The 110247-nt window shown below is 46.6% G+C and carries 115 protein-coding genes and 1 riboswitch (1 of these 116 running past the window's edge); of the genes, 57 read left to right on the top strand and 58 right to left on the bottom strand.

Annotated elements, in window-relative coordinates; genetic code table 11:
* The first annotated feature begins 28 nt into the window (after positions 1-28).
* Positions 29-457, top strand: coding sequence for an LA_2478/LA_2722/LA_4182 family protein (locus LEP1GSC061_RS03830; protein WP_040508032.1), 429 nt, complete (start codon positions 29-31; stop codon positions 455-457).
* Positions 458-498: 41 nt separating this feature from the next.
* On the opposite strand, the gene LEP1GSC061_RS03825 is transcribed toward LEP1GSC061_RS03830, so the two are convergent.
* Positions 499-888: a DoxX family membrane protein gene (locus LEP1GSC061_RS03825; RefSeq protein ID WP_016543970.1), complete on the bottom strand. Its 390-nt coding sequence runs from the start codon at positions 886-888 to the stop codon at positions 499-501.
* Positions 889-1011: 123 nt separating this feature from the next.
* Between LEP1GSC061_RS03825 and LEP1GSC061_RS03820 the strand changes: the two genes are divergently transcribed.
* On the top strand, positions 1012-1440 hold the full coding sequence (locus tag LEP1GSC061_RS03820) for a MarR family winged helix-turn-helix transcriptional regulator (RefSeq protein WP_016543939.1): 429 nt from the start codon (positions 1012-1014) through the stop codon (positions 1438-1440).
* Positions 1441-1481: 41 nt separating this feature from the next.
* On the opposite strand, the gene LEP1GSC061_RS03815 is transcribed toward LEP1GSC061_RS03820, so the two are convergent.
* The 7 genes from LEP1GSC061_RS03815 to LEP1GSC061_RS03785 form a co-directional block, all read right to left on the bottom strand.
* Positions 1482-1952: a hypothetical protein gene (locus LEP1GSC061_RS03815; RefSeq protein WP_016543814.1), complete on the bottom strand. Its 471-nt coding sequence runs from the start codon at positions 1950-1952 to the stop codon at positions 1482-1484.
* Between the two features lie 165 nt (positions 1953-2117).
* Entirely contained in the window at positions 2118-2591 is a 474-nt protein-coding gene (locus tag LEP1GSC061_RS03810; protein ID WP_156844480.1) for a hypothetical protein, read from the bottom strand.
* A 149-nt stretch (positions 2592-2740) separates the two neighbouring features.
* Positions 2741-3697, bottom strand: a complete 957-nt coding sequence (locus LEP1GSC061_RS03805; RefSeq protein WP_016543331.1) for a lysylphosphatidylglycerol synthase transmembrane domain-containing protein — start codon at positions 3695-3697, stop codon at positions 2741-2743.
* 22 nt (positions 3698-3719) lie between these two features.
* Positions 3720-4070 (bottom strand): histidine triad nucleotide-binding protein, encoded by a 351-nt coding sequence (locus tag LEP1GSC061_RS03800; RefSeq protein WP_016543871.1) that lies wholly within the window; start codon positions 4068-4070, stop codon positions 3720-3722.
* A gap of 6 nt (positions 4071-4076) precedes the next feature.
* The gene (locus LEP1GSC061_RS03795; RefSeq protein ID WP_016543927.1) at positions 4077-4973 is read right to left on the bottom strand and encodes an ROK family protein; all 897 of its coding nucleotides are present in this window, start codon (positions 4971-4973) and stop codon (positions 4077-4079) included.
* Positions 4970-5635 carry an ABC transporter ATP-binding protein gene (locus LEP1GSC061_RS03790; protein WP_016543463.1) on the bottom strand — a complete coding sequence of 222 codons (666 nt, stop codon included), beginning with the start codon at positions 5633-5635 and terminating at the stop codon, positions 4970-4972. The genes LEP1GSC061_RS03795 and LEP1GSC061_RS03790 overlap by 4 nt, the downstream gene beginning before the upstream one ends.
* Positions 5632-6156: an efflux ABC transporter permease gene (locus LEP1GSC061_RS03785; RefSeq protein WP_016543707.1), complete on the bottom strand. Its 525-nt coding sequence runs from the start codon at positions 6154-6156 to the stop codon at positions 5632-5634. Before LEP1GSC061_RS03785 ends, LEP1GSC061_RS03790 begins: the two co-directional genes overlap by 4 nt.
* A 69-nt stretch (positions 6157-6225) precedes the next feature.
* Here LEP1GSC061_RS03785 and LEP1GSC061_RS03780 point away from each other — a divergent pair, with 69 nt between their 5' ends.
* From LEP1GSC061_RS03780 to LEP1GSC061_RS03765, 4 genes are all read left to right on the top strand, one after another.
* A complete protein-coding gene (locus LEP1GSC061_RS03780) occupies positions 6226-7788 on the top strand; it encodes a tetratricopeptide repeat protein (protein WP_016543475.1) in 1563 nt (520 codons plus the stop codon).
* Positions 7789-7824: 36 nt separating this feature from the next.
* Positions 7825-8478 (top strand): hypothetical protein, encoded by a 654-nt coding sequence (locus LEP1GSC061_RS03775; protein ID WP_052006475.1) that lies wholly within the window; start codon positions 7825-7827, stop codon positions 8476-8478.
* A gap of 76 nt (positions 8479-8554) precedes the next feature.
* The gene (locus LEP1GSC061_RS03770) at positions 8555-10030 is read left to right on the top strand and encodes a TolC family protein (RefSeq protein ID WP_016543857.1); all 1476 of its coding nucleotides are present in this window, start codon (positions 8555-8557) and stop codon (positions 10028-10030) included.
* Positions 10027-11205 (top strand): efflux RND transporter periplasmic adaptor subunit, encoded by a 1179-nt coding sequence (locus LEP1GSC061_RS03765; RefSeq protein ID WP_016543777.1) that lies wholly within the window; start codon positions 10027-10029, stop codon positions 11203-11205. The genes LEP1GSC061_RS03770 and LEP1GSC061_RS03765 overlap by 4 nt, the downstream gene beginning before the upstream one ends.
* Positions 11206-11216: 11 nt before the next feature.
* Here LEP1GSC061_RS03765 and LEP1GSC061_RS03760 read toward each other — a convergent pair whose 3' ends face one another.
* Together LEP1GSC061_RS03760 and LEP1GSC061_RS03755 are read right to left on the bottom strand one after the other, a co-directional pair.
* On the bottom strand, positions 11217-11606 hold the full coding sequence (locus LEP1GSC061_RS03760) for a type II toxin-antitoxin system VapC family toxin (RefSeq protein ID WP_016544077.1): 390 nt from the start codon (positions 11604-11606) through the stop codon (positions 11217-11219).
* A gap of 4 nt (positions 11607-11610) precedes the next feature.
* Entirely contained in the window at positions 11611-11853 is a 243-nt protein-coding gene (locus LEP1GSC061_RS03755) for a type II toxin-antitoxin system Phd/YefM family antitoxin (protein ID WP_016543956.1), read from the bottom strand.
* Positions 11854-11956: 103 nt separating this feature from the next.
* Between LEP1GSC061_RS03755 and lexA the strand changes: the two genes are divergently transcribed.
* The 5 genes from lexA (at position 11957) to pssA (ending at position 16126) form a co-directional block, all read left to right on the top strand.
* A complete protein-coding gene (gene lexA, locus LEP1GSC061_RS03750) occupies positions 11957-12565 on the top strand; it encodes a transcriptional repressor LexA (RefSeq protein ID WP_016543378.1) in 609 nt (202 codons plus the stop codon).
* A gap of 122 nt (positions 12566-12687) precedes the next feature.
* On the top strand, positions 12688-12990 hold the full coding sequence (locus LEP1GSC061_RS03745) for an LA_1448 family UV-C exposure upregulated protein (RefSeq protein ID WP_016543470.1): 303 nt from the start codon (positions 12688-12690) through the stop codon (positions 12988-12990).
* The gene (locus LEP1GSC061_RS03740; protein WP_016544116.1) at positions 12980-14353 is read left to right on the top strand and encodes a S41 family peptidase; all 1374 of its coding nucleotides are present in this window, start codon (positions 12980-12982) and stop codon (positions 14351-14353) included. Before LEP1GSC061_RS03745 ends, LEP1GSC061_RS03740 begins: the two co-directional genes overlap by 11 nt.
* 4 nt (positions 14354-14357) lie before the next feature.
* Positions 14358-15374 (top strand): tRNA (adenosine(37)-N6)-threonylcarbamoyltransferase complex transferase subunit TsaD, encoded by a 1017-nt coding sequence (tsaD, locus tag LEP1GSC061_RS03735; RefSeq protein ID WP_016544092.1) that lies wholly within the window; start codon positions 14358-14360, stop codon positions 15372-15374.
* A complete protein-coding gene (gene pssA / locus LEP1GSC061_RS03730) occupies positions 15371-16126 on the top strand; it encodes a CDP-diacylglycerol--serine O-phosphatidyltransferase (RefSeq protein ID WP_040507759.1) in 756 nt (251 codons plus the stop codon). The genes tsaD and pssA overlap by 4 nt, the downstream gene beginning before the upstream one ends.
* A 25-nt stretch (positions 16127-16151) precedes the next feature.
* Here pssA and LEP1GSC061_RS03725 read toward each other — a convergent pair whose 3' ends face one another.
* Positions 16152-17438: a hypothetical protein gene (locus LEP1GSC061_RS03725; protein ID WP_016543427.1), complete on the bottom strand. Its 1287-nt coding sequence runs from the start codon at positions 17436-17438 to the stop codon at positions 16152-16154.
* Positions 17435-18313, bottom strand: a complete 879-nt coding sequence (locus LEP1GSC061_RS03720) for a hypothetical protein (protein ID WP_016543375.1) — start codon at positions 18311-18313, stop codon at positions 17435-17437. Before LEP1GSC061_RS03720 ends, LEP1GSC061_RS03725 begins: the two co-directional genes overlap by 4 nt.
* Before the next feature lie 287 nt (positions 18314-18600).
* Here LEP1GSC061_RS03720 and LEP1GSC061_RS03715 point away from each other — a divergent pair, with 287 nt between their 5' ends.
* The 5 genes from LEP1GSC061_RS03715 to LEP1GSC061_RS03695 are packed head-to-tail and all read left to right on the top strand — an operon-like array spanning position 18601 to position 22867.
* Complete coding sequence (locus tag LEP1GSC061_RS03715; RefSeq protein WP_016543824.1) at positions 18601-18825, top strand: LIC12298 family protein; 225 nt, start codon at positions 18601-18603, stop codon at positions 18823-18825.
* A 10-nt stretch (positions 18826-18835) separates the two neighbouring features.
* Positions 18836-19501 carry a JAB domain-containing protein gene (locus LEP1GSC061_RS03710; RefSeq protein ID WP_016544137.1) on the top strand — a complete coding sequence of 222 codons (666 nt, stop codon included), beginning with the start codon at positions 18836-18838 and terminating at the stop codon, positions 19499-19501.
* Positions 19502-19544: 43 nt separating this feature from the next.
* Positions 19545-20315, top strand: coding sequence for an ABC transporter permease (locus LEP1GSC061_RS03705; protein WP_016543440.1), 771 nt, complete (start codon positions 19545-19547; stop codon positions 20313-20315).
* Complete coding sequence (locus LEP1GSC061_RS03700) at positions 20312-21514, top strand: ABC transporter ATP-binding protein (protein ID WP_016543471.1); 1203 nt, start codon at positions 20312-20314, stop codon at positions 21512-21514. The genes LEP1GSC061_RS03705 and LEP1GSC061_RS03700 overlap by 4 nt, the downstream gene beginning before the upstream one ends.
* Positions 21515-21556: 42 nt before the next feature.
* The gene (locus LEP1GSC061_RS03695; protein ID WP_016543977.1) at positions 21557-22867 is read left to right on the top strand and encodes a UDP-glucose dehydrogenase family protein; all 1311 of its coding nucleotides are present in this window, start codon (positions 21557-21559) and stop codon (positions 22865-22867) included.
* A gap of 314 nt (positions 22868-23181) precedes the next feature.
* On the opposite strand, the gene LEP1GSC061_RS03685 is transcribed toward LEP1GSC061_RS03695, so the two are convergent.
* Positions 23182-24009: a thioredoxin family protein gene (locus LEP1GSC061_RS03685; protein WP_016543990.1), complete on the bottom strand. Its 828-nt coding sequence runs from the start codon at positions 24007-24009 to the stop codon at positions 23182-23184.
* Between the two features lie 126 nt (positions 24010-24135).
* Here LEP1GSC061_RS03685 and hisE point away from each other — a divergent pair, with 126 nt between their 5' ends.
* Positions 24136-24414, top strand: coding sequence for a phosphoribosyl-ATP diphosphatase (hisE, locus tag LEP1GSC061_RS03680; protein ID WP_040508030.1), 279 nt, complete (start codon positions 24136-24138; stop codon positions 24412-24414).
* A gap of 14 nt (positions 24415-24428) precedes the next feature.
* On the opposite strand, the gene LEP1GSC061_RS03675 is transcribed toward hisE, so the two are convergent.
* The 6 genes from LEP1GSC061_RS03675 to LEP1GSC061_RS03650 all read right to left on the bottom strand — a co-directional run bounded on the left by LEP1GSC061_RS03675 (position 24429) and on the right by LEP1GSC061_RS03650 (position 29067).
* Positions 24429-24836: a zinc ribbon domain-containing protein gene (locus LEP1GSC061_RS03675; protein WP_016543879.1), complete on the bottom strand. Its 408-nt coding sequence runs from the start codon at positions 24834-24836 to the stop codon at positions 24429-24431.
* Positions 24836-25390: a cytochrome c-type biogenesis protein CcmH gene (locus LEP1GSC061_RS03670; protein ID WP_016543833.1), complete on the bottom strand. Its 555-nt coding sequence runs from the start codon at positions 25388-25390 to the stop codon at positions 24836-24838. The genes LEP1GSC061_RS03675 and LEP1GSC061_RS03670 overlap by 1 nt, the downstream gene beginning before the upstream one ends.
* Positions 25387-27570 carry a heme lyase CcmF/NrfE family subunit gene (locus LEP1GSC061_RS03665; protein WP_016543655.1) on the bottom strand — a complete coding sequence of 728 codons (2184 nt, stop codon included), beginning with the start codon at positions 27568-27570 and terminating at the stop codon, positions 25387-25389. Before LEP1GSC061_RS03665 ends, LEP1GSC061_RS03670 begins: the two co-directional genes overlap by 4 nt.
* Positions 27571-27655: 85 nt before the next feature.
* A complete protein-coding gene (locus tag LEP1GSC061_RS03660; RefSeq protein WP_016543531.1) occupies positions 27656-28054 on the bottom strand; it encodes a cytochrome c maturation protein CcmE domain-containing protein in 399 nt (132 codons plus the stop codon).
* A gap of 6 nt (positions 28055-28060) precedes the next feature.
* Complete coding sequence (locus tag LEP1GSC061_RS03655; RefSeq protein ID WP_016544049.1) at positions 28061-28885, bottom strand: YdcF family protein; 825 nt, start codon at positions 28883-28885, stop codon at positions 28061-28063.
* A 2-nt stretch (positions 28886-28887) separates the two neighbouring features.
* Complete coding sequence (locus LEP1GSC061_RS03650) at positions 28888-29067, bottom strand: tautomerase family protein (RefSeq protein WP_016543697.1); 180 nt, start codon at positions 29065-29067, stop codon at positions 28888-28890.
* A gap of 166 nt (positions 29068-29233) precedes the next feature.
* Between LEP1GSC061_RS03650 and LEP1GSC061_RS03645 the strand changes: the two genes are divergently transcribed.
* Entirely contained in the window at positions 29234-29770 is a 537-nt protein-coding gene (locus LEP1GSC061_RS03645) for an Mpo1 family 2-hydroxy fatty acid dioxygenase (RefSeq protein WP_016544159.1), read from the top strand.
* 76 nt (positions 29771-29846) lie between these two features.
* On the opposite strand, the gene LEP1GSC061_RS03640 is transcribed toward LEP1GSC061_RS03645, so the two are convergent.
* Together LEP1GSC061_RS03640 and LEP1GSC061_RS03635 are read right to left on the bottom strand one after the other, a co-directional pair.
* On the bottom strand, positions 29847-30629 hold the full coding sequence (locus LEP1GSC061_RS03640; protein ID WP_016544018.1) for a helix-turn-helix domain-containing protein: 783 nt from the start codon (positions 30627-30629) through the stop codon (positions 29847-29849).
* A 9-nt stretch (positions 30630-30638) separates the two neighbouring features.
* Complete coding sequence (locus LEP1GSC061_RS03635; RefSeq protein ID WP_016544156.1) at positions 30639-31466, bottom strand: alpha/beta fold hydrolase; 828 nt, start codon at positions 31464-31466, stop codon at positions 30639-30641.
* A 149-nt stretch (positions 31467-31615) separates the two neighbouring features.
* Between LEP1GSC061_RS03635 and LEP1GSC061_RS03630 the strand changes: the two genes are divergently transcribed.
* Both LEP1GSC061_RS03630 and LEP1GSC061_RS03625 read left to right on the top strand, forming a co-directional pair.
* Positions 31616-31993, top strand: a complete 378-nt coding sequence (locus LEP1GSC061_RS03630; RefSeq protein WP_016543975.1) for an SMR family transporter — start codon at positions 31616-31618, stop codon at positions 31991-31993.
* 97 nt (positions 31994-32090) lie between these two features.
* A complete protein-coding gene (locus LEP1GSC061_RS03625; RefSeq protein WP_016543499.1) occupies positions 32091-33263 on the top strand; it encodes a CaiB/BaiF CoA transferase family protein in 1173 nt (390 codons plus the stop codon).
* A 159-nt stretch (positions 33264-33422) separates the two neighbouring features.
* Here the strand turns inward: LEP1GSC061_RS03625 and LEP1GSC061_RS21380 are convergent, their stop codons facing one another.
* The gene (locus LEP1GSC061_RS21380; protein WP_156844479.1) at positions 33423-33593 is read right to left on the bottom strand and encodes a hypothetical protein; all 171 of its coding nucleotides are present in this window, start codon (positions 33591-33593) and stop codon (positions 33423-33425) included.
* Between the two features lie 41 nt (positions 33594-33634).
* On the opposite strand from LEP1GSC061_RS21380, the gene LEP1GSC061_RS03620 reads away from it, so the two are divergent.
* Positions 33635-34561: an MBL fold metallo-hydrolase gene (locus tag LEP1GSC061_RS03620; RefSeq protein WP_016543681.1), complete on the top strand. Its 927-nt coding sequence runs from the start codon at positions 33635-33637 to the stop codon at positions 34559-34561.
* Positions 34562-34620: 59 nt separating this feature from the next.
* On the opposite strand, the gene LEP1GSC061_RS03615 is transcribed toward LEP1GSC061_RS03620, so the two are convergent.
* Entirely contained in the window at positions 34621-36108 is a 1488-nt protein-coding gene (locus LEP1GSC061_RS03615; RefSeq protein WP_016543509.1) for a fibronectin type III domain-containing protein, read from the bottom strand.
* Positions 36109-36371: 263 nt separating this feature from the next.
* Here LEP1GSC061_RS03615 and LEP1GSC061_RS03610 point away from each other — a divergent pair, with 263 nt between their 5' ends.
* The 6 genes from LEP1GSC061_RS03610 to LEP1GSC061_RS03585 all read left to right on the top strand — a co-directional run bounded on the left by LEP1GSC061_RS03610 (position 36372) and on the right by LEP1GSC061_RS03585 (position 40823).
* Complete coding sequence (locus tag LEP1GSC061_RS03610) at positions 36372-37133, top strand: LIC_13076 family protein (RefSeq protein WP_415751820.1); 762 nt, start codon at positions 36372-36374, stop codon at positions 37131-37133.
* Between the two features lie 194 nt (positions 37134-37327).
* Positions 37328-38491 carry an acyl-CoA dehydrogenase family protein gene (locus LEP1GSC061_RS03605; protein WP_016543329.1) on the top strand — a complete coding sequence of 388 codons (1164 nt, stop codon included), beginning with the start codon at positions 37328-37330 and terminating at the stop codon, positions 38489-38491.
* 256 nt (positions 38492-38747) lie between these two features.
* On the top strand, positions 38748-39077 hold the full coding sequence (locus tag LEP1GSC061_RS03600) for an ArsR/SmtB family transcription factor (protein ID WP_040507750.1): 330 nt from the start codon (positions 38748-38750) through the stop codon (positions 39075-39077).
* Positions 39064-39546 (top strand): SRPBCC family protein, encoded by a 483-nt coding sequence (locus LEP1GSC061_RS03595; protein ID WP_016543362.1) that lies wholly within the window; start codon positions 39064-39066, stop codon positions 39544-39546. Before LEP1GSC061_RS03600 ends, LEP1GSC061_RS03595 begins: the two co-directional genes overlap by 14 nt.
* A 47-nt stretch (positions 39547-39593) precedes the next feature.
* Positions 39594-40193 (top strand): SRPBCC family protein, encoded by a 600-nt coding sequence (locus tag LEP1GSC061_RS03590; RefSeq protein WP_016544072.1) that lies wholly within the window; start codon positions 39594-39596, stop codon positions 40191-40193.
* A 33-nt stretch (positions 40194-40226) separates the two neighbouring features.
* Positions 40227-40823: a class I SAM-dependent DNA methyltransferase gene (locus tag LEP1GSC061_RS03585; RefSeq protein WP_040507747.1), complete on the top strand. Its 597-nt coding sequence runs from the start codon at positions 40227-40229 to the stop codon at positions 40821-40823.
* 15 nt (positions 40824-40838) lie between these two features.
* On the opposite strand, the gene LEP1GSC061_RS03580 is transcribed toward LEP1GSC061_RS03585, so the two are convergent.
* The 4 genes from LEP1GSC061_RS03580 to LEP1GSC061_RS03565 form a co-directional block, all read right to left on the bottom strand.
* Positions 40839-41450, bottom strand: a complete 612-nt coding sequence (locus LEP1GSC061_RS03580) for a Crp/Fnr family transcriptional regulator (protein ID WP_016543941.1) — start codon at positions 41448-41450, stop codon at positions 40839-40841.
* Positions 41451-41571: 121 nt separating this feature from the next.
* A complete protein-coding gene (locus LEP1GSC061_RS03575; protein ID WP_016544024.1) occupies positions 41572-42483 on the bottom strand; it encodes an alpha/beta fold hydrolase in 912 nt (303 codons plus the stop codon).
* 89 nt (positions 42484-42572) lie between these two features.
* A complete protein-coding gene (locus LEP1GSC061_RS03570; RefSeq protein WP_040507741.1) occupies positions 42573-43568 on the bottom strand; it encodes a sigma-70 family RNA polymerase sigma factor in 996 nt (331 codons plus the stop codon).
* Positions 43565-44752: an NAD(P)/FAD-dependent oxidoreductase gene (locus LEP1GSC061_RS03565; protein WP_016543866.1), complete on the bottom strand. Its 1188-nt coding sequence runs from the start codon at positions 44750-44752 to the stop codon at positions 43565-43567. The genes LEP1GSC061_RS03570 and LEP1GSC061_RS03565 overlap by 4 nt, the downstream gene beginning before the upstream one ends.
* A gap of 135 nt (positions 44753-44887) precedes the next feature.
* Here LEP1GSC061_RS03565 and LEP1GSC061_RS03560 point away from each other — a divergent pair, with 135 nt between their 5' ends.
* Positions 44888-45820 (top strand): cytochrome-c peroxidase, encoded by a 933-nt coding sequence (locus LEP1GSC061_RS03560; protein WP_016544039.1) that lies wholly within the window; start codon positions 44888-44890, stop codon positions 45818-45820.
* 7 nt (positions 45821-45827) lie between these two features.
* On the opposite strand, the gene LEP1GSC061_RS03555 is transcribed toward LEP1GSC061_RS03560, so the two are convergent.
* Positions 45828-47456: a TolC family protein gene (locus LEP1GSC061_RS03555; protein ID WP_016543928.1), complete on the bottom strand. Its 1629-nt coding sequence runs from the start codon at positions 47454-47456 to the stop codon at positions 45828-45830.
* 94 nt (positions 47457-47550) lie between these two features.
* Here LEP1GSC061_RS03555 and LEP1GSC061_RS03550 point away from each other — a divergent pair, with 94 nt between their 5' ends.
* Complete coding sequence (locus tag LEP1GSC061_RS03550; RefSeq protein WP_040507739.1) at positions 47551-49629, top strand: thioredoxin domain-containing protein; 2079 nt, start codon at positions 47551-47553, stop codon at positions 49627-49629.
* A 19-nt stretch (positions 49630-49648) separates the two neighbouring features.
* Here LEP1GSC061_RS03550 and rsfS read toward each other — a convergent pair whose 3' ends face one another.
* The 10 genes from rsfS to rplU all read right to left on the bottom strand — a co-directional run bounded on the left by rsfS (position 49649) and on the right by rplU (position 56580).
* Entirely contained in the window at positions 49649-50023 is a 375-nt protein-coding gene (gene rsfS / locus LEP1GSC061_RS03545; RefSeq protein ID WP_016543570.1) for a ribosome silencing factor, read from the bottom strand.
* A gap of 2 nt (positions 50024-50025) precedes the next feature.
* Entirely contained in the window at positions 50026-51189 is a 1164-nt protein-coding gene (locus LEP1GSC061_RS03540) for an LCP family protein (RefSeq protein ID WP_016543456.1), read from the bottom strand.
* A 27-nt stretch (positions 51190-51216) separates the two neighbouring features.
* Positions 51217-51810: a bis(5'-nucleosyl)-tetraphosphatase (symmetrical) YqeK gene (yqeK, locus tag LEP1GSC061_RS03535; protein ID WP_016543872.1), complete on the bottom strand. Its 594-nt coding sequence runs from the start codon at positions 51808-51810 to the stop codon at positions 51217-51219.
* Complete coding sequence (gene nadD, locus LEP1GSC061_RS03530; RefSeq protein WP_016543822.1) at positions 51810-52418, bottom strand: nicotinate (nicotinamide) nucleotide adenylyltransferase; 609 nt, start codon at positions 52416-52418, stop codon at positions 51810-51812. Before nadD ends, yqeK begins: the two co-directional genes overlap by 1 nt.
* A gap of 15 nt (positions 52419-52433) precedes the next feature.
* The gene (locus tag LEP1GSC061_RS03525) at positions 52434-53696 is read right to left on the bottom strand and encodes a glutamate-5-semialdehyde dehydrogenase (RefSeq protein ID WP_016544080.1); all 1263 of its coding nucleotides are present in this window, start codon (positions 53694-53696) and stop codon (positions 52434-52436) included.
* A complete protein-coding gene (gene proB, locus LEP1GSC061_RS03520) occupies positions 53693-54553 on the bottom strand; it encodes a glutamate 5-kinase (protein ID WP_016543951.1) in 861 nt (286 codons plus the stop codon). The genes LEP1GSC061_RS03525 and proB overlap by 4 nt, the downstream gene beginning before the upstream one ends.
* Positions 54546-55595: a GTPase ObgE gene (gene obgE / locus LEP1GSC061_RS03515; RefSeq protein ID WP_016543865.1), complete on the bottom strand. Its 1050-nt coding sequence runs from the start codon at positions 55593-55595 to the stop codon at positions 54546-54548. The genes proB and obgE overlap by 8 nt, the downstream gene beginning before the upstream one ends.
* A gap of 99 nt (positions 55596-55694) precedes the next feature.
* On the bottom strand, positions 55695-55949 hold the full coding sequence (rpmA, locus tag LEP1GSC061_RS03510) for a 50S ribosomal protein L27 (RefSeq protein WP_016543746.1): 255 nt from the start codon (positions 55947-55949) through the stop codon (positions 55695-55697).
* Positions 55950-55951: 2 nt separating this feature from the next.
* On the bottom strand, positions 55952-56272 hold the full coding sequence (locus LEP1GSC061_RS03505) for a ribosomal-processing cysteine protease Prp (protein WP_016543575.1): 321 nt from the start codon (positions 56270-56272) through the stop codon (positions 55952-55954).
* Positions 56269-56580: a 50S ribosomal protein L21 gene (rplU, locus tag LEP1GSC061_RS03500; RefSeq protein ID WP_016543351.1), complete on the bottom strand. Its 312-nt coding sequence runs from the start codon at positions 56578-56580 to the stop codon at positions 56269-56271. Before rplU ends, LEP1GSC061_RS03505 begins: the two co-directional genes overlap by 4 nt.
* Positions 56581-56850: 270 nt before the next feature.
* Here rplU and LEP1GSC061_RS03490 point away from each other — a divergent pair, with 270 nt between their 5' ends.
* From LEP1GSC061_RS03490 to LEP1GSC061_RS03460, 7 genes are all read left to right on the top strand, one after another.
* Complete coding sequence (locus tag LEP1GSC061_RS03490) at positions 56851-57441, top strand: Uma2 family endonuclease (RefSeq protein WP_156844477.1); 591 nt, start codon at positions 56851-56853, stop codon at positions 57439-57441.
* Positions 57442-57562: 121 nt separating this feature from the next.
* Complete coding sequence (locus LEP1GSC061_RS03485; protein ID WP_016544016.1) at positions 57563-58417, top strand: pirin family protein; 855 nt, start codon at positions 57563-57565, stop codon at positions 58415-58417.
* A 168-nt stretch (positions 58418-58585) separates the two neighbouring features.
* Positions 58586-60406: a translational GTPase TypA gene (gene typA / locus LEP1GSC061_RS03480; RefSeq protein ID WP_016543898.1), complete on the top strand. Its 1821-nt coding sequence runs from the start codon at positions 58586-58588 to the stop codon at positions 60404-60406.
* Positions 60407-61078: 672 nt separating this feature from the next.
* Positions 61079-61999: an esterase/lipase family protein gene (locus LEP1GSC061_RS03475; RefSeq protein WP_016543555.1), complete on the top strand. Its 921-nt coding sequence runs from the start codon at positions 61079-61081 to the stop codon at positions 61997-61999.
* A gap of 161 nt (positions 62000-62160) precedes the next feature.
* Entirely contained in the window at positions 62161-62586 is a 426-nt protein-coding gene (locus LEP1GSC061_RS03470; RefSeq protein WP_016543466.1) for an SRPBCC family protein, read from the top strand.
* Positions 62583-63023, top strand: a complete 441-nt coding sequence (locus tag LEP1GSC061_RS03465) for an EVE domain-containing protein (RefSeq protein ID WP_016543604.1) — start codon at positions 62583-62585, stop codon at positions 63021-63023. The genes LEP1GSC061_RS03470 and LEP1GSC061_RS03465 overlap by 4 nt, the downstream gene beginning before the upstream one ends.
* A complete protein-coding gene (locus LEP1GSC061_RS03460; RefSeq protein WP_016543983.1) occupies positions 63001-63456 on the top strand; it encodes a MarR family winged helix-turn-helix transcriptional regulator in 456 nt (151 codons plus the stop codon). Before LEP1GSC061_RS03465 ends, LEP1GSC061_RS03460 begins: the two co-directional genes overlap by 23 nt.
* On the opposite strand, the gene LEP1GSC061_RS03455 is transcribed toward LEP1GSC061_RS03460, so the two are convergent.
* Positions 63453-64421, bottom strand: a complete 969-nt coding sequence (locus LEP1GSC061_RS03455) for an LIC12353 family lipoprotein (RefSeq protein WP_016544106.1) — start codon at positions 64419-64421, stop codon at positions 63453-63455. The genes LEP1GSC061_RS03460 and LEP1GSC061_RS03455 overlap by 4 nt on opposite strands.
* Positions 64422-64530: 109 nt before the next feature.
* Here LEP1GSC061_RS03455 and LEP1GSC061_RS03450 point away from each other — a divergent pair, with 109 nt between their 5' ends.
* Positions 64531-66609 (top strand): adenylate/guanylate cyclase domain-containing protein, encoded by a 2079-nt coding sequence (locus LEP1GSC061_RS03450; RefSeq protein ID WP_016543476.1) that lies wholly within the window; start codon positions 64531-64533, stop codon positions 66607-66609.
* A 14-nt stretch (positions 66610-66623) separates the two neighbouring features.
* On the opposite strand, the gene LEP1GSC061_RS03445 is transcribed toward LEP1GSC061_RS03450, so the two are convergent.
* The 3 genes from LEP1GSC061_RS03445 to LEP1GSC061_RS03430 form a co-directional block, all read right to left on the bottom strand.
* A complete protein-coding gene (locus LEP1GSC061_RS03445; protein ID WP_040507734.1) occupies positions 66624-67976 on the bottom strand; it encodes a DNA recombination protein RmuC in 1353 nt (450 codons plus the stop codon).
* A gap of 147 nt (positions 67977-68123) precedes the next feature.
* Positions 68124-69614 carry a DEAD/DEAH box helicase gene (locus tag LEP1GSC061_RS03435; protein ID WP_016543911.1) on the bottom strand — a complete coding sequence of 497 codons (1491 nt, stop codon included), beginning with the start codon at positions 69612-69614 and terminating at the stop codon, positions 68124-68126.
* A 187-nt stretch (positions 69615-69801) separates the two neighbouring features.
* On the bottom strand, positions 69802-70608 hold the full coding sequence (locus LEP1GSC061_RS03430) for a DNA alkylation repair protein (RefSeq protein ID WP_016543804.1): 807 nt from the start codon (positions 70606-70608) through the stop codon (positions 69802-69804).
* 114 nt (positions 70609-70722) lie between these two features.
* Between LEP1GSC061_RS03430 and trhO the strand changes: the two genes are divergently transcribed.
* Complete coding sequence (trhO, locus tag LEP1GSC061_RS03425) at positions 70723-71778, top strand: oxygen-dependent tRNA uridine(34) hydroxylase TrhO (RefSeq protein ID WP_016543721.1); 1056 nt, start codon at positions 70723-70725, stop codon at positions 71776-71778.
* A gap of 148 nt (positions 71779-71926) precedes the next feature.
* On the top strand, positions 71927-72805 hold the full coding sequence (gene ygiD, locus LEP1GSC061_RS03420) for a 4,5-DOPA-extradiol-dioxygenase (protein ID WP_016543608.1): 879 nt from the start codon (positions 71927-71929) through the stop codon (positions 72803-72805).
* A 9-nt stretch (positions 72806-72814) separates the two neighbouring features.
* On the opposite strand, the gene LEP1GSC061_RS03415 is transcribed toward ygiD, so the two are convergent.
* The 4 genes from LEP1GSC061_RS03415 to LEP1GSC061_RS03400 all read right to left on the bottom strand — a co-directional run bounded on the left by LEP1GSC061_RS03415 (position 72815) and on the right by LEP1GSC061_RS03400 (position 76750).
* Positions 72815-73426 (bottom strand): 2-hydroxychromene-2-carboxylate isomerase, encoded by a 612-nt coding sequence (locus tag LEP1GSC061_RS03415; RefSeq protein WP_016544069.1) that lies wholly within the window; start codon positions 73424-73426, stop codon positions 72815-72817.
* 25 nt (positions 73427-73451) lie between these two features.
* The gene (locus LEP1GSC061_RS03410) at positions 73452-74354 is read right to left on the bottom strand and encodes a bile acid:sodium symporter family protein (protein WP_016544145.1); all 903 of its coding nucleotides are present in this window, start codon (positions 74352-74354) and stop codon (positions 73452-73454) included.
* A 53-nt stretch (positions 74355-74407) separates the two neighbouring features.
* Entirely contained in the window at positions 74408-75526 is a 1119-nt protein-coding gene (locus tag LEP1GSC061_RS03405; protein WP_040507727.1) for a TauD/TfdA family dioxygenase, read from the bottom strand.
* Positions 75527-75607: 81 nt separating this feature from the next.
* The gene (locus LEP1GSC061_RS03400) at positions 75608-76750 is read right to left on the bottom strand and encodes a TauD/TfdA family dioxygenase (RefSeq protein ID WP_016544026.1); all 1143 of its coding nucleotides are present in this window, start codon (positions 76748-76750) and stop codon (positions 75608-75610) included.
* Between the two features lie 217 nt (positions 76751-76967).
* Here LEP1GSC061_RS03400 and LEP1GSC061_RS03395 point away from each other — a divergent pair, with 217 nt between their 5' ends.
* The 3 genes from LEP1GSC061_RS03395 (at position 76968) to LEP1GSC061_RS03385 (ending at position 79408) form a co-directional block, all read left to right on the top strand.
* On the top strand, positions 76968-77879 hold the full coding sequence (locus LEP1GSC061_RS03395) for an aldo/keto reductase (RefSeq protein WP_016543551.1): 912 nt from the start codon (positions 76968-76970) through the stop codon (positions 77877-77879).
* Between the two features lie 129 nt (positions 77880-78008).
* Positions 78009-78899 (top strand): DUF4349 domain-containing protein, encoded by an 891-nt coding sequence (locus LEP1GSC061_RS03390; RefSeq protein ID WP_016543635.1) that lies wholly within the window; start codon positions 78009-78011, stop codon positions 78897-78899.
* Positions 78900-79009: 110 nt separating this feature from the next.
* Positions 79010-79408, top strand: a complete 399-nt coding sequence (locus tag LEP1GSC061_RS03385; RefSeq protein ID WP_016544166.1) for a SufE family protein — start codon at positions 79010-79012, stop codon at positions 79406-79408.
* 38 nt (positions 79409-79446) lie between these two features.
* Here the strand turns inward: LEP1GSC061_RS03385 and LEP1GSC061_RS03380 are convergent, their stop codons facing one another.
* The 5 genes from LEP1GSC061_RS03380 to LEP1GSC061_RS21625 form a co-directional block, all read right to left on the bottom strand.
* Positions 79447-80334, bottom strand: a complete 888-nt coding sequence (locus tag LEP1GSC061_RS03380; RefSeq protein WP_016543422.1) for a TPM domain-containing protein — start codon at positions 80332-80334, stop codon at positions 79447-79449.
* 39 nt (positions 80335-80373) lie between these two features.
* Positions 80374-80892, bottom strand: coding sequence for a TPM domain-containing protein (locus LEP1GSC061_RS03375; RefSeq protein WP_016543929.1), 519 nt, complete (start codon positions 80890-80892; stop codon positions 80374-80376).
* A gap of 4 nt (positions 80893-80896) precedes the next feature.
* Entirely contained in the window at positions 80897-81760 is an 864-nt protein-coding gene (locus tag LEP1GSC061_RS03370) for a TPM domain-containing protein (RefSeq protein WP_016544162.1), read from the bottom strand.
* A 21-nt stretch (positions 81761-81781) separates the two neighbouring features.
* Positions 81782-82393, bottom strand: a complete 612-nt coding sequence (locus LEP1GSC061_RS03365) for a LemA family protein (RefSeq protein ID WP_016543489.1) — start codon at positions 82391-82393, stop codon at positions 81782-81784.
* A 78-nt stretch (positions 82394-82471) separates the two neighbouring features.
* Positions 82472-82609 (bottom strand): hypothetical protein, encoded by a 138-nt coding sequence (locus tag LEP1GSC061_RS21625; protein ID WP_016543341.1) that lies wholly within the window; start codon positions 82607-82609, stop codon positions 82472-82474.
* A gap of 145 nt (positions 82610-82754) precedes the next feature.
* Between LEP1GSC061_RS21625 and LEP1GSC061_RS03355 the strand changes: the two genes are divergently transcribed.
* Entirely contained in the window at positions 82755-84485 is a 1731-nt protein-coding gene (locus tag LEP1GSC061_RS03355; RefSeq protein ID WP_016543679.1) for a SpoIIE family protein phosphatase, read from the top strand.
* Between the two features lie 75 nt (positions 84486-84560).
* Entirely contained in the window at positions 84561-85658 is a 1098-nt protein-coding gene (locus tag LEP1GSC061_RS03350) for a sensor histidine kinase (protein ID WP_016543565.1), read from the top strand.
* A gap of 4 nt (positions 85659-85662) precedes the next feature.
* On the opposite strand, the gene LEP1GSC061_RS03345 is transcribed toward LEP1GSC061_RS03350, so the two are convergent.
* Positions 85663-86592, bottom strand: a complete 930-nt coding sequence (locus LEP1GSC061_RS03345; protein ID WP_016543464.1) for a DMT family transporter — start codon at positions 86590-86592, stop codon at positions 85663-85665.
* Between the two features lie 55 nt (positions 86593-86647).
* Positions 86648-87337 carry a hypothetical protein gene (locus LEP1GSC061_RS03340; RefSeq protein WP_016544055.1) on the bottom strand — a complete coding sequence of 230 codons (690 nt, stop codon included), beginning with the start codon at positions 87335-87337 and terminating at the stop codon, positions 86648-86650.
* 79 nt (positions 87338-87416) lie between these two features.
* On the opposite strand from LEP1GSC061_RS03340, the gene LEP1GSC061_RS03335 reads away from it, so the two are divergent.
* From LEP1GSC061_RS03335 to LEP1GSC061_RS21375, 5 genes are all read left to right on the top strand, one after another.
* A complete protein-coding gene (locus LEP1GSC061_RS03335) occupies positions 87417-87836 on the top strand; it encodes a hypothetical protein (RefSeq protein ID WP_016543747.1) in 420 nt (139 codons plus the stop codon).
* 27 nt (positions 87837-87863) lie between these two features.
* Positions 87864-88349 (top strand): hypothetical protein, encoded by a 486-nt coding sequence (locus tag LEP1GSC061_RS03330; RefSeq protein WP_016544123.1) that lies wholly within the window; start codon positions 87864-87866, stop codon positions 88347-88349.
* A 42-nt stretch (positions 88350-88391) separates the two neighbouring features.
* Complete coding sequence (locus tag LEP1GSC061_RS03325) at positions 88392-89087, top strand: LIC_13076 family protein (protein WP_016543387.1); 696 nt, start codon at positions 88392-88394, stop codon at positions 89085-89087.
* Between the two features lie 132 nt (positions 89088-89219).
* Positions 89220-89780 (top strand): hypothetical protein, encoded by a 561-nt coding sequence (locus LEP1GSC061_RS03320; RefSeq protein ID WP_016543550.1) that lies wholly within the window; start codon positions 89220-89222, stop codon positions 89778-89780.
* Positions 89781-89934: 154 nt separating this feature from the next.
* Positions 89935-90087, top strand: coding sequence for a hypothetical protein (locus LEP1GSC061_RS21375; protein ID WP_016543705.1), 153 nt, complete (start codon positions 89935-89937; stop codon positions 90085-90087).
* 6 nt (positions 90088-90093) lie between these two features.
* Here the strand turns inward: LEP1GSC061_RS21375 and LEP1GSC061_RS03315 are convergent, their stop codons facing one another.
* The gene (locus LEP1GSC061_RS03315) at positions 90094-90963 is read right to left on the bottom strand and encodes a class I SAM-dependent methyltransferase (RefSeq protein ID WP_016543921.1); all 870 of its coding nucleotides are present in this window, start codon (positions 90961-90963) and stop codon (positions 90094-90096) included.
* A 128-nt stretch (positions 90964-91091) separates the two neighbouring features.
* Here LEP1GSC061_RS03315 and LEP1GSC061_RS03310 point away from each other — a divergent pair, with 128 nt between their 5' ends.
* The 4 genes from LEP1GSC061_RS03310 (at position 91092) to LEP1GSC061_RS03295 (ending at position 94157) form a co-directional block, all read left to right on the top strand.
* Positions 91092-91652 carry a hypothetical protein gene (locus tag LEP1GSC061_RS03310; RefSeq protein WP_016543855.1) on the top strand — a complete coding sequence of 187 codons (561 nt, stop codon included), beginning with the start codon at positions 91092-91094 and terminating at the stop codon, positions 91650-91652.
* Positions 91653-91791: 139 nt separating this feature from the next.
* On the top strand, positions 91792-92295 hold the full coding sequence (locus LEP1GSC061_RS03305; RefSeq protein ID WP_016543954.1) for a hypothetical protein: 504 nt from the start codon (positions 91792-91794) through the stop codon (positions 92293-92295).
* Between the two features lie 42 nt (positions 92296-92337).
* The gene (locus tag LEP1GSC061_RS03300) at positions 92338-93030 is read left to right on the top strand and encodes a Pr6Pr family membrane protein (protein WP_040507716.1); all 693 of its coding nucleotides are present in this window, start codon (positions 92338-92340) and stop codon (positions 93028-93030) included.
* 80 nt (positions 93031-93110) lie between these two features.
* On the top strand, positions 93111-94157 hold the full coding sequence (locus tag LEP1GSC061_RS03295; RefSeq protein ID WP_016543749.1) for a CapA family protein: 1047 nt from the start codon (positions 93111-93113) through the stop codon (positions 94155-94157).
* Positions 94158-94590: 433 nt separating this feature from the next.
* Here LEP1GSC061_RS03295 and lsa26 read toward each other — a convergent pair whose 3' ends face one another.
* Complete coding sequence (gene lsa26, locus LEP1GSC061_RS03285; RefSeq protein WP_016543926.1) at positions 94591-95328, bottom strand: surface adhesion protein Lsa26; 738 nt, start codon at positions 95326-95328, stop codon at positions 94591-94593.
* 189 nt (positions 95329-95517) lie between these two features.
* A riboswitch (cobalamin riboswitch) is annotated at positions 95518-95704 on the top strand.
* 85 nt (positions 95705-95789) lie between these two features.
* On the opposite strand from lsa26, the gene LEP1GSC061_RS03275 reads away from it, so the two are divergent.
* From LEP1GSC061_RS03275 to LEP1GSC061_RS03265, 3 genes are all read left to right on the top strand, one after another.
* Positions 95790-97919, top strand: a complete 2130-nt coding sequence (locus LEP1GSC061_RS03275) for a TonB-dependent receptor plug domain-containing protein (RefSeq protein WP_415751822.1) — start codon at positions 95790-95792, stop codon at positions 97917-97919.
* Between the two features lie 4 nt (positions 97920-97923).
* On the top strand, positions 97924-99081 hold the full coding sequence (locus LEP1GSC061_RS03270) for a hypothetical protein (protein ID WP_040508025.1): 1158 nt from the start codon (positions 97924-97926) through the stop codon (positions 99079-99081).
* Positions 99082-99228: 147 nt separating this feature from the next.
* Positions 99229-99867 carry an ankyrin repeat domain-containing protein gene (locus LEP1GSC061_RS03265; RefSeq protein WP_040508024.1) on the top strand — a complete coding sequence of 213 codons (639 nt, stop codon included), beginning with the start codon at positions 99229-99231 and terminating at the stop codon, positions 99865-99867.
* 18 nt (positions 99868-99885) lie between these two features.
* Here LEP1GSC061_RS03265 and LEP1GSC061_RS03260 read toward each other — a convergent pair whose 3' ends face one another.
* From LEP1GSC061_RS03260 to LEP1GSC061_RS03250, 3 genes are read right to left on the bottom strand one after another with little or no spacing between them, the layout of a single operon-like run.
* Positions 99886-100476, bottom strand: a complete 591-nt coding sequence (locus tag LEP1GSC061_RS03260; RefSeq protein WP_016544140.1) for a tetratricopeptide repeat protein — start codon at positions 100474-100476, stop codon at positions 99886-99888.
* Positions 100473-101822 (bottom strand): Kelch repeat-containing protein, encoded by a 1350-nt coding sequence (locus LEP1GSC061_RS03255; RefSeq protein ID WP_016543701.1) that lies wholly within the window; start codon positions 101820-101822, stop codon positions 100473-100475. Before LEP1GSC061_RS03255 ends, LEP1GSC061_RS03260 begins: the two co-directional genes overlap by 4 nt.
* A complete protein-coding gene (locus LEP1GSC061_RS03250; RefSeq protein ID WP_016543869.1) occupies positions 101819-102688 on the bottom strand; it encodes an LA_3334 family protein in 870 nt (289 codons plus the stop codon). Before LEP1GSC061_RS03250 ends, LEP1GSC061_RS03255 begins: the two co-directional genes overlap by 4 nt.
* Positions 102689-102977: 289 nt before the next feature.
* On the opposite strand from LEP1GSC061_RS03250, the gene LEP1GSC061_RS03245 reads away from it, so the two are divergent.
* Positions 102978-110247, top strand: the 5' portion of a protein-coding gene (locus LEP1GSC061_RS03245; protein WP_016543987.1) for an RHS repeat-associated core domain-containing protein. 41 nt of this gene lie beyond the right edge of the window; the window shows 7270 of its 7311 coding nt (coding positions 1-7270); it begins with the start codon at positions 102978-102980; its stop codon lies off the right edge, out of view.

Below are 110247 nucleotides of genomic sequence, written 5' to 3'. Positions count from 1 at the left end.
TGTCCGAAATTTATTTCCGGAGTTTCAAATGAAACGTATAACAGCGCTAATGCTTTCGGCCTCGGTTTTCCTATTTCTTGCCGCCTGTTCCAAATCTCCCGAAGAGAGGCTTTTGGATCTGGCTCCCCGTTTTCAGAAAGCGATGTGTGCCAAAACGATAGAATGTACCAAGGACGAATTGGAAAAGATTCCGGCCCAATACAGATCCATGGTTCCGCAAATGCTCCAATCCGAAGAAGCTTGTGTGACCTTCTTCCAGCAAAAATTCGAAGAGCAAAAGAAGCTTAGAGAAGAGAAGAAGGAAAAGATCACGGAAGAAATGGTAAACGCTTACGAAAAATGCGTGAAAGGACTCGAGACCACGACCTGCGATCCTTTCAAAGGCCAGAGAGGAGGCGGCGGACCGGCGAGAATTCCCGGTTGTGAAGATCTGGAAAAATTCTCACCATCCAAATAAGTTCCTACACAAGCGTCCCGAAAATCGGGGCGCTTTCTTTCTCATTCTTCCGTAATCAACCTTAGCCAGGATCGTCTTCGACGGATCACCAGGGTTCCGAAGGCCGCTAAGAGAAAAATACTCATCGCGATGGGAGGAACTCCCACACCGGATTGTAAAACCAATAAATAGGGTACGATATTCGCTATTATGGGTCCTAACAAGAGTAGTCCCAGGTTTACCGAGCGATCGGAAAGCAGCAAAAGACCGCCTAGGATTTCCAGAGTTCCTACCAATTGCCAAAGATAGCCGGAGGCGACGATGGCACCTATAAAATTCGCGGCCTGGGGCATCATGGGCGGAGTGGGTATAAACGAGTAGAATTTACTGGCGCCGAATAGAAGGAATACCAGGGCCAATGCCGATCTTAGGGAAATATCCAACAACTTCATAAGAAGTCTCCTTTGTTCTTAAATACTTGTTTAGACAAGTAAATCCGGGCTTACCACGATTTCCAGTTTTGGTCAATTAGAAATTTGTCTGGACAAGTAAATTTATGCCGGTAATCTTGTAGAATGTTCCGTTTGGACGATCAGATAGGATTCAACGTGTATAGGGTCGCCCTTCTTTTTAGAAGGGAACTACTTCGGGCATTGAAGGAATACGATCTAACTCCGGAACAATGGCAGATTTTGGCGACTCTCTGGGAACAGGGCTCCCTGAACCAGACGGAGATTATAGCTTTGACTTTGCAGGACGCTCCATCCGCTTCCCGTACGGTGGCCAGATTGCAGAAAAAGAAATTAGTCACTAAGACTCCTTCCAAAGAGGATAAGAGAGCCACCATCGTCAAGTTGACCAAATACGGGGAAAGTCTGCAGGAAGAGATTCCTTCCGTCTTGCTCGGTTACTTTAAGCCGTATTTCGACGTCGTTCCTTCTGCGGACCAGAAGGAATTGCTTCGCATTTTAAAGGAATTTCGGACCGCGTTCGGAGACAGATGAGAAATCCGTAATCTCACCTGGCTTGCAAAATTATCGAAAACCTATTTGATTATACAATATATATTATAATCTTCTAACTCTTTGATAAATTGAAATTCGGTCGATTTCGGATCTTCGGCGGCAATTTTATAACTTTTGTCTTTTGATGTGTCTACCCAAATGATTACGACGAATCGATATCCTAATCTATAGATAAACGCTTGTCCTATCGCTTCTCGGATACTCGCCCCGGTGCGGATAACCTTGACTTCGATCGCAATTCCGTCTTTGGCGATACTCATGTCGGGCCGGTGATCATGCCCGAAGGCGGTGATTCTCGTCATTACTTGCTGGATGTTCCGTTGGTCTATAAAATCGTCGAAGTTCGGTTGAAGGGCTCCGGAGAGTCTATCCTCGAATTTTCTTTCATCTTCCGAATTTATGTCTAAAGACACCTTGTGGACGATTTTTATGATTTTTTCTACGCTTTCCCAAAAATAACCGGTTTTTCTACTCGGAAGAAATACGGACATAGGATTCGACTCTCCTTGAATCTTGGGATTTTTTCGAAGTGAAAAGTTATGTGCTATCTTTTCTTATTCCGAATTTCCGTATATTAGGATAAATCGATAATTTGAAAATCAAAAAAATGTGTTAAAAGTATCTAACGCGAAAGAGGGAGAAGAGAAAGAATTCGATTAATCGCGGATTTGCCAGAGGATAAAATCGATCTTCTTTAGATCCGAAATTTTATTTTCCGGGTATTTTTCGTCGAAAAGCCGGACGGCTTCCTGTCCTGTTTCGGAACTTAAATAATCCGCGTACCAATCCTGAATTTCTGAATAAAGCTGAACTATTCTATCCAATCTGTCCGGATCGGATGCTTTAGGGATTTCCAATTCTAAATTTCCTAGGACGATCGAATCCCAAATCGGTTGTTCGGGATTTAGGGTGGCAACTAGTTTACTCGAAAAAGAAGCCTCTACTCTCCCCGTCTTTTCCTTTAGGTAACGTACGGTTTTTTCGAAGGAAGGGTTTTCCTTTTTCTGCGATTCCATAAATCCGTAATAGATTTCGCGGAAATTGCTCCTTCTGCGCAGGCGGTAGAAATGATTGAATTCTTTCTGAAAATCCGTGTCTTTAGATACATCGGATCGAAGAAAGTTTTCCATTAATCTTTCGTATTTGTTTAAGCCTTCCGCGATCTTCGGCAGCGCTTTTTGTATGTTAGAGGTCGAAACTAAGGTCTTGAGTTCGGAAGGATCTCTTTTTCGGTTCATACTAAACTAATGCGAAAACGGACTCGAGATGGGTAGGATCCTCACGAATCCGCTTTTACTACCGCCTTGCCGGAAAAAGACCAGTAGATATATAAAATCGCAGTCAGAATTCCTAATGCGACCATCTGGCCTAGATGCACCGTCGTCGCATAGACGAGTCCTTCCGAGCTGCTTCTCCCCAAAAGGACGAAACCGGAAGTGATAGAAGCGTGATAGACTCCCGCACCCGAAGGAGCGGAGGGGACCATAACTCCGACGGCTCCGCAGAACATGATGAATACGGTTTCAAGAGGACTGAGATGAATCCCCACCAAGTATTGTAGAAAAGTATAATGGATTGCGTATCCGAAAAGCCAGGTGGCGGCGGTCAATCCTCCGTATAAGATCACGTTTCGTGTGGTGAGAAAACTTCCCAACTCCCGGATCTGAGGGGAGAGTTTTTCGGAGAAGAATTCCTTTTTCTTGAATTTGCCCGCGAGAGCTTCTCCCCAGCGAATCAGTGTTTCGTGAAAGAAGCGGATGATTGCGAGAGTGGAAAAGATTCCCACGATTCCCAATAACGGCAGGATGAATCTGGCCTTATCCTGGTTGACTCCCAGAACGAACAGGGCTCCGAGTCCTGCGCAAAAAATAAAGGAGAAGTCTAAAACCTTTTCTAGAAAGATTCCGCTCACCAAGGAAGCGTAACCTATATCCGTGCCTTGCCTGCAGAAATATAATCGAAATAGATCCCCTCCTCTGGCGGGTAGGAACTGATTGGCTCCGACTCCTATATATGCGGAAAGAAGGGAGGTTCGAAACGGAACCTTCTTGCCCAGAAGCAGATACCATCTCCAGGAGAATAGATACAATCCCCAAACGATCGTAATCAAGAAAGGAATCAGATAGATCGGCTGCCAACGTTCCCGGATCTCGGAAAAGCCGGAAAGATCCAAGTTCCAGAATAAGAATCCAAGGGACAAGGCGCTGATTAAGAAGCCAAGGGCGAGTTTCTTCAAAGTCCGATCTCCGTTCTTAACCTTAGCCCGGCGGCCAGGTCATTTGTCTTTCGCCTAAAAGATGGAAATGCAGATGGAAGACAGTCTGTCCTCCTAGTTTCCCCGCATTATTCACCACTCGGAATCCGTTCTTGTCCAATCCTAAACTCTTGGCTAGATCCGAGACGCGATACAGGATCTCTCCCAATAAGGCCTTGTCGGAAGAATCGACCTCGTTTAGGGCGACGATATGCTTTTTCGGGATTACGAGCACATGCACGGGGGCCTGGGGAGAAACATCATGAAAAGATAATATATTTTCGTCTTCGAAAGCGATCTTCGCGGGAATTTCCTTGCGAATGATCTTACAGAATAAACAGTTCGTTTCGTTCATAGTTCCTCATCTTAAGCAAAGACTCGCAGCTCCCAAAGCTCCCGTCACCGCTCCTCCGGGAAGAATTCTCGTGTATTCTCGGAATATGGGAAAAATCGTCTCTCGGATCCTGGTTTCAAGCGGTTTTCCGAAACGGTCGTAGGACAAGGAGATCCCTCCGGAGAATACGATGCATTCCGGATTCAAGGTATGTACTAGATTTCTCACCGCATCCGCGAGTCTGTCCGTGCCGTAGTCCAGTATTTCTTTTGCATCCGAATTTCCGGACTCGGCCATTTTAAAAAAGGATTCTATATCCTCCAGGCGACTCCCCGTTTTTTCCAGGAATCTAGCCGCGAACCCGCTCGCGCTGAAATAGGCCTCGATACAGCCTCTTTGGCCGCAACCGCATAGGGCTCCTTCAGGAACCACCGTTGTGTGACCCACTTCCATGGAATTGCCTTTGTAACCGTCGAATAATTTTCCTTCGAATACCCAGCCGCCTCCGAGCCCCGTGCCCAACGTAAGAACGATCAGATTCGGAGAATTTTTTCCGGCTCCGAACCAGTATTCTCCCAATGCGGCGCAGTTCGCGTCGTTATCGTAGAAGACGGGGATTCCGAATTTGCGATTGAGGGAAGATACGATGGGAACCTCCTTCAATAAGGGAAGGTTCGCTGAAGATATTAGAATTCCTTGATCTTTGTCTATGGGACCCGGACTTCCTAAGCCGATTGCGGAGGCGGTCCTTCCCGTGCTTCGTAGAATTCCGGAAATCAGATCTTCGAGTTCGGATAAGAATTCTACGTTTCCCATTTTTGCGCCGGTGGGGCAACTCGCTTGGGAATGAATCTCGCCGGATTCGTCCGTTAGACAGGCTTTGATACTTTGGGCGCCGATATCCACGCCTAAATAAAGACTCATTTTACGACTCTGGTAAAACTTCCTTCTCTCATTTCGTAGATAGTCTTAGCGTCGAACGCAAGGTTCATATCGTGCGTAACGAGAAGTATGGTGAGTCCTCTGGAATTGAAATCGGAAAGAAGTTTGCGGACGAGTTCGCTATTTTCCGGATCCAAGTCTCCGGAAGGTTCGTCGGCCAGAAGAATTTCCGGTTCGTTGATGAGGGCTCTTGCAATCGCGGTCATCTGGATTTGTCCTCCTGAAAGACGGGAAGGCAATTGATCGCGGATGCTTTGTAGATTCAGACTGGAAATCAGGTATTCGCATTTTTCCCTGTATTCCTGTTCGGAGAATTTTCCTACGAGTAATGCCGGTAGAAGAATATTCTCCTCCACACTCAAATGGGAAACCAGGTCGGAAAATTGGAAGATAAGTCCTATGCTTTTGGCTCGAAATCCGGCCAACTCCGACTTGCTCATTGAGGAAATCTTGAGAGTATCGAAATAAATCTCTCCGGAACTGCTGGAAAGCATACCGGTGATCATAGAGAGTAGGGTCGTTTTTCCGGAACCGGAGGGTCCCACGATCGCGACATAGTCGGATTGATTGATATCGAAAGAAATCCGATCAACAGCTTTGGTCGTCCCGTAATGACGGGATAGATTATTAATCCGCAGGATCATTTTCCCCTCCGAATGGATTGGTAAGGATCCATGAGAGTGTAGAAGAAGGCCACCAGACTCCCGATGGCTCCCACTAGTAGGACGTCCAACGTAAGGGAGCCCAAATAATCCAAGAAGGAGGTTAACTCGGATTTGCCGTAAGGAAAGAATGCGGTCAAAAGGGTCGCCGAAAGGAATCCTAGGACATGCAAAATCCAGACTTCCAGGGTCAATAAAAGGACCACACCCGGACGATTTCCTCCCACGGCCATCATGATTCCGTTATCCCCCGACCTACCCATGACCCGGACCACGGTCATAAAAACTAAAGCGAGGCCGGAAAGGGATAAAACCAGATACGGAGATTTCAAAAAGAGATCGATATTAGTAATGTCCGCAGGCGCTTTTTCCGCGCGCAGGGAATGGACGCCGAAGATCAGGCCGTAGGCGAAAAAGGAAGAGAAGGCCACATGGAGTACACTAGTGATCCAATCCCGTAGAAAGAGGGAAAATGCAAAACGCAGATACGTGATTCTTCCCATCGGTGGCAGAATATTGAAAACGTTTGATTTTATCCAACAATTATTTAGTTAATAGCAGAAATTCTCAAAATGGTCTTCGTAATTTTAATCGCAGCCGGAATCATACTGATCGTCGCTGCCGGTTCCTTTCTCATCCAGTCCAAAAAGGACGCTTTCGAGAAGGCCCTGGCTTTGGCTGCGATGGGAAACTATGTGGAATCCCGGATTTTGATTCGCGATATTCTGGATGCGAATCCTTCCAACGTGAAAGCGCATTTCATCATGGCAAAGATCTACGCCATGGAAGGGGATTACATTAACGAAGCACGACATCTGGAAAAAATTAAGAAAATAGGAAGTTTCGATAAGGAAATTTCCGAAGTCGCAGTCTCGAATCGTATCGCGGATATTTTTTACCAACAGGATCTTTTCGAGGAATCGGTCTTCCATTATGTGGATACACTTTCCGTAGACCCGAATAATTTCGAAGCGAACGTTCGCATCGGGTTCATGGCGATCGGGCAAAAGGAATTCGGAATCGCGGACAAATTCTTATCCAGGGTTCCTGACGAAAGAATCAAGATGCCTGCTCTTCTCATAGCTAAGGGAGTGATCGCGGCGATACTTAGGAAGGGGGATCCGAAGCCTTATTTCCAGAAAGCGTTCGAAGAAGAACCTTCCTCTTCCGTATCCGGATTTCTCTACGCCTTATCTCTCGCAAGATCGGGAGATCATGACGAGGCGATAAAGGTCGCGAATTCGGTGGTGGATGTCGTATCCGACGAATACATACGTTATACTCTGTTTCAGTTTATCATGTTGGAGTTCATACAAAAGGAAAATTGGAACGAGGCGTTGAAGCACGCTCGCCTTTGTATGGAGACCGCGAGAAACAACGGTTGGAAGCAGGAGCTGATCGATTCCGATTTCCATTTCTCTCTAATTGCCGTCAAGATGGGAAGATTGGAAGACGCGAGCGAATACCTGATCGAAGCGGAATCGGAACGGGTGGACGATAATCGCATCATAGAATTAGCAAATTATAAATACCAGGTGGAGACCAAGAGACTGGATTTGGGAAAACCGTCCAAGAGCGGTTTCAGCCCCGAGCAGGAAATCTCCAGACTATTTGCCGAGCTTTTTCCCACGGAAAGATATTACGAAATCTCGGGACTTAAATCCTCCAAGTCCTTCCATATCAAGGGAATCATAGACGAGGAAGGAAATAAGATCGTGGTCGATGTGGCTAAGATCGGAATCAGCGCCTTGGATCATTTTAGGACGATCAAGGGGGTGGACTTCAAGAACCTATGCGTGAAAGTGGTGATTGCCTTGAATTACACGGTGAGTAGGGAGGTTCCGAACAAGGAGGGAGACGGAGTCAATTTTATGGGTCTGAACAAGACCGACAAGGAGACCCGCGCCTTATTCAAGTTCCGGAAATGGAAGGACGCCAAGATTTCCGACATCTTCCTAAGAGATACATTAAGCCAAGTCAAGGATATGGGGTTGGACAAGGCTTTCATCATAGGCGACGCAGAATTCACCGAAGGAGCGAGAAAATTCCTAACGGACAATCCTTCCCGTCTTTCTGTTCTCTACGGAAAGGATCTGGAAGAATTGCTTAAGAAAGCCTTGAAAAGCCAGGGTTAAAAAAGGAACCGGGAATCGATCGCAAGGGTCCTATTCATGTTAATCTATTTGTACGGAATCATATTGCCTTTCTCCAAGACATTCTACGCGCTTTTTTTCTCCAAGAGATCCTTTCGCATTCTAACCTCTGCCGCATTGCTCTTCTTAGTTTTTGCGCATATCCTTCTCTGTTCGGGGCCGCAGGATAGAACATTCTCCTCGGCAAGAGAGACGGAGATTCCGCCGAACCTGGAGAAAGGTAAGGTGTTCTTAGCGGGACACCAGGCGGATCATACTAAAAATACGCAGGAGATTCTTTCCTTACTGAAAAGGTTAGTGGACGGAACGGTCAAAAAGGATTTTAGATTTTTACCCGAGATCGTGTCCGTTAAGGAAGGAATCTATTTGGATCTGAAAGGGCATTGGAGCCGAGAGGATCTGATAAGGGAATTAGCTACGGAGAATAATTACTTCCAAACTTACTTCTTCGATAGGGAACTTTTGCAAAAACAGAAGAATTCTTCCGAAGTCCGCACAGTTAGGGACCTATTATTACAATCCGGAGGCATCGTAGCGGATCTATATTTTGAAAGCTCGAGCGCTTGCGAGGTTAAACTGCGGTTTAAGGAAAACTCCAAGTTGGAGAAGGAGCTCATCAATCCGTATTTCGTGAAATCGGAAGGAAAATGGTATTTGTACAGACTTTTCTGAGAGCTTTCATCGGGCCTGAAAACAAACTGACTTGCGGTACCGGGGGCGAATATTCAAATAGTCATAAGGATAGAGGATGCAAGATTTCTTATTGTTAACCGAAGCAAGATCGATTGCTAAACCCTCTGTCGAAAAAGGAAGCGGCTGGGCTCTTCTTCTGCTTTTTTCCGCTTCCGCGTTCTTCTTTCCTTTCAGTACTGTCGTGTATCCCGAGACGATCCCGTTCGAAATCTCCGAAGACAAGAAGGGAACTCTTCCTACGATCAACGAATCCAAGTCTTCTTCCAATACTTCCCAAGCGGGATCCGGAGTTTCTCCGGTTCCTGCGAACACTAAAATCATCGATTGGGATATCGATCGTCTGACGGAATATGCCGTTTCCAATAACCCGCTTTACTTGGCGGAAAGACAGAATATGGGAATCCAGAGAGGCCAGGTGATCACTGCTTCCTTGTATCGGAATCCTGTGCTTCAGTTCCAACAGCAATTCATCGGAGGAAATCCGAACTCTCAAGGAGGAAGTCCGGAAACCGCGCCCGGCCTTTTCCAAGATCTGGACGTTTACGGAGTGGTTCCGCTTCGTACTCGAGTCGCTAAGAAAGCGTTCGAGGCTTCCATCCAGGACTTTCGGAATTTCGACCGGATCTTTCGGATGAGATTGCGCCAGAACTATTGGGCCTTCGTATTCTTAACTCTACTTGTGGATACCAATAAGGAATTCTACGAAAACTACAGCGATCTTTTGGAACTCACCAAGTTCCGGGTCCAAAAGGGGGATATTTCTCCGTTAGAATTCGAGCGTCTGGAACTGGAAAGGATCCAGGTGGAGAAATATTACCGCGACGCGATCGTAAGAAGACAGACCATCGAAAAGGACCTTCGCATTCTTTCCGGACTCTCCGAGTCGGAGGGAGTCTTTGCCTTTAAGGTGGAATCCATGAAATTCAGAACCCTGGAAGAATTGGGTCTTTACCTCAAAGAGGATTTTCCTTCCATCGAGCGTCCGGACGTCGTTGCTCTAGAACAAAGGCTCCAGGAAAAGAAACTGAATATCGAGCTCCAGAGAAAAGAGGCCTTGGGTTGGTTGCAACTCGGAGGAGAATGGAGAGTAAAAGGCGGGGAGAATTACGGAGGCGTTTTTGCCACGATCCCTATCCCTCTGAACGATAGAGGACAGGGAAAAGTATACTCCGCCAAGGAAGAATACCGTAAATACGAATTGGCGCTGGACGCTAAGAAAAGGGAAGTAATGGCCGAGATTGAGGCCGCTAAAAAGGAACTTTTAGCCAGGGAAGAATTACTTACCAAATACGAAAGAATCAATCTGCTGCAAAAGAACAAGCAGTTGGAGGAAAAATCGCGGATCGCCTATGTCCGAGGCGCTTCCGATCAGGTCACCTTCCTCCAAGCAGAAAAAAATTACCTCACCATCCTCCGCGAATACTACGATCTACTCTATCTCTACTTCAATGCCGTAGAAGGCTATAAGGCCGCCACGGGAAAAATCGCGGAATCGGCGGCTAAGAGCCCGGTAAAAGGAGAAGGACAATGAAAGAACTATTCCAAAAATATAAAATTCTAATCCTTTTGGCCTTGGTGGTGACCACCGCCGTTTACGGTTACAAGTATTTCTCCAAAAAGAAACCGGAAAAGAAGGTTCAAGAAGAGAACAAGAACGTATTCTCCGTGCCTGAGGACGTGATTCGTAGGCATCCTTTAACGTATGTTAGCTTAAAGGAAGTGGCGCAGTTCGAAGAATTGGCACTGCCGGGTAGGATCACTTACGATCCGGAGAGCATGGCCAAGGTGGGTTCTCAGGTGGAGGCCCGCATCAAAAAGGTTTTAGTCAAGGAAGGGGACAAGGTCAGCCAAGGATCTCCTCTTGCCATTCTTTCCTCCGTACAATTGGGAGAGGTCGAGGCCGCGTATGTAAAAGCGAGAGCTTCCCTGGAGGCCTTGAAATTGCAGGCGGACAGGGCCAAAGAGCTTTTCGAAATGAAAGTTACCTCCGCCAAAGAATACGAACTAGCGACCATGCAATACAAGACCGCCAGAACGGAAGTGGAGACTACTCGAATCAAACTGGACAATTACGGGCTCACTCCTTCCGAGATAGAAGGGATAGAGAGAGGGATTTATGTTTCCTCCAACTTGGTTCTCCGTAGTCCGATCAACGGTGAGATCACGGAAAGAAAGGCCATACTGGGTCAGCAAGTCACTCGTAACGAGGAATTATTCACGGTAGCGAACCTAAGTCATCTTTGGGTGCTTCTGGATGTCTACGAAAAAGATCTAGCCGGAGTGAGAGAAGGAGCCCAGGCCACGATCTTTCCGTTGGGGGACGAGCATAGTAATGTCCAGATCCAAGGAAAAGTCGGGTATGTGGGAACCGTTTTGGATAACGTGAAAAGGACCGCAAAGCTGAGAATCATGGTCCAGAATAAAGGCGGAAAATTGAAGCCCGGTCAGACGGTTACGGCGAAGGTCGCCGGCTTAGTCGTCAGCACCGGAGAAGGAAAACGCAAGATGGTCCCTCTCGAAGCGGTCCATGAGATAGAAGGCAAATCCTACGTATTCGTTACTCACGGAGAGAATACCTTCGAGGCCGTCAATGTGATAGTAGGAGATACGATCGAAGACGATGTGATCCTACTAGGCGGTCTTCCGGAGGGTTCCCAAGTAGTTTCTAAGGGGTCCTTCGTACTGAAAAGCGAATACCTGAAATAGAGCAAATTCTATTATTTTAATATACGGATCGGATATTTTTCCAGAATAGAATCCGTAGTCGCTAATTCCCAGCCGTTCAAAATCGTATGCGATACCAAGAGTCTGTCGAAAGGATCCCTATGTAAGGGGGGAATCTTGGATAAAAAGAAGATCGCCTCGTCTTGGAGATCCGCTTTTTCCAGTCCGGATTGCAAACATGCCTGGACTAGAAAATCTCCCGGATGCTTGTGTAAGGGGAGCTTTCCCTGATCGAATTTGATCTGAATCTCCCAAAGGGAAACCTGGTGGAAAAGAAAAAGGGAATCCTCCTCCTTTGCGAGGTCTCTCACTATACCGGGCAATTTAGGGTCGTCCAGTAAGAACCATAATAGAATTTGCGTATCTAAGAGGATCGTTCTCAAACGATCAGTCTCCGTAATAATCCGCTTCGAATTGGGTTAAAGTAGAATTGAAATCGTCGGGAACCGTAAATTTGTTCCGTAGGATCCCAGGCTTGGGTCGTTTCGTTCGGGTGACCTCGGGAAGAATCTTCAATTCTGCGATCGGACGGTTTCTTTCCGCAAGAATGATCCTTTCTCCCGCACTAGCGGCCTTCAGGTATTTTCCCAGGTGCGCCTTGGCTTCTCCCAGATTCACCTTCTTCTTCATACCTATTAGTCTATATATAGTCTAAACATAGTCAAATGTTTTAATCTGTTCCGTTGCCAAAAAAGTACTTGCAAAACATCTATTCACTAATAACTTGTTAAGCATGAAAGATCTCACCGAAAAGCAACTCGCAGTCCTAAATTTCATCACGAATGTAATCAAGGAGAGAGGCTTTCCTCCCACAATCAGGGAGATCGGTGACGAGTTCAGCATTACTGCCAAAGGTGCTTACGATCACCTTAAGGCGATCGAGAAAAAGGGATACCTGAAGACTTCTAAAAATCAATCCAGGGCGATCGAATTGCAGCGCCAGAGTCCTTTTGAGAGTCTGCCGGTTCCCACGCCTAGTATTCCTCTATTAGGAAGGGTTGCGGCCGGACTCCCTATCTTGGCGGAGGAAAATATCGAGACCTATATTCCCGTTCCCGAAGAGATGGCCTCTAAGGGAATCACCTTCGCTCTAAAAGTGCAGGGGGATTCCATGATAGAAGCGGGGATCAACGATGGGGACGTGGCCATTATCCAAAAAAAGGATATCGCTCGTAACGGAGAGATCGTCGTAGCCTTGATCGAGGACGAAGCCACTCTCAAAGTATATTATAAGGAATCGGATCATATCCGACTCGAGGCTAGAAACCCTAAATACAAGCCTATCCGTAGTAAGAAGGTTGTGATTCTCGGAAAACTAATCGGTCTTTATCGCACTTATTGAATCGCTTGTAAATCGGAGTCGTGAAAATCGGAAAAACTTCGACTTTCCGCTCCGGATTCTTCCCTAAGAGCTTACGAATTCCTGGTTGACATTGACCGTCTTTCGGGAAGAATTCTGAAAGAGTGATTTTTCTTTCCAATTCCCGCAGGCTTGCGGTCTTACTCCTTCTTCTCTTCTCCCTATTCTGCGCATCTCCAAAAAAGCAAATCGGAGAAGCGGATCTAAAACTCGTAATGGAATATCTGACGGAAGCCCGTTTGGGAGACCGATTGAATTTCGCTGCGGAACAAAAGGTTCGAACCGACCGAGAGATTCTCTCCGACGCTTGCGAAAGATATAAATTGGACCAAGACGCGGTACTCGCAAAAATAAAAGAAAAGTATCCTCAGATTTATTCCGAGTTGGTCGGTAAGAATGAAAAATAAGGAAAGATTCTTCTGGGCGGGGGCCGTCTTCGTTCTATTTATCGCTCTGGTCTTCCAACCTCTGAAGGCCAGAGCGGTTTCCGAAACCTCCGAAAAATATCTGCAATTATTCCATGAAGTCTTCGGCCTGGCCCAGAACGGTTACGTCGAAACCATAGACGAGGAAAAAGTATTCCTCGGAGCAATCAAAGGCATGCTCGCTTCTCTCGGAGATCCGCATTCCACCTTCTTAGAGGAAGAAGAATACAGACAGATGCGGGAGGAAACCAGAGGGAGTTTCGGAGGAGTGGGGATGGAAGTCGCCTATACCGACGGAGCCATCGTGGTAGTCTCGCCGATTGAGGATACTCCTGCCATGAAAGCAGGTATTCTTCCCCAGGATAGGATTATAGAGATAGACGGCAAGAGTACCGCCAATCTGGGTTATTCCGAAGGGATCAAATTGATGAGGGGTAAGCCCGGTTCTTCCGTTTCGATCAAGGTGGAAAGAAAGAATATCAAGGAACCTCTTCAATTTACCTTAGTTCGGGAAAATATAAAGATCCGTTATGTACGCTCTTTTCTATTCGAAAAGGAAAAAGTGGGCTATGTTCGACTGAACCAGTTCATGGGCGAGAACACCCTGGAAGAATTTAAGAAGCATGTGAAACAACTCGTGGATAAGAAGGCTGAGGGACTCATCGTGGACCTGCGCATGAATCCTGGAGGACTTCTTCCTTTATCAGTCGCTCTTTCCGATATCTTTCTTCCCGAGGGGCTCGACATCGTTTCCGTTCGAGGAAGAGGGGGGGAACTCGCGGACGTTTCCAAGTCCACTTCTCGCGGCGAAAAATATACCAAAATCCCTCTCGTGGTTCTAATCAACGAAGGTTCCGCTTCCGCTTCCGAGATTTTTGCGGGAGCCATGCAGGATCATGGAAGAGCGAAGATTCTGGGGACGACTTCCTTCGGCAAGGGTTCCGTTCAGATCGTATATCCTTTATCATACGGAATGGCGGTGAAATTGACTGTGCAAAAATATTTCACTCCTTCCGGCAGATCTTTACACGGTAAGGGAATCCAACCGGACATCGTGGTGAAGGCGATCGAGCCCAACGAGGATGATAGATTCTATCTGCGTAAAATGGGAGAGAAAAAACTCCTAGACCAATTGGCCGTTAAATATCCCGAATACAACGAGCAGAATTTTCAGTTATTCGAAAAGGCCCTGAAAGAGCAGGGCATCAAACTGAGTTCCGATGTGGCCCGCGCGGTATATAAGAATAAGACCTTATCCGAAAAAGATAGATCTCTTACCGATACCGAATTGGATCCCCAATTGAAGAAAGCGGTGGAGATCCTTTCCCAAGATTCCAAGTCCTAAGAGAATGATCGGCCTTGGTATCGAGACTAGCTGCGACGAGACCAGTCTAGGAATCGTAAAAGACGGAAAAGAACTTCTATCCTTAAAGATCTTCAGTCAGATCGATTTGCATAAACCGTTTCGGGGAATCGTCCCCGAAATTGCATCGAGAGCTCATTTGGAAAAGATCAATCCTCTTCTTTCCGAGGTTCTGGAGGAAGCGGAGGTGAGTCTTTCCGACTTGGATTACGTGGCCGTTACGAGATCTCCCGGACTGACCGGTTCTCTGATGATAGGAGCGCAACTCGCCCGTTGCATCCATTCGGTTTACGGAACTCCTATCGTACCTCTTTGTCATCTCCAGGCCCATTTCGCGGTTCTGCAATTGGAAGGAGTGGAACCCGTCTTTCCAGCTCTGGGACTTCTGCTATCCGGAGGGAATTCCGCCATCTACAAGATTCCCCATTTCGGGAGAATGGAAACAGTAGGAGATACATTGGACGACGCCTTGGGAGAGGCATTCGATAAGGTGGCGGGCCAGCTTTCCTTGCCCTATCCGGGAGGACCTCCCATAGAGGCGGAGGCTTCGAAATATAGACCGGAACCGAAGGAGAAGGAACTACTTCCTCTCTTATTGAGAAATTTAGAGCAGGACAGAGTGGCATTTTCCTTTTCCGGTTTAAAGACCGCAGTGGCTCATTTATTGGCAAAACAGCCGGATCTCCCCGTTCCTAGGGTATGCTATCATTTTCAAAATACGGCATTCGAACTCGTGGAGAGGAATTTGAAGCGGGCGGTTTCAATTACTGGAATCCGTAGGATTTTAGCCGGGGGCGGAGTTATGGCAAACTCCACATTAAAGGCGAGGTTGGAAGCCTACGCGAAGAAAAATTCCCTGGAATTTTTTTCTCCGCAAAAAAAGATCTACTGCACGGATAACGGCGCTATGGTTGCGGCCTTGGGTTATTATCTATTTCGACAGGGATATTCTAAAAGTTTGGACTTTACGGTGAGTCCGGTAAGACAGGAGACCTATATATGAATCGCAGGTTACATTGGATCCCAAATATGATCACTCTAGGAAACTTGAGCATGGGTTTCGTTTCCATTTTGATCGCTTCGGAAGTGAGCGGAAACGGAGCTCAGGCCTATATTCTTTCCGGATTCTTCATATTGCTCGCGGCTATCTGCGACGGTTTGGACGGTATGGTTGCGAGAGCCTTGGACGCCACGAGCGAACTCGGAGCCGACCTGGATAGTTTGGCGGACTTGACGGCTTTCGGGATCGCACCAGGTTTCCTTTTTTATAATATGGTCTTGGAAGAGTATAAGATCGACGTCTTCGGAAAAGAAGATCTTTTTCCGATCGGGATGCTCATCGCAGCGATCTTTCCTATCTGTGCCGCGTATCGTCTCGCCAGATTCAACGTAGCACACGATCCTGGTTCCTTTACGGGACTTCCCTCTCCCGTTGCGGGAGTTACGATCGGTTTCTTTCCGATCTTTATCGGAAAAGAGCATATCCCCCATTGGATCACGATTCCTCTATTCGTGATCGTGGCGATACTTATGGTATCTAACGTAAGATATGGCAAGCCCCAGGTGGCAATTCGTTCCAAGCTGACTCCCGGAAAAGCGGCTCTGATGTTGGGGGCCGCCGCCGCTCTTCTGTTCTATATCGGAGTGGAACGTTGGCCTTGGCTGGTCTACGGACTTATCGGGTTGTACATTTTCTCAGGGCTCATTACCTTCCTGATTCATATTCTACAGGAGCTCCGGGTCAAGCTGGACTAATTCCTTTTCCTTCGGGGGATACATTCTAATCTCCCAAAGGAAGAAATACCTGGAAACGAACGCTGAGTCCGTCCCCTCGTCCTCCTTTGTCCCTACTATGGCGAAGGTGGACGGCGAAGTAAGGATGGAATATTCGCAAAAGAGAATAGAATGTTTTGTCCGTCACGACTAATCCCGTTTCCTCGGGAGTGATGGATTCTTCCGCAAAGGAGGGGAGAAGATTCCTTTCTTCCGAATAAACGAGAGCCGAGTAGATTTTCCAATCCTGTGCCACGGTGATCTGCAATCCTGCTTCGGTAATTCTATCCCCGTTTCTTCTCCATTCTTGCCCTACTTCCCATTTCCATCCTCTTTTTTGATACGCCAAGAAGAACCCTTTCCCCCAGACCCAAGGCTCCTCATTTGAAAAATGATAGGCTCTGGCTTGAGCGACCAAGGCGAAAAATGGAAATTCGAATAGGCTCGCTTTTCCCAAGAAAGATTTGGCCGTATACAAAATCCTTCCCTCCGGAGAGATCCTTTCGGATTGAGCGATTTGGATTTGGGAATAGGGTGCCGGTTCCCAAACGAGCCGGAAAAGGGACGCCTTCTCCTCCGATGCCACGGATTCTCCCAATTGGAATAATTGTCCCGATCTTCCTCTATAACCCGTGAGAAAAACCCTGCGGTTGTTTTCAGGCTCTTTCCAATATGCGGATACTAGGCCTTGCGGATTTTCCCCGGTTCCGAAGGCTTCCATTTTGAATCCGAATCTTTTCTTTTGGTTCCTTTGCTCTTCCGCGGAAGGGTATTCCAGAAGCAGAAATCCTTCCTTGGTCTCGGGAGAATAGGCCAGCTCCATATAATCCTTAAAAGGTTTGAGAAAGAATCCGGGTCTTTTCTCCGCTCCCGAATCGGAGTAGTAGGCTCCGAAATGACTCTGTCCCAATTTCAGGCCTAGGAAACCTGTTCGAACGGTGGGTTGTTCCAAAAACCAGAAAGAGGAGAAGTCGAAGGTTTCTCTTAGGAAAAAGAAATGTTTTAGAGGTCGAAATCGATTCCCATAAGAAAAATATAAAAAATTATTTTCGAATGCGTAGGACAGAAGAGGACTCTCTCCCCTTTTTTCGAAGAATACCTTATGTTTCGGACATTCGGAAGAGTCGGGTTCTTTCGGACAGAATTCTCCCCGCAGCCAAACGGTTTCCGTGCTTTTTCGGAAAAAGCGGGAATCGTACGTGGAAAAGGAGAATCCGGCGGAGAAAGGAGTCGGAAGATTTTCCGCGAGAACGGGATAAGCCAAGAAGAATAGAACGGAGGCCATTCTTCTCATAGGCCGCTCCTTTCTTTTTTAAGAATGAGCCTACGGATTTTCTTTCTCTTTTCTTCCGAAAGGGAGGAAATCCGTTCTAAGAATATTTTCTCTTCTTCTTTGGAAGCGGAAGAGATAGATAGGGATTCGGAAAGAGAAAAGCCGTAGGAGAGTAGTTCGTCCGCAGAAAGAGAGGGCAACTTCTTCTTCGGTTTTTCAGTTTTGGGTTTAGGAGGAGGCTCTTGTTTTTCCGAATATAGTGTTTTGTAGAAAGGAGAGATTCCTAGAACGATATGCCCCGACGGCTCCTCGCCTGTTTCGCCGATTTTTACGTCTCCGGAAATTCTTTCTAAAGACCAAACGAATCCGAAGGAAATTCTCTCCTCCTTTTCCGTTCCGTCGTTTCTGCGGATCGTTTCGAGACTTACGGTGATTTGGATCCCGGATTCGTGTCCGGAGCGGAGAAGAACTCCGAAGATCTCCTCATCCATCTTTTTTCTAAAAAGAAAATCCAAACTTCCAAAAGCACGATGCAATCCGAAGGAAGCGTGTATGCCGGGGGATTTTTCCGGGGAACCTCCCAACTGTATCTGGAATCCAAATAGAATGAATCGGGGAGAGCGATAACCTAGTCCGAATTCGGAGCTGCGCTTTCCTAGGGAGTCTCGGTCGGAGCCGAGGATGGAAATCCGAAAGCCTTCTTCTTTTCCTAAGAAGAAGGGGACCTGTAGGATTCCTCCATAACCGGTCTTTTCGCCGGAGTCCATTCTTGCGAAACCGGAGATTTCTCCTCCGGTTCTCCATGGGCGGAGGATGAGTTCTGGGGGCAAGGGAGAGCTTTGGGAGAATATTTCTACTAACGGAAAGAATAGGACCAGGATCTGTAAGAGCCGCATTCCTGGACGGGTCCGAGAAACCTAGTATGTGGTACGTTTTTTAGGAGAATCTGGAATTTTTTTCAGATCTGTAAGACGCCCGACGCCATTTTGTCCGGGGGTTTGCGTAGAATAGCCTTATTAGCAGGAACGGAGTTTCCGGAAGAGAATTCCAAGAATGCTAAAAAAATACAGTAAACGCTTGACGGTATCTATAAATTCGTTTAGTATATAAATAACCGTTTAGTAGATTATTGGTGTGATAATTCTAATTTATGTCGTCTAAATAAGGACGAGGGAGAGAAAGTATGATGATTCGATCTCTACAAGATGCAGGAGCCTACGAAAGAAATCGCAAAGGTCTCCGGGGAGCCGGGTTTGATTGGCGGGAGAAAGTCCGTGCCGGAGAGCCGGATTCCAAAACCTTCGCGGATTTCTTGGAAGAATCTTTCCAGGGCGATTTGGTACAGGACGGAAATTGGTTCTCCGAAACCCTTTCCGAGCTGAGCCGTAAAAATCTGAGAAAGATTTAAGGCCAAGACCTTGCGTTGGGGGCTGGGACCCGACCCGAGGACCCGTATCGTTTACGATGCGGAAAATCTGGAAGACTGGGAGCTTATAGCCGTTCTTTTGGGCAAGGGCAGTCGTGGACTACCTATCGAGGATTTAAGTCGAGGTATCCTAGAAGCTTCCAGAGGGATAGGAGGTCTTCTTTCTCTGGATATCCCCAGAAACTTCAATATATTCGGATTGGGTAAGGCAAAGACCTGTACCCTTTTGGCGGCGGTAGAGCTTGCCAGACGTCTCAAATACAAATCCATACAATTAGCCAAGTATGATGAAACAAGCCTTCTTGAATACCTGAGAGCCTTGTTCTATCCTTTAAAGAGAGAATGTTTCGTGCTCGCTACGATCTCTCCTGCCGGCCAACTCCTTCGAGTCGAAACGGTCTCTCGAGGCAGCTTGGAAGAAGTAGGCATCCATCCCAGGGATTTGGTCCGGATTATTCTGAACGACGAGGCCTCCCAGATCATACTCGCCCATAACCATCCGGGAATGTTCTGCAAACCTAGCCGGGAAGATTTGGAAGTCTATTACAGATTGAAGGACATTCTATTTCCCTTGGATGTGGAACTTCTGGACCATTGGATTTTTGGAATTGACGGGATCTTTTCCTGCAAACATTCTACACGGCTAGAAGATAATTGATCCGTTTCGACTTAAGAGACGGACGATTTCTTAGGTCCCCAGGGTGCTTCGATCCGATTTTTTCCTACAGATCCGAATCTTACTCGTCCTCGTAAGGAGAGACTACGCGTTGCAATACGCAGGCTCCGCTTTGGGGCTCACTTGGATGTTTCTACAGAATCTAAGTCTGATTCTTGTCTATACGATCGTTTTTTATTTTCTGGGAATCCGATCCGGAGGGGGCGATACAAAGGAATATTTCGCTCATGTGCTGAGCGGGCTACTCTTTTGGATTCCTCTCCAGGAGTTCTTGATCCGAGGGACCGGAATTCTTACGGACAATCGCCAACTGATTAAGAGATCTCCTTTGGGGCCTGAGATTTTTCTTTGGATTCCTTTCATGCAATTCCTACTTCATTGGGCTATCACTTCCGTTCCGATTTTGATCTTCCTCTTTTGGCTAGGTAAGGTCAATATTCTCGGGGTTCTGCTCTCTTTCGTTTGTATGGTCTTGACAGGATTGTATCTGGTATGTGTGCAGAATTATCTGGCGAGAATCAATATCATACTTAGGGATATTTCCCCTTTGGTAAGACTCTTGACCCAATTCCTATTTTGGGGATTGCCGATCGTATACGAGTCCAAAGGAGCATTAGGAAAATGGAATGTTTTCAACCCGTTCTTCTTTCCTTTGGAGACTTTTCGCTCCGCATTATTGATCGGATATGAATCCCGTGCCGGATTTGTCGAATTCCTTCCCTTTCTATTCCTCTTCGCGGGCATTCTACTTCTGAGTCGCTCTAAACTAAACCAAATCGTGTTGGATCACCTTTGATTAAGATAGAAAATCTCTCCAAGACCTACGAAGGATACAGCAAGCCTCTGAATAGGCTTTTGAGCGCTCTTACCTTCGGATACTTCGGGTTGGATGTGAAGTATAAGGCTTTGGATGGTATCTCTTTTACTGCTGATAAGGGAGAGGTGATCGGAATCATCGGTAGAAACGGTGCGGGGAAATCCACTCTTCTTAAATTGCTTACGGGAGTCTCCGAACCGGATTCGGGAAAGTTGGAAAGAAGGGGGACCGTACGTTCCATTCTGGAGCTCGGCGTCGGGTTCAATCCGGAACTGTCCGGAGAGGAAAATTTATACTATAACGGGTTGGTTTGGGGACTCGATCCTAAGGAATTGCAGGATTCCTCGGAGGAAATTTTCGCCTTTTCCGGATTATCCGAATTTCGTAAGGCCCCTCTCAAGAATTATTCCTCCGGGATGACCATGAGATTAGGATTCGCATTGGCGACGGCCAAACGTCCGGACATTCTTATCGTGGACGAGGCCCTCGCCGTGGGGGATGCAAGTTTTCAACAAAAGAGTCTGAATCGTTTCCGAAAATTCTCGGAAGAAGGGACTCTCACCCTCATAGTGAGTCACGATTTGGAGCTTCTAAAATCCGTCTGCACCCGGCTGATTGTATTAGAAAAAGGCAAACTAGTATTCGATGGGGATCCTATTTCGGGATTTAGGGAATATATGCAGATCATAGCGAATTCTTCCCAGGAAGGAAACACCTCCCTTTCCTCAGAGGACTCCGTCGTGTGTAGTCTCGGTGTGGAAATGAGACACTCCGGCAAGATCAATCCTACTCTTCTTTCTGTAGGGGCGCAGGTGGAGCTTTTCGTTTCGACAGCATTTCATTCGGATATAGAGGATTTGACCATAGGCTTCCATATAGACGACCATCGGGGAATTAGGATCTTCGGGACCAATACGTATCATATAGGCGGGGGCCAAAAAAAGGTTCGTGCCGGAGAAGAAGTCAGGGTGACCTTTCGTTTTCCCGCGAATTTTTCTCCCGGGAAGTATTCTTTGGGAATCGCTCTTCATTCCGGGGAGAGTCATGCCGAGGGTTCTTACCTCTGGAAGGACGGCATTCTGCAATTCGAGCTGGAAAGATTGGATCTGCCTAAATTCGAAGGTGCGGCTTGGATTCCGGTCCAAGTCGAGTCGAAAAAAGGGGATTTTCCCGTATAAATTCCTTCCCAGCCTCTCCTTGCCCTAGATTCTGGTTTCCGTATGAAAGTTTGTGTGATCGGAAGCGGATATGTTGGCCTCGTGGCAGGAGCTTGTTTTGCGGAATACGGAAATCACGTCATCTGCGTGGATAAGGATTCCAAAAAAATCGAGGATTTGAAGAACGGGATCATTCCGATTTACGAACCGGGGCTTTCGGAACTGGTTTTAGGCAACCGTAAAGAAAACCGTCTAGAGTTCACCACCTCCCTACAGGAAGGGGTAGAAAAATCCGATCTCATATTTATCGCTGTAGGAACTCCTACATCTCATGACGGCTCGGCCGATCTCACTGCAGTTTACGCGGTGGCCGAACAAGTAGGAAAGGCGATCAACGGATATAAAGTCATCGTGGATAAATCCACGGTCCCGGTCGGAACCGCCGCCGCAGTAAAAGAAATCATTTCCAAACAAACCAAACACGAATTTGACGTGGTCTCCAATCCTGAGTTTCTGAAAGAAGGCGCCGCTATCGACGACTTCATGCGTCCGGAAAGAGTAGTCATCGGAGCGGATAGCGAGAGAGCGGGAGAATTGGTCGCCCAATTGTACGCTCCTTTCGTTTTGAACGGAAACCCTATCATCCGAATGGGAACCGTCTCTGCGGAATTGACCAAATACGCATGTAACGCGTTTCTCGCGACTAAGATCTCTTTTGCGAACGAGATCGCGAATCTTTGCGAGTCGGTCGGTGCCGATTATGAAGATGTGCGTAAAGGTATGGGAACGGATTCCAGAATAGGTCGTCAGTTTTTATACGCAGGAATCGGATACGGCGGTTCCTGCTTTCCTAAAGACGTAAGGGCTCTCATTCGCACTTCCGAGAAATTCTCCACCCCTCTTAGGATCATCCAAGAAGTGGAAGCAGTGAACGAGGACCAGAAGACAAGATTGTTCACTAAGATCGAGGGATTTTTCGGAAAAGGCGGAGTCAAAGGCAAGAATATCGCGGTTTGGGGTCTGGCTTTCAAACCGGGTACCGACGATATGAGAGAGGCACCATCCATCCCTCTATTACTAAAATTGCATGAAGAAGGCGCTAAAATCAAGGCCTTCGATCCCGTGGCCAAGGAAACTTCCGAAGTATATTTCAAAGGAAAAGTGGAATATGCGAAGGACGCCTACGACGCTCTCCAGGATGCGGACGCGCTACTACTCTTGACCGAGTGGAGAGAATTCAGGGAACCAGACTTCAATCGAATCAAGAAATTGATGAAAGGCAAAGTGATCTTCGACGGTAGAAATCAATATCGTTCGGACCTTCTCCAAAAGGAAGGATTCCAATATTTCTCCATCGGAAAGAGGCCGGTCTAAAAGAGACGCTCACTTAAGAAAAGCATAGATCCAGATGCGATGGAATACCGTCGTAAATCCATGCTCCGCCATTCTTGGTAAAATTCTGAACGGAAATTCCATTCCTAAAATTTCGAAAACGCAATGCCCCGCCCAAATGGGTTCTGGGTGGGGGGAGGCGGTGGGAAAAAATTCGAGTCGTACAATAGAGTCTCGCTTTCCGCAACCTAATTTTTGGGGCTCGAAATTTGTAGGAACTTTCTACGTATCTTTCACAACCGGCGGAATGAAGTGATTTTATAATCCTTGGAGTCTCGGGTTCTCTGATTTGAGTTTTAAAAATTCAAAAGATCTTGGATTTCTTTTTTCTCTTCCGGATTTGCGCTTAGCTCTAATGCCTTAGTTAGATCCGCCTTTGCCTCTTCTTTCTTACCCGAAGATTTGTAGGAGATCCCACGATAGTAGAGGGCCGATCTGGCCGAGCCCGAGGGAAATTTATCCAAGTATAAGGAGAATGATTTGATCGCCTTCTCCCAATTCTTCAATTCTACGAATGCCACTCCCAGATTGAACAAGGCCTTATGCTTGTTTTCAGGGGTTCTGGGATCCTCCGACGCGAACGATTTATAGAAATACTCCGCGGATTTTTGGTATTCTCTTCCTTCGAAATAGTATTCTCCCATTTTTAAGAGTAATAGATTATTCTCCGGATCTTTTTTCAAATCGGAAAGTAAGGATGATTCCTGATCTCTCTTTGCATACGCATTCTTCAGAGTCTTTACGACCATTTTAGAATCGGGCATGCCCGCAATTTTTTCGGTCAGACTTCCGTTTCGATCTAGAAACAATAGAGTTGGGTAACCGGTTACGTTATACTTTCTTTTCAGATTCGGAAACCTATCCCCGTCCAGTGAAAGTAGGACGAATTTGGAAAGTTCCGCCTGGACTTCCTTCTTGGGATAGATTTCTTTTTTTAGCGTCTTACAATATCCGCACCAATCTGCGTATACGTCTATGAAGATGGGTTTACCTTCTTCTTTGGCCTTTGCGAATGCGTTTTGCACCGAGGTTTCCCATTTGGCTCCTGCAGAAATCGGATCGGAGAAGATTAGGGGGGAAAGGAAAAGAATAGATAAGGCGGTCTGTTTGCGGATCGAGCACATAGATTCTTCTTACTCTATCGGACCTTTTTTATCATGGGTGTATGCGAAGGAAACGGGAAAAAATCCGCAATTTTTAGTTTACCCGTACGAACCCGTCCGGATATTCGAAGTATCGTGGGGGAAAGCATGGAATTTTTGCTTCAGTTGGAACAAATCCTTAAGAAACGTAAGCAAGAACTTCCGGAGAGGTCCTATACCGCCGATCTGTTCCGAGGAGGAGTGGATCGCATTCTCAAAAAAGTGGGAGAAGAGGCTGGAGAGGTGATCATCGCCGCTAAAAATGCGGACAAAAAGGAACTCACTCATGAATCCGCGGATCTACTCTTCCATCTCCAAGTCCTATTGGTGGAAAGAGGTCTCTCCCTTTCCGATATAGTAGAAGAGCTTCGTAAAAGACACTCCTGATCCGTTTTCGGATATCAGGCTCCTAACTTAGTTCCGCATTCCGGACAGAATTTAGCTCCTACAATCTCGATTTTAAATCCGCAATTATGGCAAAATTTCTGACCCATGGATACGGGAGAAGCGTTTCCTAAGTTTACCTTCTTTTCCGTAGCTCCCGTTTTAATTTTTTGGTCTTGTTTCTCCAGTTCCTGGATCAATCCGGAGGAGATAGATTTGAACTCCGACTCCGTCAACTTACCTGTATCGAATTCTATCTTTAGGTCCTTTAGATTGTCCAAAAGAACGTCCCTACGATCGAAGAGTTCGGATTCTTCGTTTTCGGTCAGGCCCCCTTTTTCTTCTCCATAATACCACACGTAGGCGAAAGGAGCTCCCAAAATCGAAGCCAAAAGTATATAAAAGAAAATTAATAAAAAGTCCACTATTTCTGTCTTTCCTCGATTTCGGATATGTATTTATTGAAGGAGGAATCGTTTCCGAGCTCCGTAGATATCGCCGCCTTGGGAGCCGTTCTCCTTTTTAGATAAAGATATATGAGAAGAATTCCCAAAGCCCCCGCCATCGCGATGCTCACATCGATCCAAGTGGAATCCGGTTTGGCAAGGATATCCGGACCGAAGCCGGTTACGATACTTTGGGCCATTCCTTGGTTTCCGTTCTCTATAAATTTGGTCACGATCGGATCCGTGACCACATCCGGACCGAATCCATGGATCATCTTATCCACGATCGTATCGGCGGATTCTCCGGCACGTATCCTATTTTCTATGAATAGTTTCAGTTTTGCGGAAACCGTGCAATTATTGAAAGAACAGCTCTTGATAGCTATGGAAGGGATGCATATGCAACGAATCCTTTCCGTCACATTGTGAAAGGTTCGGATCTGTTCCTGATCCGTGAGGTTCGTGAAAGTGGAATCCGCCGAGGCGGAAATCGAGATTAGGAAGAGTAATATTCCGAAAATTTTAAGTTTCATTTGCGATCCTCTCCTATCGGCAAGAGTATCAAAAGTCCCGACAGGAAGAACATAAGCGAACCGGCCCAGATGAATTTCACCAACGGGTTGATCCAGACTTCCAGATTGGCGACTATCTGTCTCGGGAATCTCAGATAATGCTGTAATTTGGCCGCCGGATCCCGAGTGAAATAGAAGTTCATGAACATTCTGGGAAGATCCGGATTCTCGTCCGAAAGATCCGAATGTTCGATCGCTCCGAGTTGGATATATAAATCCTCCTTAGGAGTGGAAGCGATCGCGGGCTCGCTCGTCGGGATATGCGTTTCGAAATCTCCGCTGAGATGAGAGATCTGAGGATAATACCTTCTCTCCGTGACCATGGTTTCGAAATCTTTCAGTTGTCTTTTAACTTCGAAAGTCGCCTCATGAGAGACGATCACGTTTCTGTGGCTCACTCCGGATTGGCCGTCTCCGTTGATCATCGGTTTGATTTTGAGAGTGCTTGCACCGATCGTATAAGCTCCTAAAATCGCGGTGTCCTGGCTATAATAGACTACTTCGTCCGTCTTAGAGAGTTCCAGGAAATAGAAGAACTTTACGGAAGTATTCTGTTTGAAGGCGTTTCCGGCTAACCCGATGAAAAGAATCACCATGGAAAGGTGGACCAGGTAGCCTCCGTATCTTCTCTTGTTCTTCAGAAGCATCCGGAAGCCCGCAACGAAGTAATTTTCACCCGGGATGGCGGATTGTCTCGCCCGGATTCCCGTATGGTATTCCTGAACGATTCCTGCTATAGTAAAGATTCCGAGTCCCACAGTGAGAACGCTGTAAACTTCTCCTAATATATCGCCTAGGCTATAATCGCTTACCGAGAAGTTATTAGAATAATAGAATATATATAATCCCGCTCCGATCACTCCCGCGATCAAAGGTTTGAATAGGGTGGTAAAGAAAATTTTGTCCGCGCCTTTTCTCCACGCCAATAGAGGGGCGGACCCCATGAGAAGCGTGAGTAGAATTCCCGCTGGGACTCCCCAGGAGTTAAACCAGGGGGCCTTGAACTCTCTGCCGTAAAGAAGTGGAGAAAAAACTCCTAAGAGAATGGAGAGAGTCGCGATTACCAAAAGGAAATTATTGAGAAGGAAGCTACCTTCCTTGGAAGTCATCGCTTCCAGGTTCCTTTCGGGTTTCAGTTGCTCCCTACGATAAATTAGAATTCCGATATGTACAAAAAAGCTAATACCGATGAAATAGATGAAAGGGGTTCCGATGCTGGATTTGGAAAAGGAATGGGGCCCTTCTAAAACTCCGCTTCGAGTGATCCATGTCCCCAGAAGGCAGAAGTGGAAGGCCAAAATGATCAGGAGCATATTCCAGAATTTTAACATTCCCCTCCTTTCCTGAATGATCATGGAGTGCAGAAAGGCCGTGGCCAATAGCCAAGGCATTAGGCTAGCATTTTCCACGGGATCCCAGGCCCAATAACCTCCCCAGCCCAATTCTTCGTAGGCCCATTTGGATCCCAAAAGGATCCCCGTTCCTAAAAAGAACCAGGAGAAAATACTCCATCTTCTTACGAATCTGAACCAATTCTCGGAGAGATGTCCGGTGATGAGAGCCGAGGTAGCGATTGCAAACGGGATCGCGAAGCTTACGTACCCGATATAAAGAATCGGAGGATGGATGATCATCGCCCAGTGCTGTAGTAAAGGATTCAATCCCCTGCCGGCCGCGGCGGCCGGATGGAATTCACGGAAGGGTTGGGCATCCGGGAAGAAGATCGCTAGAAAAGAAAAGAAGCAGGCGATAATCCCGAGGCTTAAATGCATGACGGGAATTCTATCGTTTAAAAGATCCTTGGTTTGCCATAATACGATGAAGGTGAATAAAGAAAGAAGAAGATTCCAGAATAAAAGGGAACCGGAGGAGCCGGACCATACGGAGGTAATCTTATAGAATAGGGGCAGATGTTCGCTGGAATGCATCGCCACATAATAATTATTCAGGTCGGTCCGCATAAGCTCTACGACGAGTATAATGAACGCGAGAAGAATGACTCCGAAATTGGCCATCAAAGTATATCGCCCCAACTCCAGGGCGCGCGAGTCCTTTTTCCAGATCCCGTAACCGGTTTGGAAGATGGAGAATAAAAGAATCGAGAAGGAGGAGATTAGACAGAGTGCGCCGAGATCGTTCATAATTTTTTCTTAATATATTTCTAAAGGAAAGTTTTCGGGGGATTTGGCGGGTTCTGCAAGAACCCGAAATTCGATTGGGAAGAGCTCATTCTTCCTGATCCGAGTAGCCTGCCTCGTATTTAGAGGCGCATTTCGCTTCCACTCGGTCTGCGACCAGGACTCCGTTTTTCCAGACTCCGTCGACTCTGGCTCGGGTGCCTTCCTTAAAGGCGTCCGGCAGAAGAGTGGCTCCCGTGAAGAAAACCGGGACCTCGCGATCGTTTAATTGCAACACGAATTTGGCGGTTTTGCCTTCTCTCGTCACGCTACCCAATTTAACGAATCCTCTCACTCTCAATAGTTCATCCGCATCGTAATGAGCGGGATTGGCAGCCAGTTCCGAAGCGTCCAATAGGGTGTAGGAAGTCTCTTTCGAAGAAAAGAAGGCGATCGCGGCCAAAGAAACTGCGATTGTACCTGCCAGGATGGTAAACTTTACGTTCATATATACTTAATTCCAGTCCTTAGACCAAGGATATCGGAACCGGAGGGGAAGAAAAGTGGAAATACTCTCCCGGGTGCGGTAAACGAAGAGCCCGATTCTTTCCTTCCAAGCTATACTCGTATTCTCCAAACTTTGGGAAGAAGGTATAAAATCGTCGATGGTAAGAATTTTCACTTTAGAGCGATAATCCGTAGGCCAAGGCTTGAGGGAAATTCCTGTCTTACCGAATACCAACAAGGATCTCTCCATATGAAAGGCGGAAGTGACTAGAATAGCGGATTTCCATCCGTTTTTTCGGAAAAGCTCCGCGGTTTTCTCGGCATTCTCCTTAGTGTTCCTACTTTCGCTTTCCAGAAAGATCGCGTTTTTCGGAATCCCTAAGGATTGGAAGAATATTGAAGCGGAATCCGATTCCTTTCTAGTTTGGAAGAATAGATTGCCCGAGCCCCCCGTGAAAACGATACGAGGAGCCTTCTTTTTTTGGAAAAGAAGAATTGCGTCCGTCATTCTCTCCGCCGCGGAAGTGAGTTGGGTTCTATCTTCGTGTAATGCCAGATTGTCCACGGCCCCGCCGAGGACTAGGATTGCATCCGCCTTTTCCAGATTCTCCAAGCGAACGGGAGGGAAGTCCTCTTCCAAGCCATGGATCATCCATTGAGAAAAAGTATCCGTGGCGCATATCCATAGAAGTATCGTAGGAAGAAGGATCCGAATCTTAACCTTCCATTTAGGGGCAAGGAGCCCGATCCAGACTAGCAGAAGAAGACAACCCGGCAGGGGAAATAATACCGCCCCAGCCAATTTTGAGATCGCGAAGAAGAGGGTATCCATATCTACTCGAGTAGATCACCGCCCTTGGCCCAATTTTCTCGGGAGACCTCGTCTATCACTATATATGTGCTATCCGGAGCCTTTCCTGCAACTTTGGATAAGGTTTCCGTAATTTCTTTCACGATGGCTTTCTTTTGCTCTTTGGTCAAAGGACCGGCTACTTTTACGTTAACGTACGGCATATTCCCTTTCTAACGAATTTCTTAATTTAGGAGTGTAGGAACTCCTACTCTCAGCTTTATTTCGAACAAAGATTATGCAACGGATTTTTTTTCGAAAACGGCAGGTTCGTTCAAGCCACGGTAGGAAATCCGGATATAATAAGTGCTACACTGTGAGGAGTTAGCCATGAGATTTGCAAAGGAAATGGCCTTTTATTCGGCCTATCACCAAGAAAAGAGAAACGTTTGGATTCACGTTCTCGGGGTTCCTACGATTACATTCACTCTTTTTTTAGTATTGAGTAGATTCGAAATTTTTAGAATCCAAGGATTCGGAATCACCGCCGCTACGATTTTTGCCGCGCTGGTTATTGTGTATTACTTCTCTTTGGACTTCATCTTTGCCGCGGCGACTAGCATCGTTTTCGGTTCCTTATTGGCTCTGGCCCATTATCTGACCGCCTCTTTGGATTCCACTACCGCTTGGACCGTATTCGCAGTCGCGCAATTGGTAGGATGGGGAGCTCAATTCTACGGACATTTTATCTTCGAAAAGAGTCGTCCGGCCCTATTCGATAACCTATTCCAGGCGATCGTATCGGCGCCTATTTTCGTGATCGCTGACGTGTTCTTCGAGTTGGGATATCGTAAGGAAATTCAGGAAGCTGTCCGCAAAGAATTAGCGGCTCAAGGTAAACTGAAAAACTTCAGCACTGCTCACTAACATTCTCTAATTTTTTAGGGCGCTCCTTCGAGTTTCGGAGCGCTCCTTTTCTTTCCGTCCTTCTATCATAAAAAAATTATACACAAAAATGAACGGTCACGTTCGTATTCGCTCCTAAAAAGCGGGAAGGCTGAACTCCGAACATTCTCTTGAAAGTGCGACTAAGATGGGCCTGGTCTGCGAAACCGGCTGCATGGGAGGCTTCCGTTAGATTTCCGCCTTCTTTTAGAAGTTTGGCCGCCTCATGAAGTCGTAACCAAAGTTGAAATTGTCTGACGGGAAGGCCCATTTGGATCTTGAATACGTGCATGAAGCGAGTTTCGGAAAATCCGGATTCTTTTGCTAATTCAGGGACGGAGACGGATCCGGGAAGACTTTCCTGCATCTTCTTTGTGGCGGCTAAAATTCTAGGGTCCAGGGAAACTTTGGCAGGTTTTTCGCTGCCAACGGCTGTAAGTATATCTTCGAAGAGTTCTCGAGCGTCGGAGCAACTGGGGTTCTCCGTGAATAATAAATTACAACGTTCTAATGTGGATTCCAGATCCGTGAAGGGGATCTCATGAATTCCTTTCCTGCCGAATCTCGCAGCAATGGGAGCGTAGTCGGAGCCGTAAGGATCGAGTTGCAATACGATCAGGTCGCATTCTTCCGCGAGAAGGGTATGATGGGTATTCGGGGCTAAAACCGCCGCCTTGAATTCCCGAGTGATTCCGAACTCGTCCACGATCTTTAAAGGATAGCTAAGAGAGATCAAAATGGAAACGGCGTAATGAGAATGCGGATCCGTGGACAGGCCCTTGTGTGCGAGAAGGACCCTCCCTCCGAAATAGAACAGTATACCGTCTCGATTCTCCGCCATAGGATCGCCTTATAATCTGCTTAGAATTCTCTCGTAAGTTTTATCCGGTTCTTCGAACGGAAAAAAATGATTCGTTCCCGGCCAGATTTCCAGGGAAGAATTGGGATTTCCTTTCACTATCCTACGGGCCGCCTTGGGAGAGCAAACCTCGTAATCTTTAGGAATCGTAATATGGACTTCGCTCGAAATTCTTCCGTATTGCAAGAGACTCTTCCAATGAACGGAATTGAATATTTTCGCTTCCAATTCGGGAGGGCAACACAAAACTAATTTTCCGTTCTCTTCTTTCAGGCAAGACGATAGATAATCTTCGAACGGTTCTTCGGCCCAACGGGCGAAAGTAGGGGATTTTCTATAGGCCTTTCTTACAATATTCAAATCTTTGAATTCTCTCCTTCTCTTTAATGCTCCTTTGGCCAGAGGATTGCCTATGAAGAATGTGGCGAGAATGACCGGAAAGTTCAGGACCACCGGATCCATGACGAAGATTTTGCGGAACAAATTCGGCTTTTGGTAGCTGGCGAGAAGAAGGCTCGCGCCTCCTAAAGAATGACCGATACCCACCACGTCCTTTAGATTTTCCTTTTCTATTAAGGTAAGAATCTGGTCTCGGAAGAAGAACCAATTCTTCCAATCGAGACTCGGTTCCGATTCTCCGTGACCGCAGAAGTCGAGCGCGAGTACCCGATTTTCTGGGGAGAGTCTACGAATCAGATAGGAATAGCAGGCTGCGGAAAAACCGTTGGCATGGGCGATGAGAATCGTATTCTTTCCGGGAGTTTCCGAATCGATATAAGAGAGTCGGATCCCGTTGAACTGGAAGGTTTTTCTTTGCATTCGCGATTTGACCTTGCTATTTCATTCCCTTCGCTTTCGATGGACTGGAATCCGGGGAGAGTTCTCCCGTTTTTCCGCATAAGGGATAATACAACCTTTAAGTCGGCGGGTTACAAGAAAACAAAAATCGAACTGTAGAGAGAGATCGAATGAAGCTGACCGTGGTTCTCGTTTTCATTACCGCGCTTTTTTTTAACGCTCTGGCAAATATTCTAATTAAGGCAAGCTCGTTGGGGGACAAAACGGATGCGACTCCCGGGGTGGAAGGTCTGATCAAAAGTTTTCTTCATCCAGTATTTTTCGCAGGGCTCGCGTCGTTCGGAATCGCGCTCTTGGGTTATCGCTGGGTATTGGGCAAAGGCTTGAAGCTATCCTTGGCTTATCCGCTTTTCACATCCGCTGGATTCATCATCGTTCTACTCGCTTCGGCGGTCTTCTTTAAGGAAAAGTTAAATTGGTCCCAATGGACGGGTATCGTTCTCATAATGGCCGGTGTATGGTTGACTGCCGGAGAAATGTTCGATTAAGAAATCGAACGCCGTTCTTTTTCGTTTAAAAATCGCTTTTCTTTCTTACTTCCGGATCTACATAGGTCGGAAGTTTATCCTCAGGAAGATTCTTAAAATGAACAAAGGTCCACTTTCCGGTGTAAAGGTCGTAGATCTCAGCTTACTTTTACCCGGTCCTTTATGCTCCATGTATCTGGGGGATATGGGAGCGGAAATCATAAAAATCGAAAATCCGAGAGCCATGGATGCGACGAGGGTTATGTTCAAGAAAGCCAACGGGGCTCCTTCTCTATATCTTATGTTGAATCGGAATAAGAAGGCGATTACTCTCAATCTAAAGAGAGAAAAATCGAAAGAGATTCTGTTCAAGCTCTTGGAAGATGCGGACATTCTGTTGGAAGGATTCCGACCCGACGGACTTTCCAAGATGGGCTTGGGATACGAGGATCTGAAGGAAAGATTCCCGCGACTCATATATTGCGGAATCTACGGATACGGTGACTCCGGAGCCTATCGGGATTTTGCAGGCCATGACCTGAATTATCTCTCCTTGTCGGGAGTTCTCTCTCAAACAGGAAAGACTCCCCAGGCTCCCGGATTTCAACTCGCGGATATAGGCGGTGGAACGTTAACCGCTCTTTCTTCGATTCTCGCAGCGCTCTATTATAGGGAGAAGACAGGCAAAGGACAGAAAATCGCTATCTCCATGATGGAGGCTTCTTTGCAATTCATCTCTTTGTATGGTGGAATTTATTCCGCGACCGGTAAAAGCCCGGAGGGAGGAAACGAGCTGCTTTCCGGAAAACTTCCGAATTATTCCACTTATAGGACAAAAGAGGGACGTTGGGTGGCGCTTGGAGCCTTGGAGGAGATGTTCTTTAAAACATTCTTAAGACAGTCCGGATTGGATTCTCATCTCACGAATGTCCCGATAGACGAAGAGCATTTTCCGGAGTGGAAAAAAATACTAACGGATTACTTTGCCTCCAAGACCCTGGCCGATCTAGGACCGATCTTTCAGAATCCGGATTCTTGCCTCACTCCCGTAAAGACTCTGGAAGAGGTTTCCCAGGATCCTGTGATGAGAGAAAAGGGGATGATCCTGGATCGCAAGCATCCGGAATACGGGGATTATATCCAGTTCGGATCTCCTTTTCCGTTCTCGGAAAGCAAGGTGACTTATAGGACAGACCCTCCCGCTCACGGCGAGCATAATGAGGAAATTCTGAAGTCCCTCGGATATTCCGATTCCGATATAGAGGAATTAAAAAAAGATAAAGTGATTTAAGTGGGAAAGCGGCTCTTGTATGAGAGTCGTTTTGCTTTTCTCGATGCGAATCGCTTCTTCGAAGTAGCTCCTGGTAATGCTTATTAAGCGGAATTTATGCAATTCTATATTACTTTTAATGAATTGCTAAAGAGTTCCTACAAAATTCCGCCCCAAATTTTAGAGTGGAAAGAAATCCGGATCTATGATACAGGCTTTTTCGGCCGGCTCGGGTACCACCCAAAAAAGGGTGGGGAGTTTTCCGAAACAGCCGAGGCCCTCGATGACTAAGGAATATCGGATTACGATATTCCAAAATTCTCCCGGTCCCAATCGTAAATTCCTTTCCAAAAACATTTCGAACCTAGAATCTAAATCCAGGTCTATTAACCGTGAAACAAAAGATTTTACTCATACTTACACTTCTTCTTACTTTGAGCGCCTGCGCGGTCACTTCTCACCGATCATCTTCTCTTTCCAAGGGAACTTCTTCGGATCTTTCCAATCTCAATCCCTCCGAAAAGGGACCGATCGTATTCCAGAAAATCGCGGCAGCGGATTGGTTCGTGGATCGAAAAGGACTCATAGACCTAAAGGATCCGAAAGCCATCGCAGCGGGAATCCATCCGGGCAAAGAGCCCATACAGATTTATTTCTATGTGATCGATCATCCTAAATTCGGACGTTATATCGTGGATACTGGAATGTCTGCCGTCTTTCGCAAGGACACGGCGGAATGGCCTCTTCCCGGTTTCGTAGTTTCTCAGATGAACGTAAAAGAACTCGTGATTCATAAAACCATCCGGGAATGGAGGGAGAAAGATCCTAAAAAGTTGGAAGGAGTCTTTCTAACTCATATGCACATGGATCATATTTTCGGAACCCCCGATCTTCCTGTAGGAACTCCCATCATCACCGGACCGGGAGAATCGGCGGACAAGAGATTTATCAATCTGTTCGTCCAGGGATCTACGGATCGAATCCTAGGGGAGAATCCTGCGATCTCCAGTCTGGAATTCCAAACCAAGGACGGATCTAAGACCAAGGTTCTGGATTTCTTCGGAGACCAATCTTTGTATGTGATCCATGTTCCCGGCCATACGGTGGGAAGCTTGGCGTTTCTCGTAAAATCCGTTTCCGGAACCCATTTGCTATTGGGAGATTCCTGCCACACGAAATGGGGATGGGAGAATAACGTGACTCCGGGAGAATTCTCCAAGGATCTGGAAGCTAACAGGGAAAGCTTCGATTTACTAAAGAATATCGCCGCAAAATATCCAAAAATCCAAGTGCATCCGGGACACCAAAGCTTACGTTAAAAAAATAGAATACTCCTAACGGCCGAGATTCGAAACTTACGTTTCTCTGTCCATTCTTCTCAGAGGCAGATGCAAAGAATGGCTCTCGGGATATCGCAGTTTCCGTCGGTTAAAGAAAACCAATTGTAGTCGGTAGAATCCGGATCTCCGTATGTTCCCAGGTCTGAGGGAAAGTTCGAAGTTCCACCGAGGCAATTGGAAAGGGAATAATGGCCGTTCGCGTCGGAAAAACTCCACCAACCGTTGATGCTACTGTATTCCGGAAGAGCGCTACGAATGGTATTCTGCAGATTACCGAAAAGTAGTTCGGTCATATTATTTGCGATTATAAGACCTTCCGTACCTAAGATCGGGGAGCCGGGAGTTTGTTGCGCGCCTGAGATATAACTGTTGAGCCAGGTTCCGTCCGGCAAGGAGATCAAGGACATGGTATTGCATAAAGATTTCCAAGGATACGCGATCTTGTTCATCGCATTTTTGCGACTGATGCATGCACTATTCGCCGCAGCTCTATTGTTTCCTATATCCCCTCTCACCGTTACTAAAGAATCGAAAATAAAGCTGGCATAAGGAGTTCTCGCATAATTAAGCCATGAATTGTTATAGAGCCATGTGTTGCCCGCTTCGTCGCTGACAAGAATCACGAACATATACATTGCATTTGCGGAAAGGTTGTATACCGTATACTGGGTCACATTTGCCGTTGGAGCCATCGCCTGGACTCCGTTCGCTCGGATCGATGCGATGTTCCCGAAATTATTATTATTGTCTATATCGTAATATATTTCATACACCAGATTCGCTTGGGAGGTCACGTTATCCGTAGCGGCGGTCCAAGTCAGAGTCACCGGATACTTGTTGACGAACGGGGAGCCTACGACTGCGGTAAATGCGCCGTTATTGCCCGGGACAGGTTGGACGGTGTCCGGTCCTTCCGTTAGAATACTTCTTCCGTTATAAATAGATGCAGTCTGGTCCTGGTCTCTCACCAAAATATTAAAATAATACGTCGTACTCGCAGCCAATCCGCTGATCGAAGCGCTCGTCATATTAGCGCCGGGCTCTCCGTAAGCGGAGGCTCCGCCGGAGGTAAGAGCTTCCGCAGTGTTTACATAAATGTCTTGGGAGTTCGTGGAATAATAGACTTGGTATACCAAACTGTCCGCTGCGGTTACATCGTCCGAAGCGGCAGCCCATGAAAGATTTACGGTGGCACCAGATTGGGAAGAATAGCCTCCGGACGTAGCGCCGACGCTTCCTCCTCCTCCCGGAAGAGGGCCGCCTGCGGGGATCACCGGAGTCACACCGGATCCGCCTTGGTGGTTACTTCCGCCTCCCCCGAATAAGGCGGATAGAAACGAGAAATTTTGGGCTTCCTTTTCGGGAAAGACAAAAGGTTTAAAGATGGGATTCAGAAAACAATTTTGGAAGAAAAGAGTAAAAAGGAGTACGATTAAGAAAGGTCGAATGGAGGCAGTACGTTTCCAAACGATTTTCCTGAAAAGGAAGATATCAGCGGATAGACTTTGAGTTTGCTTAATTTTCATTTAATCGTAACTTTAGAATATCCCGTTATAACCGCGAGCTTTCGGAGGTTTGGAAAGGGATAAACCGGTTATAGATTGTAAGGTGCAAGTGCGGGAAAAGGCAAGCGGTTAATAAATTAAAAAAATAAAGTTTATAAAAAACTACTGGGCATAACGTATGGGCCACTCCAATTCTTACCAATACGAATTCTTAATCGGAGAACATGTTCTTATCCTTAAATTAGGGGCTTGCGAAACGATCGAAGTGAAATAGGTACCAGGCGATGGATTTAACGAGTATACACAAAAAAATGATCCGAATCTCGGCATGCTCCGCTCTACTTTGTCTGCTCAATTTCTGTACAATCGATAAGCGGATTAGCAGTAATCCCGAACATCGGATCATATTGGCAGCCGAATCCTCGAATTCTTGTAAGTTGCAATCCAGCCAATCTTATTGGGCTTTTTTGGGAGGCCTGGTTCCGATCCGATTCTTAAATTCTTCCTTTCCGGAGCCTCCGGCCGGACAGACATCCCGTATAACCGAGACGGCACAATGGCACGATTATACTGTGACCATTCTTCTCGGTTGGTTACTTGCGGTTACTAAGCGAACCTTCCTCGTGGAGTTTTGTGAAGAAGGTTTGTATGCAAACCATTGGAACGAGAACAAGGAAAGCATCGATCAAAAGCTATATCGAATCGCTATGACCGGAAAGGTGACGGTGCAATTGGTCACGGGAGAAAGTTTTACAAGCAAACTCGTGGGATTCGATTCGGAGAATTTATTCTTAGAAGCGAAGCTATTGGATGAAAAAGCGGGTTTAGTGGATCGTGCCCATTTAAAGGACGGATCCATCCTGGAGGGTAAGTTAGTCGCTCAAAATGAACACGAAATCGAGATGGAAACCAAGGCAAACACTCTCCAATTCGTGGTGAAATCCAGATTGCATAGATTGGAACTCCGGGTTCCGGTTCAAAAAATAGAAAAAAAGACGGTGCTCAAAACGGATGTAGCCAAGCTCTCTTTCGAAGGTTTGGAGTGAGTTCTCTTAGTAAAACAGAACGAACGTTCTGTTTTTTATAAGCTTTTAAATCGCCAAACCGACCTAAAAATTTGATATTTCCCCGAATTCTGTCCCATTAGGGCCAAAATCGGCGTTTAATCAGCCATGTTTTTCTTGATGGAATCGACCCCGGCGAAAAATTAGGACCAGAAACTCTCGCAAGAAGGGAACAAATGTATCAGGAACTGACTGAGCAACAGATCGAGATTAGGGACACGATCAGAAACTTCGTAAAGAAGGAGATCACCCACGAAGTTGCCATCCACTGGGACGAAGAAAACAAGCATCCAGAAGAACTTATCAATAGAATGAGAACCGAACTTGGGGTGAATGGCCTCACTATCCCCGAAGAATACGGCGGATGGGGACTCGGTTCCGTAGAGCAGTGCTTGGTCACCGAAGAGCTTTCCAGAGGATGCCTCGGAATCAGCCTTTGCTTCGGATATACCGGACTGGGAATTCTACCGATCATGAAGGGTGCAAGCCACGAGCAAAAGAAAAAATGGCTCCAACCTGTCATCGACGGAGAATACGGAGTTTCCTTCTGTCTTTCCGAGCCGGGAGCCGGTTCCGACGTTCCGGGAATGAGCACCACCGCGGTTAAAAAAGGCGACAAATGGGTGATCAACGGAACCAAGCAATGGATTACCGGAGGCGGTAGCGCGGGAGCTTATACAGTATTTGCGTATACCGACAAAGGCCGTGGAACTCGCGGAGTTTCCTGCTTCTACGTAAAAAGAGACACCCCTGGCCTAATCGTAGGTAAAAAAGAAGATAAACTGGGAATTCGTGCATCCGATACTCGCCAGATCATCTTCGAAGACTGCGCTGTAGAAGAAGCGAACATGATCGGGAAAGAAAACCTCGGATTCATCTATGCACTCCAAACACTGAACGCATCCCGTCCATACGTTGCGGCGATGGGAGTGGGTGTGGCTCAAGCGGCTCTGGATCACGCATCCAAATACGCTCGCCAAAGAGAGCAGTTCGGATCCAAGATCTCCAGCTTCCAAGCGGTTCAGCACATGCTGGCAGACATGTCCATCGGAGTGGAGACTGCTCGTCAGATCTGCTACCTTTCCGCACGCATGTCCGACGCCGAGGATCCTCGTCTACCTAAGTATTCCGCAATCGCCAAAGCATACTGCTCCGAGACCGCAATGAAAGCGGCTACCGACGCGGTACAAATCTACGGTGGATACGGATACACCAAAGAGTATCCTGTGGAAAAGCTCATGAGAGACGCGAAAATTCTTTGTATCTTCGAAGGAACCACTCAGATCCAGAAGAACGAGATCGCCGCTTATGTGATCCGCGAGGCTGCTTCCGCAAAATAAGAATCTTCTTAATAACGGAAAAACTTCCAGAGAAAGGCGTCGAGAAATCGGCGCCTTTTTTATTTTGGGGCGGCCTCTCGCATTCGCTCGAGCCGGGCTGCTACGGGTTCGCTACCGCTCATCCGGGCAAAGCCCGGACTTCGCCCTTTGCATCCCTGCCGCAGAAAGGAGGTTCTATTCTTCTTTTTTTGCTTTTAATTAAGTAATACTTTAATTAAAACTTGACTTAATTAAATAAATTCTTAAATATAGGTATATGAATGCTTTTGCAGCGCTTGCGGACGATACAAGAAGGGAAATTGTGAAATTGGTCGCGATGAACGGAGAACTCAATGCCTCGGAGATAGGTAAAAATTTCACAATGAGTCCTCCGGCGATATCCCAGCATTTAAAAATACTCAAAGAAGCTAAGGTCCTCCGGATGAAGAAGGATGCGCAGATGCGTATCTATAGTCTGGACGCTTCGGGGATAGGCGAATTGGAAGATTGGTTAACCGATATCGTAAATCTTTGGAATAAGAGATTGGATAAACTGGAAAGATATCTATTAAAGATAAAGAAGGAGAGAGCTCGTGATAGGAAATAACGTGGAAACGATCATAGAAGGAAATAAGGTCATTTATAAAAGATACTTCGACGTACCCGTCGATCTCGCTTTCGAGGTATGGTCCACTGCGGAACATCTTTCCGAATGGTGGGGGCCGGACGGTTTCACCGTGACAACGAAGAGTTTCGATTTTTCGGACGGAGGAATTTGGGATTTCATCATGCACGGACCCGACGGACATGATTATAAAAACAAGATCCAGTTTACGGAAATTCGAAAACCCGATTCCATTCTTTATGAACATCTAGGCGACGGAGAAGGAACTCAGGATGTACATTTTCAATCCAGAATTCTATTCGAGAAATCAGGAGAGGGAACCAATTGTATCATGGAACAAATCTTCCCTAGCAAGGAAGAGCTGGAGAGGGTCAACGAAAAATACGGAGCGATCGAGGGCGGTAAGCAACACATGGGCAACTTGGCCAAGTATCTGGAAAAGATTAGGTAAGACGGATCGTGGAGTTTTAGGTTCTTACAAAAAAACTAGAGGGAAAAATGGTTGGATATAAAAAATTCTTAAAATGGATAGTGACCTTAAATATCATTCTATTTTTAGGGTGTGCGACTTCGAAAGGATCCGTCTCTAACGAGGCCGGAGAGGATGAGATTTTTAGGATCGAAAGATCTTTCGATGCGGATGCCAAAACGGTATTCGATATGTGGATCCGACCGGATCGTTTCTCCAAATGGCTCGGCCCGAAAGGAGCCAGTATGTATTTTATGAAAGTCGGAGTGAAAGAAGGGGAGAGTTCCCAATGGTCTATGACTACTTCGGACGGACAGACAAAATACGGAAAATTGAATTACAAAAAGATTCATCCGAACGATCTTTTGGTCTATACTCAGAATTTTTGCGACAAGGAAGGGAAACTAACCAAGCTTCCTTTCGCTCCGGATTATCCGGATATGGTATTGACCATGGTGAGTTTTATTAGCGAAGGCCCTAAGAAAACGAGAGTGTCCGTGAAATGGGAAGTATTCGGGGAGGCTACGGAAAAAGAGCGCCAAACTTTCCTGGGACTCCGGCCTGTGATGACGGTCGGTTGGGGAGAATCCTTCGATAAATTGACGTTACTATTGAAAATGAAACGGTAAAAGTTTCCCGATCAATCGTTGCAATAGAATCCTATGGAAGATAATGTTTTCAACCGATTGGCGAGTATGTATGATACCGAAGAAAGAATCCAATTGGCAAAAATCATTTCCGAAGCCGTAAAACCGGAGATACAGGGAAGTAAAAAAGGGACTTTACTCGATTATGGATGCGGCACGGGACTCGTCGGTCTGGAATTGCATTCGATCGTTGATCGATTGTTTTTGGTCGATTCTTCCGAGCAAATGTTGGAAATCGTGAAAGAGAAAATCACGAGAAACAATATTGCAAATGCCGAAACCATTCATGCAGATCTTATGAAGTCCGATATCGACATCCGAGCGGATTTGATTTTGGCTTCTCTTGTTTTGCTGCATGTACCGGTCCTTGGCGGATTATTAAAGAATTTGCGCACGATTTTGAACGAGAACGGAAAGTTGATCATCGTCGATTTTGATAAGAACGAATTGGTTCACCATCCGAAAATACATAACGGTTTCACACATGAGGAACTGGAATCATTACTTCTCGGTGCCGGGTTCCACGGGGTGAAAATTAGAACATTCCATCGCGGTAAAAATATATTTATGAACCAAGACGCCTCGCTACTTATCTCTACTTCTTTTGCGTAGCCGATCGATTCGGGGCTAGGATTTTCTCTTCTTGGATTTGATTCTGCTTAAGGAAACTGGAGTGATTCCCAGATAGGAAGCGATATGGTATTGAGGAACGAATTCTTCTATTTGGGGATGCGATTCTAAAAGTAATCCGTATCTTTTTTCCGCATCCAAAGCCAACAGTTCGTATTCTCTTTTTGCCTTCTTGATAAAAAGAAGCTCCGCGATCATTCTACCCAATCTTTCCCAGGCTATATGAGTGGAAAATAGCTTTCGAAATTTAGAGAAGGGCGCTACGGCCAATTTGCAATCCGTAATCGCTCGTATATTGCAGGTGGATGGCTGTCCGGAGAGAAGATCGAAATAGGATCCGGTAAATTCTCCCGGAAAATTGAAGCTCTTTATGTATTCGCTTCCGCTATCCGTGAGATAATATTCTCTTAATACTCCTGAAAATACGAAGGCGAATTCCCGGGCAGACTGCCCTTGCTTCACTAAATAATCACCGTATTCCAGTTCTCGAATCGAATATAAGCTTCCGGATTCTTTCCAGATTTCTTTGGGGATGGGGGAGATCCTATTTACGGTCTCGTAGATTTGAGACCATTCCGGGAAATCTTCTTGGATCGTGAGGTCGGCCATCCACTAAAGAAATAGCCTTCCCGAATAAATTTTCAATCCGTATTAGATAAGAATTCATAATTCTTTCGGTATTGTTCTAAGCGAAGAAAGGCTCCATCCCGTTCTTCGCCTAGTGAATTTCTCAAATGACGGAGCGAATGAATGGAAGTGCGAATTTCAGGAAGGATTTCGGATCCTCCGCAAAAGGCACATGTCCCGTTTTTAGAAGAACTAGATTCGATCCCTGAATTTTTTCCCTGAGGTCTTTTCCTATTTCCGGTAAAATCACCGGATCGAATTCTCCCCAGACGATTAGAGTGGGAACTTTTATATTCTTAGCGGATTCTCTCAAGTCGTGCCCTTCTTCTAAGAAACTTCTCCAAATAGATGCGTTTACTTCTACGGATCCCTCTATCTCTTTTCTGGACCGGATTCTTTCCAAAATAGATCGAGTATATTTATTTTCGATCCTAATATAATGATTCGGGAATAAATTCCAAACAAGTCCCGTGAACCAGGGCTTACCTTTCAGACCCACAAAAAGCCTCGTTTTCCAATCCGGCTCGTTCATTCCTCCTGTATCCACTAGAATTAGACCTTTTACCAAAGAAGGCTTTTCTAGGGCCAACTTCATTCCCGCAAAACCTCCTATGGAATTTCCTATGGCCACGACACCGTCGGGAGCTAATTGCTTTACGAAATCCGGAAGAACTTCCGCATATTTCACTGCACTTGCATTTTCCATAATATTCGGATTCGGAGAATATCCGTGTCCCGGCCAGTCGATGGAGATGACCCTGTAATTTTTACTCAATTCTTCCCGGATGGAATCGAAATCCTTATGATCGTGTCCCGCGGAATGGAGTAATAGGATCGTATTCCCCTTTCCTTCGATCCAATAGGCGATCCTTCCTATTTTGGATTCGAAATATCCTTTAGGTTGCTCCGTCGTGGTCGAGCTTGGCTCCAACAAGGTTTCCATATTCTGTCCTCCCGAACATTCTACTAGGAGCCATGCCAAAACAAGTATATTAGAAAAAGATTGGTTCCTCATGGATAGGAGAATAGCCTATCTTTCAATCGAGTCAAGATTTCGATTTATAATCTTGCAGGAATCCGATTATCATATGATAATCGGATTTTCTATCTCACAATCGCCCACTTTACCAATTTAGCAATAGGGTTTAGCCACTTTTGCAAGGAAGGATTTCTGGAATTCGGAAATAGTAAATAGACTTCCAGCGGAACGATCTTGCCGGATTCTAATAATTGATTTCTATTTCGGAATACGCCTAATTTTTCCGGATTCAAGACGCTCATAATTCTCCAGATCCCTTCGTTTTCTATCAGGAAACTTTGGAGATATGCGGGCTCTTCTCCATAATATCCTAATATAGATTCGGCCCCGTTCACAAATGCGAAATACCAGTCCAGATCGACTCTCGATCGATTCGATCGGACCCGATTCAAGAAGGACGCGACCCGTTCCTTTCCTAGGATCGGAATTCTGGCGGCGTTTACTTTTCCCCCTCCGTCGGACCATACTACGATTTCCTGTTTTAGAAAAGGGATCAGAAGCTCCGGATCCCCTTTCGTGGAAGCCAAAAGGAAATCTTTGAAAATTTTCCTGCGGGTTTGAGGATCCGCCGTATATCTTCTACGATCCTTTTTTAAGGCATCCTTGGCTCTCTTTAGGATTTGCCTGCAATTTTCCTGCGACTTTCCTACAGACTTGGATATCTCCGGATATTCCATCCCGAAAGTTTCGCGAAGCAGGAAGACTGCTCTTTCCAATGGATTGAGTTTTTCTAATAAATGAAGAAAGGCCAGATCCAAGGTTTCGGAATCGGGCTCCTCTTCCGAGGAAGACGGAGCCATAGGTTCCGGGAGCCAAGGACCTATATAGGTCTCTCGCTTCCTTTTTTCCTTTCTCAAAGAATCCAAAGACAATCGGGTGGCGATCGTGGAAAGAAAAGCCTTGGGGGATCGAACGACTTCTCTTGCACTTTTCTCCCAGCGCAGGAAGGTCTCCTGCACGATATCCTCCGCCTCCGTTACGCTACCCGTCATCCGGTATGCGATACCGAATACGAGTCCTTTGTTTTCCATGAATTGGTCTAGCCTTTCTTCGGTAGTCATTTTCCGGCTACCGCTAGAGATGACCGATTTACTTCCGACTCTCTATCTTTGGGTTTGGGCCAATTGTAAAAATCGAAGTACTTCTCCGCCTTGCAGGAGAGGATCGTGAACTTGCAGATGAGCTCCTTAATGATCGCCGCGAATTTTCCGGTCCAGATTTTATTTTTCGGACTATCTTCGGAATCTACGGTTTGGATCAGTCCTTCCGAACGACCTAAGCTTACGCATCTTAGAAGATACCCGAAGGAGAAGGGTCGGTTCCCGAGCTTCGTTTTGTATCCCATCCTTGCCGCCATTCTCTCCGCCATATAGACTCCCATAGGAAGTGCGGTGGCACAAGACATTCTTAAATAAGAATATTCGTCTTCCGGCATTTTTACCGCATCTCCCGCGCCTAGGATTTTGTCGTAACCGGGAACTTCCAGGTATTCATTTACCAAAATTTGATCGATCGTATTATGAGAGAGTCCCGATTTCTTTCCCAAATCGGAAGCCGCCAAGCCCGCGGATAGAATGCAAAAATCGTGAAATACGGTTTCTCCGTTTTCTAATCGTATCTCTCCTTTTTCGAATCTCTCCGCCTTTTGTCCTTCCAAGATTCTAACTCTAAGATCGGTTAGTACCTTCTTCATATGGGATACTGCATCCGGATGGAAGGACTTTCCGATGTTTCCTGAATCCAGCAGAGTGATTTCGAATTCGGGATATGCTTCGGCAAGTTCCGTAGCCGTTTCGATTCCGGAAAGGCCGGCTCCTAGTACCGTGATTCTCGTGGATTCCTTTTCCAAGAGTTTCTTTCTTAAGGCGATGCTATCTTCTTCTTTTACGATCGAAAAATAGGATTCTCCGGAGACCGCCTTCTCTTTCTCTTTCATTCCGGGTGTGTATCCTAAATAATCGTAAGAAAGCTCTTCCCCGTTCTCCAATAGAATCGAGTTTCGATCGGCTAGGATTTTTTCCACTTTAGAAATCCTGAGATGCACGTTTTTTCCAAGTAGTTTCGAGATCTCATGGGACTTTCCTTTTGTTCCTGCAATTACCTGGTGGTTTCGTATCTTTTCGGCGAATCTAGGATTTGCCGTGACTAGCGTAATATCTATATCTGAGGATTTTCTGGATAACCGATTTGCCGCAATGATTCCGGCATATCCTCCTCCTAAGATCAGAATTCGTTTCTTTGCCATAATGGTTCCTCGTTCTGGAATAAAGACGCTTTCGGATCTACGGTTGTGACAGATTTCGGCGTATTCTTATCGAAAGAAGCGTTCTGAATAGGGGATTGACAGGGGGACTTTGGAGGCTATCCTGGTGGTGAACCGATGAAAAAAATTATTCCTATAATCGGACTTTCGGTTTCCTTATTGGTCTTATGTAAGGAAAAGAAACCTATCCCTGAACTGGAAAAATTCGTCGTTAAGAACGTAATTCATCCCAGCAATAATCCTTTCAATCAGGACAAGGTGGAGCTGGGTAAAACCTTATATTTCGATCCTAGACTTTCCTTTCAGCAGAATGTGAGTTGTGCAGGTTGCCATAATTCGGGTTCCGTTGCCGATGGATTTCCCCGCAATAAGATTCATAACTCCGCGCCTTCTCTTACCAATGTCGCCTTATACAAGGACGTATTCAAGGATCCCGAGGCCAAGGAACTCGAAGATATTGTTAAGGAAAAGGTCCATTCTCAGTCCATGTTAAGAGATGAGGCGGGGATCATCCGTAGACTTTCCTCTATTGCCGAATACAGGGAACTTTTTACGAGAGCCTTCGGCACTCCCGAAGTTACGATGGAAAGAATCGCGTTATCCCTTTCCGCATTCCAACGTACCATCGTAAGTAAGAACTCCAAATTCGACCGATTCGTTATGGGAGAGGAGGAGGCTCTTACTCCCGCTCAGATCAGAGGTTGGGAAGTATTTCAAAACAAGGCGAAATGCGTCCAATGTCACGAAGGACCCAATTTCTCCGATTCGCAATTGCATACCACCGGTCTACCTGGAATCCAAGGAAAGGTCAGAACTCCTACATTGAGAGACGTGACCCGCAAGAAATCCTTCATGCATAACGGAAAATTCGGATCCATAGAGGATACAGTGAATCATTTTGCGGAAGGCGGTCACGCCAGAGCGATCCAAGATCCTTTGCTTAAGCCCGCAGGTCTTTCCGAGCAGGATAAAAAGGATCTGATAGAATTTCTAAAGGCTTTGGAAGGGGAGCCCATCCAGTGGGAGATGCCTTCCATTCCGAAGGCATAAAGAAGATCTATTTTTCTTCGGCCTTTTCCAGGTCGAATTTGGAGAGTTCATCCACGATCTGTTTTACGTTCACACCGAATTTTTCGAAAACGTAATTTCTGGCCAGGTCGTAACGGATGATATCCACGTTAAAATTGATTCTCGCCTGAGCCACCATCAGCTCGGACTGAATAAGATTGTCCAGTGCGGATTTAACGATCACTGCGGTGAATCTACCTTGGTTAAAGCGTTGCTGCACGCCCCTATAGAATTTCTCCGCTTCGTCCCGTCTGCGCAATGCGGTTTCCAGAAGATCCTGACCGGCAACGATCGCTGTATAACGATTTTCTAATTCTTCTCTGATGGTCAGTTTGAGTTCCGTTTCCTGCTTTTCCAGGAGTTCCTTCTTTAACTTCGCATCCCGGATATCCGTTTGGATTCCTGTGTCGAAAAGAGGGTAGGAGAGCGCAAAACCGAAAGTTTTCTCCGGATATTTGAAGGACATCATCCCCGTTTCGGGATTCACATAATTGGTCTGCGGATTCAGGAAGGTTTGGCCTCTCGTGGAGTAACTTCCCGTAATTTTCAAGGAAGGCATGTCTTCCGATTCCTTGATCCTCAATTCCAAATCGGCTATCTCTCTTTGGCGGACCAGGTTTTTAAGATCGATCCTATTTGCCAGAGCGTATTGGTAATCTTTTTCCGGGTTGATATCGGTAGGAACCTTGTCTTGCAAATCGGTAATTCCCGCCACTTTGGAGCTGGGATCCACGTTTAAGACCCGAACCAAATTTCTTTCCGCCTCGGATCTGGACAGCTTCGCTCTTTCCAAACTGTTCTGGGTTTGGGTCAACGCGGAGTTCCATTGGTTCACTTCGAAGGATTCGGAAAGTCCCAGGTTTCTTTTACGAGTGGTCAGATCCCGGATACTACGGGTATTTCTTTCCAGCTTCTCGAAGGTCTCCACTTGGGAATCGTAGATGCTTAAAGTCCAATAATCCACCAGAGTCTTTACGACCAATTGGGAAAGGATATCCACTAGTTGGTCCTTCTGTATGACGACGTTTTGCTTTAGGACCTTTTGTCTATTCTTCTCGGTCCTTCCGAAGGAATACTTCAGGAGCTCCTGGCTCAGAGTAAAAGTGAGAGCATCGGTATATTGAGGCGGCGCCGCGAGAAGCGGTCCTAGGGCCCCGAGCCTTGCGGCGGAAGCCTGGGATTCGAAGGCGTTGGAGTCGAATCGAGTATGGCTTAATTCCAAACTGAAATAAGTCTGAGTTTGGAATTGTTTTTGGATCCCTACCGTTGCCCGGTCATTAGCAATTTTTTGACCTGAGAAGAAGTTATTATTATTGTTCGGCAACGTGGTTTTGGTTGTAGAAAGAGAGCCGACCAGCGTCCATGCATATTGGGATAGATTTTTAAGCTCTCCGGAGTCCGCTTTTACGAATTCCATTTTCGCGTTCTTTACGGTGATGTTATTTTCGAGAACGAAGTTTACCGCTTCTTTCAAACTTAGCTTCAATACCTTGGGCTGGTTCGGTTGAGTCGGTTCGATCTCTTGTCCGTACGAAAGCGAGGGAAAACTAAAGGCCCCGACTAAAAGCAGTCGAACGTAAATTTTCCTTAGTAAAGGAATGAATAAGGGCCTTGGCATAAAATGTAGGACTTCCTACGGAGCATGGTTTTTGCCTCGGAAGAATTTGCCAAATCGAAAAATCTAAACTAAAAGTCTAATACTGCGGAAATAGATGGAAACTTCTGGTAACAAACCGAACCGACTTGCGTCCGAAAAGAGCCCGTATTTATTGCAACATTCATTGAATCCAGTGGACTGGTTTCCCTGGTCTGAGGAGGCCTTTTCCAAGGCGAAATCCGAAAATAAAATGATCTTCTTATCCATCGGATATGCCACTTGCCATTGGTGTCATGTAATGGAGAGGGAATCTTTCGAGGACGTGGCTACCGCCAAAGTCTTGAATCGGGATTTCGTATCGATCAAGGTGGATCGGGAAGAACGGCCCGACGTGGATCGCATCTATATGGACGCGTTGCACGCCATGGGGCAGCAGGGGGGGTGGCCCTTGAATATGTTCCTGACTCCGGAGGGAAAACCGATCACGGGCGGGACCTATTTTCCTCCGGTTCCGAAATACGGGCGTAAAAGTTTTACCGAAGTTTTGGACATACTCTCCAAGCTTTGGAAGGAAAAGAAAGGGGAGCTACTCGAGGCTTCCGAGGAACTCGCAAAACACTTAAAGGAATCCGAGGAGTCCAAGGCATTCCGAGACGCCGATTCTACCAATCTTCCTTCCGTTGCGGTTTTAGAAAACGGATATCATTTGTATGACAGGTATTACGATCCTGATTCCGCAGGATTCAAATCCAATTCAGTGAACAAATTCCCGCCCAGTATGGGGCTGTCGTTCTTATTACGTTATTATAAATCTACGGGAGAATTGAAAGCTTTGGAAATGGTCGAGGAGACTCTTCTCGCCATGAAAAAGGGAGGAATCTACGACCAGATCGGCGGCGGACTTTGTCGCTATTCCACGGATCATAAATGGCTGGTTCCTCATTTCGAGAAGATGCTCTACGACAATTCCCTCTTCTTGGAAGCACTGGTGGAATGTTATCAGGCAGTCGGGGAGCCCAAATATAAGGAAGCCGCTTATGACGTGATCCGTTATTTGCATAGGGATATGCGACTTCCGGGAGGGGGAATCGCAAGCGCGGAAGACGCGGATTCGGAAGGAGAAGAAGGCCTATTCTACCTCTGGACCAAGGAAGAATTCCGTTCGGTTTGCGGAGCGGATTCCACTCTGATGGAAGAATTCTGGAACGTAAGCGAAGAGGGAAATTTCGAGGAAAAGAATATTCTGCACGAATCCTTCCGTATGAACTTTGCAAGGCTCCACGGTTTGGAAGAGGACGAGTTGGGCGAAATCGTCTCCAAGAACAGAAGAAAATTATTGGAAAAACGATCCGAGAGAATCCGTCCACTTCGGGACGATAAGGTATTACTCTCCTGGAATTGTCTATACGTGAAGGCTTTGTCCAAGGCCGCAATGGCTTTTGGAGACGGAGACTTGCTGAAATACGCGGAAGAAACCTATAAATTCTTGGAATCCAATCTGATCCGAGAGGACGGACGACTACTCCGTCGTTATCGGGAAGGCGAGGCTCGCTTTTTAGGTTATAGTGTGGATTATGCAGAGTTCGTTCTAGCATCTCTATCTCTTTTCCAAGCGGGAAAAGGATTCCGATATTTGGAGAATGCGATCCGTTTTTCGGAGGAAGCGATTCGACTCTTCCAAAGTAAGTCGGGGGTATTCTTCGATTCGGGTTCCGACTCGGAGGAATTATTGAGACGCACCGTCGACGGTTATGACGGAGTGGAGCCTTCCGCAAACAGTTCTCTCGCATTGGCTTTCGTCATTCTTGCAAAACTCGGCATCGACTCGGATAAATATTTCGCTTCGGCGGATCGGATATTCTCCTACTTCAAAGAAGAATTGGAAACATATCCGATGAATTATCCTTACATGCTTTCCGCCTACTGGTTGCGTAAATCTCCGGGACAGGAATTGGCGATCGTCTATTCCACCCAGGAGGACCTGGTTCCTATATGGAAAGGAGTCGGATCTCATTTCCTTCCAGACACAGTTTTCGCCTGGGCTACGGACAAAGAGGCCTCGGAAAAAGGGGATCGGTTGCTTCTTCTGAAAAACAGAACTTCCGGAGGAGGGGTCAAAGCCTATCTTTGCCGGGACTTCGTATGCGACTTGCCGGTAGAGGATTGGGAAAGCCTAAAGGAAAAACTAATTTAACAATTCTGCAACTAACAGATTAGAGTTCGATTCTTTCGGCGTCTCTCCAGAGTCGGTCCAGATTATAGTATTCCCTTTTTTCGGGAGTCATGATATGGATGATCAATTCTCCGTAATCCAATAGGGTCCATCCGGAAGAAGCGGAGGCGCCCGTCTTATCGGTCTCTTTGTGAGGCAGTTTGTATCCTTTTAGGGATTTCTTGATTTCCCTTGCCACCGCATTTGCCTGGACGGAAGAATTTACCGTGCAGATCAGAAAGTAACTCAGATAAGAATGTACGGATTCCAAGTTTAAAACGGTGATCTCTTCGCATTTCTTATCCGTCATGATCTTATGGACGGTCTTTAGGATTTCCAGTGTGTCTTGTTGTTTGTTTTTGGAGGCGGATGTCATAATTACTTTTTGGGCTCTATGTCGGAACCTAAAAGCACGGTGGAATCCAGCCCTAGGTCCTTTCTTAATACGTGATATACTTTCGTTTTTTCTAAAATAGAAGCGATTTTATCGGATACGGCGGTGTTTCCGGAACGGTCTAGTACGATCGTTTTTTCCACATCCTTTCTCCAAGCATTGTCGGTGGACAATACTTTGATTCTCTTATCTGCAAGGATCCCTCTTACATCTTTGGCAAGTCCTGCTACGTCGGTTCCGTTCAATACTTCCGTTCTCGCGAATTCTCCGTCGGTGAATATCTCGGATATCACATCCTTATGGAATTTTCTTAACGCTACGGAAGCCCTTGCTAAATCCGCCTTCAGATAAAGTCTTTTCGTTTTTATATCCAAGGCGGGTTCTCCCGGAAGCTCCGTCACCCCGAAAGACAAGCGATGAGAAGTAGAGAATTTCAATAAGGAGTAGAAATCGTCTTTGGAAAAATCGGAATCCACCAGAGACAGGACGGTCTCGGACCAGAAGGAATTCAATAGATCCTTGTTTTCGTACAAGGTCTCGTAAAGGGATAATACGGCGCTTTCTTGGCGGCTGATTCGGTCCAGATAGTCCAAGGTTTCCTTCTTATCCATAAAGGAAACGTAATCATAGACGTCCTCTCCCGAATATAGGTAATGCCCCGGGGATCTTACATAAGAAGGGGAGTTACGATTGGTCCGATTATCCGTATAGACGGAAATTCCTCCCAGAAGGTCCACGATCCGGATGAAGGAGGAGGAATTGATTCTGATATTATAATGGGGTTTGGTTCCCAAAATATCTTGGACCGCATTCTTAGACGCAGATTCCGCCTTGGATTTGATTTGTTCCAAACTGTCTTCGGGATCCTCGAAGGTGGTAATCGGGTGTAGGAAGAATAAAGCCACTCTCTCCTGAGAAGGAAATACCGTGGCTAAAAAACCGAATTCGTAGACGTCATCATTTCCGAATGCATGGACGAGAATATGGATCGGTTTGCCGGAGGAGATTTTTTCATCCATTCCGGTCCTTCTGAAATTGCGGAACAGGAAGAAGACGAGAGCGATCAATAAGAATGCGGAAGCGATCCAGAGTGGGAGCAGATTAAACGGTTTGGATGATCTAGAAGGACTCAATGCAAAGCCTCGCATTCCATTTCGAGCGGAAAAAAATGCCTGTCAATTGGATAATTTTCCCAGGGCAAAATGATACATGGATATGGTGCGCGGATGGATCGGTCTTTTGTTTTGGATCAAATCCGAAAGAGTATGAGAGGCCTTGTTTAGAACTCCGTTGTAAAGATTCTCCCTGGCTTGTTTTCTCCACAGGGGGTAATCCGGTTGCTTTTCCGCAAAATCCGATCCTAGAAAATCGGCCGCGTATAGAATGCAATCCAATACGTTCACATCGTTTCCTCCCAAAGTATGATGTCGAACGGCTCCCAAAACGAACTCGTTTTCCAAACCGTATTTCGATTTCAGATATAAGGCTCCGGATCTGGCATGCCAGGCGGCTTCCGGTAAGGAAGGAGATTCCGAGTCTCCTAATTCTTTAAAAAGGGAAAGATGGAAATCCTTGGTTTTTTGCTTTGTGATATCGTGAATCACTCCCGCCAAATAAGCCGATTCCGAATCCTGAGGAGAATGCAACCGGGCGAGTTCCTTGGCGATCTCGGCCACTCTGAGGCTATGCTCCCATCGAGTCTTAGTGATCTCTTCGGGGACGATCTTACTGAAAAATTCGATTTGTTCGGATACGGATTCTGGAAGCATTATCTGTAGGATCCTCCTGTTCGAATTGCATTCCATACGGAATCGTCCAACGCAATCGGTTTTCGGTTTTCTTGGATGCATCCTGGAAGAAGTCGTCGTATTTCCGAAGATGCCGCCTCTACGATCGGATTCTCCAAGAATCGGATCGTATTCATATACCCCGTTAACTCCTTATTTTCGGGAATGCGTTCCGAAATTCTGCGAAACACGAGAAGTAAGGAAATCTTATCCAAGATAGATCGCCAATTTCTCCATTTATGAAAATTGGAGTATTGGTCTTCTCCTACGAGTAAGGCGATCGAAGCCTTCGGATTTTCTTTTCGGAACTGTTCTAGGGTGTCTTCCGTATAGCTTTTTTCTTCCCGGAGAATTTCCCAATCCCAGGTTCTGGTCTTAGGGAATGTTCGAAATTGAATATTCACTAATTTTAATATATTTTCCGGAGGAGTTTCCTTGGCTTCCTTCCAGGGAGAAGAACGATTCGGGACGATCACTAATTCTTCGGCGTCCGGAAAATTCTTCCAGAAGGTTTTCACTACCTCCAAATGGCCTAAATGAGGAGGGTCGAAACTCCCTCCGTAAATCCCGGTCAGGGAAGGGGAGCGCATAATGGGTTAGGTCCGTTATCCCCGGACCTGACCTTCTCCTTCCGCGTATGTGGTCGTGGTGGTGAGGTGTACGAGTCCCATAGGACCTCTCACATGCAATTTTCCGGTGGAGATTCCTACTTCCGCTCCTAGTCCGAATTCTCCTCCGTCGTGGAAACGTGTGGACACGTTCAGAAATAGCGCCGCTGAATCCAAAGATTCCATAAATACGTTCGCAGCGGAAACATCTTCCGTGACGATCGCTTCCGTATGACCGGAGGAAACGACTTCTATGAAATCGATCGCTTCCTGTATGGAATCCACCGTCTTGACGGAAAGACGCAGATCTAGGAATTCCTCCAAATACTCGTCTTCTTGCACTGGCTTTCCCTGCGGAAAAATCGCCAGAGATCTGGGATCGAGTAGTAATTGGACTCCCTTATCTGCAAGAGATTGCAGTAGCTCTTTCGTATACGGATACCCGGAATGTAGGATCAAGTTTTCTGCGGCGTTGCAGACTCCCGGTCTTTGCACTTTGGAATTGATCGCGATAGGCACAGCCTTATTCGGATCCGCCGACTTATCTATATAAAGATTCACGACTCCCTTGTCGTGCTTCACGACCGGGATCAGAGAATTCTCGGATACGAATCGGATGAGTCCTTCTCCGCCTCTAGGAACGACGATATCGATATGAGCCGTTTGTTTTAGAAAAGGAATCATGTATTCTCTTTCCGTTCTGTCTACGAAGCTTACCGCCTCGGGAGGCAATCCTTCTTCTCTGATACAATCCTGGAAGATTTTTGCAAGAATCGTATTGGAATGAATCGCCTCGCTTCCTCCTCTCAGGATACAAGCGTTTCCGGATTTGAAGGACAGGGCTCCCACATCGATCGTCACGTTCGGTCTGGATTCGTAGATCACCATCACGACTCCCAGCGGGACCCTCTTAGTGATGAGTCTTACTCCGTTCGGAAGAGTCAGACCTCGGGTAGCTTCTCCTACCGGATCCGGGAGAGCTTTGATTTCCTGGACTGCATTTGATAAATTCGTAATTCGTTTTTCGTCCAGAGCCAAACGATCCAAAAGAGCCGAGGAGAGTCCTTTGGTCTTACCTGCCTCTAAATCCTTTGCGTTTTCCTTTAGTATCTCCTCTTTTCTATCGATTAGAGCCTTGGCGAGTCTGGATAATACCGCATTTTTTTTAGAGGAGTTCAGTTTGCGAATCTGTCTATAGGCCTTCTTGGCCGATTGGCAGAGTTCTTCCACATAAATGGATTCCGAAGATCTTTGGATCATTCTGTTCCTCCGTTTCTTTTGGACCGGAGAATGGATTTGATTTCCTCCTCCGTATAATTTCGTTTCTTTCCTACAGAGACGACCAACGTCCCGAGTCTATTCTCTTCCACAAAACTACGCACGCAATTTTTACGATTTCCGTCTATAATCCCGCAGGGAATTCCGGCCTCTCCTAGAATAGAAGCCGCCTTGAGCTTCGTATACATTCCGCCCGTGCCTGGACCGCTCGGTCCTCCCGCTTGGGAAAGCTCCGAACTTCCTACTTCGCTTAAGAAGGAGACCAATTTTCCGTCTTTTAGAAATCCTTCCACTCCGGTTAAGATCACGAGTAGATCGGCCTCGACGATTAGACTGACTATGGAGGACAATATGTCGTTATCTCCGAATTTTACCTCTTCGGTCGCCACGGAGTCGTTCTCGTTTACTATGGGAAGAATACCCCATTCTAGAAGTTGGCGGAAAGTATTCTTGAGATTCTTAAATCCTTCGCCGGTTTCGAGGTCCACTACGCCGAATAGAATCTGGGCCAAAGGAATATTCACTTTGGAGAAGAAGCTTTCGTACAGATTCACGAGTCGGTTCTGACCCATTGCGGCCAATGCTTGCTTTTCCGGAAGTCCCTCCCCGGCGACCAATCCGCTGGGAAGAGTAGCTAAAAGCTTTCTTCCCCGGGCTATGGCCCCCGAAGATACGATGATGATTTCTTTACCTAGATCCTTGAGATGTCGTATATCGGAAACCAAGCTGAACAGGAAATCGTTCACCTCTTCTTCCGAGCCCGATAAGCGGGCGGAGCCGATTTTGATTACTATCTTTTTAGCGGATTTTATTTTATCGTCGAAATCCTTTCTATCCATTGGATCCTTCCGTGTTTTGGTCGGAGAGAAGGTTGAGTTCGGACAATTCTTCATGGAAGAAGGCTTCGTCCATGGATTCCAAAAGAGTCCCTAAATTGATTTCTTCCTGAGCGGAGATGGGAACCACCTTACCTAATGTGGAAACTGACTCTATCAATTCCTCGGTGAAGCTTGGATCTTCCCACACATCGATCTTATTCAAAACGATTAAGTGAGGGCGCCGTAATAATTCCGGATTATAAGTCTCGAGCTCTGCTCGGAGCATTTTGAAATCGCTTTTGATATCCAAAGCGCTAGCGTCGAAAACGTAAAGAATCCCTTTTACCCTTTCTATATGACGGAGAAAGGAGAGACCCAGTCCGATTCCCTTACTCGCACCTTCGACGATACCCGGAATATCCGCGATCGTATAACGATAGATATCGCCTTTTCTTTTTACAACTCCCAAATTAGGGGAGAGCGTCGTGAATGCGTAACCTGCGATCTTAGGGTGGGCTTCGGTGATTTTGGAAAGAAGAGTGGACTTTCCCGCATTAGGAAGTCCCACGATTCCCACGTCCGCCAAAAGTTTCAGACTCAGGCGTAGATGTTTGTATTCTCCTTCCTCTCCGGGTTGGGAGAATTTGGGAGCCTGGTGAGTGGAGGATTTAAAGTGCGCGTTTCCTTTGCCTCCTCGTCCGCCCTTGACTACGAGGAATTCCATTTCATCCTTTATGAAATCGTAAAGTAGTTCCCCGCTTTCCTCGTCGTAAACCTGTGTTCCCAAAGGAACGAATAATACGAGATCCTCTCCTTTTTTACCGGAGCGTAGGTTGCCTTCTCCCGGGAAACCGTCTTGTCCCCTAAACCTTCTCTTGGTGAGATAACGATCCAAAGTGACCATGGACAAATTCGTTTTCATAACGATATCGCCCCCGACTCCTCCGTCTCCTCCGTCGGGACCACCGAATTCCACGTATTTCTCGTGACGGAAATGCATGGATCCGGCTCCACCGTGCCCGGCGGTCACTTCGATCAATACTTCATCTACGAACTTTTCCATGGAAATTATCTAAGGGGTTAAAACAGAAAAAGAAAGGCTCGAGGAAAATTCCCCGGAAGGCCTTTCTTTTTCCACGTTCTAAAATTAAGATTTAGAAGCTTATTTCGGGTAAACGGAAACTTGAACTTTGGTCTTGGTGACTTGTTCAAACTTCACGTGACCTTCTACGAGGGCGTAAAGAGTATGATCTTTACCGATCCCTACGTTTTTACCGGCATTCAGTCTGGTTCCTCTTTGACGAACGAGGATATTTCCCGCTAATACGAGCTCTCCCCCGAAACGTTTTACTCCAAGACGCTTGGACTGGGAATCGCGACCGTTTTTGGATGAACCGCCACCTTTCTTATGTGCCATGTTTATTCTCCTATGAGTTCCATTTCCGAAGGATATTGTTCCTTCAGATTTTCCAATCCGTCGAGGATGAGGCCGAAGCCGATTAAAACCTCAGGATCGGATTCTTTACCGGGACGAATTTGAAAATCCAAGAGTCCGTCTCCGATCACCGCTTCTTTTGCCAGTCCCCTCTTATACAAGTGGAGATATAGCGTTTGGACCAGTACTCCGACAGCGGCGCAGAGAAGATTTTGTCCTTTAGAACCGTGTGCCTGGGACGCATGCCCGGAGGATTTCAGCCCTAAAATCCGACCTTCTTTTCGGAGTACTTGGATTCGAATCAAACTGCCGAGAGAGAAACTACCTTTACTTTTTGCAGTTTTTGTCTGTGTCCCCAGGTCTTCTGAGAGTTTTTACGTTTCTTGTAAATATACCCTCTGATTTTTTCCCCTTTCACGTCTTCCAACACTTTCAGGGAAACTTTGGCGGATTTCAGATCCGGAGATCCGATATGCACCTTATTGTTTTCTGCGAATAATAGCACCTTAGCGTCGAAGGTTTCGCCGGCGTTTTTTCCGGTTTTTTCAGTCAGGAATTCAAGATCCTGAGTTACTTTGAATTGTCGGTTGCCGACGGAAATGATTGCGAACATCGTTTTACTGGCCTAGTTTCTCGATTTTTGACCAGTTTTGTTCGGTTCGACAGCCTGTCAAGTGGTTTGGGCCGGTATAGAAACGAGTTTTTCGGAGATAAGAAGGGGAGGGAGTTCCTTCTTATCTTTACCTTCCGGAGAAGGTTGGATCCCGTCCATCGTTTCTCCCTTGTACCCTTTTGCATAGAAATCAGCGGAAAAGTGATTCCAATACGATTTTTTTTCCCGCAGTTTTCCCTCCCTCGGAACCGTAAGAGCCGGAGGTTTCCCTTGACGGACCAATATGCTTTCGACTATAATTTTCCCATGCCACCTGTTGCAGCTCTCTCACAACGCCCCCAACCCAAGTATCACGGTATGTCCGTGGACCAAGCTTTGTACAAGTCTCTGGCTCCCGACGGCTATCGTTACGATATGGTAGACGGAGTTCTGTACGTGGCTGCTTCTCCGTTCTTCCGACATAACGAAATCCAATTCCGATTCCTTTCCGCTCTTTCGGATTTTCTGGGCACAGGATCTTCCGTAAGAATGGTCGCAGATGTGGATGTTTTTCTTCCGGACGGAGGAGATGTACTTTGCCCGGACGCAAGTGTTCTACTCTCCGATAACCCTTCGGATACTTCCGAATGGATAGACGGTGTTCCCGATCTGGTATTAGAGGTGCATTCTCCTTCTACCAAACATTGGGATCTGGGACGAAAGGCGGATCGTTATCTGGCAAACGGGGTTCGAGAATACTGGCTCATCGATCCTTCCGACGGAAAGACCCAGGTTTGGAATTCCGAATTCAGGGTCTGGAAAAAGAGCCGCTCGGGTAAGAGTCGACTTTTTCCGGGATTCTCTTTCCAGATTCCATTCTGAGAACTAAAAAAACTTTCTTCTATATTCGAGTTTGGTAATTTTCTTCGAAGAGAAATCCCAAGTCTTCGTTAAAGTCTTGCTTCGTGAGGAGGCCGAGGCAAGCTTCTCGTCTAATTAGTGTATGATATATCTAGTCGCAAAGAAGAAGGATCTAGGGGACGGGTTTTTTGTCAGAAGGGCTCTCCCTCAGATCGAAGCTAGGCATGTGGGACCTTTCGTTTTTCTGGATCATATGGGTCCGGTCCCGGTGAAGACAGGCAAGGAAATCGAAGTTCGTCCTCATCCCCATATAGGTCTTGCGACGGTTACTTATCTATACGACGGAGTCATCACTCATAGGGATAGTTTAGGAATGGTACAAGACATTCGTCCTTACGAGGTCAATTGGATGACCGCAGGATCCGGAATCGTTCATAGTGAAAGGTCCAAGCTCGATCCAGAATATAATATTCTGGAAGGTATCCAAGTCTGGGTGGCCTTACCCAAGGATTCGGAGGAGACCGCTCCCGAATTCTTCCATTACGATAGGGAACAACTTCCGGTTTTGAGCGGGGGCGGTTGGGAAATGAGGCTGATTGCGGGAACTTTCTTAGGAGAGGTTTCTCCCACCAAGGTATATTCTCCCTTATTCTATGCAGACCTGGAAGTAGAAGCAGGCGCGGAAGTGGAACTTCCCGTTCCTACGGATCAGGAGTCTGCGATTTATGTGGCTCGCGGAAAAGTGGATGCGGAGGGCAAAATCATCTCCATCGGAGACTTGGCAGTGTATCCCAAGGGCGGGGCGGTGAAGTTTAGGGCGGAAGAAGTCTCCCGGATCGTACTTTTGGGAGGGACCCCTCTATCCGCAACCAGACATATGTATTGGAATTTCGTATCCAGTTCCCAGGAAAGAATCGAAAAAGCAAAGGAAGATTGGAAGGCGGATCGATTCCCCCATGTTCCGGGCGAGACGGAAAGGATCCCGCTACCTAGTTAAGGTCCTCTATTAAGATTTTTGTAATTAGTAGGGCTTAAGTTCCCGTCCGTATACGATTTCCTTGTCCCTTAACAACGGGAGGGAAGGGTCAGGAATTCATCTTTTTGAAAAGAATTTCCTAAATTTCGCCCTTGTCACCATGGCCCTTCCGTAAATTTTGGTCATAGCATGGAAATCCGCAATATAGCCATTATCGCACACGTAGACCACGGAAAGACGACTCTCCTAGATGGTATTTTACGCCAAACCGGGGCCGTTACGGCCAAGGAAGACGGGGAAAGGATCATGGATCATAACGATCTCGAAAAAGAAAAAGGGATCACGATCAAAGCCAAGAATACCGCCGTCGTTTACAAAGGAACCCGGATCAACGTGGTGGATACTCCGGGTCACGCGGATTTCGGAGGAGAGGTGGAGAGGGTTCTTTCCACAGCGGATTCCTGCCTTCTTCTCGTGGACGCGTTCGACGGACCCATGCCTCAGACCCGATTCGTATTGGGTAAATCCCTGCAATTAGGCCATAAGCCTATCTTAGTCATAAACAAAATCGATAGAGACGGAGCCCGCCCGGATGCGGTAGTGGATATGGTTTTCGACCTATTCAGCGATCTGGGAGCCACAAACGAGCAATTGGATTTCCCGATCGTTTACGCTTCCGCAAAACAAGGTTGGGCGGTGAGCAAACTAGAAGATGCTCCCGGAACCAATCTGGATCCACTTTTGGATACAGTTCTTTCTCATGTTCCTCCCGTTAAGGCCAATATAGACGCAGCGCTCCAGTTCCAAGTGACTTCCTTGGATTATAACGATTATGTGGGACGTATCGCGATCGGAAAGATCTATAACGGAAAGATCCAAAGAGGGATGAGCGTCGTGCAAGTCTCTCCTAAGAAGAATGGAAGAGACGAGACCCAAGTCCTGAAAATCACGAAATTATACAACTTTGAAGGCTTGAAAAGAAACGAAATCGAAGGCGCCGAAGCCGGAGATATCGTAGCTATCGCGGGACTTCCCGACGTCTTTATCGGAGATACCGTATGTGAACCGGGGAAACCGGCTCCTATGCCTGCGATCGAAGTGGAAGAACCCACCGTATCCATGTATTTCATGGTCAATAATTCTCCCTTCGCAAGTAAGGAAGGGAAGTTCGTAACTACTCGGAATATTCGGGAGCGTCTGGACAGAGAGTTGGAAACCAACGTGGCAATGCGTTTGGAAGAAACCGAAGACAAGGATCGTTTTAAGATCCTGGGCCGAGGAGAATTGCACCTTTCCGTTCTGATCGAGACAATGAGAAGAGAAGGTTTCGAACTCCAAGTTTCCCGTCCGGAAGTTATTATCAAGAGAGGCGAAAACGGAGAAAAACTGGAGCCTTACGAGTATATGGTTATGGATCTTCCGGACCAATTCACCGGAAGCATCATTGCGGAACTCAATCGTAGAAAGGGAGAACTCCAGCTCATGGAAGCGCATCCTTCCGGAATGACTCGGGTGGAGTTTGTGATTCCTACTCGTGGAATCATCGGATTTCGTGGGTATTTCGTGACCGAGACCAAGGGAGAAGGCGTCATGTCCTCTCGTTTCCTCCGCTTCGACAATTACAAGGGAGAGATTCCCGGAAGAAAGAATGGAGCCTTGATTTCCATGGACTCCGGAGAGACTACTGGATACGCACTTTGGAAGATCCAGGAAAGGGGAGAACTTCTCATAGATCCTCAGACTCCTGTGTATCCGGGTATGATCATCGGAATCCATTCCAGAGAAAACGATCTGGAAGTGAATCCGGTAAAAGAAAAGAAACTCACCAACGTTCGTTCTTCCGGTGCGGATGAAGCGATTCGTTTGGTTCCTCCTCGCAGATTCAGCTTGGAGCAGAATATCGAGTTCCTGGACGACGACGAACTTTTGGAGGTCACTCCTCAGAGCATGCGTCTACGGAAAAAATATCTGGATCCTACCGCAAGAAAGCGCGCCGCTAGCGGAAAATAAAAATAGAGAATCTTTCGATTCTTTAGGAAAGCCCCGGAAGGGGCTTTTTTTTTGTCCATTTCCGTAGAAAGAAAGCTAATTTAAAAGGACCGACCGGGAAGTTCTTCTCTCCTTACTTTTATCCCGAAAGAAACTACAAATGCGTTGTCGGAACCTGTTTGAGCGGGAAGGGGCCTATGCTTTCCTCAGACGGGGACGGTACGAGGGAGATTGGAAAAATGGTAAGAGGGAAAAAGGCATGGGCAGGGGGAGTTATACAAAAAGGACAGAATAGTTTCCTACAAATGGCAATGGATCAACGAGGAGCTTGCTCCTTAAGGGGTGTCTATGTAGCGACCGTTATATGAATCTTGGAGAAAATCATATTAGTAAATTTGAATGTTTTTCCGGTATTATTTTTGATTAAACGATCGTTTTAATTATATTTTTCTTTCTCACTTATAATTCTCTTACTTTCTCAATTGACAAATTCTCCTGGTTTTGTACTTCACTTCGTGAACTTACGTTTAGTTTTTCAGATTTCAGTTTGGATAACGAACGTTTTGAATTAAATTTTAAAAAATTTCATTCGTTCTATATAAATAAAAAACTCCTTTCTTGGCTCCGGACCGGTTCTGGAATTAGGGAAGGAGATCCGTAGAGAGAATAGTTAAAAAGAAGAGGTTAAAGAGAATGTTTCGAGCAGCGAGGATTTTGATAGCTGGGATTTTATTCCTGGTAGCAGGGGTGGCGAATGCGTCCGGGGGAGGTTCTTCTACTAAACCTCTTGCCGGATCGTATCCGATCGTTTTGACTCACGGGATTTTTGGCTGGGGTAAATCCACCGGGATCATCGATTATTGGGGAGGAAATGCAGCCTATCTGACTTCTCAAGGAGCTACCGTTCTGACTCCTACCGTAACTGCTACGGATTCTTCCGCCAGCCGTGGGGCTCAATTGAAGACTGCGATCCAAGTTGCTATGGCGGCCAATAATTACACCGGAAAAGTGCATATTATCGGCCATTCCCAAGGCGGTTTGGACGCTCGTTACCTCGTTGCGAATCTTAGTTTTGCAAGCAAAGTTGCAACTCTTACCACGATCAATACTCCTCACAAAGGAAGTCCGGTTGCAAGTGTGATAGAAGCTGTGATCCCTAATTGGGCGCTTCCTTATGTAGGAACTGTGGTAAATACTTTGGTAGGTGTTGTATATGGCCAGTCTAGCCAAAACGCGGTTGCCGCATTAAAACTTCTGACTGTAAGCGGTGCTACCGTTTTTAACGCAAACACACCGAACGCTTCCGGTGTTAAGTATTTCTCTTATGGATCTTATATGATCGGTAATGATTTGATCCAACACCCTGCAATGGGAATTCTTGCACCTATTTGTTCCATCGGAGCTCCTTTCTATGGGCAAAGTATTTGGAACGACGGTGTGGTCCCTGATGATTCTCAAAGATGGGGAACCTGGAAAGGTGGTCCTTCTTACGGGATTCTTACCACAGGTGTGGATCACTTAGAAGCTACAAACGCACTCTATCTGGGACAGGCCTGGTATGATACGAACGGCTATTTCCTGAAAATGGCCCAGAACGCGAAAAGCAATCAATAATAGATCACTTTCAACGTTTCGAGAAGAACGCCTCCTCTGGGGGCGTTTTTTTTATCCTCCGATTTAAAAATAATAAGCTCACTTATTAAATTCTTGCATAATAAGCGCACATATGATACATTCCTCCATATAGTAAGTATACTTATTATATGGAGGAATGTATGTGGAAGTATGAGTATAGCACCTTAGTTAAAGGAATTGGAGCCGATGCGCTTTGGGAGGCCAGGTCGGAAGTGAAGAATTGGTCCAAATGGGATTCCGATATAGAATGGACTCGAATGGAGGGGGAGCCGGTCGTAGGGAGTTCCTTCCTCTTGAAACCAAAGGGAGGATTCGTATGCAAGGCTTTGATTACGGAATCGGAAAGTCCTTCCGTTTTTGGGGACGTGACCTTCTTGCCGGGAGCCAAAATGAAGTTCCTACATTATTTTGCGCAAACTCCAGACGGAGTCAGAATCACGGTGGAGTTATCTATCTGGGGCATTCTTGGCTTTTTATGGAAGAAGATCATAGGAGAAGAGCAAGCCAAGGGAATGGAGAAAGAGATTCTCAGATTCGTAGAGCTGGTCCGGGAGGAGAAAGGATGAAGGAAAGATATTGGATCGTAGTGGCTTCCAAGGAGCACGCGATGATCGGATTCTCCCAAGGGATCGTCCAGGCTTGTCACGGCAAGAAGGCGCCTCTCTCCAGAATGCGGAAAGGGGATTGGGTTCTGGTATATTCTTCTAAGGAAATCTTCGGAGAATCCAAGGCGTATCGTAAATTCACGACTCTGGCGAGGGTGGAGGACGAGGAGATTTATTCTTTCGAAATGTCTCCCGATTTCCATCCGTTCCGAAGAAGAGTGGAGTATTTTCCGGTATCCGAGGTGGACATTCTTCCCTTGATCGATCGTCTCGGATTCATCCCGAATAAAAAATCCTGGGGTTTTCCGTTTCGAACAGGATTCTTGGAAATCGGAGAGGCGGATTTTAGGCTGATCTCCGAGAGGATGGGGTTGGATGTCCAAGAACAGAATATTTAGATACGATAAATCCGAGGACAGTCCCGGCTTTCTTCTCTGGCAGGTTACGAATCTTTGGCAAAGAGAGATTCGTAAGGTGCTCGAACCCTTGGATCTGACTCATGCGCAATTCGTTCTTTTGGCGGTGACCCATTGGTTGGAATTACACGAGGAGGAGACGACTCAAATTCGTATTTCGGATCGGGCCAAAACCGATCCGATGACCACCTCCACTGTCTTACGCACCTTGGAAAAGAAGAAGTTGGTAAAAAGATCGGCTCACGATACGGATACTAGAGCCAAATCGGTCCACACTACACCCGAAGGACAGAAGATCCTCAAGGAAGCGGTCCGACTGGTGGAAGACTTCGATGAGGAATTTTTCTCCGCTTTGGAGAATTCCCGAAAATCGTTTATAGGAAATCTTAGGTCTCTTTCTAAGAAGGAAGTCTAACGTTCCGATCCTTTCAGCTTCTCGAGTTCTCGGATCAATTCCTCTTTGGATAGATTCGGGTCCTGTTTCAACCTGCGGATCAATTCTTCAGTGGTTTCCTTTTGGGAGACCGATTTTAGATCCACCGTTCCGTCCAGGATCACCGGAGTAAGGGACTCCAAAGGTGCGACTTGGGTGCCTGCCTTAGGAATCACGTCCACGACCGCTACATGATCGAATACTTCCTTTGCTTGTCCCGGGTAATCTCCTATACGAAGAACGGTTCCTGAGGACATTCCGTCCGTGGTCGAGAAGAAGGCTAGATACGGAAACTTGCCTGCCTCTTGGGGAAACGCCTCCGAAGAAAGAGGAAAGAATAATACGCCAGCGACCTCGTTATCGATGGCCTTTTTCAATTTTCCGACCGTTGTGGAGATCCGCCCGATGAGAGGGCCTCCGACTTTAACGTATTTTTCTCCGTTGGAGAAAACGATCGTGCGGTTATCTTCCGAAAGTTCCCCGCTACGACTGGAACCTTCTCCTATGAAAGAAGCCACTTCTTTTACTTTTCCGAAAGGGCTGAAAGCTCTTAGATCCCAGTTCTTCGCATCCGAAGTATTTTTTCCGGAATACATTCTATGGTATTCCTTATATAGATTTTCCACGAATAAAAGTTCTCGATTGCTGGTTTGGATTTTTCCGGACCTAACTTTCAATTCTTCCCGGTTTTCGCTAACGCTGAATTGCAAGCGGGTAAGGGTCTTATTGAAGAATTCCATTTCTCCCCGTGCGGTACGTCGGATCCATAGAGCCTGGATTTTAAGTTTCTCATCCTTAAGCCAGTCTTGGGATTTGCTATTTATATAGAATCCCGCCAACTCCGGAATAGCGGGAGTGGGCTTCCCCTTTAGGCTGGCGCCGCAATCTAGGAGGAGTAAAAGGGTAAGTGGGATCGATACTAAACGGAAGATGGATTTGGAAAACATTGGACGTAAACTTACGAATCCGAGTCGACTAGTAAAGAAAAAAAACGATCTTCTTATTCTCTTGACAAGGGTTTCTTTTTTCGGATCTTAATTTCCCATCGAGAACCTAATGGATCCTGACCCTGCTCCTTTCCGAATCAGTCTATTCATCCTTCTTCTGCCCATCTGCATATTCTTAGCTTCTTGTTCCGAATCTTCCTACACTAAGATCGCCGAAAAAGGGGTACTGGATCTACGCGATTGGGATCCGGAAGCAAAACCGATTTTGGAACTCGGAGGAGAATGGTCTTACTTCCCAGGAAAGCTATTGGGCGAAACGGAAAATTTAGAGGCGAAAGAGTTTCGTCGTCCCTTGGAGACCTGGGCAGGAGACGGTTATGCGGTCTTGAAGCTGAAGATTCTTCTCCCCGAAAAGAGAAAGAAAATCGCCCTCTATTCCAAATGCCAAGCGACCGCATTCGAGATTTTCATTAATGGAAAATCCTTGGGTAAATCCGGAGTCGTTGGAAAGTCCAAAGAGCAAAGTATTCCGGACGGAATTCCGGTTTACTTCGAATGGGAGGAGGCTTCTTCCCAAATCGAACTAGCGGTGAACGTGTCCAATTTTCACCATCGTTTAGGCGGGCTTTGGTACAATATCGAATTCGGAGACGCAGTTTCCCTTTCGGAAAGGGTTCGTAGATTTAGGGACTGGGATTTTTTTCTGGCGGGGATCTTTCTTCTCGCAGGAGCTTATCATTTGGGACTTTTCTTTTTAAGGCCCTCGGATCGGACGCCTCTTATCTTCGCGTTATTCTGTCTGGATCTTTTTTTGAGATTATTCGTTACGGAAGACAAGCTTCTTCTTTCCTATTTTTCCTTAGGTTACCGTGTCGGGATGGTCTTGGAATATCTCACACTTTATGCGGCCATGCCTTTCGCGTTGCATTTTTTGCGTCATACTTTTCCTAAGTATTTCTCTCGGAAGTGGATGCTTCTCTTTTATATTTCATCCCTGGCCTTCTGTCTGACCACGATTCTGCCGTTTCCTTTTCCTTCCTACGTGATTCCCTATTTTCAGGCCACTTATTTCGTCGCAGTCGCTTTGGCTTCCTACGTTTTATTCCAAGCGGTTCGTTATAAGGAACCGTATTCCCTTTCCATTTTGTTCGCGATCTTCGCTTTGATCACCGCAGGATTTTTCGACGTACTTTCGGCCCAGCTTGTGATCGCTACCCGCTTCGTCATCCCTTCCGGATTGCTTGTGGCGATTTTCACTCAGACGTTCATTCTATCGTTCAAATACAGGGATCTGTATAGGGAAAAGGAGAATCTTTCGGAAAGGCTGAAGCGATTGAACGAGACTTATAGCCGATTCGTGCCTCTAAGTTTTCTGGAATTTTTGGGAAAGGAAAAGCTCGAAGATATGCGACCGGGGGATCAGATCCGAAAAGAAATGACCATTCTTTTCGCGGATATCCGATCTTTTACGGAAATATCGGAGAGTCTGGATTCCAAGGAAAGTTTCGAACTCTTGAATTCCTATATCCGGGAGATGGAGCCCATCATAGGCTCGCATAAGGGATTCGTGGATAAATATTTCGGAGACGCCATTATGGCCCTTTTTGCCGGTGCGGAGGACGCCGTTTCCGCCGCCGTGGCGATGCAAAATCGTATTTTGGAATATAATAAAACTAGAATAGAGAAAGGGGATAGAGCGATCCGAGTGGGGATCGGTATTCATACCGGTTCCCTGATGATGGGACTCGTAGGTTCCGGAGAAAGAATGGAAAGCACCGTCATTTCCGAAGCGGTTCATCTAGCCTCCAAATTGGAAGCCTTAAATAAATATTACGGATCCAATATACTGATTAGCGAGGATTCTTTCGACGAACTCAAGGATTCCTCCAGGTTCGTCGTCCGAAAATTGGATCGTTTGAAATTCAAGGGAAAGGCAGAAGATCTGTATATTTACGAGATCGGCGATTTTTTAAGCGAGACCGAAAAGGACGCCTTTCGTAAATCCAAGACCAATTTCGAAAGGGGAGTGGATCTGTTCCATTCTTCCCGATACTTGGATTCGGGGGAGGCGTTTCGGGAGGCCTTGCGCATTTATCCCGGAGATCGGGCCGCGAATTCCTATCTCAAGAGATGTACGGAACAGGTTTCCGCGATAGGGAGAGTCCATTCAGGCCCCGATCTGGCCTGAACGACGGCCCTTTTTTACTCTCCGTTTAGAAATAGAGTCTCTTCTTTCTCGTTATCTTCCTCTTCCGATACGCTGTCTAGGGATTTGCGAACCTTGGCTCCTAATTTGCGTATATTCTCCGCTCGGGATAGCAGATTGCCCCTGCCTCCTTTCAATTTTCCTAATACGGAATCGTAGTTGTCCTTGGACTTCTCTATAGATTTTCCCAGGATTTCCAACGCGGTGACGATTTCAACGATCTTGTCGTACATTTTTCCGGATTCTTCCGCGATCTGTTCCGAGTTCTTGTTTTGCTTTTCCTTTCTCCAAAGATTGGCGACCATCTTGAGGGAAACCATGAGAGTGGAAGGAGTCACGATGAGTATATTCTTGGCGTAAGCTTCTTCCAGGAATTTAGGGTCGGTGCGAACCGCCTCGTAATAGGAAGGCTCGACCGGCAGAAACATGAGTACGAAATCCAAGGATTCTATTCCGTACATGGATTGGTAATTCTTCTTAAAGAGTCCGTTCACATGATCGTATAGACTTTTGAGATGCTTTTGCAGTGCCGCCTTCTTCGTGTCTTCCGTTTCGGAGGAAGAATATTCCACGTAGGCGGTGAGGGACACTTTGGAGTCGATGACTATGGATTTTCCCGAAGGAAGTTTAACCACGATATCGGGTCTCAAGCGACCGTCTTCGGTTTGCACCGAATCCTGGGCGATATATTCCCTGCCTTTTACGAGCCCGCTATTTTGTAGGATATTCTCCAGAATTCCCTCTCCCCAATCCCCTTGGGTCTTGGAGTTCCCTTTCAGAGCGGAGGCTAAACTCTTGGCGTCGTCGGAAAGAGTTTTATTCATTTCTAATAGATTATTGATTTGGGCCTTAAGATTGGCTGTGTCGTCCTTCTGTTCCTTATGCGATTGCTCCACCTTGGTTCCGAATTTTTCGATCTCGTCCTTAAAGGGTTTGAGAATATCCGTGAGTTTTTCCTGGGTTTGCAGATTGAACTTCTGGGAATTATCCAGCAAGGCCTGGTTGGCGAGATTTTTGAATTCTTCCTTGAGCTTGGTGATCATGGTTTCGAATTCTTTTTTTTGGGTTTCCACTCTTTCCTTGAGTAGATCCGATTCTTTCTTGGTCGCCTGCCAAGCCCCTATCGCCTGGGTGTTTTTCTCGGTAACGACTTTCAGTTCCGATTCTAGTTGGGAAATTCTTTCCTTGGAGCGATTCTCGTTCGCGACGAGACCCGCCTTTTCCATTTTTAATTTTTCGTGATCCGCCGAAGATACGCCTGAATCCTGGCCGTACAATTTCTTGGCCACGAAAAAGGCCAGGCCGAATCCGACTAATATCCCGACGAGCAACGCAATCGAATATTCCATACTTCCTCCTTTTTGAATCCTTGGGGATTCCGGGAAATCCATTTCCAGGATAGGATTTCTATTTTATACGCCCCCCGGACAAATCCGGGGGAGAAGAAGGAGAAATGCGAAGAATTTTCGGTCCGACCGAATTTTCTCAAAGGCAACTTAGCGTTTTTTCTTTTTGTGAGGGGGACGGTTATTCTTTCTAGGATCGAAACGATTCTTCTGTTTATGATCGGGTTTACGGGAATCCTTGCCTTTCTTTCCGGAAAAGCGGCCTCCTCGGTTCCGGTCTCCCCTGTCCCTATCCGAACGATCTCTGGGGTCCCGATCGAAACTCACATTGTCGTCATAAGTTTCGGTTTTATCTGCGAGAGCCAGTTTGAATAACGCCGCGGCCAGATTCTCCGGGCTGATTCCTTCCGAGCTTAGGTTCTTTACGAGTTTTGCATATTCCGAAAGATCTCCTTCCGTCGCCACTTCCTGGACGATATGCGCGAATTCCTTGAATTTTCTCTCGTGGATTTCGGAGACTTCCGGCACTTTTCCTGGTTCGAGTGAGAATCCGTGCTCGTCTTGGATTCTACGTAATGTCTTCAATTCCTTATTGGAAACGAAGCTGAGAGCGATCCCTTTCCTGCCCGCACGACCGGTTCTACCGATTCTGTGGATATAATCCTCGGAGTCCCTGGGCATATCGTAATTGAATACGGCCTCTACATCGCTCACGTCTATCCCTCGTCCGGCCACATCGGTCGCTACGAGTACGCTCACGGATCCCGTACGGAAGCCGGACATGACCTTGTCCCTTTGCTTTTGAGAAAGGTCTCCGTGAAGTCCCTCGGCGAAGATCCCTCTGGATTTCAAAAGTTCCACTTTTTCGTCCACTCGGACTTTCGTATTACAGAAAACTAATGCAACTTTCGGATTATGGAAATTGAGAAGACGAACCAACGCCTCTTGCTTGGCGTTTTCCCTGATTTCGAAATAGATCTGTTGGATCTTTGGGCGCTCCGATTTGCCTCCGGTCACATCCACCGTTTTGGGGGAATTCTGGAATCTTTTCGTGATTCCCATGACCTTGGGGGAGAGCGTGGCGGAGAATAGAATGGTTTGTCTGACTTCCGGAACTTCGGAGAGGATGGTTTCCATATCCTCTAAGAATCCCATGTCCAGCATCTCGTCCGCTTCGTCCAGGATCACCATTTGGATTTCGCTAAGATCCAGGGTCTTTCTTCTCATGTGATCCATGGTCCTACCCGGAGTTCCTACGATCACCTGGGGCCTTTTCTTAAGTGCCTTGAATTGACGGCTGATATCCTCCCCGCCGTAAATCGCTACGACGGAAAAGTCTTCCATATATTTTCCTAATTTCTTATATTCTTCGGCAACTTGCACTACGAGCTCTCTAGTAGGGCAAAGTACTAGAATTTGAGGGCTTGAGATCTCCTCGTCCAGAATTTCCAAACTAGGAATCGCGAATGCCGCGGTTTTACCGGTTCCCGTACGGGAATGTCCGATGATGTCCTTTCCGGAAAGAATAAGGGGAATGGCTTCCGCTTGTATTGTGGAAGGCTCTTGGAAGCCTAAATCGGTGACTGCTTTCAGGATTTCGTCCGAAAGGTCCAGGTCTTGGAATGTTTTCTTAGATTTCAAAGGGGACTCCTAGGCGGTTCTTTCGCTCTCGCTAGGGAATCTGATCCGTAAAGAGGGAGAGTTTAGAGCCAATCCTAAGGGTTTGCCGAGGTTATATTACGTGGCGTGTGCGGTTCGACTCTTGCTTTAAATGCGCCGTTTCTTCCATGAAAACGGAAGGGCTTTTGCGGCATAGCATTAAAGGTTATTACTTTTTGCCCGCATTCATATACTTCTTCTTTAAAGCCTCGGGAAATTTCTCTATTGAATAACGGAGCATGGTTCGAGGCATGCGTTCGGCGTGCTTGTCTAGAAAATCTGTCTCTACCTTAAGATCCCTATTCCCCACTTCTCTTAGCATCCAACCGGTCGCTTTATGGATTAAATCCTCCTTATCCGTTATCAGCAGCTCCGAGATACTCAGCGTATCCCTGAAATCTCCCTGGCGAATGAAGGAATAGGTCGCAATGACGGATATCCTACGCTCCCAAAGGTTCTTGGATTTAGCCAGTTTGTATAAAAGGTCTCTTTTTTTGTCCCTAAGATAGTCTCCGATCATTTCCCTGGAGGAAAGGTCTACGATGTCCCAATTGTTAACATATTTTATGTTTTTCAGATAGAAGGAATGTAATTTTTTACGATCCGCTTCCTCCGACTTGGAGAATGTCTCGCAGAGTATGAAGAATCCGCAAAGCCTTTCCTCGTGGTATTTGGAGCTTACGATTTTTTGCAGCTCCGTTAAAGGAAGTCCCCGGAACTCCTTGGAGATTTTCCGTATGGGAGGGACCTGAATTCCTAGGAAAATATCCCCTTCTCCGTATTCTCCCTTTCCGTTTTTGAAAAAACCGGAAAGAATCTCGACCTTTTTAGGATCGGCGTGGGATCGAATTTCGCGGATCACTTCGGAGGCCTTTTTGGAAGCCCCGGGAAATGCGGAGGAAATTTTTTTAGAGGAGATTTTCCTTTTGGGAGTTCGGGAGGCCATGCGAACAATGAGTCTATCTCGTTCCGGCATTTACAAGCGATTCTCGGGAGGATAAGCGTTCCTAACAAAAGGCAAAGTTTTTTCCGGTTTTTGCACTTGCCAGAGAGAGCCCGCCCCAAATCCTATTTTTAAGGCTTCATAGTGATGAATCGGAAACCTCTACATAATATCTATAGCAAGGACATCCTACGTAAAAAATTGGAGTCCGAAACTTTTAAGAGAATCACTCTTTCTTTTTATAGATATGTGATCCTGGAGGACCTCCAAAATTTTAGAAATGAACTGTATCGGGATTGGGAAGCCTTGGGAGTGCTGGGCCGGATCTATATCGCGAGGGAAGGAATCAACGCGCAGCTTTCGGTCCCGGAACATAATTTTCAAAAGTTCCGCGAAGACTTGGATTCCAGGCCGCCGTTCAAGAATGTTCCCTTTAAGATCGCTGTAGAAGAGGAGAAGGGTTCCTTTCTCAAATTGGATATCCGCGTTCGCAATAAAATTGTGGCGGACGGTTTGGACGACGGCTCCTTCGATGTGACGAATGTGGGAACACATCTAAGCGCGGAGGAATTCAACAAAAAGTTGGATTCCTCCGACACGATTCTCGTGGACGTTCGCAATCATTACGAATCCGAGATCGGATATTTCGAGGGCGCCATTCTGCCCCAAGCGGACACTTTCCGGGAGGAGCTTCCCATGATAGTGGATATGCTCCAGAACGATAAGGATAAAGAAATCGTAATGTATTGCACCGGAGGAATCCGGTGCGAGAAAGCCTCCGCATTCATGAAGCATCACGGATTCAAAAACGTATACCAACTTCACGGCGGAATCATAGCATACGCCGCCGAGGTGAAGCAAAAGGGTCTGGAATCCAAATTCAAAGGAAAGAATTTCGTATTTGACGGAAGGTTGCAGGAAACGATCGGAGAAGAGATCGTAAGCGAATGTCACCAATGCGGAAGCAAATCCGCGAGACACGTGAATTGCGCGAACCCGGGCTGTCATATTCTATTCATTCAATGCGAAGCTTGTGCGGAAAAATTCGCCGATTGTTGTTCCGAAGAATGTAAGGACATCGCCGCGATGAGTCCGGAAGAGCAGAAAAAAATGAGAAAGGGAAAGCAGACCTCCAACCAACATTTTTCCAAATCCAGGATTCGCCCCAAGGTATTCGAACTCTACAGGGAAAAATCCGTTTAAAAACAGCTCTTCTTCTCGCGAAAAAACCGAATTAGTTGTAATAAAGTCTATTACAATCGGTCTAAGAATCATATTCCCTCCGGGAAGATTTTCGGAGCTTCGTGAATTTCCGAATTCTTCCCTTGAAGTAACGGGGGTTTTGAATCGAATGGGCAGGATTTCCCGAAAAGACTTCATTATAGGAACGGGCGGAGTTCTACTCGGCGGATTCGCATTACGTAATATTCTTAAGGATATCAAGGGAGAAGGAACTATGGAGAAGCTTCCCGTATACTTCGTGGGACACGGAAGCCCGATGAACGCGATCGGAGAGAACGATTTGACCAAGGGTTGGAAAGCGAGCGTCGCGAGTCTTCCTAAGCCGGAAAAAATTCTAAGCATCTCCGCGCATTGGTTCACTCGAGGACAGTACGTGACCGCGATGGATCACCCTAAGACAATCCACGATTTCTACGGGTTCCCTCAGGAACTATTCGATGTGCAGTATCCTTCTCCCGGTTCTCCCGAGTTGGCCAAGGAAATTTCCCTCCAGAAATATTCCGAGGAACCGACCGGTTTGGATTATAATTGGGGTTTGGACCACGGTACCTGGAGTGTTCTCAGGCATATGTATCCCGAGGCCGATATTCCCGTAGTGCAATTGAGTATAGACGCGACCAAGCCTGCTATCTGGCATTACGAATTCGCGAAGAATCTTTCCAAGCTAAGAGAGAAGGGGGTCCTCGTTATGGGCAGCGGAGACTTGGTGCATAATCTGCGTCTTTACGATTGGAGAAACGAGAATAAGGTTCCGGATTGGGCCCTGGAAGCGAACGAGACCTTTAAGTCTCTCATCCAAAAAAGGGACGCTACGAGTCTCGCTAATTACCAGAACTTGGGGACCGCGGCTCAGATGGCGATTCCTACACCGGAACATTATCTACCAATGTTATACGCTCTCGCCTTGGCGGAAAAGGACGAGGAGATTTCCTTTTTTAACGATATTATCCAAAGTTCGGTTTCTCTTACGAGTATGAAGATCGGATAAGCGGGCGGATCAGGCGTCGCCGGATTTTAGAAACTCGATCGCGTCCTCAAGCCTATCGTCTCCCCAAAAGAGTTCGTTTTTAACGATAAAGCTAGGAGCTCCGAAGATTCCTAGACCCTTTGCAATTTCGGTATTTTTCCGTAGAAGATCCTTATTTTCTTGGGTCTCCGAAGCGGAGAATATCTTTTTCGGATCCAACCCGAGAGTTCTTAGTATTTCCTCTAAGTTGGATTCTTCTCCTATATTTTTGCCCATCGAGAATTGCGCTTTATAAGTTGCTAATATGAAATCGTAGACCCAATCGGATCCTAAAAATGCGGTCGCGATTCTTGCGGCTTTCAATCCGTTTTGGGGAAAGGTTTCCGGTTTTCGAAAAGGTAGGCCGTATTTTTTACATCTTCTTTCCAGATCTTTCCACATATAACGGCCCTTTAGTGGAAATAGATTGAAAGGAGAATCCTGCATTCCTTGGTCCTTGAAAATGGGGCCGAGCAGAAACGGCTTCCATTCCAGTTCTAAATTTTCGGACCGAGTCAAATGTCGGATTCTTCCTACGGAAAGATAAGAATAGGTGCTTGCGAACTCGAACCAAAATTGGATCTTTCGAGAAGAATCGGACATATTTGCTTCCTTCGAATATTCTTATTTAACTTTCCGCCTTTTCCCTTCCCCATATTGCGGCAAGGCCTAATCCGCTGATCAGATGCCAGACTCCCCACCATGCGGCGATCAGCGCCATGGATCCGATTCCTTGGAAGAATGTGAAGATCAGAATGAGACCTAGCCCGGAGTTTTGAAGCCCGGTTTCTAGGGAGATCGTTTTTCGATCCCTATGTCCCAATCCTACGATCCAGGCGGCGAGGTATCCCACGAGTAGGGCCGATCCGTTATGTAGAAGGACGATCCAGAATAGATAACCGACATGATCCAGGAAGGATTTCCAGTTCCCTATAAGAGCGACTAGGATGAAAAGTCCGAGTAATACGGTGGACGCGATCCTAAGAGGTTTCTTGAGGGAGGAGGCGAATTTGGGAGCGAAGCGATTCGTGGCCGCTCCGAGTAGTAATGGAAGAATCAATATTAGAAAAATAGAAAGGAAAACGTCGATCGGATTCAGGCTGATCTCCTTCAGTCTGTCCGCCGCCGGGGCGTATAACTTTCCCCAAAAGAAAAAGTTGAATGGTGTGAAAAACCAAGCCAGTGCCGTGGTGGTCGCGGTTAGGGAAATGGAAAGTGGCACATTCCCTTTGGAAAGAAGGGTGATGAAATTCGACATGTTTCCCCCAGGACAGGCGGCTACAAGTATCATGCCTAGTGCGATGCCGGGATGAGGCTTTAATATGTACAAAAGCCCGATTGTCACCGCAGGTAAAAGTACTAGCTGGGAAAATAGACCGATGAAGGCCGCTTTGGGTTGTTTCCTCAGATTCGTAAAATCGGAAAGGGTCAATTCCAAAGAGACCCCGTACATTACGAAACCTAGACAAATATTCAGGACAAAAAGTCCGGTTTCGCTGAAATTCAAACGCACTAAATCAAAGTCTTGCATATGCCTCGGTTAGGATCCGAGGACCCTTTCCTGGTTTTATATTTTATAAAAATCTAATCCGTCCAAGTGACCAGAATTTCCCTAGGGCCGGAGAAGGGGAGCCTACCGTGGGAAACCGAATAATTGTCTATGAGCAGAACGTCTCCCTGCTTCCAGGGAAATACGGAGAGATGCTTCCAAAATGCGTCGTTGACCTTGCGGATTTCCTCCGGGCTGATCTCGGTTCCGTCTCCGAATACTACGTTGGTGTCCTGGTCTTCCGGTTTTACGAACCATTTCTTGAGGGCGGTCAACAGGACTAGAACCAAGGATAAAATCGCGCTTCTGGGAGTCTTTTGGTAGTTTCTGATTTTGCCGTATTCGATTTTGGCCGCATCTTGGTGGAATACTTGGCTATGGTTATGCCAGGCTTTGGTTTTGGCTTTAGGATGTATTCTCACCGCGACCTGCTTATTGGTAAGCTTGAGACCGTCTTCTTCCAGCCATTCCACCTGGAATCTTTGTTTGGCCGCGATCTTTTCCACTTCTTTCTTATCCGTGGTGGAGAACATCTCGTCCCATCTTTTGGTCTTCCAAAAGCTATAGCGGGAGGCCTTGGGTCCATCGTATTTGCGGATGTATTTCACTCCCTTTGTTTCAAATTTTTTTAATAAAGAAGGTTCCATATCCTCGTATATTTTACGAAGATCCGCGAGAGGAGTTTCTCCCTGAGCGGATGTGGGAACCGAGCAGAAAAACATAAGCTTGCGGGGAGGCTTGTCCAAAAAACTCATCTCTGCGTGTTGCATGATCGGGTAATGAGGAGGAAGTTCGCTAGCGGTATGTACGAATTTAGTGACTCTGTTCCGGGGAGAAGTTCCCAAATAGTCCGTCTTCAGATTCTTATCCAAACTTAACGCAATGTCTTCGAATTCTTGGGCGGAATGAACGGAGAATCCTCGAAATAGGATCGCACCGTACTCCAAAAGATCCTCCGCAATGGAGTTCTTATTCTTATTTGCCCACGCGGGTAAAAAGCCCGGTTCCAAGGCATCCGTATCGCCTGGACTATACACCCTTGGGAGTTCCTTTCCCGGAAAAAAAGATTTTTCCACACGCCCTAATCCTTTCGGCTTAGTTTTGTTCGGCGATACTTTCCGGATTTTGCTTTTGGGAATACTTGTGCTTTTCATTGGATTCTCCCGAAAAAGGATGAAACTTTTATACGAGCGAGACTCGTTCAGCGCAAGCCTTTTCAATCGTCGATTCTTCCTTCAATCGGTCCAAGCCACAAGAATTTCCCTAGGGCCGGAGAAAGGATGTCTACCGTGAGACGCCGAGTAATTGTCTATAAGTAGAATGTCTCCCGTCTTCCAAGAAAAAACCGATAGGTTCTTCCAAAACGTATCCACGACTTTTCCGATCTCCTTACTTGTGATGGGAGATCCGTCCCCATAGGTGGCGTGAACATCCAGATCTTCGGACTTTCGGGTAAGTTTCGTCCATAAAGTGAGAAGGGAAAGAGTGACAGCCACTCCCAAGCCTCTTAAGGTCTTTTGACGCTTTAGAATTTTCCAATATTCTAAAGCTGGAGTATCGACGTGGAAGGTTTGGCTATGATTATGCCAGGCGACCGTTTTTGCGATCGGATGTTTTCTGATTCCGACCTGGACGTTCGTGAGTTTCAATCCGTCTTCTTTCAACCATTCCACCTGAAACCTCTGCTCTGCGGATTTTTTCTCCACTTCCTTCTTGTCCGAAGTGGAAAACATTTCGTTCCAGCGCTTGGTCTTCCAGAGGCTGAATCGGGAGGCTTTCGGCCCGTCGTATTTGCGAAGATATCTGACTCCTTTCGTTTCGAACTTATCCCGTATCTCCGGATCCAGATCGGAGTAAATTTTTCTAAGATCCGCGATCGGAGTTTCTCCGAATTTTTCCGGCGCTTGTTTAGCAAAGAAGAATAGCTTACGCGGAGGTTTGTCCAGAAAACTCATCTCTGCGTGTTGCATGATCGGATAAGCACCCGGAAGTTCGCTCGCGGTATGTACGAATTTAGTAATGCGATCCCGAGGGGAGGTTCCTAAGTATTCGTTCTTTAGATTCGGGTCGGTCGCCAACGCCACGTCTTCGAAATCCTGGGGGGTCTTAACGTCGAATCCGCGAAATAAAACCGCTCCGTATATTAGAAGGTCACGATTGACTTCTTTCCGATTGGCCTTTACCCAAGCGGGTAGGAACGCCTTCTCTCTCGCCTTTTGGTCTTTGGGACGATAGACAATAGGCAGGGAATTTCCCGGAAAGAAGCTCTTCTCCACTAGTTCCGGTTTCGATTTTCCGGATTTTGAAGAAGCGCCTCGCAACGACTTCGGTTTTGCGGCGGATATGGGTTTACGCTTCTTTTGGGTTAAAGTAGGCATGGAAGTTCTCCTTGCCTCAGCCTTTTTCCGGGCGGGTTTTTGTCAAAGAAATATTCGTTATAGCGAACATAATATTTATTATAGCGAATATTTTGTGCAATCCTAGAATCGGATTAAACACCCGTGAAATTGCAATTCAGGTAAGGCAAATTCCGCCTTGATCCTTTGCATTTTTAGGAGAAATTCCAATATGAACCACGACTATCGGAGAACGAAAATGATTCCTTCCATTCCATTGACCGTAGGAGGGCCGTCCTTATCCGGACTGGTGTACGGATGTTGGAGATTGCACATGGATCCCGAAGGGGATTCTCCTCAAAGAATATTAGAAAAAATTGAAGTCTCCTTGGAATCGGGGATCCATAGTTTCGATCACGCCGATATCTACGGAGAATACGGTAACGAGGAAAAATTCGGTAAGGCTTTGGCACTTAAACCGGGATTAAAAGACAAGATAACCATCGTTACTAAATGCGGAATTCGTCTCGTTTCTCCCGAAAGGCCCGATGTTCGTCTCAAACATTACGATACCCGAGAAGACTATGTGATTCTCTCCGCGGAAAATTCTCTTAAAAAACTGGGTGTGGAAAAGATCGATCTACTTTTGATTCATAGGCCGGATCCTCTTATGGATCCGGATTCCACCGCCAGGGCCTTTTGGAAATTAAGAAAGGAGGGAAAGGTATTGCATTTCGGCGTTTCCAATTTTACCCCTTCCGAGTTTTCCCTTCTGCAAAGTCGCTTGGATTTTCCCTTGGTAACCAATCAGGTGGAGTTTCACCCTTTGGAAAGTGCCGCTTTGACGAACGGTATTTTTCATCATGCTCAAGAGAGTAGATATAGGCCGATGATCTGGTCCCCTACCGCGGGAGGAAGGATCTTTGTCCCTAAATCGGAACAAGAAAAGAAAGTTAATGATATTTTAATGGATCTTTCCGAGAAGAAGGGAACCTCTCCCGATGCGGTATTATTTGCATGGTACTTGACTCATCCCGCCGGCCTCATTCCTGTGCTCGGAACGAATACGCCGGATCGGATAAGATCCGCGGCAAAGGCGTTCGAAATCCGGTTGGATAGACAGGAATGGTTCGCAATTTTAGAGGCAGGAAGAGCAAGGCCGGTGTCTTGATATCCCGAGGGATTCTTTTTTTGCGAAATTTATTTCATAAATCGGGAAAGAAAATCGACATTAGTTTGTTCTAACGAGGAAGCCTGAGAGAATCTCCTTAGGGAGTTTCGATTCGGTCGGGAAAAACAAATGCCTCGAATTCTCATCCTATTTTTAATTCTTCTCTTTTCCTTTTTCTGCCAAAAGGATTCTTCTCCCGAAGAATCTAGGGCGATAGGCCAATCCGCAAAAAGCGCGGCTCCTACTCCTGCAATGGACCAGCTAAGCGTGGCGGGGGAGGACGCCGATCTTAAGACTGCTCCCGTTCGGGAAAAGAAAGATGCGGCTTCGGAAGAGGCAAAATTATTCTCCAATCCAAAAGTGGGTAATCTCAAGATAGGACGACTACTCGAATATAAGGCTAACTTAAGTTTCACCGTGGAGAATTTCATTTCGGCTCGCAAATTCCTTTTGGAACTTTCGAGCAAATACGGATTCGTTCTAAACGAGAACTTTTATTCTTCCGACGGAGCTTCCCCTTCTTCCATGAACGTTACCTTTCACGTGAGATCTTCCGATCTCTACGAAGTTCTTTTGGAATTAGATAAATTGGGCGCCTTAGTTTCGGAAAACATAGAAGTCGAGGATCATACCGAGTCTTTCACTTTGGAACAGATCCATGCTAAGAGGGAGAGAATACGAGGGGCACGTAGGGGAGAATTAGCAAATCGGGCTAGCACGAAGACCGCCGCCGAAATAGAGGCCTTAGTCGCGGAGTCGGAGGACGCTGCCGATTCCGCCGAATTCGAAAAATGGAAGATCCTGGACCGGGTTTCTTGGGCGAAAATCACAGTCCATGTGGAAGGTCCGAAGAAGCCTAAGTCCGTCGAGGTTCCTAATTTCAGGGACGCTTGGATCGATCTCGTCGAAATAGGTCTCAAACTTCTTCTTCTATTCATCTATATTCTACCTTTAGCGATATTGATCGGACTCTCCGTGTACGGCTTTCGTGCCGCGAGAAACCGTTGGCGCAATAAGTAGAATCATATTATAAAAACAAAAGGAGAACTCGAACGACGGAAAAGCCTGAATTTTGTTTTGCCTTAGGAGGGGCCGTTTTTAGCGTAGAAGAAGAGAGCCCAGAGGATCGAATGAGCAGTCTGAAAGAAGCCCAAGAAGAAATCGTGCAGGAATTTTCCGAAGCCAGCGATTGGGAAGAGAGATATCAGATGTTGATCGAAATCGGCGATACTCTCCCTCCCTTGTCTCCCGAATTGAAAACGGAGGATAGACTGGTGCCCGGCTGTCAGTCTCGGGTCTGGGTCGTTCCGGAAGAAAAGGAAGGGCGACTCTTTATCCAGGCGGATAGCGATTCCGCTATCACCAAGGGCATGATCGCATTGCTTCTGAGGGTATTTTCCGGTCGCACCCGAGATGAGATCAGAGACGCATCCTTGGAATTTCTAAAGGAAATCGGTTTGGATAAGCATCTCTCTATGAGCCGCCGAAACGGCCTCTATTCCATGGTGAATAAAATTAAGAGTTTCTAAAGTTCGGATAGAACGTATACTTAGCGGCCTTACTACACCTACCAATCCGAAGAAGATCCGCCCCCGCTAAAACCTCCGCCTCCTCCGCTAAACGAATCGCTGGAAGAAGAGGAGGAGCCCCAATCCGACCCGGAACTCCAAGAACTCCAGCCTCCGGAAGACCCGTCTCCGCTTCCACCTGATCCTGCGCTCTTTGCCGCTATATAGATAATGCAAAGAAGAACGAAGAATATGACGAGAAGGGGAAGCATTGTTTCGAGAGAGAATCCTAAAATTCCCCCGAACCAATATCCGGCGTAAGTCGCAGCTCCCGCCTGTAATATGCTGAACATTTTACGTAGGAAGATACCTGCGAGAATTCCTATGACGACCAAGGCTCCGATATAAAGTCCGAAATTATCCTCTTCTTCGGAGGATTCGTATCCTGTGTGGGTTTCCGGTTCCGGCAACGGCTCTCCATCGATAAGTCCTATCACTTTGTCGATCCCGGTCTCAATGCCCTCGAAGTATTTTCCCTCTTTGAATAAGGGCCTAACGAACTCGGTTTGGATCCGTTTGCTGCTAAAATCGGTGACGGCTCCTTCTAGTCCGGTTCCCACTTCGAATCTCATCTTGCGATCGTTTTTCGCTATGAGAAAGATGAATCCGTCGTCTATTTTCTTACGACCTATTTTCCATTCGTCGGCGAGCCGGATGGAATAATCCTCGATCGGCTCTTCTCCAGTTGTGGGAATCATTACGATTACCACTTGGCTTCCTTTTCTTTTTTCGAATGCTTTTAATTTGGACTCTAAGGCATCTGTTTGCTCGGAAGTCAGGGTTCCTGTCAGATCGGTGACCCTATGCTCCAATGTAGGTAGCGGAAGCGGATCGGCAAAAAGAGGACCGATGCAAAGGCAGAGGAGGGGGAGAAAAATCCGTTTCATATCATTCTATTCCGAAAATGTAAAGTAATAGGAACCCGATCACTTGATATAAGGCTCGTCGGGCAGCTCGTTCGGATTATGCTTTCCGGCCGGGAAGTGGCGACTTAAGTCCACGGTGAGTTCGGAGATCCCGAGTAAAAGGGCTTCCTTGGGTTTTCCGGACCGGAAACCTTCTCCTATTTTGGAGGCGATGGAGTCCAACCTGTTCTGTCCGATTTTTTTGTAGATTCCGCGATCCGCCAGTATATGGATCTTCTTTTCGGATAATAGAAGGTAGATTAAGATTCCCGAATTTTCTTCCGTGTCCCAAACCCGAAGGAAGGAAAACATCTCGATCGCCTTTTTCTCGGAGGTCACGTTTAGTAATACGTCCATAACGGAAAGTCTGGATTGTATGCAGATACGAAGTTCTCCCCTATGGAAAGATTCCGATTTTTTTACCGCTCGGCCCAGGTCCTCTCGATCGTCCTTGCTGAAATACCTTCCGAGAGGACCCAAGAAAACGGATTCGCTTAGACCTACTGTAAAATTTTTTAATATTCTATTGAATTTACCCATATGATTACCAACCGGAAGAGGCTCCGCCTCCTCCGAAACTCCCTCCCTTTCCTCCTTGGAAAGGAACTTTTTCTTCCTTAGGCGTATCGGACGAGCCGGAACCGGAAGAGCGTCTCGATCGGGAGTTATCCTCCTCTTCTTCTTCTTCGCGCCTTCTCCTCCTCTCTGAATCGTCCGACCAAATAGAACGATTATCGGGGACAGGATGCCGTTTCTGGTAATCCTCGACAAATCGCGTGATTTCTTTTCGATATTTGTATAAGAGAAAGATAAATATAGGATTGATTACGTATAAAAGAAGAAAAGGGAAAATCGAATATTCTTCCTCTTGCTTGGGGGCTTCCTTTTTTTCGAAAGTACTGAATTCCTCCGGATTCGGAGGAGGCAAGGGTTCTCGGTTGATTCGTCGGATGAGTTCGTCTATCCCGGCATCGACCCCCTCGTAGAATTTTCCTTTTTTGAATTTCGGGACTACGTATTCGGTTTGGATTTGTTTTGCCTTAGCATCCGAGACCGCCGCCTCCAAGCCGCGTCCCACTTCGAATCGAAATTTGCGATCGTCTTTAGCGATCAGAAAAATCACACCGTCGTCGATATCCTTTCGGCCGATCTTCCAGGCATCCGCAACCCGTATGGAATATTCTTCTATGGTTTCTTCCGCAGTGGTAGGCACGATCAGCACTACGATCTGGGCTCCCTTTCTCTTCTCGAATTTGCCCAATTTGATTTCCAGATCGGAAATTTCGGAAGAAGAAAGCGTGCCGGTTTGATCCGTCACTCTTCCCTCTATATCCGGAACGGGGATCGATTGGGAAAAAACCGGCCCCGCAATAAGGGCGAACAGAAGAATGGCCCAGATTCTATTCATGGAACTTAGTTGCGTTAAGATTTAGAATTGGACCTGAGGTGGTTTGGAGATTTCCGCCTCGTTCTCCACCGTAAAGTTAGGCTTAGGCCCGTATCCGAACGCCTTCGCGGTGATCACATTCGGAAAAGTTCTTACGGTAATATTGTACTCCTGAACCGCTTTGATATAACGGTTTCTCGCGATCGCGATTCTGTTTTCGGTTCCTTCCAGTTGCGCCTGCAGATCCCGGAAATTCTCGTTGGATTTCAATTCGGGATATTTCTCTACGACTACCATGAGTCTGGATAGAGCGGAACTCATTTGGCCCTGCACCTTATTGAATTGCGCGAATAACTCGGGGTTATTCAGGATTTCGGGAGTCGCTTGCACGGATCCCACGCTGGCTCTGGCTCTAGTGACTTCGATCAGTACTTCCTTTTCCTGGGCTGCGTATCCTTTTACGGTATTTACGAAGTTTGGAATCAGGTCGTTTCTTCTTTGGTATTGGTTCAATACCTCCGCCCAGGCCGCCTTGACCTGCTCGTCTTGGACTTGGATTTCATTATAGCCGCAAGAATTTGCGAATAAGGAGAAGAAGAGGACCAGCTTAAGAATAGCGATCTTACGAAAAATTGAAAAAGTGCCTTGGGACATTCCCACCTCCGATCAGCGGAAATTTTTGGCGGGAATTATCCCTTGGCAACCGGTTTTTTCGCGGAAAAGACCGGTATTTCAAGCGGCTTCTTTCGGGAAATTCTCTCGTTTTTCCAGGGCTCTTTTACGGATCTCTTCGATAAGCTTGTCTGCGAGAATTTCGGCTAGAGCGGAGATTTTTTCGTGGTTGATCGAGTTTCTGAGTTCGGATTTCATTGGTGCCTCCTCGGGGTCCTGGTTACAAATATAACGGACCCCCCGGACAAATCGGTTGCGGAGAAAAGAAAAAAAGCGGGAGAATTCCCGAATTTCCGCTGCCGATAGTACATAGAAACAAAAAGGCAAGGGTCTCCCGGTCAGGATGGAATTGGATTATAAAAGCCGTCTCGAGGAAATCGAGAGAGTCGACGGGTATTTCAGAAGGACTCCCGAGGGGATCTGGTGCTACGAACTGGATAGCCCTCTGGATATATCTTTGTCCGTGGAGGAACAATGCAAAATATTATTCGAAACAGCCCGCCTAACGCATTGCAACGATACGATGGCCCGTCTCTACGGATTTCATTCCGCAGACGAGATCAAGGGTAGATTACTTAAGGAAATTCTCGGGCCGTCTAACAGACTGAATACGTTCGGGATATCTGAATTCGTACGATCCGGTTACAAGACTTTGGACACCGAGTCCGAAGGAATCGATAAAAGGGGGAGATCCAAATTCTTCCTGAATACCGCCTTAGGAGTGGTGGAGAACGGATTTCTACTCAGAGCCTGGGGAGTCCAGAAGGATATCACAACCATCCGAGCCGCGGAACTCAAACTAAAAAGGACCATGGCGCTTGAGGGTTTATTGACTCGACTCTCTCGACATTTCCTAAGTGTGGAGCCCGGTAACACCAACGAGGCGGTTAACGAGGCCTTGGGAGAACTCGGTACATTCTGCGGAGCGGACCGCGCCTTTCTTTTTCTGTACACTCATGCGGGCCTCACTCTTTCCAATACGAACGAATGGTGTGCCGACGGTGTGGAACCTAGGATGCATCTTTTGCAAAATCTCCCCATAGAAACTTTTCCTAAGGAAGATTACGAAGCGATACGCACTCACGGTCATATAGTTTACGATTCCTTCGAGGAATTTCCCGACTCGCATCTTTCTCTCCGCAATCTTTTACAAAGAAGGGGAACCCGTTCCCTGGTCGTAGTGGGGCTCTCTTCCAATTCCGCGGAACTAGGTTTTATAGGATTCGATTCCATCATGGATAGAAAGCTTTGGACCGAAGAGGACATTTATATTCTGAGACTCGTAGGGGATCTCATCATTCTTGCGTTCGATCGAAAGAAGAGAGAATCGGATCTGAACGATTTCTACGAGAGAATGAACCACGATTTGGAATTGGCGCGTCTCACCCAAAGATCCTTGGTCTCTCGAGAATTTCCTTCTTCTCCTTTCTATAAAATAGACAGCTATTTTCGTCCTTTCGAGAAAGTCGGAGGAGATATCATAACGTATATCCAACACGAAACCGGAGTGATCGATATCCTTTTCGGAGACGTATCGGGGCACGGTATTTCCTCGGCGATGGTTTCCGGGATGGCGGTACTTTCCTTCCGTCACCACGCTAAAGCGGGGCTTTCTCCCGCCGAAGGGATAGAACAATTCGTGAGAGACCTGAAACCTATGGTAGTCGAACACCATATCGCCGCAGTCTGGGCCAGATTCTTTCCGGTCGAAAAGAAAATGGTCTATTCTTACGCGGGACACCCTCCCATTGTACTCTTTCGCGGAGAAGAGAGGATAGAATTGAAAGGCATGAACCTTCCTCTTCTTATCTTCGATTCGATAGAATATTTCAACGAATCCGTCAAATTACAAACCGGGGATAGGATCGTATTCTATTCCGACGGGATGTACGAGGTCTTTAACGGAGAGGGTAGGATCCTGGATCTACCCGGTTTTCAGGATATTCTTTCCGAGCATAGATATCTGGGAAGTCTGGAGGAGTATCTGGATCAGGTGGTTTCGGACGTATTCGAATTTTCGGAAGGAGTCTTCGGAGACGATATGGCCATGCTCGTTCTGGACATAGACGGCTGATTTTACTGGACATGAGCTCCGATCGGAGATTCGCTTAGTAAGACCGAGTTTTCTACTCTTTTTTAGGAAAATCGAATGTTAAATTGGATGGATCGAGTATACGCGGACGCCGAATCCATGGCTCGAAATCGTGCGAAGCCTTTGTTTCTGTTCGATTTCATTCTTTTATTATCCGGATTCACGACCCAGATCATCAGTTTTCCCAGGTTCAGGCCTGGCTTCTTCATCACATCGATCGCTTGCGCATTCTCCTTATATCTCATCTCGAGGGGAAAATACAGGATTGCGGCGAACCTGACTCTGATCGGCTGCGTAATCGCCATTACGGTGGGTATTTTTTTCGGAGTTCCTACGGATAGTCGCAGCTATTCCATTGCGATAGTGGTGCTCCTGTTCCTATACTTCGGAGATATCCGGAAGACGATTCTTGTAAGCGTGTATTGTTTGTTTCTTCTATTAGTGGAAGGGTATTGGGATTTCACGAAAGGTAGATTCCAGTGGATGGCGATCGCGGATCGGTTGATTCTGCATACCATATTCTCCTCGATAGCCATCTTGATCGTGAAGCTCTTGCACAATTATATAGAGGAAAAGGACAATCTGATCAAGGAGATCCATCATAGGGTCCGGAATAATATGCAGGTGCTTTCCGGACTCGTGGAGTTGCACAAGAAGGAAGATTATCCTACCGGTATATTAGAGGACTTTCATAGAAGAATGCTCTCCATCTCCGAGGTCCAAAACGCGATCTATAAGAGCGACAGCTATAACGAGATCAATTTCCTGGAGGTGGGTAAGGAGATTGTTGCGAGCATATCGGAAAAAAGTAATATTCCCGGTCTTAAGATAGATTTGCAGATGGAAAATCTGAATTTGCGCGTGGACAAGGCGATCCCGCTTGCGATGATTTTAAGCGAACTACTTTCCAACGCTTCGGCCCACGGGTCCAGGGACGGAATCCATTGCGAGGTCACAGTACGGTTCGAAAAGACGGAAGGAGTCTATAAATTGCAGATCAAGGACAAAGGGAACGGAATCCAGGATTGGAAGATCTGGACCCGTCCTAAAACGATAGGATTCACTTTGGTGCAGATTCTAAGTAGGCAGCTCAAAGGAGTATTCAATATTTATAATGATGAAGGGATCTGCGCGGTCGTTCAATTCGACGCTTGAATAGTCACTCGGGGATTTTTTTCCTTCCCAGTAAGAAGACTCCCGAAAGAACGAGTAAGGTCCCCGCCATATTCTCCCAGGTGATCCTCTCCCCTAAGAGAGAGGATGCGAGAAATAAGGTAAATATAGGGCCTGCGCTTCCCGCAATGGACGCGCGACTGGATCCTATCCTTTGGATTCCCGCGGTGGTAAGAAACGCAGGTAACACCGTAGTTAAGAAACCTAATGCGAATCCCAAAGCGTAGACTTGCCAAGGAAGTTCCAATAAGATTCTCCAATCCTTGCGGATCAGAAAATGGGCGATCACGAAGGCTCCGGACCAGAGCATGAGTAATGCGGTAAATCGGGTCGAGCCCAGTTTGGGAATCATTTGTCCGCTTCCGATGAGATAGATGGAATAGGCCAAGGCGGAAAGAAAGACTAAGAACCCTCCTATCCAAACGGATTTTCCTTGGGTATGCGCATCCGGTAAAAACGCCAGTAGAATACCCGAATATGTGAGTATCACCGAATAAATTTCTATTTTATGGACCTTCTTCTTTAGAAAAACGAAACTTAATATGAGAACGAGCGCGGGATAGGTGAATAATACCAGCCTTTCGATCGACGCGGAAAGATATTCCAGTCCCCAAAAATCGAAGAAGCTCGCCATATAATATCCCATGAAGGCCAAAAATATTACGATTCTATAATCCTTTCCTTCGATGGGTTTGGCGTCTTTCTTCCGACTTTCCTTGAATAATACGTATGCAAAGAACGGCACGGCGAATAGCATCCGGATCGCGAGGGTGGTCACCGAATCCACCCCGTATTGGTAGACTAATTTTGCCAGGATTCCCTTGGAGGAGAATAGAACGGTTCCGATTAACGCGTAGATCAGACCCAGAGTCTGTTCGCTCATGGACTTTTCGGATGCTTTCGAGACTTCTCCCATTTCTTCCAGGATTTTACGGATCGCCGACCTGAGAAGCGGGATTTATCCGAGAGATTTATTTGCCTAAAAAGAAAAGATTCACTTCCTTTTGCGAGAATAGATATCCTCCTCCCGGATGCATGGCAGGCAGAAAATCCGGATGCGGAGAATTACGGGCGTTCTCCTTCAACGCCTGAATTCTACCGTAACATTCCGAAAGATAGAATGCGTGTCCGCAACCCAGGAGATGGTATCCTTCGTGAACCAAAGTGCGAGAGGCTCCTCCTGATATCATATGCCCTAGGGAGGCCGTATGAGCGAGAACGTATCCTCTGGTTCCGGTATAGGAATCCACCGCTCCCAAAACTTCGAATGTGGGAATTAAGAATAAGGCCAGTATATAGGATGCGACCTCATAAGCGATATCCGAAAGTCTTACTCCTGCAAGAGCTAGGATCCGATCGCATTCGGAAGGAAGAGGAGCGGAGAAGAGTTCCTCCATGATGGCGTTTCCGGTCCAACCGGGCCTTTCCCAGTCCCGTACATTCTCCACTTTGGCTTGCAATTTATATAACGCCAACTCTTCGTTCCACGAGTCGAAGAGATAATTCATTCTTTCCGTCGATACGTTCCTGTCCTTCCAAACGCAAACTCTCACGGTGCGCAATTTTCCGTAATCGTGGGTCTCCCGTATCGATTCCCTATGGAACCCCACCATGGTGCAGGAGATAGGAAAAAGTAGGAATAAAAAACGAATATGTCTCATCTATGGGATGTCGCTCAAAAACTCGATGGAAAAGATCTGAAAATCGAACGATAATCAAGAAGAAGGGAAACCTGGAAAAATGCAAAAACAATTATCTACGTTGAAAATCATTCATTTTGCGATCTTTATCGCTCCTCTACTGTTCGTACTCTTCCCCTATTTGGAATCTAGACCGGCCCAAGAATCCGCCTTGCCTTTGCAGATTCTCGCGGCCTCTTCCATACTCGTTCCCGTTTCCTCTTTTTTGAGAAGGTTCCTTGCGGCCAAAGCCCGCACTCAAGCGGGAGAGGACAAATTCTCCAAATACCAAACGATGAAGATTTTAACCTGGGCACTTGTGGAAGCCGCAGCCTTAATGAACGGTACGGTATATTTTCTTTTCGGAGCGACTTTGTCCTTAGGGGCCGTCATCGCATTCTGTTTATTGAATTTGGTTCGATTCCCTAATTTGAGGGAGTTCGAGGAGCTTTTCGGAGAACCTTCGGATAGGATCCGCTAAGCGTGACTAACGGAAATCGTAACCTAAATGAATTCGAAAAAAGGAAAACCAAAGACTAGGATCCAACGAACGAGGGATAAGAAGAGTTCTCCTTTATTCGTTTTGCTCATAGCTATCCCGTTCGGTATATTCCTGATCAGTGCGATGTTCGGCAGCATATTAAAACAGGATCGGATCAGTTCGGAATTCGCGTTCGAGAATCGCTTGGGTCCTGTGGAAAGGGCTTGGAGAGGCTTAAAACTGAAGGTATACGCCTACGAGTACGGTCCGGATTATAGAAATAAGATCCCGGAAAACGAGGGAAGGGCCTTGGGTTTACTTAGAGAATCCTTATTGGAATCCGTTTTACCTAGGTATCTTTTTCTATTCTTAACGATTGCATTTCCTTTCTATTTCTTCCTACGTTTGATTAAGGAGAACCCGGCGGATCGTAAATCGGTTTGGCCGCAAAGTTCTAAATACGCTTCTCGCAAGACTTCTCCAGCGTTGACCCAAAAAAAAGCGAGCCGATAGAAAATCGGTTGCTTACGTTATTATGATACTTCGAATTTGCTTATGCTACCGAATCGAAAAAGAATCCTAAGCGCCGTACTCTTAGGCGTTTGCCTGATCTCCCAAGCCTGTACTCTTGATAAGCGAATAGAATTCGCGTCAGCCGATAAGATCGGACTGGAAGCGGGGAGTAAACCTTGCGTTAGCAATCCCGGCTTTACTCGTTGGTTTGCATTTTACGGATTATGGAGACTGCCTTTCTCCGAACCTGAGTTAGCCAAGAAAGAAGGTAAGGTGTATTTTGCCGAACACGGGGTCAATTGGTGGCAGGGTGCTCTGAATCTGGTTACCGGATTTTTTAGCTCCATCGTATTTTATAGGGTAAACGTCACGGAATGCGATCTAGGAACCCGTTTCGTGCATAAGGATGATTACGAGAAATTCTTCGAAGACGAGAGGGATAAGGCTCGCCAGGAATTCTTCGCTAAGACCGAAAAAGACCTGGAAGAAGGCCTCCGTAGATACCTCGAAAAGACCCACGCGGGCGAAAATTCGGGTAAAAATTACAGCACTATCATCTATAGAACCGGTAGAGTGTTCGAAGCCAGAGTAGTAGGCCAGGATACGGAATCCATCCGCGTGGAAACCGAGGACGATAACGGACAAAAGCACGAGAGCACGATTCCTAAAAAGGAAATCTATAAGGTGGTTTTTGCCACTAAGGTGATCAAAGTTAAGGACACCGGAAAGGATAAGTAAATCATAATATAGAACTTCATCCCTCGAACGAGGGATGAAGTTCAGTATTCTCGCAAGAAAATTCCCTATTAAGATCGTTCCGATTTCGTTTCTGCTTGTGTTAGTTTTTCTTTTTCGTTAGGCTTATATTCGATGCTATTTTCTTTCCGCCGCAGCTTGGCTATTTCCAAGGACCGTAAAAAGCCCAAATTCGGATTCGTTATCCTTTTATCAGAAAGGATTTTCTGGTCCATTCTTCTCGCTTTCGCGATTTCAAATTGCGGATTGGCTCTCGGCTTCCAGGCGGAACAAGAGGCTTCTCAGAAGCAGGACCAGTCCGGCACCAATCCAATTTTGGCCGCTTTAGGAATCCTGTCCGGACCCGCGTATTATCTTGGCTTTAACCCATCGATTGTGACGATCGTAAAGGATCCTATAAGCGTCGACGTTACGTTGAACGCATGGCCGGGTGGAGAGTCTCTATTTGTGGAGATGTCGGACAGCGTAGAAGGGGGAGTTGCCCAAATTTTTGCGGGAGAAAGCGTGAATTTCACGGCTTCCAATATGATCCAAAACTTATCTGTGGAAGCATTCGCTCATGACGATGTGAGTCGTCCCGGGGTAATCGTTTTTAAGGTTGCGAGTCCCGGCTCTATTATAGACGGACAAATCATCGGGGTTCTTCCTGTCGTGGTAACTGCGGCGGGATTCTAAGGTCGTATATAGTAATGTTAAGAAGGGCTTTAAGCACAATGTATAGGGTACAACTTCCGATTACTTTTCTACTGACGATCCACTGCGGCATGGCTTTGACTTTCCAAGCGGAGGAAGAGACGAGCCAAAAAGACGGTTCTGGGCAAATTCTTTAGTGGCCGCTTTGGGTTTGGCAGGCGGCGCCGGGGGAGGAGGAGCAGGTTCCGTTACGACCGCCACGATCAATCTTTCCGTGAGTGACGTAAAGTCCAACGTGAACGGGTTGAATTTGGGAACCGTGAACGTTACGATTCTTCCCGCGCTCTGAAATCGGTTAACGGACCGTTCCGAAACAGATCGCCATCATATCTCCCTGATCGAATTTCTTTACGGACCAATCCGCGATTTTTTTTGCGGTTTTGTAGAATGGGCCTGCGCCCTTCTTCGCGGTAAGTCCGCTTCCGTAGGAAATATGAGATAAGGGCATGTATCCTAAATCGCTTCCTAATTTTTTGAGGCCGGGTAGGCTATAATAATAGAGATGCTCCGGAACGTTCAGATATCTCCAGTTGGGTCCCAGCAATTTTGCCAAAGAACCGTATCTGCAAGTGGAAAGGATAAGCCTACCTCCCGGCTTGAGATGTATTAGGATTTTTTGAAGCGTTTCCTTGGGTTTATGCAGATGCTCTATGCTGGCCCAAAGCGTGATCAGATCGAATTTTCGACTTCCGTTCGTGTCCCATGTTAGAAAATCCTTTTGCTCCACATCTAGGCCTAGCTTTTTCCGGGCGAACTCCACCGGACCCGGAGCTATATCCAGGCCTTTCGTTTTCCAGCCCCTGTCTTTTAGATAATCCAAAAAATATCCGGCGGCGCAACCCACATCCAAGGAGGACTTATCGGAGCCTAAGGATTTTTCCCATTCGAAGAAACCTAAATCCCGTAGGTTCAGTCCGAAGACTCTTGCGATCTCTTTCTTCGTTACTTCGGAATAATAATTATCATAACCCCTATCCGTTCTTTGGGTGAAATAGCTGTCTTCGTAATACTTGGCGACTTCTTCCGGAGAAGGCTGCGGATTTACCTGTACGAGATCGCATGTTTTGCATTTCACGATTTGAAAGATTTCGCCTTTAGGACTGGCTTTAGAGAATAGGGTAAGAAAATCGGAATGAGAACATGTATTGCAAGGAACGGATTGCATACTTAGAAGATCGGTAGAAAGAAAAAGTTTGCCGACATAAATTAGGGTTTTTGCATCTTAAAAATCCTTGCAATAAGGGCGGACCGAGAACATATGAGCGGTTAGATCTTTTTAAAATCGGAAAGTGAATGAAATATCTTATCTCGCAAATTTTAATCATTTTGACGATCTTATTCTGTCTGCCTTCCTGCGGACTCAGCTATCTACTCTTCGATGAGGAAAACGGCTACTTAACGGAAAAGAAAACGGATCCTAAAGCCGATCTATTGCACGCGCTATTGGGCATTTCCTTCCCGATAGGGGAATCCTTTTCCGTCGTATTCTCTTCCACGAATTTTACCACTCCTACTTGGGGGCCCGCTTCTTATACGATCGGTTTGGGCCAGGTTCCATCTTCCTGGACGGATCAGAATTTTCAGTTCAACGTTTTTATACAGGTCAATTGCAATAATGTAGTAGTAAGCCAGATTAACGGAGTGAACGGGACATCCGATTCTTCCCAACTCTTCTCCCCGCCCTATCCTTCCATAAATGTCAACGTGGATGGAAATACGGCTGGTGCTTCCTGCGATTCCGCCGGTTATTGTGATATTATCCATCGGGTGCATAATCCGAGCCCTCCCTTGCTAAGCGAAGGATTATTATTGGGAACGATTAGAGCGAATTTTCCCGCGACTTGTTCCTCTTAATAGAAGAGTAACGGGAAGCGACAGGATTTATTACTTGCCTTTACTTCTCTTTTAGTCTATAAATTTCTTTCGGGAATTCGCTTCCGAACTAAGCAGGTCGTTACGGACCATCCGGTTGCGTTCCGAGGAGGAGGGTCTTATGAAGAGATGTCTTTTTGCATTCGCCTTTCTCGTCCTATTCTTTACCAATGCCTGCGGACTGTATCTAGGAGGGACCGAAGCGGGGCGTTCCTTCTTGGGTCTGGGAGAAGATAAGAAACAGGATCCGGCCGCCTTGGCTTCTCTGTTGCAAGTTGTGTCCGGGGGAGCTTTACTGGTATTCAGTCCTTCTCCTTTGAATCTGATTCCGGATGTACCCGGAAATTACACCGCTAGTCTTGCTTCGCCTGCACCTGCAAGTTGGGCGACGAACGAGGTCAATTTATTCTTCGATATAGATTATTCTTCTTGTCCTTCCGAAACTTCCGCGTCTCCAACGGTTTCCTTTGCTCCTCCTTCCTATAGCAGCCAGACTTTAGACATTACTACTCATTCCAACGGGAATTGCGTTCTGATCTTCACAGTGAATCAGGGTACCTCCGTTCAATCCGGAATTTCCGCAGGAACGTTCGGGGGCATTCTTCCCGTGATTAGTGCCAAATAGGATTGACTCCGTTTCGGATCCGGAAAAGATTTCGGACCTATTATGTGGAACAAATCGGCTCAAACTGTGGCGAGGTGCTTCTTCGCTCTAACGGCATTCGCCTGCTTCATAGGTGTCGCAATGGAACTTTGGTGGTCTTATCACCACGAGTCCCTATTGCCTCCCAACGCGGGGTTTACTCGGACTTTCGGACCCGGGTTCGATTCTTTTTTCAATCAGTTCGCATTCTTTACGACCCAATCCAACCTAATCTTAGGCGTGACGAATCTGTTTTTAGCTTTGGGATCGGCAAAGGATTCCCGGTCCTTACCGATCTGGCGTTTGGTGGGTGTGATAAATATTCTGATTACGGGAATCGTTTTTAATTTCATTCTACCGGGAAGGGAAAGAGAGGCCTTCGCGGAGGCGACTAGTTTTATAGAGCACACTCTCAATCCTATCTTAGGAATTCTGGGATGGATGGTCTTCGGTCCCGCGGGCTTCGTTACCTTGCCTAGAATTTTACTAGCGGCTTGTATTCCGATTTTGTATGCGGTATTCACTTTGGTCAGAGGCGCCATCATTCTATGGTACCCCTATAATATTTTGGATGTGACTCGAATAGGTTACGGAGGTGTTTCCGTAAATATAATCGGCATTTTCATTCTATTTCTTGCGATCGCGGGAGTTTTGGCCCTATTGGATAGATGGATCGGATCCAAGAGTTCGAAAGGGATCGGACTTTTGCGGGAATAGTCGGGATTCGTCGACAACGGATCTTTTCGGTTTTTAAAAACCGCTTTCCGGGGAAGGAGCGATCTAAAATCCTTCCCACTATGTATAGAATCTCCGCTTTGATTTCCCTTTTCGGGATTTTTCTTTTCGTTTCCGAATGTTCTCCTATTCGTTCCGTAGAGAACGAGACCATAAAAATAAAGGCGGTCGGGGACTTGGTGATGGGAACCAATTATCCGGAAAACAAACTTCCGGCCGATCCCAGAAAGACTCTATTCTCCGAAGTGGAACCCAGTCTGAAAGGTGCGGATATATTATTCGCGAATTTCGAGAGTACTCTTACCGATTATCCTCATTGTGCCAAGAATATCAATCGTCCTCTTATCTTCGCATTCAGGACTCCTCCATCGTATGCAAAAATCTTAAAGGATGTGGGATTCGATATCGTTTCCATCGCGAACAATCATAGTTTGGATTTTCACCAACAGGGTTTCGACGATACTGCCAAGAATCTTTCGGACGCCGGCGTGAGACATACGGGCAAAAAGGGAATCATCACTTATATGAACGCAAAAGGCGTTTCCGTCGCATGGATAGGATTCAGCCATATGCAAGCCGCTCATAATCATGTGAACGAAATCGAAGAAGGCGTGGCTCTCGTCAAGGAAGCCAAGAAAAAAGCCCAACTCGTTTTCATATCCGTACACGGAGGAGCGGAGGGCGGTCCGGCGCTTCATGTGAAAAACGAGCAGGAAAGATTCTACGGAGAATACCGCGGAAATCTGGTCGCTCTTTCCCACGCTCTCATAGACGCTGGTGCGGATCTATTCATAGGACACGGCCCTCATTTGCCTAGAGCTATGGAGTTGTATAAGGGAAAATTGATCGCATATTCTCTCGGGAACTTTTTGGGATATAGAGTGTTTTCCACAAAAGGTTATGGCGGCTATTCTTTAGTTCTCGAAGCGGACTTGGATAAGAATGGGAACTTTGTGAAAGGAAAAATCCATCCTTTGCAACTAAGCCAAAACGGAATTCCTGCGCCGGATCCGGACTTAAAAACCACGGAACTCATGCAGACTTTGACCAAATCGGATTTCCCTGGCAAGGGACCGAAGATCCAATCCGACGGTACGATTCTTCCTTGATAAGAATGTTGACAAATTCAAAAATCGACGGGATATTTTGGTATAGCTTCTAAGAAAGCAGTAAAAGACGAATTACCGACTGATCTATTGGACCGCGCTGCGAAAGCGGCGAAGCGAAAAGCATTCCAAAAAGATTTACCTATAGCAATCTTAGAGAAAGGTAAAGTCATTCTAGTGGACAAGAATAATCGCAAACGGTAGTCGGCGATCGCAAATAAGTCCTCGCATCGATTCAGAATGTTCGCCGGGCCGAATGGGTCCGGTAAAAGTACTCTGTACGAAGAGTTACGTAAATCTAAAAGCTTTCAAGTTGTGGGAGAGAAGACTCGGGATAAAATTTCTTGGTTCAGAAAAGAAATCCCTAAAGCCTTTCAGAAAGGTAACGGAGAAATACTTTCATTTACTAAAATGAAGTAGAACTCCGTTTCTGTGTTTACTTCTTAGGAGTGGTCGCTTCCAAAGCTCCCGCAGGCGCCTTATAATTCACTTCGAATAAATCGTAATGGGATTCTCTCCATCCGGTAGCGAATGCCACGGAGACTCCGAGGAAATACTTGGCTCCGTATTTGAGAGTACTCGTCGCGAAAGCGGCTACTTCCTCGTCGGTTATGGAAAATGGATGAACCTTTCCTCTGGTCTCGTCCAAATACAAGCCTTCCCAGGTTCCGATTAGAGTTCCTCTATATTCCAAACTTAGAATGCGTCCTGTGACCGAGAAATTTCTCTTGGATCCGGTTTTCTTTCCTATGAATTTATCCGGTCCATCTTTCGGAAGCGCCTTTTCCTGGATTTGGGCTCCGATCACTTCGTAGTCGGTGGAAAGAGCGATAGGTTCTAATCTATGAACTCTATACTGGACCAAAATCTCTTGGTTTAGGTTCTTGCTTAGGAAATTGACCACGTCCGCATTTTCCGGACGCACGCTGAACTCCACTTTTTGTTTGGTTGGGATAAAGCATTCGTCTTTTTCTTCGGCGCATGCTTCTTGCGGATTGAATGTCGTTACTTCCAATAGACCTTCGTAGGAATCGAAGATCAGACCTCTACTTTCGAATTGCGTGAGCTTGGCCACGGTCCATCCTTCCGAATAGGTTCCTGCGGCGGAAAGTGAGGTGGTGATATGGAAGCAGACTCCTAAAAAGAGAATGCGATAAATTAGATTGCGTTTCATTCGAATTTGGGACTCCCGATTCTAATTCCGGCTCGATCCTTAGGATTCATTCTTCGAGCGGATTCGAGAATCCTTGCCTAGTTTCCATCCAGTTCAAGAAAATATTTCTGCTTCGATTCGAAATTATGGATCCATCTCCGGACGAGAATCATCGCCTATTCTCGGGTCGATTTCCGCGTTTTTCAGATTGCCCCATGACTTCGGATTGGGAAGCTGGCTCTACAGGCAAATCGGAACCAGGGAATCCGGTGTAAATCCGGAGCTGTACCCGCAGCTGTAAGCGCCAATATGGACGGAAAAATATCCACTGTCTTATGACGGGAAGGATTCCGAATCCGGCGCGAGCCAGAAGACCTCCCGATCGCCTTTCGTCATTGGCTTTCGGGAATAAAAGTCCGGTGGGAAATCTTTTCTCCAAGTTTTCCTGGCTCGTATCCTTTTCTTCCCGCTACGGAGTATCGGTGTTGTACGGAAAGAATAAGGAATCAAAAGAAAATCGGTTGCCTCTATCGGTTCGACTATTCTTACTTTGCGCCGTCCTATTCTCCGACTCCGTTTTTTCAGAGGACAATCCCGCTTCCGAATCCTCTCCCGTCAAGGTCGTAGCCAAGACCTCGGGAGGTAAACAACCGGATAATTTCAGAAAGAATCCGTCGGGATTCCAGACGTCAATCGATTTGGACCAATACAATGCACGTTATACGAATCTTCCTGACGTATTGGAAAGGGAGGCCGGGATACGGATACGTAGATACGGAGGACTGGGTTCCTATTCTACTCTATCCTTAAGAGGAACGAATCCGAATCAGAGTAGGATCTATATAGACGGCGTTCCCTTTAATAATACCCAAGGAGGCGAGGTCAATTTGGCCGATCTTCCTTTCGATAATCTTCAGAGTATAGAAGTGTATCGTAGTGGGGCGCCCGTCGGATTCTCCGGTTCCGCCATCGGCGGTAGCGTGAATCTGGTGACTCGATCCGGCGGAGGACCTCCTAAGACTAGAATCAATATAGGTGCAGGTAGTTTCAATACCGGAAAAGGAACTCTGACTCATACGGGCAACTACGGCGGGATAGGGACTAGCCTATTCTTCCTGGGAGAGAAGTCCGACCAAAACTTTTCCTATCTGAATAACCACGGAACTACGTTAGTCAATCCTTGGGACGATACGGTGGATAAGAGAAGGAACGCACAGTATGAAAGAACTGCGGGGATGATCGGTCTGAACGGAGAGATAGGAAACACCAAGATCAAATTCTGGAACGATTTGAATTATCGTTTTCACGGAATTCCAGGGCCTGCGAGTAACCAGACTCTACAGGTCCATCGCCGTTATCTCAAGAATACTTCCTCCATCGGAACGGATACCAAGGGTTTATTCGACGGACTTTTAAGAATCGAAACTAGGGCCTTCACCACTTTCGCGAACGACGATCTTTTCGATCCAAAGTCCGAATTTTCCAAAGGAACCCCGAATTCCTCGGCGATCACAAGGCAATCCGGGATCCAATTCACTCCCACGTTTTATCTATTAGATTATCATCAAATACTTCGTTTTCATTTCGGATTGGAAAAGGAGACTTTCGATCGCACACGTAGCACGGTTCAGAATGTGGACATGAAATACGAACCGGGAAAATCCAGAACCTACACCACGGTTCAGATCGAAGACGAGATCCGTTTCTTCGAAGGAAAATTGGTCCTCACTCCCGGAGTCTCCTGGGATACCTATAAGGACAGATTCCAAACGGACGAACCTTGGTATAGAAGAGAGGATCCTCTCGCATCCTCTACCAAGACCACCCGCTTCTCGAATCCCAAGGCGGGGTTATTATGGAAGATATTGGAAAAAGAAGAATACGGCCTGGACTTCAAGGCGAATATTTCCAAGCAAAATCGGATTCCTAGTTTTCTGGAACTTTTCGGAGAAGTGGGCACGATCATCGCCAACGATTCCTTGAAGCCGGAAAAGAGCGATAACGGGGATCTGGGGTTTACCGGAAAATATAAGAAAGGGAATTGGAGCACGAATACCACAGTTTCCTATTTTAGAAAAAGAATCCGGGATATGATTCTATTCTTACCCAACTCTCAGTTTACTCTTAGGCCGGAGAATGTGGACTCCGCCCGTATAGACGGAGCCGAATTCTCCCATAAAACCGAATACAAGGGTTGGAAATTTCTAGTGGAATACACCTACCAGGAAGCGATCAACACTTCTCCCGCTCCTTATTTAAACGGAAAATATTTGCCCTTGCGCCCTAGACACGAGATTTCCTCCACCTTGGCTTATCGTACAAAAAGATGGGAGTTAGGATTCGAAGGCGTTTATGTCGGTGCCGTTTTCAAGGACAGAACCAACGAATATGTGAATTACCAACCCGCCAGACAGATTTGGAACGCCTATCTGACTATGGTGTTATATACTTCTACGGAAGAGACTGAAAAAGACTCCAAGGAGGAGAAGTCCCCTCGGGAATTGCTTCTCAGTCTGGATTTAAGGAATATGGGAGATAAGAGGGTGGAAGACATCGTGGGCTATCCTCTTCCCGGAAGAAATTGGTTTTTGACTCTGAGCGGAAGGTTTTGATATGATTCGGAGTTCCTACAAAATCCTGATTTTACTTTTTGTCTCTTCGGTAAGTTGCGGAGATATAGAAAGACCTCCTCTTTATACTCTTTTTCTGACTCCGAATCTTCCCGGTAATATAGGAGTGGTGACCACCGATTTTGCGGGAGGAGGGAGATTCAAGGTAGTCAATCCTCAATTGCTTCTTTCCTATCCGGGACTCACTCCGATTCATTCGGATGCGGTGGCTCGTTTCGGAAACGGGATGGTCTATATACTCAACCGATTGAATCGGGACAGCGTGCAGGTATTGGATCCTAATTTTGCCTTCCAAACGGTAGCGGAATGGTCCATGGGAACCGCGACCAATCCCGCAGATATAGCGATCCTAGGCCCGAACAAAGCTTACGTATCCCTTTACGGTTCCGATTTCCTGAGAATCATCGATCCCAGTTCCGGGGCTTCCTTGGGAGCGTTGGACTTAGGGGTTTATTCGGAGAATTCCGGCATGCCGGATCATCTTCCGGAGATGTCCGGAATGCAGATCGTAGGAACTAGCCTATTTCTCTGTCTACAGAGATTGGATCGCAACGATCCAGTCGGATATTTTCCTCCCGGGCCTTGGGGATCCTTGCTCTTGGAGATCGACACCATAACGGATACCGTTATCGGAACTTATACATTTCCGGTTCCGAATCCAGTGGGAAAACCGCAGCTACTGGATCTGTTCGGAGAATCCCATTTGGTATTCGCAAATCCCAACCGTCTAGGATTTATCAGCGCGATAGACGGAGGAGTGACCGCCTTTCGTTTATCCACCCGCAGTTTCCGACCCGGATATCTATTTTCCGAGGCGACCGCCGGAGGGGATATCATGGGTGTCCAGGTCGTAAACGACCAATTGGGCTTCGCGAGCGTTCTGGACGCGGGTTTCAATAAAACATTACAAGTATTTAATCCGAGCACCGGGGCAAGATCCGCCACTTTGATCTCGATTCCTAGTTCTTACGACGCGAGTCTCTCCAGTATCCTGATCGCGGACGACGGAATTTTGTACGTATCCAATACTCAGTTTACCCAACCGGGGGTGAGCATGTTCGATACGAATAACGGCAATCTGCTTTTGACGCCGATTCCGATTTCCGTGGACCTGCAGCCCTTCGATCTGATCCAACTGAAATGATTTCCGCCCGAAAAAAACCGAGGCACTCGGTTTTTCTCGCTTAGAATGAATCGTAATCTTAGAATTCCTGCCGGGAAACGAAACCGAATTGACAAGGCGCAAAAATTATGGATGATTCCACTCTAAGTTTTCCGGAGGCAGCTTTTGATTTCCGATATCTTTCAGATGATTGCCGCCGGCCAGAAAGCTAAGGTCATTTATTCTCTTCGGGAAAATCCGGAATTGGCTTCCAAGCCTAATGCAGAAGGGATCACTCCCTTGCTTTTCGCGATCTATTACGGAAAAGAGGACATCGTTCAGTCCTATTTGGGGACTGGGATTCCTTTGAATCTTTTCGAGGCCACCGCTTTGGGAAAAGAGGAGCGGGTCCGGGAACTTGTGGAAAAGGATCCTTCTCTCGTTCGCTCCTATAGTCCGGACGGATGGACCCCTTTGCACCTGGCAGCTCATTACGGACGCCTTCCTCTCATCGAATATTTGCTGGAAAAGGGCGCGGATATTCACGCTAAATCCAAAAGTAAACTTTCCATCGGCAATACCGCTTTGCATTCCGCGGTTGCCGCTTGGAAAGAGGAAGCGGTAGCACTCCTATTGGAAAAAGGCGCGGATCCGAATTTTACGCAAGAAGGCGGATTCTCCGCTTTGCATATCGCGGCCTCGCGACAAGGAAACCAAAATATAGTATCCTTACTTTTGAAGAAAGGTGCCAACCCGGATCTCAAGACGGACGACGGAAAGACCGCCAGGGATATCGCCGCAGAAAGAGGCGTGGCTTTTCAGGCCTGACGGTTCGTATATTTTATTTTATGAATGTTTTCGGATCCAATAGAATCCGAGAATTTGCAGGACCAATTGGGCTAAGAGTGCGTAAAAAATCGACCTTTGGAAGTCCGAAGTCTCCGAATCCTTTCTCCAATCCGATATCTCGGTTCTCCATTGCCGAATCTCTTCCCGCAGAGAATCTAGGCTTTCTTTGAATTCAGGGGAAGCAGGCGGTGAGTAAACCCTTACGGGTACATTCTTTCTTTCGGTAACGTTAACCGGAGATTGCAAATCCGAAAGTTCCTTGCGTAATCCCTCGTTTAAAGGCCAGTTTTTATAAGCCTTCTCCAGATATTCCTTGGCTGCCTTACGATTCCCTTTTTGGATTTCTTCTTTTCCTAGTCCCATCCAGGCTCTGGTTAAAAGGAATTCCGCTCTGGATTCGATCGGATTTTGAGAAAGAACGGATTCCGCTAGATCCTTGGCCTCGGAATATTTTTTGTTCTCTAGAAGAATTTCACCTTCTTGGATCCAAAATTCTTCCGGTGTTTGTTGGGAAAATAGATCCGAAAAAGAGAAGAATAGCAAAGATAAGAATAGGATCTGCAAGAAGAATCGGAACCTTCTTCTCATCTGTCTATCCTGAGAGCCTTATGAGCGTACCTTCTTCTGGGCATAGTCTCCGGTATCGCGGACCAGGCGGAAAGAATGGGACTGCCGGAATCCAAGGAATAGACGGAGTCTTGCGGAACATTGATGGAGCTCGCCCCTCCGAACACGAAAATTTTCCGAGTCTCGTAGGAGATCTGTACCGCAGGATAATATAAGGATGAAGGTAACGTCGGACCCGCCGAGAATACGGAAGAGCCTAATTGATAGAACTCGGTTTTGTTCGTAGGAGTAAGTGCGCTAGGAGGTTGGAATACGTTACCCGAACCTGTGGAACCTCCTACCACTCCGAACCATACTCCGTCTCCCGGAAAAGGATCGGTGGATTTGGGTTTGATACAAAGAGAGGCGGCTCCGTGTTTGGATTCGGATAGACTCGGTTCGCTAAAAGAGGTGGTTGTATTTGCGGGAGGAACGAACGCATCCGTACCCGAGTTGGCGGCTCCCGAATTATAGGTCCTACCTCCCGTATAAAATAAGGTTCCGTCTATCGCGCACCCCGACATATCCACTCTGTTAAAAATAGTGGAGGAAGAAGAATAGGAAATCCATTGTCCTCCGATTCCGATTTCCGGATAGAATTTCAAAACCGTATTGAATACGGGACCGTTCGTCATGTCCACGGAATTGGATCCGGAGACGATATAGATCTCGTCTCCTACGGAAGCCGCAACGGCTCCCTGGGATCCGGAAGGCAAAGAGGTTAACGTGCTCCAGGTCATAGAATAAGGCTCGAACACCTCCACCTTGGAAGAGGAAACATATCCGCCTCCGCTTTCCTCCAGTCCTCCTATCACATAGATTTTACCTTTATGACTGAGAATAGAGGAATAGATTCTGGGAGTAGGAACACTTGTGACGGAAGGATACCAGACTCCTGTGACAGGATCGAATAAATCCACCTCCGCTACAGGAGCCGCAGTGGATCCGATTCCGCCCAGAATCCAAATCCCTCTCGTCTTTTGCGGCTCGTCCGAGATCCAAGTTCGGAAGGAAATACTTTGACCTTCCTGGATTTTTTCGGAACCGCAAGTATAGATCGCATTGTATTCCGTGTTCGGAGAAAGAGAATCGATCTTCACGAAATGAGTTTTAGAATTTTGTAAACTAGGAATCATTCCTGAATCCGTATATAAATTACCTTGGGATTCTCTGGAGCATTTCCAGGAAACGGTGGCGGAGACCGGACCGAGCTGGGAGATAAATCCGTATTGTACTCGGGAAGATTCTTGGCCCAGGATCCCGTCCAGGGAAGAAGGTTCACAGGAACAGAGGATACTTAAGCAAAAGGACAGTACCATTTTTCTCATAAGGCTATCCCCCAGGAGAATTTTAGGCCGGTTTGGCAAAGAGTAGAATCTCCGCTCCAGTGACAGATATTTCGGATTCCGATACGGATTTGGTGTTGGCTCGCGGTTTGCCAGGCCCAACCGAATTCCAGACTGGTATCCGGAGTCCATGCGGCAGTTCTATCTTCTCCTTGGGTTCGATGGAGAGAGCTGCCTCCTAAGCCCAAGATCCAATACGGAGCCGAGATTCCATAAGATTTTCCTAAATAGAATTGCTGGGTCCAAACAGAGAGTTTTCCCGATTTTCCGGGGGATTCGGAGATTTCCGAAAGGAATCCGTAGAATCTTCCCGGATGAGAAGAGGACCTTTCCAGAAAAAAACCGGCTCCGTAGGAAACCGGGAAGGAACTCCTCCAGGGGCCCCAGGCCCCGCTTGCCTGGCCCAGGATTCCCAATCTCCATTCTGCTACGAAGGTCTCGTTGGTTAGATATTCTTCCGGTAATTCGGGAGGAGAATCCTTTGTATCTCCCGTTTGGGATACGATCTTGCTTGTATCCAGTTCCGCAAATCCAAGCTCCGTTTTTAGAATCAGTTTGGATTCCTTTCTATCCACTAGAATTCCTCTTAGAACCGTTCCATCCGAGAGTTGGAATTCTAAATATCTATAAGAAGTCGCCGGTCCTTTCTTGCGTGGATCGATTCTTTGCAAGTCGGAGCGAGGAATCCGATATTTTTTGTCTTTCCAGGAAATCGTAATGTAGTTTCCGGTTTCCTGGAATTCCTCCACGAGGAAGGCGTCCCCGTTTTTGAATAGAATCTCCGCTCCGGAAAGAATCCCTCCTGAGGAAAATAAGAAACAGAAGATTAGAAAATTTCTTTTTAGCATGGGTTTCAAACTCGGAACAATTATTCCGTAAATAAGCACATTATGATTTTAGGATTAAGAAGATATTATAAGGAAGGAATTCGGGAATCCTGTGTAAAAGAAAAGTAAATAATTTCAGAATGACAAAAAATATCCCAATTTAGAATATATAGCATTTGACAAAACTGTGCTATTTTACGTTAGTTGGACCATATAAATAAATGCATCTAACCGATGCGCGCTCTCATTTCGGAACATTCCTGAGGCAAAATTTTGTTTCACGAAGAATTCGGGAAGGTTGGACAAGCGAATGTTGCGAAAAATCAAATATTCTATTTTATTGGTGGTGCTATGCTCCGGCTTTTTCATGGCATGGAACCCCTTACGTCCTGTATTTGCCTTTTTGGCCAATGCATTCGGTATTGGAACGTCCATTCCGCTTCCTTTTCCGGAAATGAACGTGGACTTTACGGGAAAACCCAGATTCTCTTTATCCGTTCAGACGCCTCCCGGGGCTGGAGATATGGTTCCCCAGATTTCGATCCAATATGTTTCCGGCTTCGGAACCGGCATCTTAGGCAAGGGCTGGACCTTATCGGGCCTGGCAAAAATTACGAAAAATGCAAGTTTGGGAGTGCATTTCACTCCTTCCGACGGATACGCCTCCAGCCAATTGGGAGAATTGATTCCTGCCGGATCCGACGGGAGCTATCGTTCTAAGATAGAGTCTTTTTCTAAAATCCAGCTCGCTCAGGAAGTTTGGAGCGTTAGAGACCGCTCCGGAATTCTTTACGAATACGGCAGAAACGCTTCCCAGGGATCCAATTCTCTCGTTTCTTCCAACGGTCAAAATGTAGTATATTATTTGGATCGGGTCCGAGATCGCTATGGAAACGGATACGATGTGGACTATCTTCCGGAAACTGCGGAATCCGCAGAAGCGCTTCCTAAGGAGATCCGTTATGCGAGAGGAAATGCAAGGATCCAATTCTTCTACGAGGATTTGTCCGGACCTTGGACGGAATATCTCTATTCTCTCGGTAAGAGAGTCCAAAGAAAGAAGCTTTTAAACAAAATCGAAGTCTATGCCAAAGATGAGAATGGCACGGAGAGTAGAACCGAGTCCTATTCTTTCGATTACGATAGAATCGACGGAGAGATTTTTCTAGTCGGTTTCGAAAGGGATAAATACAAGTCCATTTCCTTCGATTATACCCGCAAAAACAATACGGCTAAGATCTTCCAATCCTCGGGCAAGAGTTATAAAAACTCCTATTTTGCAGGAGATCCTAGCCTGAAAGCTACCTGCGATAGCGTCGTAGCGATCTGCGCTTGCACTGCGGATTATGCTTGTATGGTAAATTCTCATTTTTCGGCTCAGATTCTTTGCCAAACCGGGATACAAGCCTACGAAGACATCTGTACGAACGGAATGGAAATGTCTTTTACCGCTCCGGCGGATATGGACGGGGACGGGGTTCCCGAACTCGTAAGAGTGCTTGGAAGTAAAGAAGACCAGAAATTCTCCATTTCCAAATTATCTTCTTGGAATGCCGCTTCCAGCGGACCGATTTCGGTCGAGGACAATCGGAAAGGAGAGCCTCTCGGAATGGATACCCAAGGCCAGATTCTAGGGGGAGATTTTAACGGAGACGGAAAATCGGATTTCCTGGTTCTGAGAGGGAACGGATCTATATTAAAAATCTATTATGGGCCGGATTTCCAATCCAAGGAATTTTCAAATATAGTCGTAACGGGACTCGGGGCGACGGATGCCAGGGGACGGATCTTCGTTCTGGATGTGAACGGGGACGGAAAATCCGATTTTCTGCAAGCGGATTCGGATCTCAAGATCCAAGTCTATCTTTCCACAGGGAGCGCATTCCAAAAGATCCAATCCTTGTCCTTGGGAAATTACGGAACCGAAATGCAGCAATTCGGAGACTTGGATAAGAACGGAGTTCCCGATTTTCTGAGAATGGACAGCAGCGGCTCCGATAAAAAAATACTAGTCACATTCTTCGATTATAAGAACGGGCAGTTACAAGCCATTGAAGAAACGAGTCTCTCCCGAAATACGTTCGGAAATGCGGGAGACCAATTTTTGGCGGACTTAAACGGGGACGGATTTGCGGACTTCGCATTCTTTACGGAATCCGGAAGCAGGGGTAAGATTTCCTATTATCCTTTCGACGGAAGAAAATTCGTAACCAACGGTTTGAGTCCCGTAAAGACCATCGATGTGGAAGGCGCATATGCGAGTAAGGGAGGTTCTAATTTCGGGCCTTCCGGCCAAAAGAAATACGTGGAGGAGGATCTTTCCGGAGATGGAATCAAGGATCGGATCTCTTATAATACGGGAAATCCCAACAATACTTTCTTCCAGATTGAAATCTACGATCCGAACCAATCCAAATACAATTCCGCATTCAGTTTGTATTGGAATACCGATACCTCCGTGGATTTGAACGGGGATGGAAATCCGGATACAATCCGCGCGGACTTAACGTCTATCGAAGAGCCGGATAACGACGATCCGGACAATCTCCCCCAAACAGTTGTGACTCGGAAATTCCAGATCACGATTTCGACCGGCTCGGGATTCGAGGTGCCGATTGCTATAGAGGACTATATCGCGAATCCGGCGGATACGAGTTCTTTTGCGGAGGGAATGTATTTTAATTGGAGGAATCGCAAGGACTTCGTGGACCTAAACGGGGACGGAAAAGCGGATTTTCTCAGATACGACGCCGCAAATTCCAAACTCATCGTATCTTACGCCGAGGCGGATTCCGACGGTAATATTACATATTCTGCAAGTGGGGACAAGATCTGGAATACTGGAGGATATCTATTGTCCCTGGATACGAACGGAGACGGAAAACCGGAAATTCTGGGGTTCCAGGGAGATATGGCTCCCACTCAATATTGGAAACAGAGTAGCGCTCCCTTTGTGGGAACTGTCGCTTACCGTTCCTTTCCTTTCGAATCCAATTTGGCGATCCATTTCATCCGATTCGATGAGGAACTTCCGAGCGGTCTCGTTCGGGAGATCCGAAACGGGAGCCAGGCAAAAGGAGAAGATGCAAAACTCGTAATCGATTATAAACTCGCCAAAGACCATCCCGGCGCGATCCGTTCGGATTTATATTCTAGTGCCAGTCCCGAAATCGTTCCTTTTGCATTTCCGGACTTTTTGGTAAAGGGATTTTCCCAGAGCGTAGGGGAGACTCGATTGTCCGCAAAGGAATTCGAATATTCTTACGCTCGTTTTTATCTGAACGGACTCAGGAATTCCTCTTATATCGGTTTCCAAAAGATGGTCGTTCGAGATCCGATCACGAATTATTCTTTGGAGTCCTATTACGATCCTAAATTCCTGGAGATGAGCGGTTCTCCCACGAGACAGATTCATTATAAGAATGGAATCAAGATTTTGGAATCCACCGCAGATTTCAATAAGACGGTTTCCCTTTTCGGCGGGATACTCGTGAAACCGGGAGAAGTTCGAGAGGATCGTTATCTACAGGGAAATCTGGCGGCTCAGGTTTTAGTCACCCAGACCTTCGATTCTTACGGGAATACTTTGACAAAAGATACCTCGGTCAACGGCACGATAATGAGCGAAAAGACCTCTTATCTGAACGATTGGAACGCGGGGATCCTGGGACTTCCTTCCGACTTGCAGGTATACAAATCGGGAGATCTGATCTCTCATAAAAGGATCCAATACGCGGATTATAGAGTATCCGAGGTCCAGGAATTGGTAAGCTCGGGGCAGTGGAGAAGCCAATTTATCCAGGAATACGACGGATACGGAAACCCTACTCGGGTGCAGGATTCCAACGGAAATATCAGTTCCTTATATTATGATACTGTTGTTTTTAAATATCCGATACGAACCGTAAATTCTTACGGGCATACGGTGCTTAAGAATTACGATTTTAGAACGGGTCAAGAGGTTTCCAGCACGGATCCGAACGGAGCGGTATCCAGGATGGAATACGACGATTGGGGGAGACCCGTTAGGAGCTATTTGCCCGGGGAGTCGGATTGGTCGGAAAAAATAGAGTACGAGAACGTCGGAGATTTAGAGAATGAGCTTGTCCGAAAAGTATTTCGTATCAGTAATGGTGAGACCTGGCAGGAAGAATCGAGTAATATGGTTACCGGTATTTCTAAAAAGAGAAGCAGTCTCGCAAACGGATATGTGTTAGTCGAGGAGACTCATAAGAATATCGCGGGCCAGACCTTGAAAAAAATCGATTCTTATCTGGAGGGCTCGAATCCGTTTTCTTGGACGGAATTTACCTATAACGGAGAGGGGCATCTTATCAAATCGGAGAAGAATGACGGAACCGCCTCCGAAACGATTCTGGACGGTTTAGAAACCAAAATCCGTACATCGGTCAACGGAAACGTAATAGAAGAAACTTCCGAGCTCAAGAATTCCTTGGGGCAGATAGTCTCTAGGACGGTGCAGGGAAAGACGACCCGTTATGCGTATTCTCCGAACGGAAAGGTCTCCCAAATCACGGACCCGGAAAACGGGATTACGATTTTAGAAACCGATTTTTCGGGTAGACAAACCAAGGTGACGAGCCCGAATTCCGGAACTATAGAACGTATTTACGATCCTGTGAGCGGAAAAGTGAGGGAAGAAACCTCCTCCAACGGCTCCAAAATCTCTTACGAATACGATCTGCTCGGAAGGGTGACTCGTACGATCGCAAAGGGAAGCGACGGGGAACAAGTCCAGCATACCTACGAATACGATCGTCCGGAGACTCCGAACGGCATAGGGAAATTGACTAAGGCTACGGACCAATTGGGCAGCACGGAATTCGAATACGATATTCGAGGAAACCAGACCCTAGTTAAGAAAAATCTAATCCAAGAAGATCTTACATTCTTCATACGCAAGAAATACAATCTCCAAAACCAAGTCCAGGAAGTGACCTATCCGGAGGGAAGTATCGTTAAGAATGTATACTCGGATGCGGGTAATCTTGCGGCGATCACTCTGACTCCAGGAGACGGAAGCGGCTCCGATTTTCCTCTCGTGGAATACAGAGGCCCGAGTATTGAGGACGGAAATCTAAAACTGCAAAGAATCACCGGAAACGGTGTGATCATGGACGTTCTCTACGATCCCGTCAAAAAGAGACCTATCAGCTATAAGACCGGTAAGGACCTGGAAAATTACCAGAATATTTCTTATACCTACGACGATTACGGAAACCATACCAAAATAGAAGACAAAAAGAATCCGGCTCGCACTCAAACGTTTATTTACGATTCCCTGCGGAGATTGACCTCCGCTAGCGGCGTCTATGGAACCGAAGAATACCTATACTCCGATTCCGGAAGACTCTTGCAAAAAGGAAATCTCACGTATTCCTATTCGGATCCGGCTCATAAGAGTGCGGTCACGAAAGTGGTAGGAGAGAACGTTTCCACGAATTATACGTACGATTCTTCCGGGAATATTACGAATCGGAACGGAGATAGTTTCTATTATGATCCTTTCCAAAAGATCAAACGAATCGACACCGAAAACCAAGAAAGCATCCGATTCGAAACCGATTTTACGGGGACTAGAATCTTAAAAACGAATACGAGCAACGGAACCAAAACGATCTCACTCGGAGATATGTACGAAGTGGTATTGGCTCCGGGAAAATCTCCCCAGCATACATTGTACTTCCGAGGAAATTACGGAGATATCGTGGGCCAATGGACCCGCAGCGACGCGGTTCTTGTCACATATGCGGATCTACAAAACGACTCCGGATGGAGTCCGAATTTGGCTTGGAACACCTTTCTTTGGAACGCCAAGGATACTTCCATCCGGGGGATCAAATATCTATTCCTGGTTCCGGGAACCAATATCGCGTTTTTGTATATTACCTTATTTTTAGGTTTGGGATTCGGTCTCTTATCCTATAGGGAAGGGGTCTGGAGGGCCAGCCTGAAATTTACGGCCCCGATTCTTCTCATCTCCTTCTCTCATTGTTCCGTATTGGTTCCCGGCGGAAACGGAACTCCTCCTTGGATCCTTCCTCCCCAGTACAGTCCGGACACTCCTTCCGTAGAAAATCCGTACCAACCGGGAGGACCGGGTTCGGGTGCGGGAATTCCTACCAACGGATTCTTATTCTTACATCCGGACCATTTGGGATCCATCACCATGGCTACGGACGGGAACGGAAATCGTGCGGCAGGAGGCGACCAGGGAGGAGCTTCTCATATATCATACAAACCTTATGGAGAAATACAAAGAAACGATTCCTCCGGTCCGGATGTGTTCCGTTATAAATTCACGGGACAAATAGAAGACAAAGAAACTGGACTCTATTATTATAAGGCGCGTTATTACGATCCTCTGATAGGTAGATTCTTACAACCGGATTCGGTAATGGATCCGGGTAACCCCGTGGGAATGGACCAATACATGTATACGGAAGGAAATCCGGTGCGTTATACGGATCCGAGCGGGCATAGTATCGTGAGTTCCTGGCTGCAGAAAAACGGTCTTGGAATGCTGAACTTCCATATAGAAGTGGGAGCTTTTCTGCAAAGAGCCTTCTATATCAGTAGCCAAAGATGGAGCGATGCGGCTCTTCCGATCGCACTTCTTTTTCCTTCCTTGGCCATCGGCGCCGCTGCCGCAGCGGCGGTAGGATCGGCAGCACTTGCCGCCTTGACCGTCATGAATATGATCGGGCTTCTAGCGGCTTCCGCGATGATCACGAACGTAGCCGCCATGTATGGAGGTGCTGCGGCTCTAGGACTCGCTGCCGGGGCAGGCCTAGTAGGTGCAGCACTCATCGGCCTGGGCGTAGCGGCCGCGTACTATCTGGGGGTTAGCCTCATCGGTGCTGGCGTAGTTGCCGGATCGATTGCTTGGTATTTGGGGAGTCCCGCTGTATTTGGCGGATTAGCCGCTCTTGGAATTGCGGGTGTACTCTTTGTTGGAGCGCTTGCTGCTACAGTCGAAGGTTTCGCTGTAGCTACGCTTATGGGAGCTGGAGCGGGCCTTCTTGCCATGGGTGCCGCTGTTATGATACTCATGGGAGTATTGGGGATAGCTCTGATCGCTGCGCTTTTGGTTATTGCAGTAGCATCAATCCTTGTAGTGATGGCTCTCGCATTAGCCGTCGCTTCGGTCATGCTTGCCGCTTATTTGGTTCTTTCTCAGACGTTGATTGTGGGAGCGGTCGGAGTGGTATTTGTCGGATCTATCTTTTCACCGATTACATTACAGGCATATGTAGCAGGAGGTTTATCCAAATCAAGTTTGAATAATATTCATTGGGATGAGAAGAACGCTAGGATTGGTGCTTGCTATGCAGTCGGTGTGAACTTTGGAGTTACGATGGGAGTTTTGGGTGGAGAAGTTTATACCGCAGCAGCCTCGAAGCTAGAATGGTTGGATCCTGCTATGGATGGATATTCAGTGCTATCTATCATTTATAGTGCATTGAAAGGAGATTGGAAGTCGGCTGGTTTAGGAATAAGCGGGCTAATATTATCAAAGATGTACGAAAAGCCGATTCCTCTCAAGCTAATCTATGATT

Origin of the sequence: Leptospira wolffii serovar Khorat str. Khorat-H2 (assembly GCF_000306115.2) — a bacterium.
In the GTDB taxonomy this organism is placed as follows: domain Bacteria; phylum Spirochaetota; class Leptospiria; order Leptospirales; family Leptospiraceae; genus Leptospira_B; species Leptospira_B wolffii.
The sequence above is the reverse complement of the archived record's forward strand: the minus strand, read 5'-3'. Positions and strand labels throughout refer to the sequence as shown.

What these genes read in the sequence shown, in the direction of transcription:
- LEP1GSC061_RS03830 (WP_040508032.1), top strand. Translation starts at nt 29, where the DNA reads ATGAAACGTATAACAGCGCTAATGCTTTCGGCCTCGGTTTTCCTATTT.
- LEP1GSC061_RS03825 (WP_016543970.1), bottom strand. Translation starts at nt 888, where the DNA reads ATGAAGTTGTTGGATATTTCCCTAAGATCGGCATTGGCCCTGGTATTC.
- LEP1GSC061_RS03820 (WP_016543939.1), top strand. Translation starts at nt 1,012, where the DNA reads ATGTTCCGTTTGGACGATCAGATAGGATTCAACGTGTATAGGGTCGCC.
- LEP1GSC061_RS03815 (WP_016543814.1), bottom strand. Translation starts at nt 1,952, where the DNA reads ATGTCCGTATTTCTTCCGAGTAGAAAAACCGGTTATTTTTGGGAAAGC.
- LEP1GSC061_RS03810 (WP_156844480.1), bottom strand. Translation starts at nt 2,591, where the DNA reads ATGGAAAACTTTCTTCGATCCGATGTATCTAAAGACACGGATTTTCAG.
- LEP1GSC061_RS03800 (WP_016543871.1), bottom strand. Translation starts at nt 4,070, where the DNA reads ATGAACGAAACGAACTGTTTATTCTGTAAGATCATTCGCAAGGAAATT.
- LEP1GSC061_RS03795 (WP_016543927.1), bottom strand. Translation starts at nt 4,973, where the DNA reads ATGAGTCTTTATTTAGGCGTGGATATCGGCGCCCAAAGTATCAAAGCC.
- LEP1GSC061_RS03790 (WP_016543463.1), bottom strand. Translation starts at nt 5,635, where the DNA reads ATGATCCTGCGGATTAATAATCTATCCCGTCATTACGGGACGACCAAA.
- LEP1GSC061_RS03785 (WP_016543707.1), bottom strand. Translation starts at nt 6,156, where the DNA reads ATGGGAAGAATCACGTATCTGCGTTTTGCATTTTCCCTCTTTCTACGG.
- LEP1GSC061_RS03780 (WP_016543475.1), top strand. Translation starts at nt 6,226, where the DNA reads ATGGTCTTCGTAATTTTAATCGCAGCCGGAATCATACTGATCGTCGCT.
- LEP1GSC061_RS03775 (WP_052006475.1), top strand. Translation starts at nt 7,825, where the DNA reads ATGTTAATCTATTTGTACGGAATCATATTGCCTTTCTCCAAGACATTC.
- LEP1GSC061_RS03770 (WP_016543857.1), top strand. Translation starts at nt 8,555, where the DNA reads ATGCAAGATTTCTTATTGTTAACCGAAGCAAGATCGATTGCTAAACCC.
- LEP1GSC061_RS03765 (WP_016543777.1), top strand. Translation starts at nt 10,027, where the DNA reads ATGAAAGAACTATTCCAAAAATATAAAATTCTAATCCTTTTGGCCTTG.
- LEP1GSC061_RS03755 (WP_016543956.1), bottom strand. Translation starts at nt 11,853, where the DNA reads ATGAAGAAGAAGGTGAATCTGGGAGAAGCCAAGGCGCACCTGGGAAAA.
- lexA (WP_016543378.1), top strand. Translation starts at nt 11,957, where the DNA reads ATGAAAGATCTCACCGAAAAGCAACTCGCAGTCCTAAATTTCATCACG.
- LEP1GSC061_RS03740 (WP_016544116.1), top strand. Translation starts at nt 12,980, where the DNA reads ATGAAAAATAAGGAAAGATTCTTCTGGGCGGGGGCCGTCTTCGTTCTA.
- tsaD (WP_016544092.1), top strand. Translation starts at nt 14,358, where the DNA reads ATGATCGGCCTTGGTATCGAGACTAGCTGCGACGAGACCAGTCTAGGA.
- pssA (WP_040507759.1), top strand. Translation starts at nt 15,371, where the DNA reads ATGAATCGCAGGTTACATTGGATCCCAAATATGATCACTCTAGGAAAC.
- LEP1GSC061_RS03725 (WP_016543427.1), bottom strand. Translation starts at nt 17,438, where the DNA reads ATGAGAAGAATGGCCTCCGTTCTATTCTTCTTGGCTTATCCCGTTCTC.
- LEP1GSC061_RS03720 (WP_016543375.1), bottom strand. Translation starts at nt 18,313, where the DNA reads ATGCGGCTCTTACAGATCCTGGTCCTATTCTTTCCGTTAGTAGAAATA.
- LEP1GSC061_RS03715 (WP_016543824.1), top strand. Translation starts at nt 18,601, where the DNA reads ATGATGATTCGATCTCTACAAGATGCAGGAGCCTACGAAAGAAATCGC.
- LEP1GSC061_RS03695 (WP_016543977.1), top strand. Translation starts at nt 21,557, where the DNA reads ATGAAAGTTTGTGTGATCGGAAGCGGATATGTTGGCCTCGTGGCAGGA.
- LEP1GSC061_RS03685 (WP_016543990.1), bottom strand. Translation starts at nt 24,009, where the DNA reads ATGTGCTCGATCCGCAAACAGACCGCCTTATCTATTCTTTTCCTTTCC.
- hisE (WP_040508030.1), top strand. Translation starts at nt 24,136, where the DNA reads ATGGAATTTTTGCTTCAGTTGGAACAAATCCTTAAGAAACGTAAGCAA.
- LEP1GSC061_RS03670 (WP_016543833.1), bottom strand. Translation starts at nt 25,390, where the DNA reads ATGAAACTTAAAATTTTCGGAATATTACTCTTCCTAATCTCGATTTCC.
- LEP1GSC061_RS03665 (WP_016543655.1), bottom strand. Translation starts at nt 27,570, where the DNA reads ATGAACGATCTCGGCGCACTCTGTCTAATCTCCTCCTTCTCGATTCTT.
- LEP1GSC061_RS03660 (WP_016543531.1), bottom strand. Translation starts at nt 28,054, where the DNA reads ATGAACGTAAAGTTTACCATCCTGGCAGGTACAATCGCAGTTTCTTTG.
- LEP1GSC061_RS03655 (WP_016544049.1), bottom strand. Translation starts at nt 28,885, where the DNA reads ATGGATACCCTCTTCTTCGCGATCTCAAAATTGGCTGGGGCGGTATTA.
- LEP1GSC061_RS03650 (WP_016543697.1), bottom strand. Translation starts at nt 29,067, where the DNA reads ATGCCGTACGTTAACGTAAAAGTAGCCGGTCCTTTGACCAAAGAGCAA.
- LEP1GSC061_RS03645 (WP_016544159.1), top strand. Translation starts at nt 29,234, where the DNA reads ATGAGATTTGCAAAGGAAATGGCCTTTTATTCGGCCTATCACCAAGAA.
- LEP1GSC061_RS03640 (WP_016544018.1), bottom strand. Translation starts at nt 30,629, where the DNA reads ATGGCGGAGAATCGAGACGGTATACTGTTCTATTTCGGAGGGAGGGTC.
- LEP1GSC061_RS03635 (WP_016544156.1), bottom strand. Translation starts at nt 31,466, where the DNA reads ATGCAAAGAAAAACCTTCCAGTTCAACGGGATCCGACTCTCTTATATC.
- LEP1GSC061_RS03630 (WP_016543975.1), top strand. Translation starts at nt 31,616, where the DNA reads ATGAAGCTGACCGTGGTTCTCGTTTTCATTACCGCGCTTTTTTTTAAC.
- LEP1GSC061_RS03625 (WP_016543499.1), top strand. Translation starts at nt 32,091, where the DNA reads ATGAACAAAGGTCCACTTTCCGGTGTAAAGGTCGTAGATCTCAGCTTA.
- LEP1GSC061_RS03615 (WP_016543509.1), bottom strand. Translation starts at nt 36,108, where the DNA reads ATGAAAATTAAGCAAACTCAAAGTCTATCCGCTGATATCTTCCTTTTC.
- LEP1GSC061_RS03610 (WP_415751820.1), top strand. Translation starts at nt 36,372, where the DNA reads ATGGATTTAACGAGTATACACAAAAAAATGATCCGAATCTCGGCATGC.
- LEP1GSC061_RS03605 (WP_016543329.1), top strand. Translation starts at nt 37,328, where the DNA reads ATGTATCAGGAACTGACTGAGCAACAGATCGAGATTAGGGACACGATC.
- LEP1GSC061_RS03600 (WP_040507750.1), top strand. Translation starts at nt 38,748, where the DNA reads ATGAATGCTTTTGCAGCGCTTGCGGACGATACAAGAAGGGAAATTGTG.
- LEP1GSC061_RS03590 (WP_016544072.1), top strand. Translation starts at nt 39,594, where the DNA reads ATGGTTGGATATAAAAAATTCTTAAAATGGATAGTGACCTTAAATATC.
- LEP1GSC061_RS03585 (WP_040507747.1), top strand. Translation starts at nt 40,227, where the DNA reads ATGGAAGATAATGTTTTCAACCGATTGGCGAGTATGTATGATACCGAA.
- LEP1GSC061_RS03580 (WP_016543941.1), bottom strand. Translation starts at nt 41,450, where the DNA reads ATGGCCGACCTCACGATCCAAGAAGATTTCCCGGAATGGTCTCAAATC.
- LEP1GSC061_RS03575 (WP_016544024.1), bottom strand. Translation starts at nt 42,483, where the DNA reads ATGAGGAACCAATCTTTTTCTAATATACTTGTTTTGGCATGGCTCCTA.
- LEP1GSC061_RS03570 (WP_040507741.1), bottom strand. Translation starts at nt 43,568, where the DNA reads ATGACTACCGAAGAAAGGCTAGACCAATTCATGGAAAACAAAGGACTC.
- LEP1GSC061_RS03565 (WP_016543866.1), bottom strand. Translation starts at nt 44,752, where the DNA reads ATGGCAAAGAAACGAATTCTGATCTTAGGAGGAGGATATGCCGGAATC.
- LEP1GSC061_RS03560 (WP_016544039.1), top strand. Translation starts at nt 44,888, where the DNA reads ATGAAAAAAATTATTCCTATAATCGGACTTTCGGTTTCCTTATTGGTC.
- LEP1GSC061_RS03555 (WP_016543928.1), bottom strand. Translation starts at nt 47,456, where the DNA reads ATGCCAAGGCCCTTATTCATTCCTTTACTAAGGAAAATTTACGTTCGA.
- LEP1GSC061_RS03550 (WP_040507739.1), top strand. Translation starts at nt 47,551, where the DNA reads ATGGAAACTTCTGGTAACAAACCGAACCGACTTGCGTCCGAAAAGAGC.
- rsfS (WP_016543570.1), bottom strand. Translation starts at nt 50,023, where the DNA reads ATGACATCCGCCTCCAAAAACAAACAACAAGACACACTGGAAATCCTA.
- LEP1GSC061_RS03540 (WP_016543456.1), bottom strand. Translation starts at nt 51,189, where the DNA reads ATGCGAGGCTTTGCATTGAGTCCTTCTAGATCATCCAAACCGTTTAAT.
- yqeK (WP_016543872.1), bottom strand. Translation starts at nt 51,810, where the DNA reads ATGCTTCCAGAATCCGTATCCGAACAAATCGAATTTTTCAGTAAGATC.
- nadD (WP_016543822.1), bottom strand. Translation starts at nt 52,418, where the DNA reads ATGCGCTCCCCTTCCCTGACCGGGATTTACGGAGGGAGTTTCGACCCT.
- LEP1GSC061_RS03525 (WP_016544080.1), bottom strand. Translation starts at nt 53,696, where the DNA reads ATGATCCAAAGATCTTCGGAATCCATTTATGTGGAAGAACTCTGCCAA.
- proB (WP_016543951.1), bottom strand. Translation starts at nt 54,553, where the DNA reads ATGGATAGAAAGGATTTCGACGATAAAATAAAATCCGCTAAAAAGATA.
- obgE (WP_016543865.1), bottom strand. Translation starts at nt 55,595, where the DNA reads ATGGAAAAGTTCGTAGATGAAGTATTGATCGAAGTGACCGCCGGGCAC.
- rpmA (WP_016543746.1), bottom strand. Translation starts at nt 55,949, where the DNA reads ATGGCACATAAGAAAGGTGGCGGTTCATCCAAAAACGGTCGCGATTCC.
- rplU (WP_016543351.1), bottom strand. Translation starts at nt 56,580, where the DNA reads ATGTTCGCAATCATTTCCGTCGGCAACCGACAATTCAAAGTAACTCAG.
- LEP1GSC061_RS03485 (WP_016544016.1), top strand. Translation starts at nt 57,563, where the DNA reads ATGATATATCTAGTCGCAAAGAAGAAGGATCTAGGGGACGGGTTTTTT.
- typA (WP_016543898.1), top strand. Translation starts at nt 58,586, where the DNA reads ATGGAAATCCGCAATATAGCCATTATCGCACACGTAGACCACGGAAAG.
- LEP1GSC061_RS03475 (WP_016543555.1), top strand. Translation starts at nt 61,079, where the DNA reads ATGTTTCGAGCAGCGAGGATTTTGATAGCTGGGATTTTATTCCTGGTA.
- LEP1GSC061_RS03470 (WP_016543466.1), top strand. Translation starts at nt 62,161, where the DNA reads ATGTGGAAGTATGAGTATAGCACCTTAGTTAAAGGAATTGGAGCCGAT.
- LEP1GSC061_RS03465 (WP_016543604.1), top strand. Translation starts at nt 62,583, where the DNA reads ATGAAGGAAAGATATTGGATCGTAGTGGCTTCCAAGGAGCACGCGATG.
- LEP1GSC061_RS03460 (WP_016543983.1), top strand. Translation starts at nt 63,001, where the DNA reads ATGTCCAAGAACAGAATATTTAGATACGATAAATCCGAGGACAGTCCC.
- LEP1GSC061_RS03455 (WP_016544106.1), bottom strand. Translation starts at nt 64,421, where the DNA reads ATGTTTTCCAAATCCATCTTCCGTTTAGTATCGATCCCACTTACCCTT.
- LEP1GSC061_RS03450 (WP_016543476.1), top strand. Translation starts at nt 64,531, where the DNA reads ATGGATCCTGACCCTGCTCCTTTCCGAATCAGTCTATTCATCCTTCTT.
- LEP1GSC061_RS03445 (WP_040507734.1), bottom strand. Translation starts at nt 67,976, where the DNA reads ATGGAATATTCGATTGCGTTGCTCGTCGGGATATTAGTCGGATTCGGC.
- LEP1GSC061_RS03430 (WP_016543804.1), bottom strand. Translation starts at nt 70,608, where the DNA reads ATGCCGGAACGAGATAGACTCATTGTTCGCATGGCCTCCCGAACTCCC.
- trhO (WP_016543721.1), top strand. Translation starts at nt 70,723, where the DNA reads ATGAATCGGAAACCTCTACATAATATCTATAGCAAGGACATCCTACGT.
- ygiD (WP_016543608.1), top strand. Translation starts at nt 71,927, where the DNA reads ATGGGCAGGATTTCCCGAAAAGACTTCATTATAGGAACGGGCGGAGTT.
- LEP1GSC061_RS03415 (WP_016544069.1), bottom strand. Translation starts at nt 73,426, where the DNA reads ATGTCCGATTCTTCTCGAAAGATCCAATTTTGGTTCGAGTTCGCAAGC.
- LEP1GSC061_RS03410 (WP_016544145.1), bottom strand. Translation starts at nt 74,354, where the DNA reads ATGCAAGACTTTGATTTAGTGCGTTTGAATTTCAGCGAAACCGGACTT.
- LEP1GSC061_RS03405 (WP_040507727.1), bottom strand. Translation starts at nt 75,526, where the DNA reads ATGAAAAGCACAAGTATTCCCAAAAGCAAAATCCGGAAAGTATCGCCG.
- LEP1GSC061_RS03400 (WP_016544026.1), bottom strand. Translation starts at nt 76,750, where the DNA reads ATGCCTACTTTAACCCAAAAGAAGCGTAAACCCATATCCGCCGCAAAA.
- LEP1GSC061_RS03395 (WP_016543551.1), top strand. Translation starts at nt 76,968, where the DNA reads ATGATTCCTTCCATTCCATTGACCGTAGGAGGGCCGTCCTTATCCGGA.
- LEP1GSC061_RS03390 (WP_016543635.1), top strand. Translation starts at nt 78,009, where the DNA reads ATGCCTCGAATTCTCATCCTATTTTTAATTCTTCTCTTTTCCTTTTTC.
- LEP1GSC061_RS03385 (WP_016544166.1), top strand. Translation starts at nt 79,010, where the DNA reads ATGAGCAGTCTGAAAGAAGCCCAAGAAGAAATCGTGCAGGAATTTTCC.
- LEP1GSC061_RS03380 (WP_016543422.1), bottom strand. Translation starts at nt 80,334, where the DNA reads ATGAAACGGATTTTTCTCCCCCTCCTCTGCCTTTGCATCGGTCCTCTT.
- LEP1GSC061_RS03375 (WP_016543929.1), bottom strand. Translation starts at nt 80,892, where the DNA reads ATGGGTAAATTCAATAGAATATTAAAAAATTTTACAGTAGGTCTAAGC.
- LEP1GSC061_RS03370 (WP_016544162.1), bottom strand. Translation starts at nt 81,760, where the DNA reads ATGAATAGAATCTGGGCCATTCTTCTGTTCGCCCTTATTGCGGGGCCG.
- LEP1GSC061_RS03365 (WP_016543489.1), bottom strand. Translation starts at nt 82,393, where the DNA reads ATGTCCCAAGGCACTTTTTCAATTTTTCGTAAGATCGCTATTCTTAAG.
- LEP1GSC061_RS21625 (WP_016543341.1), bottom strand. Translation starts at nt 82,609, where the DNA reads ATGAAATCCGAACTCAGAAACTCGATCAACCACGAAAAAATCTCCGCT.
- LEP1GSC061_RS03355 (WP_016543679.1), top strand. Translation starts at nt 82,755, where the DNA reads ATGGAATTGGATTATAAAAGCCGTCTCGAGGAAATCGAGAGAGTCGAC.
- LEP1GSC061_RS03350 (WP_016543565.1), top strand. Translation starts at nt 84,561, where the DNA reads ATGTTAAATTGGATGGATCGAGTATACGCGGACGCCGAATCCATGGCT.
- LEP1GSC061_RS03345 (WP_016543464.1), bottom strand. Translation starts at nt 86,592, where the DNA reads ATGGGAGAAGTCTCGAAAGCATCCGAAAAGTCCATGAGCGAACAGACT.
- LEP1GSC061_RS03340 (WP_016544055.1), bottom strand. Translation starts at nt 87,337, where the DNA reads ATGAGACATATTCGTTTTTTATTCCTACTTTTTCCTATCTCCTGCACC.
- LEP1GSC061_RS03335 (WP_016543747.1), top strand. Translation starts at nt 87,417, where the DNA reads ATGCAAAAACAATTATCTACGTTGAAAATCATTCATTTTGCGATCTTT.
- LEP1GSC061_RS03330 (WP_016544123.1), top strand. Translation starts at nt 87,864, where the DNA reads ATGAATTCGAAAAAAGGAAAACCAAAGACTAGGATCCAACGAACGAGG.
- LEP1GSC061_RS03325 (WP_016543387.1), top strand. Translation starts at nt 88,392, where the DNA reads ATGCTACCGAATCGAAAAAGAATCCTAAGCGCCGTACTCTTAGGCGTT.
- LEP1GSC061_RS03320 (WP_016543550.1), top strand. Translation starts at nt 89,220, where the DNA reads ATGCTATTTTCTTTCCGCCGCAGCTTGGCTATTTCCAAGGACCGTAAA.
- LEP1GSC061_RS03315 (WP_016543921.1), bottom strand. Translation starts at nt 90,963, where the DNA reads ATGCAATCCGTTCCTTGCAATACATGTTCTCATTCCGATTTTCTTACC.
- LEP1GSC061_RS03310 (WP_016543855.1), top strand. Translation starts at nt 91,092, where the DNA reads ATGAAATATCTTATCTCGCAAATTTTAATCATTTTGACGATCTTATTC.
- LEP1GSC061_RS03305 (WP_016543954.1), top strand. Translation starts at nt 91,792, where the DNA reads ATGAAGAGATGTCTTTTTGCATTCGCCTTTCTCGTCCTATTCTTTACC.
- LEP1GSC061_RS03300 (WP_040507716.1), top strand. Translation starts at nt 92,338, where the DNA reads ATGTGGAACAAATCGGCTCAAACTGTGGCGAGGTGCTTCTTCGCTCTA.
- LEP1GSC061_RS03295 (WP_016543749.1), top strand. Translation starts at nt 93,111, where the DNA reads ATGTATAGAATCTCCGCTTTGATTTCCCTTTTCGGGATTTTTCTTTTC.
- lsa26 (WP_016543926.1), bottom strand. Translation starts at nt 95,328, where the DNA reads ATGAAACGCAATCTAATTTATCGCATTCTCTTTTTAGGAGTCTGCTTC.
- LEP1GSC061_RS03260 (WP_016544140.1), bottom strand. Translation starts at nt 100,476, where the DNA reads ATGAGAAGAAGGTTCCGATTCTTCTTGCAGATCCTATTCTTATCTTTG.
- LEP1GSC061_RS03255 (WP_016543701.1), bottom strand. Translation starts at nt 101,822, where the DNA reads ATGAGAAAAATGGTACTGTCCTTTTGCTTAAGTATCCTCTGTTCCTGT.
- LEP1GSC061_RS03250 (WP_016543869.1), bottom strand. Translation starts at nt 102,688, where the DNA reads ATGCTAAAAAGAAATTTTCTAATCTTCTGTTTCTTATTTTCCTCAGGA.